Origin of the sequence: Kitasatospora sp. NBC_01539 (assembly GCF_045040525.1) — a bacterium.
GTDB lineage: Bacteria > Actinomycetota > Actinomycetes > Streptomycetales > Streptomycetaceae > Kitasatospora.
In genome coordinates this window covers 6577998-6689230 of the sequence record NZ_CP109390.1, presented here as the reverse complement: position 1 = coordinate 6689230, position 111233 = coordinate 6577998, and the positions used below count along the sequence as shown (strand labels likewise).

Below are 111233 nucleotides of genomic sequence, written 5' to 3'. Positions count from 1 at the left end.
CACTTCGCCGGGCCGCCACGGCCTCGTCAGTCGCCGTCGAGCCGGTGAAGGATCTGGGAGAACTCACCGGAGTCGAGCAGGCCGGCAATCACCTGAGTCATGCTCTCGATGCCGGGCTCCCGGACGATCAGGCCGTCCGAGCACCAGAAGTACCGGCCACCCAGGGCCTCGCCACTGCGTGTCCAGGCGTCCATCAACCGCTCGACTTCGGCAACGGTGAAGAAAGTCGCGCTCCACCGCGACCCGTCCACCAGCCGGACTACGGCATCCACATTGCACACCGCACTGTCAAGCCCCGGGTTTGGTGGAGAGTCAGTTAGCTGGTTTTCAGGGGGTGGTCTGGGGCGCGGGTGATGTGTGGAGCGCTTCGAACTCGGTGGGTGGGACGTGCCCGAGCTCGCCGTGGAGTCTGCGCTGGTTGAACCAGTCGATGTATTCGGCGACGGCGATCTCGACGTCGTTGATGCTGGTCCAGGGCCCCTTGTTGCGGATCAGCTCGGCTTTGAACAGGCTGTTGAATGCCTCGGCGAGGGCGTTGTCGTATGAATCGCCCTTGGAACCGACCGAGGCCACGGCGGCGGCCTCGTCCAGGCGCTCGGTGTAGCGGACGGCCCGGTATTGCACGCCGCGATCGGAGTGATGGACCAGTCCGGCCAGGTCGGCGCCAGTGTGGCGGCGTCTCCATATACCCATCTCCAAGGCGTCCAGGGCGAGTTCGGTGTAGAGGCTGGTGGCCACCTGCCAGCCGACGACCATGCGGGAGAAGACGTCGATGACGAACGCGGCATACACCCAGCCCGAGTGCGTCTTGATGTAGGTGATGTCGGCGACCCACAGCTGGTTGGGGGCATCCGCGGTGAACTGCCGGTTGACCAGGTCGCGGGGACGGTCGGTCTCTGGTGCGGGCCGGGTGGTGCGCGGGCTCTTATCCCTGGTCACGCCGCGCAGGCCGACCGCGCGCATGAGGCGCTCGACGGTGCATCGGGCCACCGGCCGGCCCGCGCGCCGGAGGGCCGCATGGATCTTGCGGGCACCGTAGACGCCGTAGTTGCCGGCGTGGATCACGCGGATCTCCTCGGTCAGTTCCCGGTCGCGGGTGGTGCGGGCGGACTCAGGCCGGGTGTGGGCGGCGTAGTAGGTGCTCGGCGCGATCTCGGCGTCCGTGTTCTTCAGGACGTCGCAGATCGGCTGGACGCCGAACTCCTCTTTGTGCTGGTCGATGTAGGCGACCTTCAGCGCAGTGGACGGTCCAGCTCCGCGGCGAAGAAAGCCGAGGCGGACTTCAGGATCGCGTTGGCCCGCCGCAGTTCCTTCACCTCCCGCTCCAGCTCCGCGATCCGGGCCGCGTCCTGGGAGGTGGTGCCCGCCCGGGCGCCGTCGTCGGTCTCGGCCTGCCGCACCCAGCCGCGCAGGGCCTCGGGGTGGATGTCGAGCTGGTCGGCGACGCGCCTGATCGCCCCGGCGCGGCCGGCGGGATCCTTGCGGGCCTCGACGGCGAGCCGGGTCGCCCGCTCGCGCAGTTCCTCGGGGTACTTACGGGGTGCAGCCATGCTCGGAATCCTTCCGGGTCTTCGATGTCTCCATCAAACCCAATGCCGCTTAGATAGCTGGGTTTCTGAGTTGTAAGGTGGGCGGTCCGGAGTGCCGGGTGTTGGTGTCGTCGGGGCGTTTGATGCGGTGCGGGCTGAGGCGGTGGCGTTTGACGGCGCGGGGGCAAGTACGTTGTCGCCGGGCGGGATTGGGCCGTTCGGCTATCTCGGCGAGAGCCCCGGTAAGGGCGGCGGCCAAGCCGTCAGGGGAAAACGCCGCCTGGTCGGTGACCAGGCGGCGGACGACGCGGAGACTGCGGATGAAGGACATCCGGTCCGGGTCGAGGCCGGCACCGCCCGCGGCTTGATGCATGAGGTTCCGGATCGCGTAGTGCGTGGTCAGCAGGGCCCAGATCTCCTGGCGGACCATCTCGGGCGACTTGGACCGCAGGGGGCGAGCAGGTCCGCGCTGGTACGTCTCGATCTCGGCAAGCGCGACCTCGAACTCCCACCGCTGGTGGTACGCCGCCGCCAGCTCCAGTGCGGGAGCCTCGCCGGGATCCAGGACGGTGGTGATCAGCCGGTACAGGTCCCCGTTGCCCGCACGCCCGTCCACCCGGTAATCCACAACACGAACGGCCAGTCCTTCCAGCCGCGCGTCCGCGCGTCCGGAGCGCACATGTCGTCGGTACCGCTGACGCGCGATGACGTCGGCGAGCACGGAACGGTAGGAACCGTCGGGGAACACTTCCAGCACGGGCAGATCGACGGTCTCCGACACCCTCCACAGCAGGTCAGCGCCCGTCTCGGCTGCTTTGACCCACAACGCCAGGCTGTAGAACCCGCGATCGGCCATGACCAGCATGCCCGGCTCGAACCGTTGCAGCAGCTGCTCGGTCAGCTCCCTCTCGCCCACAGCCAACGGGCCGATGCGCGCCGCGATGACCGCACGGGTCCCGCACTCCCCGAGGCCGACCACCCGGGCCTGCGGGAAGGGGCCGGGACGGTGCTCACGGTGACTGTTCTTGCCGAACGCCTCGGTGTTGCCCGGGGTGTCCGGGAGCTCGAGCTGCACCCCGTCGACCGCCATCATCCGCCATGACCGCAGCCAGGCACCTTCGGTACCGGGACCGGCCAGTGGCGCCCCGACACGCTCGAACAGCAACCGCAAAGGCTCCTCGCCCAGCCGGGCCCTGGCCTGTGTGATCGCCCCGGTGGTCGGCACCCTCCAGTTCCCGCTCCAGTCCCCGAGGAACCGCAGACCGCCCACCAGCTTGCGCATCACCTCCTCATAGCCGTCGCCGAAGAACAAGCACATGGCCAGCACGAAGTACACCACCACCCGGGCAGGCAGCAGGCGCACCCGACGCTCCCGACGCCCAGCCTGCTCAACCACATCATCGACAAGATCCTGATGCAGCAGGTCCGTCAGCACCCCGACCGCCAGACGATCCGTCAAGCGCCCATCCGCACCCCGCAACTCATCCACACAGCAAGCCTAGCGATACTGGTCCTTATCTAAGCGGCATTGCCATCAAACCCGGGGCGATTCAGGGGAGCTGACGAACACCGAGCCGGGCAAGCACCTGGCCGTGGTGTGGTCGGACACCCATGCGCTGCCCACGCCGATGTTCCCGACCTCCCACGCCGCGCTGACCTTCTACCTGGCCGGCGGTCGCGGCTTCTCCACCCACGGCTGGGACACCGACGTCGACCCCCGCGCCCTGGTCGGCGTCTGAGCATGACCGGCCGCCATCGGCGCCCGCCCGAGCAGGCTCTGCCAGCCGACGCCGATGCCCGGCTGCGGGCCATCGCGCACGGCCAACCCGTGATCGAGGAAGGCGTCGTGGCGTTCCCCGGTGCCGCGCACCCCTACCTCTACCGCACCACGTCATGTCTCCGAGCACAAAGAACGCGGCGATCCGGCCGGTCCGGTGTGCCGGAACCGGCGGCTCGCCGCTGGTGGGGATCCGGCGGTTCGCTTCGAAGCCTGGCGCGGGCGTCAGGCAAGTCCAGGGCAGTAGTGAGGGAGGAGGCTGCGGATGAGTTGTTCGCCGCGCGTGGTCAGTGCTTGGAGGTCGCCCGCGCTCATGACGGCGAAGTTGGTGCCGTAGGAGGCAACCCGCTGGCGGGGTACGAGGTCGGGGATGGGGGTGGGGAGGCGTTCGTCGCGCATGCCCAGGTAGGCCATTACGAAGCCGTCGATGCGCCCGGCGGCGGCCCACTCGTGCAGACGGGTTCGGGCGGCGTCTTGGGCTTTGCGGTGGGTGATTTCGAAGCATCGGGCCATCCGTCCAGGCCAGAAATGGGGGGTGCTGAAGCCCAGGGGTCCGCGGCCTGCGTCGCAGCTGATGATGTAGTGCAGGTCTTCGTAAGCGTGGGGGGTGAAGGCGGCGGATCTTCCTGGTTCCAGCACACTCAGGCCGAGGTTGTCGTAGACCCCACCATCGGTGAGCAGGAGCGTACGGGAGCTTTCACTGCCGCGGTGGTGGAAGGTGAAGGTGCGTTCGATCGCGGGGAGCAGGGCGGGGAAGGCTGCGGAAGCCGCGACTGCGGTGGAGACCAGCACGGGTTCTGCGATGGTTCCGAGGGGGGCGCAGCTGCTGCGGGCGCTGCCGAAGCGGACGGCGTTGCCGGTGATGAGGTCGGTTGCGGTGAGGACCGTGTCCAGGCGAGCGTGAGTGACCTGGGTCAAGTCGGTACCGCCGAAGGCTCGTTGGGTGAGTGCAGATGCGAGGGCGTCGGTGCGGTTGAAGTGCCGGGTCGCTTGAGGGCTGTCTGTAGGGCGTCGCCGTGCGAGGGCGGTGCGGGCGGCAGAGGTGAGGTTGCGGGTGACCGCGGCGGGGTTGAGTGCTCCTTTGAGAATGTCGGTGTGGAGGCCACGGCGGAGGAGGTCGACGGTTTGCGCGTCGAAGTCGTGGAAACGCTCGGGGCCGTAGGCCCAGAGTGCTGCGAGGAGGGAGCCGCCGGAGATGCCGGAGATCACCCGGACTCGCGTGAGGAGGTTGCGGTCGTGGAGTGCGCGCAGGCAGCCGAGGTGGAAGGCTGCTGCGCGAGAGCCGCCACCGGAGAGGGCAAGGCCGATATCGGGGGTCATGGCTCGATTTTCCTGAGGGGCGTGGAGGCGTAGCCTCCGGGCCACCAAGTGGTTTGGGGGGTGTGCAGATTGACGGTCCGGCGCCTTGGCTGCGGAGGCGTGGCTGCTTGACCTGGGGGGCGGGTGACGAGACGGGTGTACCAGCGGGGTTGCCCTGTGCCGCGGATCCAGTTGTCCCAGGTGTCACCGCCGGCGATGAGGATGAGCGCCCGGGGTGGGGCGTTGTCGGTGGGCAGCACGAGGTGTCTCATGCCGGCCTCGTCGGTGGGGCTGGGTTGGGCGGGGCCGTAGGGGTGGGTGTGCCACATGCCGAGGAACCGGGTGATGCCGGCGGTGGCGATGCGGCGGGCCTCCAGGTGGTGGCCGACTCCTTTGGTACCGTGCTGGAAATGGGCTTCGCTGAGCAGGGAGTCGGGTGGCGGGCCGGTTGCCTCGTCGACCCAGATGATGCGGGCGGCGTCGTCGATGGCGCCGAGGAGGGTGCCGCCGGTTTCGACGCGTGGTCCCCGTAGGCGAGCGCCGCGGCGAGCTTCGGTGTGCATCTCGGTGGTGGCGGCCGGGCTGAGGCGGACCTGGTAACCGGTGACGGAGTCGGTGAGGACCGTGTCGTCAGGCCAAGTGAACCAGCAGGTGCGTGCAGGCGGGGCTGTGGGGTCGAGGCTGGGTGTGCGGACGATGAGCGCGGTCATCATCTGCTGGTCGGCGGGGCGCTGCAGGGCCTGCAGGATGCCGGTGAATAGCTGGCCGGCAAGGGCAGCGACGTCGACGGCGGAGCCGACGAAGGTGGCGTCGGAACAACCGGGTTCGGGTTGGAAGAGGTCGGTGCGCGGGGCGGTCGGGAAGAAGTCGTCGGCGATGTCGGCGAGTTCGCCGGTGAGGTCGGCGTAGGTGGTGCGGGCCAGGCGCCGCAGGATGTCCGTGCCGCCACCGGTTGCCACAGAGGGTGAGAGTGCGGCGAGTCCGCGGGTGGCCTGGTGGCCGAGGAGCAGGGTGGCGACGGGTGGCCAGGCGCCGGGGGCGGCGGCGCGGTGCTGCTCGAGTAGGAGCCGGACGGTGCGGTCAGCCGTGGCATCCACGATCAGGTCGAAGGTCGGTACACCTGCGGAGAGGATGGAATCGGTGACATCGCCAACCACGGGTTGCACGACGGCGTCAGGTCGGACCCGGCGCAGGCGGTTGGCAAGGGTCCAGGCTTTTGATTTGCCGATGTCGGCGTCGGCGTAGGGCTGGCGGACCAGGATGCCGGGGTGGACAAGGCTCTTGTCGGCGACGGTAACGGCGGCGGCTCCCGCGCGGACGCACCACTCGGCGATCGGCGCTCCGAGGGCTCCGGCTCCCATTACTAGGATGCGACGGCCCGTCAGCCAGGATGCTGGGGTGGCGGCGTCGCGGCGCACAGTGGTCTGGGGGCGGGCTTCGTTGATGTACGCCCACTGGGTCTTCACCATGTCCAGGACTTCCTCGCCCAGGTCGGACGCCTCGCGGCCAAGCTCGGCCAGGCCCGGGTCGGTGGAGTGCTGGTTCTGGGCGAGGCGGCTGACCTTCTCGGCTAGGTCGGGGAGGGTCCAGGCGGCGAGATGGGTGATCCGGTCGGTGCTTCCTGCGATGCCTCGGGCTGGTGCGCCGAGCAGGAGGTGTAGCGGCACCTGGTACGGCTGGCCTGTGGCAGTGGGCGCCGGATGGGAGAGCAGATCGAGGTTGGCCCGTGCGACGCGGCCGAACAGCTCGATGACCGCGGCGGCCCGCATGCCTTCGTCGGCGAGGCTGGCCAGGAGCTCTTGGGCGGTGGTGGGGTATTCGAAGGCGAGCGGGCGGGCGAGGACGATCGCGGGTGCCAGGAACAGCTCGTCGTCGAAGGTGTTGGCGAGGATCCGTGCTTCGGCCTGGTCGGAGGGCCAGCGGGCGTCGGCGGCATACCAGGCGATGACGTCCGCGCGTCGGTCCCCCACTCGGCGCATGAGCGCTGCGCCCTGCCAGGGACTGGTGACCGTGGCACTGGGCGCGTCAGCGCGCACGACCAGCAGCGCGGGGTTCGCCGCTGGGTAGGCGACGGGCGGGTGGAGGGGCTCCCCCGGGGTGTCGAGCTCTCCTCTTGCCGCAGCCGTGAGCCAACTGTTGAGCCGCTCGACGAAACCGAACATGCCATCCGAGGGGGACCACTCCAGCGATGGGGAGCGGTACAGGCACAAAGTGCTCCCCCACTGGACGTGCGGGGTGCCGGCGAAGCGGGTGTGCGGCGTGACCACCGTCGGGATCGCGAATGGGAAGGCATGCGGCACCGACACCAGGACCCGCTCACGCCGACGCAGCCGTACTCCCCCGGGCCGGTGTACCGCCGCGGAGCAGTCGAGGGACAGGTCGAGGACGAGCGCACTGGTCGTGGGGCCAGGCTCGTGCACGGCCAGGATCCGCACCGCGGGGCCGACGTCGGCGATCCGCCGCGTCTGCTCCAGTGCAAGGTCCTGCCCCGGAGTCCACGCCTGGGACGGATGGGTCACTGGCGGCCGAACCCGACCGCGTCCACCGGCGCTGCTTCGTCTCCGCGGGCCTGCCGGACCGCGGCACCGACCCGGTCCGTCGTGCCCTGCTGCGGGATCTGCTGGGCGCGGCGTCGGGCAGCTGCGGCCGCCGCACCGACGGCGAACACCGTCGCGCCGAGCGCGGCCAGGGTCCGCCAGCCGCCCGACTGCCCAGCGGACTTGGTCAGCCGGGCCTCCTCGAGCTCTTCGACGTCCTGCAGAACGAGCCCCTCGCCGGGCTCCAGGGCGAACACCACCGGGTGCGGGGCCTCCTCGGTCGGGTACTCGCCGGTGCACAGGATCGGGTTCGACGTGATCTCCTCGTACGCCTCCTTCGCGAGCAGGTGCGGCGGGTTGTCCCCCGTCTTGTCCTCATCACGGAACGGGCGGGCGCTGGCCACGATGTAGGCGTCGTCGCTGGCGTGGTCGGCGAGCTGGTCGAGGATGTCCTGCTTGCGCTCCTCAGTCCCGTCCTCACCGGTGGCGTACATCACCTTCTTCGAGCAGTGGTGCGGGGAGAGCAGCACGTCCCAGGCCAGCCTGTCGGCGCGGTTGTGTCCTTCGCTGTAGTCGAAGATCTTCTTGATCGTCGGGTAGGCGAGGTCGCCCAGGAGCAACGCCCGGCCGACGGTCCCGTCCGGGTGGCGCAGCTGGATCTGCAGGGCGAGGGATGTGTCGTTTCGCTCGCCCGCGCAGTCGTCGTGGAACGGGGCGTGGACGAACGCCTCGAATCGGTCGGAGACGCTCACCCCATCGATGCTGGTGATCGTGTGGCCGGGGCCGGTGAAGTAAGCGTCGGGCAGTTCGGAGTAGGAGTGCAGTTCGCGGTCGTCGTCGTAGCCGATGATCAGGACGCGGTCCCCGCTGGCCGGCTCGTGACCCTTCTCGACCGCCGCGAGGGTGGCCTGGACACGGCGTTCGACTTCTTCCTGGAAGCGGCGCGCGTCCTCGCACATCTCCGTATCGTCGGAGAGTTCCCGCCACAGGCGGGGCGTCGCCCAGATCTCACCGATCAGGATCGAGGAGTCGAGCAGGTCGGCGAAACCGCCGCAGTGGTCCAGGTCTGCGTGGGTCAGGGCGAACAGCGCCAGGTACGGCGTCTCACCATCGGGGCGCGGCAGCGTCTCCTCCAACCGGTCGATCACCGCCGCGACCACAGCATCGTCCTCGTCCGCGGACTTCATGTCGTGGAGATCCACCTGCACGACCGTGTTCTCGTCGACCACGATCGTGGTCGAGTCCCCCGTCCCGACCGGCCAGAACACCAGCCCGCTCTCGGGCAGCTCCGTCTGCACCATGTGCACCTTCTTCACGCCAGAAGGTCTGCAGCTACCACGGTCTGGAGCCGCCTCACCTTTGTTCAGGTCTACCAGACGGCACCGACAAACCCGCCTGGTCGCCGACTCGGACTGGTCTCCTCGCCTGGCACTGCCAGGACGACCTTGCCCTGGGTGCGGATTGAGGTCCCCCTTGGCCTCAGGAGACCTTGAGGTCATACCGTCTCTCTTATGAGCATGGAGAGCACAGCCTGGATGCAGCTGCACAGCGTCATGAACGCGCAGCCGGAGCGCCGCCCCTTCGCCCGCGCGACGCTGCGGCGCATCGGCGCCTTCGCCCGACCGCACCGCCGCCGTATCTGGCAGTTCGTGGTGCTCAGCGTGGGGACCGCGCTGCTCGCCGTCGCCACGCCGGTGCTCGCGGGGCGCGTCGTCGACGCCATCGTGTCCCACGGCGACCGCAGCACCGTCGTACGCCTTGCCGTCCTCATCGCCCTCATCGCGCTCGCCGAGGCGGCGTTCGGGATCCTCGGCCGCTGGCTGTCGTCGACGCTCGGCGAAGGGCTCATCCTCGATCTGCGGACGGCTGTGTTCGATCACGTGCAGCGCATGCCGGTCGCGTTCTTCACGCGTACTCGTACGGGCGCGCTCGTGAGTCGTCTCAACAACGACGTGATCGGAGCGCAGCGCGCCTTCAGCAACACCCTCTCCGGAGTCGTCAGCAACCTGGTGACGCTGCTGCTCACCCTCGCCGTGATGCTCACCCTGTCCTGGCAGATCACGCTGCTCGCGCTGGTGCTGCTGCCGGTGTTCGTGATCCCGGCGCGGCGGATGGGCAGCCGGATGGCGAAGCTGCAGCGCGAGGCCGCCAACCTCAACGCCTCGATGGGCACCCGGATGACCGAGCGGTTCTCGGCGCCCGGCGCCACCCTGGTCAAGCTCTTCGGGCGGCCCGAGGACGAGTCCGTCGAGTTCGCGGCGCGGGCCCGGCGGGTGCGGGACATCGGGGTGCGCACGGCGATGGCGCAGTCGGCGTTTATCACCGCCCTGACGCTGGTCTCCGCCCTGGCCCTCGCGCTCGTCTACGGGCTCGGCGGCTGGTTCGCGCTGCGCGGCACTCTGCAGCCGGGCGCCGTGGTATCCCTGGCACTGCTGCTGACCCGCCTCTACGCGCCGCTCACCTCGCTCGCGGGAGCGCGCGTCGAGGTCATGAGCGCCCTCGTCAGCTTCGAGCGCGTCTTCGAGGTGCTCGACCTCAAGCCGCTGATCGAGGAGAAGCCGGACGCCCGCGCCGTGCCGGAGGGACCGGCTGCCGTGGAGTTCGACAACGTCCGCTTCGGCTACCCGTCCGCAGACAAAGTCTCCCTGGCCTCGCTGGAGGAGGTCGCCGCCCTGGACACCCGCAGTGGCGCCGAGGTCCTGCACGGCATCAGCTTCCGCGCCGAACCCGGCCAGACCGTCGCGCTGGTCGGCTCGTCCGGCGCCGGGAAGTCGACCATCGCGCAGCTGCTGCCGCGGCTGTACGACACCGACGCGGGAGTCGTCCGGATCGGCGGCGTCGACGTGCGAGACCTGAGCGCCGCGTCGATGCGGGCGACCCTCGGTATGGTCACGCAGGACGGGCACCTCTTCCACGACTCCGTACGCGAGAACCTGCTGCTCGCCCGGCCCGGGGCCACCGAGGGCGAACTGTGGGACGTGCTGCGCCGGGCCCGCCTTGAAGACCTCGTACGCTCTCTGCCCGATGGCCTCGACACCGTGGTGGGCGAGCGTGGCTACCGGCTCTCCGGCGGCGAACGCCAGCGCATGACCATCGCCCGGCTGCTGCTGGCCCGCCAGCGCGTCGTCATCCTCGACGAGGCCACGGCCCACCTGGACAACACCTCGGAAGCGGCCGTCCAGGAGGCACTCGTGGAGGCCCTGGAGGGGCGGACCGCCGTCGTCATCGCGCACCGGCTGTCGACCATCCGGGCCGCCGACGTGATTCTCGTCGTCGAAGCCGGACGGATCGTGGAGCGCGGCACACACGAGGTACTGCTCGCGGCGGACGGCCGGTACGCCGAGCTGCACCGCACGCAGTTCGAGAAGCACGCGCCCGGGACGAACGTGACAGAGAGCGTGGGCGTGGGCGTGGGCGTGGGGGTGGCGGTGGCGTAGGCGGAGGGTCGGGCGCAGCGGTCCGCCGTGCCCTCACCGTCCGCCGGCGGGCGGTGGCACCCTTCTCGTCCTCGGAATGCAGCTGTTCGACGGCTCGACTCCCCGGTTCCCGGAGGCCCATCCGCCTCAGGACTCATGCGATACCACCACTGGTGGATCTAGCTCCAGGTCGCTGACCAGCACAAACGCGCGTGGGGAAATGGTTCGTGTCCTCCCTCGGACACAGACAGGCCGAATGCGGGCCGGGAGAAATCCTGGTCCGCATTCGGCTTTTGCGTCCCGCCGGGCCAGGCGGCGGTGACGATCGACGATGGGTGATGGACCGTCAGACTCCTTGACGAGGACCCGATTGCGGTTCGAACGACAGGGTCCCGCTGTCATCGGGAACGGATACGATCTTTCCGGCATGCCAGTCGACATCGTCTGGGGGATCGATGGCAGAGCGGCAACGTCCTGGACCGGTCGAGGACCTGCTCACGGCGGTACGCGCGGAGATCACCGCCTGTCGCCGGGACGCGAGCGAGGGCTCCGAGAAGGTCGTCCTGCACGGCGGGCGCCGGGTCGCCGGCGGGGAGCGTTCGGAGTTCCTGTTCTCCTGCCGTAGTTGGCGGGACTCCTTCGACGGCAGACCGCTGGTGGTGCGCCCGGAACGGTCGCAGCAGCCGTGGGCCGCCGCCGAGGTGGCGCGGATGCCGGACGGGACGGTCCGGGTGGTGACGGCCGCCGATCTGGGTGCGCGGCCGGCGACGGTGCTGCTGCGGGAGGACGACGCCTCGACCTGGTCGGCGCTGGCCGACCGTCTGGAGGCCGCGGGTCGCGAGGACGGCCCGGTGGACCACGCGATGGCGGGACTGGTGCTGGGTCTGGGCGAGCCGGTGCTCGCGGCGGTGCCGGACCCGGCCCGCTGGGTGGCGCGGTGGAACGACCTGCCGCTCAACCCGGCGCAGCGCGCGGCGGTGGAACGGGCCCTCGGCAGCAGTGCGTTGTTCCTGTGGGGGCCGCCCGGCACGGGGAAGACCGACGTGGTCGCGCACATAGCCGAGGGGTGTTACCGCCAGGGCCTCAACCTGCTCTTCCTCGCGCCGACGAACGTCGCGGTGGACCAGGCGCTGGAGCGGATGTGTGATCTGCTGCGCGGGGAGGACGGTTTCGCCGAGGGGCTGGTCCAGCGGGCCGGTGACATCACGGTCGCGAGCCTGGAGCGGAACTACGGCGACCAGGTCGACCCGGCACGGATCGCGGGCCGGGTCGGGGCGGGCATCGACGCGGCACTCGCGGCGGCACAGGCCCGGCTGACGGCGGTCCGCGCGGATGTGCAAATCCACGACGAGGGAGCCGAGTTGGCCGCCGCGCTCGTGTCGGCGCGTGAGCGCTACGCCGCGGCCTCCGATGACCTGGACGAGGCGGTGCCGGAAGTCCTGCGGCTCGACGCCGAAGCCGCGGCCCTGCGGGTCAGGATCGCCGCGCTGGGCGTGCCCTCGGGCCTGATGGCCGGTCACAGGACGGCTCAACTGGACCAGGCTCGGCTGAGGTTGGCGGAGGTCACGCAGGCGCAGGGTGAGATCTGGCACCGGCAGAGCGGGGCGCAGCAGGAGCAGCGGACCAGTGCCGCCGCGGTCGGCGAACTGCAGGCCCGGCTCGCCGGCGTGGCGTCCCGGCTCTCCGCGCTGCCGGCCCGCGCGCGTCTCACCGAGCAGGCCGACGCCCTGCAGAAGGAGGTGAACGAGCTGGACCGCCAACGGCGCGGCCTGGAGGACGCGGTGCGGGCGCGCTGCAGGATCAAGGGCGCGACGGTCAGCAGGGCGGTCCAGTCACGGAAGCTGCTGGACCGGGTGGACGTGGTGGTCCTCGACGAGGCCGGGATGGTGGACCTCCCCTCCGCCTGGTACGTGACGGGGCTGGCCGGCAAGCGCGTGGTGCTCGCGGGCGACTTCCGCCAACTGCCCGCCATCACCAAGGGTGGTGGCGACCGCCAGGCAACCGGGTCCGAGCAGGAACACTCGCGCCGGTGGGCCGGGCGCGATGCCTTCCACGCCGCCGGCCTGGTGACCCCCGCGGGCTCCGCCCGTCTCGACGACCCCCGGCTGGTGGGGCTGGGCACGCAGTACCGGATGCACTCGGAGATCTGCGGTGTGGTCAACGCCGTCGCCTACCCGGACGCGCCGCTGCGCACCGGACGGCCCGACGGCACCCGGCTGCCCGCGTCCCCGCTGCTGGACGGCCCGCTGGTGCTGATCGACACGTCCTCGCGGCGCATCCCGGGCCGGGACCACAGGTCGAACGCCGTCCACGAGGCCGTCGTCCACCAGCTGGTCCGCGGGTTGCAGTACGACGGGGTGCTGCCGGGCCGCAACTGGACCGGCGGGGCACCGGGTGGGCGGCCGGCCGAGCGGATGGCCGTCATCTCGCCCTACAAGGACCAGGTCAGGGCGCTCAACACCAGCCTCGGGTACCGCTTCGGCGAGGAGTACGAGGGGCTGGTCGACACCGTCCACCGGTTCCAGGGCAGTCAGCGGCCGCTGGTGATCATCGACACGGTCGCCGGTGCCGGCCGCTCCCCCGGGTACTTCTACGCGGGGACGGGACTCTCCTCGAACACCTGCCGCCTGCTGAACGTCGCCCTCAGCCGCGCCCAGGACCACCTGGTCGTGGTCGCCGACGTCGAGCACCTGCGGGCGAACCTGGCCCCGCACAGCGAGGCCGTACGGATGCTGGACCACCTGGAGCGGCACGCCCGGCGCCTCTCCGTGGACCAGCTCGTTCCCTTCCGGGCCGCGGCCGAGCTGGGTGAGCTCTCCACGGAGGAGCTGTCGCGGCCGTCGTTCTTCCCCGCCGACGAGGTGCCGCGCGCGGTCGCCTGGGATCTGCGCCAGGCCGCCAAGTCGGTCGAGATCTACTGCGCGTTCCTCGACCCGGGGCCGGTGCGGTACTGGAGCGGCCCGCTGCGGGAGCTCGGCGCGCGCGGCGTCCAGGTCACGGTCTTCACCCGGGACCACTCCTCGACCCCGCACAAGGCGGCGCTGGTGAAGAACCTGCAGGCCGCCGGCTGCCGGGTCGAGCAGCGCGAGCGGATGCACGAGAAGGTCCTCATCGTCGACGAGTCCGTGCTCTGGCACGGGTCGCTGAACCTGCTGTGCAACTCCGGTCCGACCGACCTGATGATGCGCGTCACGGACCACGAGGCCTGTCGGCGCGTCCGCCGCATCATCGACCGTGCCCGCCCCGAGCGGCGCGGCCGGGACGGCGACACGAAGGACGCCGCGGGCACCGCGCCCGGTGCCGGGCACGCCGCTCCGGAGCGGCCCCTGGAAGCGGCGTCGCTGCCCGCCGCCGCCGCTGCCACCGCCCCTGGCACCGCCGTCGGCAGCTCCGCCGGGGCCGGGGCGGACCGTCCCGTACCGGGTGCCGAGGTGGGCGGGCGGCTCTACCTGAGCGTCCCCTTCGCCGAGAAGGACCAGGTCAAGCACGAGCTCGGGGCCCGTTGGGACGGGCAGCACAAACTCTGGTGGGTCGCACCGGACAAGCGCGCCGCCGCCCGGCGCTGGCTCCCGCCGGAGGCGTAGCCGCCAACCCTTCGGTCTCTCGGCCGGGACGGGCCGAACGCGCACGACCTGACGCAACGTCATCGCGCGGGCTCTGCACTCTTGCACGGCAAGACACTTGTCGTGCACGATAGCTGCCATGGGAGACACCGACACCCCCCGCACGCAGTGGCTGCGCGGCGTGCTCGACCTGTGCCTGCTGGCCGTCATCGCCGAACGGCCCACGTACGGCTACGAGATGACCGTCCGCCTGGCCGAGGCCGGCCTGGAGGTGGCGAGCGGGTCGATCTATCCGGCCCTCGGACGGCTCCGCAGCCGCGCCCTGGTCGAGGTGTTCCGGCAGCCCGGCGAGGGCGGTCCGGAACGCACGTACTACCGGCTGACCGCCGAGGGCACCGAGGTGCTGGGCACCTGGGGCCGGGAGTGGGGAGCGTTCGCGCGCGGTGTCGGCACCTTGGTGGCGGACGCGCCGTCCGCCCGGCGGAGTGGAGGAGAGCATGGCGACTGACGTCGTGGCACGGGCCCGCCGCACCTGGCGGCGGCTCGGGGTGGCACCGCCGGTGGCGGCGGAGATGGCCGAGGAGCTGACGGCCGACCTGGCCGCCGCGGCCGCCGACGGCCGGTCGGCGGCGGAGTACGTGGGCGGTGACCCCGCCGCGCTGGCGCGCACGTGGGCGGACGAGCGCGGTGTCGTCCGGGCGCGACTGCGGCTGGTGCGGGTGGGCACGGCCGCGCTGGCCGGGGCGCTGCCCGGAGGGTTCACCGGCCTGTTCTGGGTCTTCGCGCCCGGTTCGGCGCTTCCCGGGTTCGTGTCGGCCGGGGCGGCGGGCGCCGGATGGACCGGGCCGCCCACCGGGGTGCTGCTGGCGCTCTACCTGGCGGGGGCGGTGGCCGCGTACGCGGGGGCGGTGGCCGCCGTCCACGCCGTGCTGGGCCACGGTGACGACCCGGCCCGGCGTCCGACCGTGCGGGCGCTGGCGGCGCTGCTGCCCGTGGTCGGCCTGTCGGCGGCGGCGGCCGGCATCGGGCTCGCGGCCGTGCTGGACTTCCGGCACACCGCCTTCGTGCCGGTCTGCCTGGTGGTGCTGTCGGTCGTGGGCGGAGGTGCGGCGGCCGTCCGGGCCGGTGTCGTGGTCCGCGGGCGGGCCGCGGGGGCGGTACCGGCGGGCTGAGCCAGGCCGGGTTCAGCCCGTCCGGACGTCCGTGGCGTCGGCCGGGTAGGTGACGGCGAGCACGGCCATGTCGTCGTCGCGCGGTCCGCCCGTCCAGCGGGCGACGTCGGCGAAGACGGAGTCGACGACCTGCTGGGGGCCGTGCAGCGGTCCCAGGTCGGGGAGGCGCTTCGCGGGGTCGTAGAACTCGCCGCCGGCGTCGCGGGCCTCGGTGACGCCGTCGGTGATCAGCAGCAGGGTGTCCCCCGCGGTAAGCGGCCAGGTGTCGGGCTGCGGGCGGGGGCCGCCGAGGGCGCCCATGCCGAGCGGGAGGCCGGGTTCGGCGGGTGTCAGGGTCCGCACCTGGCCGCCGTTGAGGAGGTATGCGGCGGGGTGGCCGCAGTTCACCAGGCGCAGGGTGCCGCCCCCGGGGTCGAGTTCGCCGATCAGCGCGGTGATGAAGCCCTCGGCGCGCACCTCCTCGTCGGACTGGTCGCTGTCGACGACCTCCCGCATCAGGGAGCGTTCCAGCCCGTCGGCGAGCGCGGTCAGGTCCTCGGCACGCACGGCGAGTTCGCGAAACGAACCGAGCAGCACGGACACCGCCCGGACGGCCCGCAGGCCCTTGCCGCGGACGTCGGCGATCAGCACGCGCGTGCCGTACGGGGTGCGCTGGACGGCGTACGCGTCACCGCCGATCCGGGCCTCCGTACCGGCGGCCTGGTAGCCCGCGGCGACGACGAGCGGCCCGACCGCGGAGGGCGGGGGCGGCAGTACCGCGCTCTGGGCGGCCTCGGCGACCGACCTGACCGCGTCGAGGCGCCGGCCGTGGCGGGCGATCACGCGGTTGACCCAGACGCCGATGAGGGCGGCGAGCGCCGTGTTGAGGAGTTCCAGGTAGCCCGCGGTCGTCCCCCAGGATCCGTCCTGCACGGTCAGCGCCAGCACGCCGAGGACGGTCGCCACACCGAAGGCGATGGTGACCGGCAGGGAGAGGAGCGCGCCGGCCGTGACGCAGGCCGCGGCCATCAGCGGGTCGCCCCAGTAGTCGACGGTGTCCAGCTCGTTCCAGAGCATCCCGCCGACGAAGAGTGCCGCCGGTACGAACCGCAGGTATCGCGGCCCGTGGTTGGAGACGGGTGCCATCTGCCACCCCGCTTCGGCCGGACGCCGGACACCGTGATTCTATCCCGCCGGGCCCGTCCGGCCCGGCGGGAGCAGCGGTGTCAGCGGCGGGGACGGCACCGGCGGGAGCAGCGGTGTCAGCCGTGCGGCACGGGGTCGTGCCCGCCCGCCGTGCCCGGACGGCAGCGCAGCAGCCGGGCCGCGGTGAGCCGGGCCCCGCGCAGTGCGCCGTGCCGGTGCAGCGCCTGCACGGCGTACGTCGAGCAGGACGGCGTGTACGGGCAGCAGGCCCGGCGGCGCGGGCTGATCTCCGTGCGGTAGTGGTGCACCGCGCCGTACAGCCCCGCGGCGAGCGGGCCGCGCGGCACGGGTGCGGCGGGATCGGCCGGGCCGCGCGCCCGGCGTCCGCCGAGGGAGCCGACGGCGGCACGGAGGGCGGAGACCGCCGTCAGCGGGATCAGCACGACGAGGCAGGGGTCGGCGAGCTCGCCGAGGCAGTCGCAGCCGTCGCAGCAGTCGTTGTCGCGCTTGGGCCTGCGCCGGCGGGCCTCCTCCCAGGCGCGCCGCTGCGCCTGGCGCCGGCGGCGCTCCGACGCGGGCAGCCACCACCAGGCCCGCGGCGGCCGCCCGGTCGGCACCGCCTGCGCCGCGGCCTGCCGTGGTCTCCCGTACGGGTCGTACTGCGCCATCGACGGCCCCCTCCGCTCGTACCGTGCCGTTCCCCGGCCGGCACCCCCAATGTAGGCCACCCGACGGACGTCACCCGGGCGAGGCCGCGGAGGGCGGCCGGTCCGGGTGGCGGCGGCACCCGGCTGCGGCGCCCGACGCCCGACGGGCTACGGGCGGCGGCAGCGCGGACGGGGTACGGGCGGCGGCAGCGCGGACGGGGTACGGGCGGGGTACGGGCGGCGGTGCCGGCGGGCGCGCGGGGTCCGGGTGGCAGCGCCGGTGGGGCCGGTGCCGCGGGCGGGGCTGCGGCGGCGTACGGGGGCGGGTGGTGACGGGGCCGCGCCAGGCGTTCAGCCGGTCCACATCTGCGCTCCGTCGCGCCGCAACCTCGATGCCGACCGGCCACGGGAGACATACGGGTGACCCGCCCGTCAGGTGTCCGACGGGGTCCGGGCCAGTCCGGAGAGCCGTGCGTCCCGCCCCGTCCACGACCATGGAGAGCCCGCCATGACCACCGCCCCCGCCCTCTCACCGTCCGTGCCCGCGCAGGTGTCCGCGCCCGTGGCGCAGCCGCCGCTCCGCCCCCGCCCGCCCGCGAGCACACCCGCACCCGCGCCCGCGCCCGTCGAGGGGTACTCGATCGCCCTCGCGCAGGACGAGGGCGACGTCCGTGCCGCGCAGCGGCTGCGCCACCTCGTGTTCGGCGAGGAGATGGGCGCGGCGCTGGCAAGTCCGGTGCCGGGCCTGGACGTCGACCCGTTCGACGACTTCTGCGACCACCTGCTGGTGCGGGAGAACACGACCGGCACCGTCGTCGGCACCTACCGGCTGCTCCGCCCGCAGGCAGCCCGGCGCGCCGGACGGCTGTACTCGGACACCGAGTTCGACCTGTCCCGGCTGGCCGGGCTGCGCAGCGGCGTCGTCGAGGTCGGCCGGTCCTGCATCCACCCGGACCACCGCGGCAGCGGCGCGGTCATCAACCTGATGTGGGGCGGCATCGCCCGCTACCTGTCGTCCACCGGCAACACCTGGGTGGCGGGCTGCTGCTCGGTGCCGCTGGACGACGGCGGCGTGCAGGCGGCGGGTGTCCGCGACACGGTCCTCGCCAAGCACCTGGCGCCGGAGGAGTACCGGGTGGCGCCGCTGCGGCCGTGGCGGCACGCGGGTGTCGGGCGTCCGGCCCGCGCCGCCGTGCCGCCGCTGCTCCGCGGCTACCTGCGGCTGGGCGCGTGGGTGTGCGGCGAGCCCGCGTACGACCCGGCGTTCGAGGTCGCCGACCTGTTCGTCCTGCTGTCGCTGGAGCGCACCGACCCGCGCTACCTGCGGCACTTCCTCTCCACCGGCTCCGCCTTGTGAGCGCCTGGCTGCCCACGGCGCCGTGCACGCCGGAGGACTGCGTCGCCGACCCGTCGCCGGTGGTCGGCGGCGCCCGGCAGGTGCTCCGCGCGGTCGGCGGCGCGACGGTGCTGTTCACGGGCGTCGCCCTGGTGCCCGCCGTACAGGCCTGCTGCGGGCCGGCGCTGCGGCAGCGGCTGGTACGGCGCTGGGCGCTGCTGCTTCTCGCCTCCCTGGGCGTGCGGGTGCGGGTGGGGCAGGTCCCGGCGGCGGAGGGCGGTGTGCTGGTGGTGTCCAACCACGTGTCGTGGTTGGACATCCCGCTGATCGCGGCCGTCGGACCGGGCCGGATGCTCGCCAAGTCGGAGGTGCGGGGCTGGCCGGTGCTCGGCCCGCTGACCGTGCGGCTGGGCACGCTCTTCATCGACCGCGAGCGGCTGCGCACCCTGCCGGGCACGGTCGGGGAGATCGCGGCGGCACTGGGCCGCGGCGAGCGCGTGGTGGTGTTCCCCGAGGGCAGCACCTGGTGCGGGCGGCGCGGCGGCCGGTTCCGGCCCGCGCCGTTCGAGGCCGCGGTGCGCGCGGGCGCCGCCGTGCAGCCGGTACGGATCGGCTACCGGCTGCCGGACGGCGGCACGGCGACGCTCGCGGCGTTCGTCGGGGACGACGGCCTGCCCGCCTCGCTGCGCCGGGTGGTCGCCGCCCGTGGGCTGGTGGCGGAGGTGGCGTTCCTGCCGCCGCTCCCCGCGGCCGCGTACGACGGCCGGCGGGCGCTGGCCCGCGCGGCGCAGGCCGCCGTGCTGGGCGGGCCTGCGGCGCCGGCGGTGGAGGAGTCCGCCGGGCACCGCGGTCTGCGGGCCGCCTGACGCCGCATCGATCCCGCCCCGGCCGGGGGAACGTCAGATCAGGCCGTGCTCGGCCACCCCGGCCGCCAGGGTGGCGGCCGCGAGCAGCAGGAAGCCGAGCGCGAGCCCGAACGAGCGGTCGCCGGACCGGAGATGGACGGCGATCGCGCCGACGAAGAACAGCACGAGACCGATGGCGGCGGCGGTGCCCGGCAACGGCACGGCGAAGCCGGCGAGCAGGCCCGCCGCGGCGGCCGTCTTCAGCACGCCGAGCGGGGCCAGCCAGGAGGCGGGGACACCGGCCGCGGCCATGCTGACGGTGATCCGTTCGTAGCGGGCGAGGTCGAGCACGCCCGACATGGCGGTGGCGGCGACGCACAGGAGCGTCACGGCGACGTACAGGACGAACACGGGGTTCCCCTTGAGAATATGACTGGACGTCAGGTAGCGATGGAGACGATCTTCCGGACGCTCCGGGGCTGTTCGGGCAGGTGCAGCATGAGGTGGGCGACGTCGGCCCGCGGGACCGTCCGGCCGCCGCGGATGTTGCGGCCCTCGGCGGTGCGGTAACGACCGGTCAGGGGAAGGTCGGTGAGCCGCGGCGGGCGGACGACCGTCCAGTCGAGGGCGCTGCCGAGCACCTCCTCCTCCATCAGCGCGAGGTCGGCGTAGTGCGCCCGTAGGGCGGTCTTGACGAGCGGGTTGAGCACGTGGCGCATGACGAAGCCGTCGCCCGGGTCGTGCCGGGGCGGTACCGGGCGGGCGGGGGTGGGCACGGTGCCGATCGGCGCGGCGCTGACCACGACGAGCCGGCGGGCACCGGTGGCCTGCATCGCGCGGATCACGGCGTCGGTGCCGCGCCGGGCGACGCCGTGGTCGGCGGCGGTGCGGGCGCCGAGGCCGGAGAGCACGGCGTCGGCGCCGTCGACGGCGGCTTCGAGCCGGGCGGGGTCGGCGGCCGCCAGGTCGGTCGTGACGACGCGGACGCCGTCGAGCGGCCGGCCGTCGACGGTGAGCCGGGCGGGGTTGCGGACGACGGCGGTGGTCTCGTGGCCGGCGGCGAGCGCCTGGTCGAGGAGCAGGCGGCCGATGCCGCCGGTCGCGGCGATGACGGTGATCTTCACGGTGTCCTCCTGAGGGGACGCCCAGGTCGGGCGGGACGGAAACGGACAGGCGGGGACGGGTCGTACGGGTCGGGGCAGGCGGGTCGGGGCAGGCCGTGCGGGGAAGGCGGGTCGGGGAAGGCGGTGCGGTGAAGGCTGTCCGGGAGAGCGGTGCGGGCCGTCAGGCGCGGAAGTCGTCCGCGTGGTCGGCGACCCAGTCGCCGTAGCCGCGCGCGGGCCGGCCGAGCACCTCGTCGACGGTGTCGGTGACGGTCGCGGGCCGGTCGAGTTCGCGCCGGTAGCGGGCCATCAGGGCGGTGACGAAGGGCTCGGCGACGCCTTGGCGGACCATGGCCAGGGCAGCCGCGTCGGCGGGTACCGCCTGGTGGCGCAGCGGTCGGCCGAGCACGCGGCCGATCTCGGTGACCATCGCGGCGTGGGTGAGGGCGCGGGGGCCGGTGAGTTCGAGGCGGCGGCCGTGGAGTCCGTCGGTGGTGAGGGCGGCGGCGGCGACCTCGGCGAGGTCGCGCTCGTGGACGGGGGCTTCGGCGAAGTCCGGGTAGGGGCCGCGGACGGTGTCGCCGGCCCGGATCTGCGCGCCCCAGGCGTGCAGGCTGCTGGCGGCGAAGGTGCCGGACCGCAGGCTGGTCCAGGCGAGGCCGCTGTCGGCGGCGGCGTCCTCGGCCTCCTTGTTGCGGTCGCCGCGGTGGCGGGAGGGCTGGTCGTCCGGGTCGTCGTCGATGTTGAGGGCGGCGAGGGCGACGACGCGGCGGACCCCGTGGTCGCGGGCGAGGGCGACGAGTGCGGCGGCGGACTCGCCGGCCGCGCGGGGGTGCAGGAAGAGCGCGGTGACGCCGTCGAAGGCCGCGGCGGCGAGGCCGGACGGGCGGGACGGGTCGCCGGTGACGGTCTCCACGCCCGCGGGCGGCGGCGGTGCCGCCGCGGGGTCGCGGCTGACGGCGCGGACGGCGTGGCCGGCTGCGGCGAGGGTTTCGACGAGGGGGCGTCCGACGAGGCCGGTGGCTCCGGTGACGAGGATCATGGCGGTCTCTTCCGTTCGGGTCCGGGTGCGGGTCCGGGTGCGGGTGAAGGCGCGGGTGAAGGCGCGGGTCCAGGTGCGGGTCCGGGTGCGGGTGAAGGCGCGGGTGAAGGCGCGGGTCCAGGTGCGGGTCCGGGTGCGGGTGAAGGCGCGGGTGGAGGCGCGGGTACGGCTGGGGGCGTGCCGGGGCGCGGCGCAGCAGCGGGGGCGGGGCTGCGCCGGGTGGGGTCGGCCGGGGTCAGTGGACGTGCGTGAGCTTGTCCGGGTTGGTGAGGAAGTAGACCCCGGCGACCTGCTCGCCGTCCGGGGTGAGGTCGAGGACGAGCACGCCGAACGGGGTGTCGCCGCGGAACAGCAGGGCGGACGGGTCGCCGTTGGCGCGTGCCCAGCGGACCTCCAGGCCGGTGCCGGTGCGGCCCGCGCCCTGGACGAGCACCCGGGCGACCCGGTCGCGGCCGTGCACGGGGCGCAGGCCCGCGGCGACGGCCTTGCCCCCGCCGTCGGCCCAGAGCGTCACCTCGGGCGCGAGCAGTTCCAGCAGGGCGTGGAGGTCGCCGCCGCCGACGGCGGCCGCGAAGCGTTCGGTGACCTGGCGGCGCACCCGTGGTTCGGGGCGGTAGCGGGGCCGCCGGGCCTGGACGTGCGCGCGGGCCCGGTGGGCGACCTGGCGGACGGCCGCCGGGGTGCGGCCGAGGGTGTCGGCGATCTCGGGGTGGCTGTACCCGAAGACCTCGTGCAGCACGAACACCGCCCGCTCCAGCGGGGTGAGGGTCTCCAGGACGACCATGAGGGCCACCGAGACGGATTCGGCGCGTTCGACGGTGTCGGCGGTGTCCGCGGTGTCGGCGGTGCCCGCCTGGGGCCCGGCGGGGTCGAGGCGGCTGATGAGGGGTTCGGGCAGCCAGGGGCCGACGTAGCTCTCGCGGCGGCGGCTGACGGCGGCACGGCGGGCGATCGCCTTGTTGACCGCGATGCGCACGAGGTAGGCGCGGGGGCTCTCGACCGGGGCGGCGGCGGTGTCGGTGTCGCGGGCGGTCCAGGCGAGCCAGGTGTCCTGCAGCACGTCCTCGGTGTCGGCGACGCTGCCGAGCATGCTGTAGACGACGCCGAACAGCAGCTCGCGGTGGTCGGTGTAGACGCGGGTCGCCGCGTCCCGGGCGGTGTCGCCCCCGGGGGGCGGCACGGCGTCCTCCACGGGCCTGCCGACCGGCTCGCCGGCGGTCTTCCCGGTGGCGTCGCCGGCGGGTGCGGTCCCCTGGGTGTCGGACATCGTGGTGCCTCCTGTCGCGGTTGCCCTCCGAGAGCACCACGGGGTGCCCGGGTGTGACATCGACCGTTCCGATGGTGACGCACCTCACACGCGCGGCCCGGCCCGCCGCGCCCGCACGACGGCGCGGGGACGGCCGCCGCCCGCCGGACGATACTGGCGGGTGTGGACGGGACGAGCGTCGTCGACGAGAGCGCCAGGGTCCGCCCGGCCGGGCCGATGGCCGGGTACGCGGCCTGGTACACCGGCTACCGGCAGGCCGGGCTGGCGCCGGGGCGGCACCGGGGGCTGCCGTCGCCGTTCCTCACGCTGATCTTCACGCTGGACGATCCGCTGACGGTGTCCGTGCATCCGGAGCCCGGGCGGGGCCCGGCGCAGTACGACGCCCTGGTGGGCGGGCTGCACACGGCGCCCGCGGTGATCACGCATCCGGGCCGGCAGTCGGGCGTGCAGGTGGGGCTGGACCCGCTCGCGGCGCGGGCCCTGCTGGGTGTCCCGGCGGGCGAACTCGCGGGCCTGGACCTGCCCGCGGAGGCGCTGCTCGGCCCGGTGGCGGCGGAGGTGCGGGAGCGGATGCTGGCCGCCGCCGACTGGCCCGGGCGCTTCGCGGTGCTGGACGACGTGCTGCCGCGCGCGGCCGGGCCCCGCGGGGCGCCGCCGCCCGAGGTGCGGGAGACGTGGCGGCTGCTGCGGGCCTCCCGCGGCCGGGTGCCGGTGTCCGCGCTGGCGGCGGAGGTCGGCTGGAGCGAGCGGCACCTCGCGGCGCGGTTCCGCACGGAGACGGGCCTGTCGCCGAAGGCGGCGGCGCGGGTGGTGCGGTTCGACCGGGCGCGGCGGCTGGCGGCGGCCGGAGGGGGCCGGCTGGCCGACCTGGCGGCCGCGTGCGGGTACTTCGACCAGGCGCATCTGGCGCGCGAGTTCCGGGCGCTGGCCGGGGTCGCGCCGAGCGTGTGGCGGGCGGAGGAGTTCCGAAACGTCCAAGCCGCGCCGGTGCCGGTGGGCGCAGTCTGACCGTGACGGTGTCCCGGTCGGGGCCGCCGCGACCTCTCGGAGGTGGACAGGGATGAGCGGGACACAGGACTCGGCGCCGCGGCCGCAGGTGTGGCCGACGCTGCGGGCGCACGACGCGCGCGGGCTGATCGCGTTCCTGGTGGAGGCGTTCGGCTTCGAGGAGACCGTGGTGTACGGCGAGGGCGAACGGGTCGACCACGCGCAGCTGAGCTGGCCCGAGGGCGGCGGGGTGATGCTGGGATCGGTCCGCGAGGACGCCGGCGCGGGCACCGGGCCGACCCTGCCGGGCGCGTTCGGCGCGTACGTGGTCACCGCGGACCCGGACGCCGTGCACGACCGCGCGGTGGCGGCCGGGGCGAAGATCACCGATCCGCTGCACGGGACGGACTACGGCTCGCGGGACTTCGCGGCGCTCGACCCGGAGGGCAACCGCTGGTACTTCGGCACGTACCGCGGTGAGCCGCGGCACGGCTGACCCGGCTTCCCGGGCGCCGGGCCGCCCCCCGCACGGCCCAGCCGCCCGTCCGTCGGCACGTCCCACCCGTTCGGCCCACTCCGGACGCGGCACCGGCCCGTGCGGGCCGGGCGGGTGGGACGAGCGGGTGGCGTCACCGCAGACGGGGAGGCGTTCCTGACGCCGGGAAGGGTGCGGTCCGCGGGCGTACGATGGTGCGGAGTACGAACCTTCGCGGCCCCCGTGGCGGCCCCACGGCCTCCGGGCGGACAGCCTCGCAGCCTCCGGGCAGAAGAGCCTCCGGGCAGAAGAGAGGGGGTGGTCCAGGTGTCGGTGCCTCCGGGCGGTCCGGCCCCCTCCACCGAACCTCGGACGACCGGCTCGGGAGCCGGCGAGAAGGGGCTCAAGACCGGCGCGCTCGGCCTGGTGTCGTCCGTGGCCATCGGCCTCGCGTCGACGGCGCCCGCGTACAGCCTCGCGGCGACGCTGGGCATCATCGTGGCCGGGGTGGGGCTGCAGGCCCCGATCGTCACCATCCTGGCGTTCGTCCCGATGCTGCTGATCGCCTACGCCTACAAGGAGTTGAACGCCTCCGACCCGGACTGCGGGACGACGTTCACCTGGGCGGCGCGGGCGTTCGGGCCGCGCACGGGCTGGATGGGCGGCTGGGGCATCGTGGTCGCCGACATCATCGTGATGGCCAACCTCGCCCAGATCGCCGGCGTGTACGGCTTCCGCCTGTTCGGCCTCGACTCGCTGGCGGACTCCACCACGTGGACGACCGTGGCGGGCGTGGTGTGGATCGCCGTGATGACGCTGATCTGCTACATCGGCATCGAGCTGTCGGCGGCGCTGCAACGGTGGCTGCTGTGCATCGAGGTCGTGATGCTCGTGCTGCTGGCGGTCACCGCGCTGGTGAAGGTCTACGGGTCGAACCCGCCGCCGACGGCGGTCAAGGTCAGCGGTTCGTGGTTCAACCCGTTCGAGGTGGCGTCGACGACCGCGTTCACGGCCGGCATCCTCGCCGCGGTGTTCATCTACTGGGGCTGGGACACGGCCGTCTCCGTCAACGAGGAGACCGCCGACGCCGCGCGCACGCCGGGCCGGGCGGCGGTCATCTCGACCGTCCTGCTGCTGCTGATCTACGCACTCGTGTCGGTCGCGGCTCAGGCGTTCGCGGGCATCGGCACGAAGGGCGTCGGGCTGGGCAACGAGGACAACGCGGACGACGTGCTGTCCTCGCTCGGCGACGCGATCTTCGGCACGACCGGGTTCGGCGGGTTCCTCACCAAGCTGCTGATCTTCATGGTGCTCACCTCGTCCGCCGCGTCGACGCAGACCACGATCCTGCCGACCGCCCGGACGACCTTCTCGATGGCGGCGCACAAGGCGATCCCCGCGCAGTTCGCCCGGGTGCACCCGCGGCACCTCACGCCGACCTGGTCGACGATCGGCATGGGCATCGCCTCGATCGCCTTCTACGTGCTGCTCACGGCGATCAGCGGCAACGTCCTGGAGGACTCGATCGCCTCCGTCGGCCTCGGCATCGCCTTCTACTACGGCCTGACGGGCTTCGCCTGTGTCTGGTACTACCGGCGGGTGCTGACCCGCAGTGTGCGCGACTTCGTGTTCAAGGGCCTGGGCCCGCTGCTGGGCGGCGTGATGCTGCTGTACTTCTTCTGCTACGGCGCGTTCGACGTGTACGCCGACCCGGACTACGGTGCGACCTCGATCGACCTGCCGGTCTTCGGCGAGACGGGCGGCGTGACCGTCATCGGCATCGGCGCGCTGCTGCTCGGGTTCGTGCTGATGCTCGTGCAGTGGGCCGTGCAGGGCACGTGGTTCCGGCACCCGGACGTGCCGGTGAGCGCCGCGGACCCCGCCGACGCCCCCCGCTGACACGTCCTAGTCCTCCGGGCCCCCGCGCGGGAAGCGCCAGCGGGTCGGCGAGCCGCGGAAGTCGGTGTGCAGCAGGCCGATCGCCTGCACCGGGCCGACCCGCACCGTGGCGTTGACCGCCGGGTCGAGGAAGCCGACGCCGTACGCCACCGCGTACTTGGTGTTGAGCACGGCGAGGAAGGCGGCGATCTCCGCCGGGTCGGAGGTGACCTCGGCGCGGCCTTCCAGCACCACCGGGTCGCGCGGGTCCTCGGTGGTGACCACGCAGTCGGGCCGCTCGGCGAGGTTGCGCATCTTGCGGGAGCCGACGCTGCTGGAGAACCAGAAGGCGTCGTCCGCCCAGACGCCCCACACCGGCATGACGTGCGGGCGGCCGTCGGGCCGCACCGAGGCCACCCAGTAGTCGTGGGAGCCGGTCAGCCGGTCGAGCGCCCATGCCCAGCTGAGGAGGCCGGAGCCCTCGCCCTCGGGCCGGATGCCGTAACCGGGCATGTACGGGCGCCCGGCGGTCGGGTCGGTCATGGCGCCGTCTCCCTCCGGGGGTGGCCGGTCGCTCCCAGCCTACGGCCGCGGTGGTGTCGGCGGCAGGTGACAGGCTGCCGCCATGACGATCGAGGAGTTGACGCTCGGGCGGTGGCGGGCCGCCACGCCGGGGCAGCGGCGTTCACTGGCCGCCGGGGCGGCGGAGCGCGTGGGGGCGCAGGAGTGGGATCTCGCGCCGGACGGCGCGACGGCGCGCCTGGTGCTGCACGGGCGGCCGTTCGCCCTGGTGCCCGGGGGCGAGGCCCGGCTGGGCGTGGACGCGGCGTCGTTCGCCCCCACCCCCGAGCAGGCGGCCTCGTACGCGGAGAGCCGGGAGGACTTCGGCTTCCCCGCGGAGATGGCGGAGTACCTGGCGGAGGTGCTGAGCCCGCCGCGGACGGTGCGGCTGCCGCCGCTGCTCGTGGCCGTCGAGCCGTGGGCGTTCGAGGAGGAGCCCGAGGAGATCGCCGGACTGCTCGCCGCGCAGGGGCTGCGGACGGCGACGCCGGACGAGTGGGAGTGGGCGTGCGGGGCCGGTGCGCGGACGCTCTTCCGCTGGGGTGCCGACCACCCGGGGACGGGCTCGCCGCACGGCTCCCCGGACGGCCCCCAGCACGCGCCGAACGCGTTCGGCCTGCTGATCGGCCGCGACCCGTACGACCCCGAGCTGACCGCCGAGCCGGGCGTGTTCCGCGGCGGGGACGGCGGTGCGGCGACCTGCGGCGGGTACGGCTCGTTCCTCGCCTGGCTGCCGCTGGCCACCGCCTACCGGGATCCGGGCCTCGGCGAACTGCTCGCCGACGGCTGGCCGGACGACCTGCTCGTCCGCCCGGTCGCGGAGCTCTGAGCCACCCCGCGGCCGGACGGACGGGCCGCCGTCACCAGCGGTCGTGGACCTGCGGGCGGATGCGGCGGTCGTAGAGCTCCCGGACGGCGTCCAGGGTGGTGTCCGGCAGCGGCGGCAGGGCGGCGGCGGCCGCGTTGGCCCGGGCCTGCCCGGTGTTGCGGGCGCCGGGGATGACCGTGGTGACCCCGGGCTGCTGGACGATCCAGCGCAGCGCCGTCTGCGCCGGGGTGGCGCCCTGCGGTGCGAGCGCCGAGAACTCCACGGCGGCCTCGACCCCGGTCGCGAAGTCGACGCCGGAGAAGGTCTCGCCCTGGTCGAAGGCCTCGCCGTGCCGGTTGTAGGTGCGGTGGTCGTCGGCGGAGAAGACGGTGTCCGCGGTGTAGCGGCCGGAGAGCAGCCCGGACGCGAGCGGCACGCGCGCGAGGATGCCCACCCCGGCGGCCGCCGCGGCCGGCAGCACCTGCTCCAGCGGCTTGAGGCGGAACGCGTTCAGGATGATCTGCACGCTCGCCACGCCGGGCCGGGCGATGGCGGTGAGCGCCTCCGCGCAGGTCTCGACGCTGACGCCGTACGCGGCGATCCGCTCCTCGGCGACCAGGGTGTCGAGGGCGTCGAACACCTCGTCGGAGGAGTACACCGGGGTCGGCGGGCAGTGCAGCTGCACCAGATCGAGCCGGTCGGTGCCCAGATTGCTGCGCGAACGGTCCGACCAGGCACGGAAGTTGGCGAGGTTGTAGTGCTCCGGGCGCTGCTCGGCGCGACGGCCGAACTTCGTCGCGGTGAAGACGCCCGCGTCCGGACGCTCCTTCAGGTACCGGCCGATCAGCTGCTCGCTGCGGCCGTCGCCGTAGACGTCGGCCGTGTCGAAGAGGGTGACGCCGGCCTCGACGGAGGCGTCCAGGACGTCCAGGGCGTCCTGCTCGCGGACGTCGCCCCAGTCCGCTCCCAGCTGCCAGGTGCCGAGTCCGACGACGGATACCGGTCGGCCGGTGCGGCCGAGTACACGCTGTTCCATACCGTGAGCCTCTCATCCCCGCGGGCGGGGACGCGCGCAGGGGCCCGGCGCGTGTCCGCGCGGCTGCCGGTCCGTCAGGCCGCCCGGCCGGTGCCGCGGCCCAGCAGCAGCGCCACGTCGAGGCCGGCCAGCGCCAGCGCCCCGAGGAACGGCCACCGGCCGGGCGCGGCGGGTGCGAGCACGGCCGCCGCGGAGGCCACCGCCAGGGCGGTCGCACCGACCGCCCCCACCGGCCCGCCCGGTCCGAGGACGAGCACCGCCGTCGCTCCCGCCAGGCAGCCCGACGCCAGGACCGCCGACCGGCGCCGCCCGAGCCGCTGCGGCAGGCCCAGCACGCCCGCGGCGCGGTCCGCCGCGATGTCCGGCAGCACGTTGGCGGCGTGCGCGCCGCAGCCCAGCAGCGCCGCGGCCGCCGTCACCCACCAGGCCGGCCACGGCCGGCCCGGGCCCGCCGTCACGAACACCGGCAGCAGCCCGAACGCCACCGCGTACGGCAGCCACGACAGCACCGTGCCCTTGAGCCGCAGGTTGTACGCCCACCCCGCCGCCACCCCGGCGAGGTGCGCGCCGCCCGCGACCGGGCCCGCCGCCGCGAGCGAGAGCGGCACCGCCAGCACGAGTGCGGCACCCGCGGCGGCGCCGACCGCGGGCGCGGACACGGCCCCGCGGGCGAGCGGCTTGTCCGCGCGCCCGGCGGCGGCGTCCCGGGCGAGGTCGACCCGGTCGTTGCACCAGCCGATCGAGAGCTGACCGGCCGCCACGGCGGCGCCGGTCAGCGCGACGGCACCGGCGGGGCGGCCCGAGCCGACGGCCAGCAGCACGGCGAAGGCCGTGACCGCGGCGGCGGGCGCCGGATGGCAGGCGGCGAGCAGGAGTCCCGGACGCCACCGCGGACGTGCCGCCGGGCGTCCTGCCGGGCTGACCGCTTCGTCGGACATCCCGTCAGGCTAGGGCGCGTCCGGCCATGCGCGGCGGATCGGCGCGCGGCGTCGTGCGCCCGTCGGGAATCGTCAGACACGCCCTACGGGCCGCGCCGGGATGGCGCGCGGGCCACGCCCGTTCGTCCCTCTTTCGCCGTATCGGCACGGTTCGTCCCTATCCTGTGGCCATGAGCCGAATCGTGGCGGTGAGCGGGGTGCTGCCGCCCCACCGGTACCCGCAGCACGAGATCACCGAGGCACTCGCCGGACTGTGCCTCCCACCCGGTGCCGACCGCGCACTGCTCGACCGGCTGCACTCCGGCGCCGGGGTGACGCACCGCCACCTGGCCCTCCCGCTGGAGCAGTACGCGCGGATCGACGGCTTCGGCCGGGCCAACGACGCCTTCCTGACCGCCGCCCTCGACCTCGGCGAGCAGGCCGCCCGCGCCGCGCTCGCCGGGGCCGGGCTCGGCGGCGAGGACCTCGACCTCGTGGTGTCGACCTCCGTCACGGGGATCGCCGCGCCGTCGGTGGAGGCCCGGCTCGCGGGGCCGCTCGGCCTGCGCCCGGACGTCCGCCGGCTGCCCGTCTTCGGGCTGGGCTGCGCGGCTGGCGCCGCGGGCGTCGCCCGGCTCGCCGACCACCTCGCCGGCCGGCCGGCGCACGCCGCGCTGCTGCTCTCCACGGAGCTGTGCTCGCTCACCCTGCAGCGCGCGGGCTCCTCCCGCGCCGACCTGGTGGCGTCCGCGCTGTTCGGCGACGGCGCGGGCGCACTGGTGGCGGTCGGCGCCGACCACCCGCTGTACGGCAGCTCCCGCGGGCCGCTGGTGGTGGCGGCCCGCAGCAGGCTCTACCCCGGCACCGCGCACCTGCTCGGCTGGGACATCGGCGACCACGGCTTCCGGATCGTGCTCGGCAGCGAACTCCCCGAGCTGACACGGCTGCACGTGGCCGAGGAGGTCGAGTCGTTCCTCGCCGCGCACGACCTGAAGCCGGCCGACGTCTCCGCCTGGATCTGCCACCCGGGCGGGCCGCGGGTGCTCGACGCGCTCGCGGAGGGGCTCGGCCTGCCCGGCGGCGCGCTCGCGGCCAGCCGCCGCTCCCTCGCCCGGGTCGGCAACCTGTCGTCCGCCTCCGTGCTGCACATCCTGCGGGACGTCCAGGCCGAAGGCCCCCCGCCGCCCGGGTCGACCGGGCTGATGCTGGCGCTCGGCCCGGGCTTCAGCTCCGAACTCGTCCTGCTGAGATGGTGACGCGCCCATGACCTGGTACACCCTGCTCGTCCTGCTGGTCGGCGCCGAGCGGATCGCCGAGCTCGTCGTCGCGCGCCGGAACACCGCCTGGTGCCTGGCCCTCGGCGGCACCGAGCACGGCCGCGGCCACCACCCGCCGATGGTGCTGCTGCACACGGCGCTGCTGCTCGGCTGCCTGCTCGAACCCGCCGTCGCGGACCGGCCGTTCGTGCCGGCCCTGGGCTGGCCGATGCTCGCGCTCGCGCTGGGTGCGCAGGCCGTGCGGTGGTGGTGCATCGCCACGCTGGGGCCGCGCTGGAACACCCGGGTGATCGTGCTGCCCGGGGCGCCGCTCGTCGCGCGCGGGCCCTACCGGTGGCTGCGGCACCCCAACTACGTGGCGGTCGTGGTGGAGGGCGTGGCGCTGCCGCTGGTGCACTCGGCGTGGGCGACGGCACTCGGCTTCACCCTGCTCAACGCGTTCCTGCTCGGCGTGCGCATCCGCTGCGAGGAGAGCGCGCTCGCCGGGGCCGCCCCGGTGGCGGCCCGGTGATCGACCTGCTGGTGGCCGGCGGCGGCCCGGCCGGCCTGGCGACGGCGGTGCACGCCGCGCTCGCCGGGATGGAGGTGGTGGTGGCCGAACCGCGCCCCGGGCCGGTCGACAAGGCGTGCGGGGAGGGCCTGATGCCGTCCGCCGTACGGCACCTGGCGGCGCTCGGGGTGGTGCCGCCCGGGCAGCCGCTGCACGGCATCCGCTACCTGGACGCCGCCGGGGGCGCGAGCGCCGAGGCGGCCTTCCGGCACGGCCACGGCCTGGGGGTGCGGCGCACCGCGCTGCACGCCGCACTGGCCGCCCGCGCCGCCGAACTCGGCGTCACCGTACTGCCGTTGCGCGTCGACGGGGTCGAGCACGGCCCGCGCTCCGTCACGGCGGCCGGGGTGACGGCCCGCCACCTGGCCGTCGCGGACGGCCTGCACTCCCCCACCCGCCGCGCGCTCGGCCTGCACCGGCCCGACCGTCCGGGCCGCCCCGCCCGCTACGGGCTGCGCCGCCACTACCCGGTCGCGCCGTGGAGCAGGTCGGTCGAGGTGCACTGGTCGGCGCGGGCCGAGGCGTACGTCACACCGGTCGGCCCGGACCTGGTCGGCGTGGCGCTGCTCACCGCGGACCGCGCGCCGTTCGACGAACAGCTCGCCCGGTTCCCGCTGCTGGCCGCCCGGCTGCCGACGGGTGCGGGTACGGCGGTGCGCGGTGCCGGTCCGCTGCGCCAGGGCGTGCGGGCCCGGGTGGCGGGCCGCGCCCTGCTGGTCGGCGACGCGGCCGGATACCTGGACGCGCTGACGGGCGAGGGCCTCGCGGTGGCCCTGGCCTGTGCGGACGAGCTGGTGCGCTGCCTGCGCAGCGGCCGCCCGGAGGCGTACGAGCGGGCGTGGCGGCGGGCCTCGCGACGGTACCGGCTGCTCACGGGCTCGCTGCTGTGGGCCCGCGGGCAGCCGCTGCTCGCGTCCCGGATCGTGCCGGCGGCCGCGCGGCTCCCGCTGCTGTTCCGTGCCGGGGTCAACCTGCTGGCGTGACCGGGCGGTCTGGTCGCCCGGAAGGCGGGTGGTCCGCACCGCCCCCGGGCGCGACTCCAGGGGACGACGCCGCACGGTTCCCGGACCAGGCGCAGGCCCGGGGGCACGGAAGCGCACCGGCGGCACAGGGGGCGCGGGAGGGCTCGGCGACGGTCGGAAATCCGGGCGAATCGGAACTCCATACCGCCCAATGACCCACCAAGCACTCTCATTTCGGACATAACGCCCTTGTGCGGGACGTCACACCGCCACCGCCGGGGCGCCGCACCACGCCGCCCCACCAGGGGTTTCGAGCGTGTACACGCAATCCGGACGGTGACCGGGCCCTGGACCGGGCTTGCGCCGCGGCCGGGGCGTCCCGCAGGCTCTGGCGCTGTGCGGTCCACCCGTTCCGGTTCCGGAGGGTGGGCCCTGTCCGTCAGGGGGGCAGGAAAGGTTCATCCACCGCATGCCCAGAAACTCGAAGCACCGCCGTACCAGGCGACTCACCGGACACCGCGTCACCGCCGTGGCGATCGCCACCGTCGTCGTCGGCACCGGCGCAGCGGCGTGGGCCGCACCGTCCCAGCCGGCCGAGCGTGTCGTCGTCGACGCGCTGACCCTCAGCCCCGCCTCTCCGACCGCCGGCACCTCGGTGACGGCCACCGCCAAGGTCCACGCGACCTCCCGCACCTCCGTCCAGGCGCTGACCGTCGCGGTGCGCTCCGCGAGCGGCGGCAACTTCGACTTCGCCGGCGCCGTCCCCGCCACGCTGGGCTCCGCGCAGCAGACCTTCACGCCGCAGGCCCGGACGTTCCCGGCCGGCAGCTACACCGCGTTCGTCGCCTACAAGGCGAACAACGTGTGGCACAACCTCGCCCCGGTGAAGGCGTTCACGTCGAACGGCACCACGGTGACGCCGAGCCCCACGCCGTCCGCCCCGGCGACCTCCGCGTCGCCGACGCCGACCGCGACCCCGAAGCCCACCGCGACGGCCACCCCGAGCCCGACCGCGACGGCCACGCCGAAGCCCACGGCCACGGCCACGGCCACGCCGACCGCCACCGCCTCGGCGACCGCGAGCGCGACCCCGAAGCCCACCGCCACCCCGACCGCGACGCCGACCGCGACCGCCGCGCCGACCACCGCCGCGCCGGGCACCGGTGCCCCGCTCGGCATCTCGGGCAGCTGGCGCCAGGTCTTCGCCGACGACTTCAACGGCTCGTCGGTGGACTCCGGCAAGTGGACGTCCAACTGGCTGGGCTGCGCGACCTGCACCACCCCGCCGGTGAACACCTCCGAGCTGGCCGCGTACGCGCCCTCGCAGGCCACCGTCGGCGGCGGCAGCCTGCACCTGGTCGCCTCCCAGCAGGCGACCACCGTGAACGGCAAGACCTACCCGTACCGCTCCGGCATGGTGCAGAGCAACGGCAAGGCGGAGTTCACGTACGGCGCCTACGAGGCCCGGATCTACCTGCCGGCCGCCGGCACCAAGATCGCCAACTGGCCGGCGTTCTGGACGGACGGCCAGAGCTGGCCCGCCGACGGTGAGAACGACATCATGGAGGGCCTCGGCGGCCAGGCCTGCTACCACTACCACTCGCCCTCCGGCGGCCCCGGCTCGTGCGCGGCCGGCGACTACACCGGCTGGCACACCTACGGCGCGGAGTGGGCGCCGGGCTCGGTGACCTACTACTACGACGGCAAGAAGGTGGGCCAGATCACCACCGGCATCACCTCCTCGCCGCACTACCTGATCCTCAACAACGCCGTCGACGGCGGCGACCGCGAGGTCGCGGGCGCCGACATGCAGGTCGACTACGTGAAGGTCTGGCAGCACTGAGCCACCCGGCCCGACCCGCAGGGCCCGCACCGGCGCCCGGCCCCGCCCACCGGCGGGGCCGGGCGCCCGGCGTTCGGGCCCTGCGGCGCGCCCGGCGGGGAGCGAGAATGCCGGGTGGAGACGCACCGCACCAGGAGGACGCCATGGCCCGCCCCGAACCGCGCTGCCCGCACTGCGGCCGGCCGGCGCGCCGGCGCTCCACCGACTGGCGCGCCCTCCTCGACGAGGGGTCGCTGCGGACCCTCGACCGCCGCCGCCGGCGCGGCCTCGGCGTGCTGGTGGTCTGCTGCCTCGCCCTGCTCCCGTGGATCGGCTACCTCGCGGCGACCCTGCCGGTGCACTACGAGTCGGAGCAGTGGCGGCTGGCCTGGGTGGGGTTCGACCTGGGCCTGCTGACCGCACTCGCGGCGACCGCCTGGTACGGCCTGCGGCGGCGCCGGCTCCTGGTGCCGTGGGCCCTGGTCGCGGCCGTCCTGCTGGTCTGCGACGCGTGGTTCGACGTGATGCTGTCCTGGGGCACCGACGACGTGTGGTGGAGCATCGCGGCCGCGCTGCTGATCGAGCTGCCGCTCGCCGCGGCGCTGCTCGTCCGGGTGCGGCGGATCCTGCAGCTCATGGTGCGCTACCAGTGGCGTCTCACCGACCTGCCCGGCGAGCCGCCGCCGCTCGGCCGGGCGCCGCTCTTCCCGCCGCCGGGCGCGGACCAGGACCGCCCGGACTGACCGGCCCCGGGTGACGGCCCCACCGCCCGGGTGGCGGGAAAGGTGGGAACGGCGTCGTTGCCGCCGTCCGAGGGCCGCTGCGAGGCTGGCGGCATGACCGCTCGCCGGGTGCTGATCGCCCTGTTCGACGGGGTGCAGAGCCTCGACGTCACCGGACCGCTCGAAGTGTTCGCCGGGGCCGGGGCCGCCGCCGGCCGCCCCGGCGCGTACGAGGTGCGCACGGCGTCGCCGGGCGGGGCGCCCGTGCGGTGCTCCGCCGGCCTCGTGCTGCTGCCCGACGGCGACCTCGGCACGGCCCACGCCCCGCACACCCTGGTCGTGCCCGGCGGCGACGGCACCCGCAGCCCCGACCCCGCGCTGGTGCGGCGGATCGCCGACCTCGCGGCCGGAGCGGAGCGGGTGGTCTCGGTCTGCACCGGCGCGTTCGTGCTGGCCGAGGCCGGTCTGCTGGCGGGGCGGCGCGCCACGACGCACTGGGCGTACTGCGACACGCTGGCCCGCCGGTACCCGGGCGTCGAGGTCGACCCGGAGCCGGTCTTCGTCCGCGACGGCCGGGTGGCCACCTCGGCCGGGGTGACGGCGGGCATCGACCTCGCGCTCGCCCTGGTCGAGGAGGACCTCGGCCGGGCGGCAGCCCTCACCGTCGCCCGCCACCTCGTGGTCTTCCTGCGGCGCCCGGGCGGGCAGCCGCAGGTCAGCGTTCCGATGGCCGCGCAGCTGGCCGTCCGGGACGGTCTGCGGGAGCTCCAGCGCTGGATCGCCGAGCATCCGGCGGCCGACCTGTCCGTGCCCGCGCTGGCCGCCCGCGCCGTCCTCTCGCCGCGCCAGTTCGGCCGCGCGTTCGCCGCCGAGACGGGGGTCACCCCCGGCCGGTACGTCGACCGCATCCGGCTGGAGACAGCGCGCCGGCTGCTGGAGGAGACGGCGGACGGCATCGAACAGATCGCCCGGGCCGCCGGGTACGGCACGCCGGAGCCGATGCGCCGCGCGTTCCTGCGGGACGTCGGTGTCCCGCCGACCGAGTACCGCCGCCGCCTGCGGCCCGCCACCGTGCCCGTACCCGTACCCGGCACTGTGCCCGTACCCGTCCCCGGCACCGCGCCGGGGACCGACTGAGAGGGGTTCCGCATGCGGATCGCGGTCCTGCTGTACGACCGGTTCACCGCGCTCGACGCCGTCGGCCCGTACGAGGTGCTGTCCCGGCTGCCCGGGGCGGACGTGGTCTTCACGGCCGCCCGGCGCGGCCCGGTGCGCACGGAGACGGGCTTCCTCTCCCTGGTCGCGGACGCCGCGCTGGACGAGGTGACCGCGCCGGACGTGCTGGTCGTGCCGGGCGGGCCCGGCCAGCCGGCGCTGATGGCCGACGAGGAGCTGCTGGCCTGGCTGCGCGCCGTCGACGCCGGCACCACCTGGACGGCCTCGGTGTGCACCGGCTCCCTGCTGCTGGCGGCCGCCGGCCTCCTCGCCGGGCGCCGGGCGACCTCGCACTGGCTGGCGGTCGACGCCCTCGCGGCCCTGGGTGCCGTGCCGGTCACCGAACGGGTGGTGGTCGACGGCCGCTACGCCACGGCCGCCGGGGTCTCCGCCGGCATCGACCTCGGCCTCCGGCTGGCCGCCCGGATCGCGGGCGAGCAGGTGGCGCAGGCCGTCCAGCTCGGCCTGGAGTACGACCCGCAGCCGCCGTTCGACGCGGGGTCGCCGCGGACCGCGCCGCCCGCGGTGGTCGCCGCGCTCCGGGCCGGCCGGGCGGGCATCCTGGGCACCTGACGGCGCCGTGCGCCCGCCGCCCGGGCCGCCCTCCGCGCCGCCCGGCGGCCCGCGGGGCGACACTGGGGGTATGGCAGCATCTGCGGAGCACGACGGCGGGGACATCTTCCACCCGCCCGTCGTGGTGCGGCCGCCCACCCGTGGCGCGCACCCGTACCGGCGGGTGGAGATCTACGGCCGTCCCGTCGGCCGCGCGTACGGCGTGGAGGACGTGGCGGAGTTCCTGCGGCGGGCCGGCGTGGTGGAGCCCGACCTCGACGACCCCGACCTCGTCGGCTGGCGGGGCGGCGACCGCACGGTGTGGTCCACGGGCTGACCCGCCCACCCGGCGCAGCGGCGATCCCTGGCACAGCGGCCCCCGGCGCGGAGGTCCCGGCACGGCGACGGACAGGATGGCGGCGTGCGGCCGGGCCGGTGGCGCCATCCAGGGCAATCGCGCCACCCCATCTGCGGACGGGCGGGCCCCTGGGGTGGCCGGGCGGGCGGCGGCGGGCGGTAGTGGAGGGGACCGTACCCGCCCGGTGAAGGAGTCCCGATGCCCAAGGTCCGCGCGGCCGCCGCTCTCGCCGCCCTCCTGCTCGCCGCCGTGTGCGCCGCGTGCGCGCCCGGCGACCCGCGGATCTCGCCGCTGCCCGGCCGGCCGGCCCAGCAGGAGTCCGGCACGGCGAGCCCGGACGCCGAGGCCGAGGCCGGGTCGAAGGCGTCGGAGCCGGCGCCGGAGGTGCCGGGCGTCCAGGTCGCGCTCGCGGAGGGCGCGGGGTTCGGTCCGATCCTGGTGGACGCGCAGGGCCGCACGCTGTACCTCTTCGAGGGCGACACCTCGACCCGGTCGACCTGCTACGAGGACTGCGCGACGATGTGGCCGCCGCTGACCACGCCGGGCTTCCCGACGGCCGGCGCCGGGGTCGACGAGGGCCTGCTGGGCGTGGGGCAGCGGACGGACGGCACCTCGCAGGTGCTCTACAAGGGCCACCCGCTGTACTACTTCGCCGAGGACGCGGCGCCGGGCGAGGCGGGCGGGCTGGCGCTCGCGCAGTGGTTCCCGGTGGACGCCGTGGGCGACCGGGTGACCGGCGGCTGAGGACAGCGGGGGTGCGGATCGGTGGCACCCGAACCCCACTGAATGCCGGCCTGCACGGATTCCGGCTCGTGAAAGCATCCGAACAGTTCCGCCCGGACATCTCCGGCGGCCCGCTCGTCGTCATGCGCCGGAGCGAATGTCGATACACGGCCGGGAAGGCCCGACGGACGTCGAGGACGTGGAGGCGGCCGGGCTCCTCCGGTTGTGGGCCGCCCGGGGCGGTGGTCGACTCGACGACGGTGGCAGTGCGGCCGGCCGACGGTGCCGCGCCGCCGCCACCGGCAGGCCGCACCCCGAGGAGGCCCACCCCCCATGTCCGAAGCCCGTGTCCCCGCCACCACCAACAACGCCGGCGTCCCGGTCGAGAGCGACTCGGACTCCCTGACCGCCGGCGCGCTCGGCCCGATCCTGCTGCACGACCACTACCTGATCGAGAAGATGGCCCAGTTCAACCGGGAACGCGTCCCCGAGCGGGTGGTGCACGCGAAGGGCGGCGGAGCGTACGGCGTCCTCCGGGTGACGCAGGACGTCAGCCGTTACACGAGGGCCGACCTCTTCCAGCCCGGGAAGACGACGGAGATGCTGGCCCGCTTCTCCACCGTCGCCGGCGAGCTCGGCTCCCCCGACACCTGGCGAGACCCGCGCGGGTTCGCGCTGAAGTTCTACACCGAGCAGGGCAACTACGACCTGGTCGGCAACAACACGCCGGTCTTCTTCGTCCGTGACCCGATCAAGTTCCAGGACTTCATCCGCTCGCAGAAGCGGCGCCCCGACTCCCACGTGCGCGACCACGACATGCAGTGGGACTTCTGGACGCTCTCCCCGGAATCCGCCCACATGGTGACCTGGCTGATGGGCGACCGCGGGATCCCGAAGTCCTGGCGCCACATGAACGGCTACGGCTCGCACACGTACAGCTGGGTCAACGCGGACGGCGAGCGGTTCTGGGTGAAGTACCACTTCAAGACCGACCAGGGCATCGAGTTCCTCACCCAGGAGGACGCCGACCGGACGGCCGGCGAGGACGGCGACGCGCACCTGCGCGACCTGTACGAGTCGATCGAGCGCGGCGAGCACCCCTCGTGGACGCTGTACGTGCAGGTCATGCCGTTCGACGACGCGTGGGGCTACCGGTTCAACCCGTTCGACCTGACCAAGGTGTGGCCGCACGGCGACTACCCGTTGATCGAGGTCGGCCGGATGACGCTCAACCGCAACCCCGACGACTACCACGTGCACATCGAGCAGGCGGCGTTCGAGCCGTCCAACCTGGTGCCCGGCATCGGCGTCTCGCCGGACAAGATGCTGCTCGGCCGGATCTTCTCCTACCCGGACACCCACCGGTACCGGATCGGCCCCAACTACGCGCAGCTGCCGCCCAACCGGGCGCACGTGCCGGTGCACTCCTACGCCAAGGACGGGCCGATGCGCTTCGACGCCGCCCGCACCGGGGCGCCGTACGCACCCAACTCCTACGGCGGGCCCGCCGCCCGCCCGGAGCTCTGGGGCGAGCCGCTCGGCTGGGACGTCGCCGGGCGGATGGTCCGCGAGGCGTACCCGCCGCACCGCGAGGACGACGACTGGGGGCAGGCGGGCACGATGGTGCGCCACGTGCTGGACGACGCCGCGCGCGAGCGGCTCGTCGGCAACGCCGCCGGGCACCTGGGCAAGGGCGTGTCGGCCCCGGTGCTGGCGCGGGCGCTGGAGTACTGGCGCAGGATCGACAAGGACCTCGGCGACCGGATCGCCGCCGCCGTCGGGAGCGGCTGACACCCGCTCCGCGCGTGCCCGTCCGGTGCGGCGGCCGTTGACAACGGGGACACCGCGCAGCGAAGCTAAGCAAGCGCTTAGTCAGCCGTGCGCGACACCCAGGACACGAACCCCACCCGAGGCGAGGCCCATGAGCGACACCCCCGACACCCCACCCGGTCTCGACCTCGTACGGCTGCGCGAACGGCTCGACGCCGACCTGCCCGGCCTCGTCACCGGCCCGCTCCGCGCCCGGCTCTTCGAAGGCGGCAGGTCCAACCTGACGTACCTCCTGGAGGACGGCACCGGCCGGTGGGTGCTGCGGCGGCCGCCGCTCGGCCACGTCCTCGCCACCGCCCACGACATGACCCGCGAGCACACCGTGCTCGCCGCCCTCCACCCCACCCGGGTGCCCGTGCCCCGGCCGCTGCTCCTCGTCGCCGACGACACCGTCGTCGGCGCGCCCTTCTACCTCATGGAGTACGTCGCCGGCACCCCGCACCGGGACGCCGCCGCCCTCGCCGCCCTCGGCACCGACCGGGTGCGCGCCCTCGGGCTCCGGCTCGTCGACACCCTCGTCGACCTGCACGCCGTCGACCCCGACGCCGTCGGCCTCGGCGCCTTCGGCCGCCCCGAGGGCTTCCTGGAGCGCCAGTTGCGCCGCTGGGGCAAGCAGCTCGACGCCTCCCGCAGCCGCGACGTCGCCGGCGTCGACGACCTCCACGCCGAACTCGCCCGCACCCTGCCGGAATCACCCGCACCCGCGATCGTGCACGGCGACTACCGGCTCGACAACGTGCTCGTCGGCGCCGACGACCGGATCACCGCCGTCCTCGACTGGGAGATGTCCACCCTCGGCGACCCGATCACCGACCTCGGCCTGCTCGTGATGTACACCGGGCTCGCCCGCCGCTTCGACGGCGCCCTGCCCGGCGCCGCCCTCGCCGAGGGCTTCCCCACGACCGCGGAACTCGTCGCACGCTACGCCGACGGCTCCGGCCGGGACGTCTCCGCGCTCGGCTGGTACGTCGGCTTCGCCTCCTTCAAGCTCGCCGTCGTGCTGGAGGGCATCCACTACCGCTGGAACCAGGGCGGCACCGTCGGCGCCGGCTTCGACCGGGTCGGCGAACTCGTCCCGCTCTTCGTACAGTTCGGCCTCGACGCCCTCAAGGAGCGCTGACCCGTGGACTTCGCCTTCGACACCCGCACCGAGGAACTCCGCTCCCGACTCCTCGACTTCATGGACGAGCACGTGTACCCGGCCGAGGCGGTGCTCGCCGCCCAGCTCGCCGACCCCGACCGCACCCCCTGGACCGTGCCCCCGGTCATCGCCGAACTCCAGGCCGCCGCCAGGGAACGCGGACTCTGGAACCTCTTCCTGCCCGGCGAGGCGGGCGCAGGCCTCACCAACCTCCAGTACGCGCCGCTCGCCGAGATCACCGGCCGCTCCTCGCTGCTCGCCCCGGCCGCGCTCAACTGCGCCGCCCCGGACACCGGCAACATGGAGGTGCTCGAGCAGTTCGGCGACGAGGCGCAGCGCAAGCAGTGGCTGGAGCCGCTGCTCACCGGCGAGATCCGCTCCGCGTTCGCCATGACCGAGCCGGACGTCGCCTCCTCCGACGCGTCCAACATCACCACCCGCATCGTCCGCGACGGCGACGAGTACGTCGTCAACGGCCGCAAGTGGTACATCACCGGCGCGATGAACCCGAACTGCCGGATCTTCATCGTCATGGGCAAGAGCGACCCGGAGGCGCCCAAGCACCGGCAGCAGTCGATGATCCTGGTGCCGCGCGACACCCCGGGCGTCACCGTGCAGCGCGGCATGAAGGTCTTCGGCTTCGACGACCAGGACCACGGCGGCCACGCCGAGGTGGTGTTCGAGAACGTCCGGGTGCCCGCCACGAACCTCGTCGGCGAGGAGGGGTCCGGCTTCGCGATCGCCCAGGCCCGGCTCGGCCCCGGCCGCATCCACCACTGCATGCGGGCGATCGGCATCGCCGAGCGGGCGCTGGAGCTGATGTGCCGCCGCGTCACCGACCGGGTCGCGTTCGGCCGGCCGCTCTCCGAGCAGGGCGTCGTGCAGGACTGGATCGCCGAGTCCAGGGTGCGGATCGAGCAGGCCCGCCTGCTCGTCCTCAAGACCGCCTGGCTGATGGACACCGTCGGCAACCGCGGCGCCCACACCGAGATCCAGGCCATCAAGATCGTGGTGCCGCAGACCGTCGAGTGGATCCTCGACAAGGCCGTGCAGGCGCACGGCGCCGCCGGTGTCAGCCAGGACACCCCGCTCGCCCACGCGTGGGCCGGCAACCGCACGCTGCGCCTCGCCGACGGGCCGGACGAGGTGCACCGCCGGTCCCTCGCCCACCGCGAACTCAAGCGCTACCAGCCGAAGGGCGACTGACATGGAGACCGACCTGCCGGCCCGGGTCGCGGCCCTGCTCGCCGCCCACGACCCCGCCACCACCGACCGCACCGACTTCCTGCGGGCCCGCTTCGACGCCGGCCTCGCCTGGGTGCACTTCCCCGAGGGCCTCGGCGGCCTCGGCCTCCCGCGCGCCCTCCAGGCCGGCGTCGACGCCGCACTCGCCGCCGCCGGCGCACCCGACAACGAGCCCCGCCGCATCGGCATCGGCCTCGGCATGGCCGCGCCGACCGTCCTCGCGTACGGCACCGACGAGCAGAAGCGGCGCTTCCTGCGGCCGCTGTGGACCGGCGAGGAGGTGTGGTGCCAGCTCTTCTCCGAGCCCGGCGCCGGCTCCGACCTCGCCGCGCTCGGCACCCGCGCCGTCCTCGACGGCGACACCTGGACGGTCGACGGCCAGAAGGTGTGGACCTCCAGCGCGCACACCGCCCGCTGGGCGATCCTCATCGCCCGCACCGACCCCGACGTGCCCAAGCACCGCGGCATCACGTACTTCGTCTGCGACATGACCGACCCCGGTGTCGACGTCCGCCCGCTGCGACAGATCACCGGCGAGGCCGAGTTCAACGAGGTCTTCCTGACCGGTGTGCGGATCCCCGACGCGCACCGCCTCGGTGCCGTCGGCGAGGGCTGGCAGGTCGCCCAGACCACCCTCAACAACGAGCGCGTCGCCATCGGCGGCCAGGCCGCGCCACGCGAGGCCGGCATGATCGGCGTCGTCGCCGACACCTGGCGCGACCGCCCCGAACGGCGCACCGCCGACCTCCACCAGCGCCTCCTCAAGGGCTGGGTCGACAGCGAGGTCGCCCGGCTGACCGGCGAACGCCTGCGCCAGCAGCTCACCTCGGGCCAGCCCGGCCCGGAGGGCGCCGCGATGAAACTCGCGTTCGCCCGCCTCGCTCAGGAGTTGAGCGGCCTGGAGGTCGAACTCCTCGGCGAGGACGGCCTCGCGTACGACGACTGGACGATGGTGCGGCCCGACCACGTCGACTTCACCGGCCGCGACGCCGGGTACCGCTACCTGCGGGCCAAGGGCAACTCCATCGAGGGCGGCACCTCGGAGATCCTGCGGAACATCATCGCCGAGCGCGTGCTCGGCCTGCCCGGCGAGCCGCGCACCGACAAGAACGTGCCCTGGAAGGAGCTGCCGCGATGACCGCAACGGACCTGCTGTACTCCGAGGTCGAGGACGAACTCCGGGCCAGCGTGAGGGCGCTGCTCGCCGACCACTGCCCGCCCGACGCGATCCTCGGCCGCTGCGAGGGCCCGGCGCCCTACGACCCGGCGCTGTGGCGCAAGCTCGCCGCCGACCTCGGCGCGGCCGGCCTCCAGGTGCCCGAGGCGCAGGGCGGCGCCGGCGCCTCGCTCCGCGAGACCGCCGTGGTGCTGGAGGAGCTCGGCCGCAGTGCCGCCCCGGTGCCCTTCCTCGGCAGCGCGGTGCTCGCCACCACCGCCCTGCTGACCTGCGGTGCCGACGAGTTGACGGCGGCGCTGGCCGACGGCGGCCGGACGGCCACCCTCGCGGTTCCGCTGTCGGCCGCACCCGGCGACCCGTTCCCGGCGACCGTCCGCGTCGACGGCGCGGGCACGCTCGGCGGCCGGATCACCTCGGTCGCCGACGCACTCACCGCCGACGTGCTGCTGGTGCCCGCGACCGGCCCGGACGGCGCCGCGCTGTACGCGGTGGAGGCGGCCGCGGCCGGGCTCTCCGTCGCCCGGCGGACCTCGCTGGACCTCACCCGGCCGCTCGCCGACGTGACGCTGACCGGGGTGCCCGGGCGGCGGCTCACCACCGGTCCGGCCGCCGAGGAGGCCGTCCGGCAGGCCCTGCTGACCGGGGCCGGCCTGCTCGCCTCGGAGCAGCTCGGCATCGCCGAGTGGTGCCTGGCGACGACCGTGGCGTACCTCGGGGACCGGACGCAGTTCGCCCGGCCGCTGGGGTCCTTCCAGGCGCTCAAGCACCGGCTGGCCGACCTGTGGCTGGACACCGTCGGTGCCCGCGCGGCCGCCCGGTACGCGGCCGACACGCTGGCCCGCGGCGACGCGGACGCGGCCGTCGCCGTGGCCGTCGCGCAGGCGCACTGCGGGGCGCTGGCCGTCCGCGCCGCCGAGGAGTGCGTGCAGCTGCACGGCGGCATCGGCATGACGTGGGAGCACCCGGCGCACCTCTACCTGAAGCGCGCCAAGGCCGACCAGATCGCCCTGGGCACCCCGGGCCGGCACCGCGCGGCGCTGGCCGCGCTGGTGGACCTCCCGGCGCCCGCGGCGGGCTGAGAGCGGCCGCACGCCGTGCCGCGCCACCGACCCGGTGGCGCGGCACGGCGCCGTCGCCCCGGGGTGCCGTCACCGGCGGCGGGGCGCGGCCCGCCGGCTGCGACGCGGGCGGCCCCCGACCGGGCGGCAGGACGAACGCGCCCCGCGCGGACTCCTCGTTGTCGTGGTCGTGTCGATCGGCGAGAATCCGCCGCATGACCTCCGTGATCCGCCATGTGACGATCGACTGCGCCGACCCCTACGAACTCGGCCGCTTCTGGTCGCAGGTGCTGGACCGTCCGCTGGACGACGACGACAGGCCCGGTGACCCCATGGCGCTGATCGCCACAGGGGTCTCCGGGCTGCTGTTCGTCGCGGTGCCGGACGCGAAGACCGTCAAGAACCGTGTGCACCTGGACGTCCAGCCGCAGGACCGGACCCGCGACGAGGAGGTGGAGCGCCTGCTCGGCCTGGGCGCCGTGCTGGTCGACGACCGGCGCAACCCGGACGGCACGGGCTGGGCCGTCCTCGCCGACCCGGAGGGCAACGAGTTCTGCGTGGAGCGCAGTGCGGCGGAGCGCGCGGGCTGAGCCCGCCGGACCGGACGTGCCGGAGCCCCCGCCCGTCGGCGGGCGGGGGCTCCGGCGGTCCGTCAGGGGTGCACGGTGAGGCGGCCGATCGAGGTGCCGTCGGCGACGCGCTGGACGCCCTCCGCGGCCCGGTCGAACGGCAGCCGCTCGCCGATCAGCGGCCTGACGACGCCCTTCGCGGCGAGCGCGGTCAGCTCGGTGTGGCAGTCGCGGACGGCCTGCGGGTCCTGCGTGTTGTACAGGCCCCAGTGCAGGCCGAGGATCGCGTAGTTCTTCACCAGGGCGTGGTTGAGCGCGGGCGCCGGGATGGTGCCGCCGGCGAAGCCGACGACGAGGATGCGGCCCTCGAAGGCGACGCACTTGGCGGAGCCGGTGTAGGCGTCGCCGCCGACCGGGTCGAAGACCACGTCGGCGCCGCGGCCGCCGGTGGCCTGCTTGACCGCGGCGACGAAGTCCTCGGTGCGCCGGTCGACGACCAGGTCGGCGCCGAGCGCGGCGGCGGCCGCGGCCTTCTCCGGGCCGCCGACCACGGCGATCACGGTGGCGCCGGCCGCCTTGCCGAGCTGCACGGTGGCGCTGCCGACCCCGCCGGCCGCGGCGTGCACGAGGAGGGTCTCGCCGGCCTGCAGCCGGGCGCGGCGGTGCAGGCCGAACCACGCGGTCTGGTAGCCGATGTGCAGGGCGGCGGCCTCGGCGTCGTCCAGGGCGGGCGGGGCGGCGAAGGCGGCGGCCGCGTCCATCAGCGCGTACTCGGCGAAGGCGCCGGAGGGCAGCACGGCCGTGCCGACGACGCGTTCGCCGGCCCGGTCGCCGCCGACGACCTCGCCGCACAGCTCGACGCCCGGGGTGAAGGGCAGTGGCGGGCGCACCTGGTAGTGGCCGCGGCACATCAGCGCGTCGGGGAAGTTGACGTTCGCGGCCCGTACGCGGACGAGCAGCTGACCGGCGGCCGGCTCGGGCCGCGCGGTCTCGGTCCGCACCATCACGGCGGTGGGCTCGCCGAGTCCGGCGACCTGCCAGGCCTTCATGCGGGGGCTCCTTCGCTGCGTTCGATGGCCTGCTGGAGGTGGTTCATGCCCTTGATCCAGCGGTCCGGGGTGGTGGCGCGGGCCGCGTAGTAGTCGGCGACCTGCGGGTGCGGGAGGATCAGGAACCGTTCCTCCGCGATGGCCCGGACGACGGCCGCCGCGACGTCCTCGGGTTCGATGGCGTCGGGGCGCAGCAGGACGTCGCCGGCCGCGCCGGTGTGCCGCAGCATGGCGGTGTTGACGCCCTGCGGGCAGAGCGCGTGCACCCGGATCCCGCGGTGCCGGTAGGTGGCGGAGAGCCACTCGGCGAAGGCCACCGCGCCGTGCTTGGTGACGGCGTACGGGGCGGAGCCGAGCATGGTGAGCAGGCCGGCGGCGGAGGCGGTGGCCACGAAGCGGCCCTCGCCGCGTTCCAGCCAGTCGGGCAGGAGGAGTTCGGCGGCGCGGACGTGCGACATGACGTTGACGTCCCAGGCCCGGGACCAGGCCTCGGGCCCGGCGTCGGCGCCGCCGCTGGTGGCGATGCCGGCGTTGGCGCAGTAGACGTCGACGGCGCCGAGGGCGGCCCGGGCGGTGTCGACGAGCGCGGCGACGCCTTCGGCGGAGGCGGCGTCGCCGGGGGCGGCGATGCCGCCGATCCGGGCGGCCGTCCGCCGGGCGGCGTCGGCGTCGAGGTCGTTGACGACGACCCGGGCGCCCTCGGCGGCGAAGGCGGTGGCGAGGGCCGCGCCGATGCCCTGCCCGGCGCCGGTGACGACGACGCCGCGGTCGGCGAGGGCCGTCACAGTCCGCCGCCGAGGGTGACGCCGCCGTCGATGACGAGGGTCTGGCCGGTGATCCAGGCGGCGTCCGGGGAGAGGAGGAAGGCGACGGCGCCCGCGACGTCCTCGGGCAGGCCGAGCCGGGCGAGCGGGTAGGCGCGGACGACCTCCTCCTCGCGGCCCTCGAAGAGCGCCTCGGCGAACTTCGTCTTGACGACGGCCGGGGCGACCGCGTTGACCCGGATGCCGGGGCCGAGTTCGGCGGCGAGCTCCATGGTCAGGCGGATGATCGCGGCCTTGCTGACGCCGTACATGCCGATGCCGGCGGAGGTGCGGATGCCGGCGATGGAGGCGACGTTGACGACCGCGCCGCCGTGCTCGCCCATCCACGCGGCGTGGGCGCGGCGGGTCCAGGCGAGCGGCGCGAGCACGTTGACGGCGAGGATCTTGGCGGCCAGCCCGGGGTCGGTGTCGAGCACCGGGCCGTAGGCGGGGTTGATGCCGGTGTTGTTGACCAGCAGGTCGAGCCGGCCGAACGCCTCGACGGTGCGGTCGACGGCGTCCTGCTGGTGCGCCGGGTCGTCCGCCTTGCCGGCGACGGCTATCGCGTGGTCGGGGCCGCCGAGGTCGCGTACGGCGTCGGCCAGCGGCTCGGGGTTGCGGGCGGTGATGCAGACCTTCGCGCCGCGCTGGACGAGCTCGCGGGCGATGCCGAGGCCGATGCCCCGGCTGGCTCCGGTGACCAGGGCCACCTGGCCCTTGAACGAGGGTGTCATCGACTGAACCTTTCGCCGCACGTGATTCGACAGGGTGGTGACTAAGCGCTTGCTTAGCATGGTGACGGCGGGCCACACTGTCAACAGCCGGGCAGCCGCCGGCCTTGATCCATCTGCGAGGATTGACGCCATGACCGATCAGGCAACCGCCGGCTTGTGGCCCGGGGACCGCACCGAGGCCCCCCGGCGGCTGCTGCTCGCCGCCGTGGAGTCCTTCGCCCGCCGGGGATACCACGCCACCACCACCCGTGACATCGCCACCGCCGCCGGCATGAGCCCCGCGGCGCTCTACATCCACTATCCGTCGAAGGCCGCGCTGCTCTCCGAGATCAGCCGCACCGGGCACCGGTCCACCCTCGACCTGGTCGAGAAGGCCGAGGCGAGCAGCGCCGACCCGGTCGCCCAGATGCGGCGCCTCGCGGAGGACTTCACCGTCTGGCACGCCCGCGGCCACACGGTCGGCAGGATCGTCAACAACGAGCTGCACGCGCTGCCCGAGGACGCCTTCGCCGAGGTCGCCGCGCTGCGCATCCGCATCGAGGACACCGTGCGCCGGATCATCGAGCAGGGCGTCGCCGCCGGTGTCTTCGAGGTGCCCGACGCCCGCACCGCGGCCCGCGCCGTGACCTCGCTCGGCATCGACGTCGCCCGCTGGTACACCGACCGCTCCACCGAGTCGCCGGAGGAGCTGGGGCGCCGCTACGGCGTGCTGGTGCTGCGCATGCTGGGCGCCCCGGCCCAGGCGGCCTGACGGGGCGCGCGGGGAGGCGCCGGGGTTCCCGCTCACCACTCATTAGGTTAGGCTCACCTAACCAAATGAGGGAGGATGCATGTCCGACACCGGCAACCGGCCTGCCCGCACCACCGGGCTCAGCACCGCACGGACCACCGACGGCACGCCCACCGCCGCCGAACGGCTGCGCACGCTGGTGGAGTTCGCCTCCTCCGTGGTCCTGGACGTGCCCGGGATCGACCTCGCGGACCGGCCCGGCCTGCCACCCCTGGTCGACTGTGCCGTGCTGCCCGACGGCGCCGTCGCCGTGCTGGTGGAGGAGACCTCCCCGCTGCACCGCATCGCCGTCCTCTCCCGCGGCGACCGCCTCACCGGCGAGCTCGACGCGGTGGACGTCGCCCCGGTCGCGATGCCGCACCGCATCCGCGGCCGCGCCTCCGTGCAGGGCCCGCTCACCGTGCTCGGCCAGGCCACCGCGGACCGGATCGCGGCGCTCTTCCCGCACCGCGCCGCCGCCGGGCGCGTGCTGCTCCGCCTGCAGCCCGAGCACCTGGCCGTCGAGGACCTGTGGGGCTCCGTGTGCTGCGTCGAGCCGGCCGCCTTCGCGGCGGCCGCACCGGACCCGGTCGTCCGCGAGGAGGCCGGCCTGCTGCAGCACCTCGACACCGCCCACGCCGACCAGGTGCGGCAGCTCGCCCGGGGCGCCGCCGCGGGCCGCGGCCTGCCGGCTCCGCACACGGTGCGGCCGGTGGCCCTGGACAGGTTCGGCCTGCGGGTGCGGCTGATCGCCCCGACCGGGCAGGTCGTCGACGCCCGCTTCGACTTCCGCCGGCCGCTGCGCTCCCCCGAGGAGCTGCCGGACGCCATGCACCGGCTGTTCGCCCACGTCCACACCGGCTGACGCCCGGAGGACGCGGAGGGCCCGTCGGCACACGGCCCGGCCGAAAGCCGGGTCAGGAGACGGGTCAGGAGCCGGTCAGGAGCCGGTCGCCGGGCCGATCACCGAGAAGTGGCCGCCCTCGGCGTCCCGCAGGCGGGCCGTGCGCCCGTACGGGGTGTCGCCGGCCGGCTCCGCGACGCTGCCGCCGAGCTCGACGGCCCGCCGCACGGCACCGTCCGTGTCGGCGACGGAGAAGAACACCTCCCAGTGCGGCCCGGTGCCCAGGGCGGCCCGCAGCGCGGCCACGCTCCGGCCCTCGGAGCGCAGCACCACGCGCTCGTGCTCGTAGCGCACCTCGAAGTGGTCGATGTCGCGGTCGTCCCAGCGGAACACCTCGCCGTAGAACAGCGCGGCCGCGAACGGGTCCGGGGTGCGCAGCTCGATCCAGACGGGCGCGCCCGGCGCCTTCATCCAGGTCTCGACGCCCGGTTCGCCCTCCCACATCCCGAAGGACGCGCCCTGCGGGTCGGCGGCGAGGGCCACCCGGCCGGCGTCGAACGCGATCGGGCCGACACCGAGCGTGCCGCCGCGCTCGCGGACGCTCTCGGTGGCCCGGTCGGCGCTCTCGGTGCCGAAGTACGTCGTCCAGGCGACGGGCGGCTGCCAGTCGCCCGCCATCACGCCGAGCCCGGCCACCTCGACGCCGTCGACGACCGCCCACACGTAGGGGCCCCAGCGGTCCGGCCCGGGCTGGAAGGTCCATCCGAGGAGCGGGCCGTAGAAGGACTGCGCGGCTTCGAGGTCGTGGGCCATCAGGCTCACCCAGCACGGCACCGCGGGCACGCACCGCACCCTGACCCTCTGCTCACCCATGCGGGCGTCTCCTTCCGGTTCGTGGCCCTGCCCAGCCTAGGGGCCCGGGGTGTCGGCACCGCGGTCCGGCTCGCGGGCGGCATGCTCCGGTGTGGCAGGCCCGGCGCGGGCCGTGCGGGCGAACGAGGGGCAGGACGATGGAACAGCCGCAGGTGATCGTCGGGGCGAGTCTGGCGGGTGCGAAGGCCGCCGCGGCGCTGCGTGCCGAAGGCTACGAGGGACCGCTGGAGCTCATCGGCGCGGAGACGGAACTGCCGTACGAGCGGCCGCCGCTGTCGAAGGGCTTCCTGCAGGGGAAGACACCGCGCGGGGAGTTCGACGTGTATCCGGCCGAGTGGTACGCCGAGCACGGGGTGACGCTGCGGCTCGGTGCCGCCGTCACCGCGATCGACCCGGACGCGCACACGGTGACGCTCGACGACGGCAGCCGACGGGGCTTCGCGAAGCTGCTGCTGGCCACCGGCGCCTCGCCGCGCCCGCTGCCGGTGCCGGGCGGCGACCGGCCGGACGTGCTGACGCTGCGCGGCGTCGGCGACAGCACCCGGCTGCGGGAGCGGCTGACGCCCGGCGCGCGGATCGTCGTCGTGGGTGCGGGCTGGATCGGCCTGGAGGTGGCCGCGGCGGCCCGCGCGGCGGAGGCGGAGGTCACCGTGCTGGAAGCGGCCGAGCTGCCGCTGCTGCGGGTGCTGGGCCGGGAGGTCGCGCGGGTCTTCGCCGACCTGCACCGGGCGCACGGTGTCGACCTGCGGTTCGGGGTGAAGGTGGCGGCGGTGGAGGACGGCGGGGTGCGGCTCGGCGACGGCACGCTGGTGCCCGCCGACACGGTGGTCGTGGGCGTGGGCATCGCGCCGAACACCGGCCTCGCGGAGGCGGCCGGGCTGGTCGTGGACAACGGCGTGCGCACCGACGAGCACCTGCGCACCTCGCACCCGGACGTGTTCGCCGCGGGCGACGTCGCCAACGCCTTCCACCCGTTCTACGGCAGGCCGATCCGGGTCGAGCACTGGGCGAACGCGCTCAACCAGCCCGCGACGGCGGCGAGGTCGATGCTCGGGCAGGACGCGGTGTACGACCGGGTGCCGTACTTCTTCACCGACCAGTACGACCTCGGCATGGAGTACACGGGCTACGCGGAGCCCGGCGGCTACGACCGGGTCGTCTTCCGCGGTGACGTCGCGGCACGGGAGTTCGTGGCGTTCTGGCTCGCGGAGGGGCGGGTGCTCGCCGGCATGAACGTGAACGTGTGGGACGTCGTCGACCCGATCCGCGCGCTGATCCTCGGCGGACGGCCGGTGGACGAGGCCCGGCTGACCGACCCGGACGTGCCGCTGGAGGACCTGACCGGCTGAACCCGGCCCCGACCGGAGGGATGTGACGGTCGGCTCGCCCGGGACGGCCGTCGGTGCGGTGCCCTAGGGTGCGGGGTCCGACCGCACCGAGGAGGGACCCGCCGATGCCGACCGGCCGACTGCTGCCGCCCGCGGGCCCCGCCCGGTCGCTCGCCGCCGCCCACCTCGCCAACGCGCTGGGGGACGGCGCCTACTACGTCTGCTCGGCGCTGTACTTCACCCGGGTGGTGGGCCTGTCGGCGGGGCAGATCGGCCTCGGTCTGACGCTCGGCTGGGCGGCCGGGGCGGTCGCGGGCGTGCCGCTGGGCCACCTCGCCGACCGGCGCGGGCCGCGCGGGGTGGCGGCGCTGCTGGCGGTGGCCACCTCGGCGGCGGTGGGGGCGTTCCTGCTCGCGGGGTCGTTCGCGGCGTTCGTCGCGGCGGCGCTGCTGTACGGCGCCGCGCAGAGCGGCCTGGGCGCGGCCCGGCAGGCGCTGCTGGCGGGGCTGGTGGAGCCCGCCCGGCGTACCGGGGTGCGCGCCCACCTGCAGTCGACGGTCAACGCGGGCCTGGCGGTCGGCGCGGCGTTCGGCGGCGCGGCCCTGCAGCTGGACGGTCCGGCGGCGTACCGCGCGGTGCTGGCGCTGGACGCGCTGAGCTTCCTCGTCGCGGCGGCCGTGCTGGCCCGGCTGCCCGCCGTCGCAGCGGTGCCCGCGGCGCCGGACGGGCCGCGGCTTGCGGTGCTGCGCGACCGCCCGTACGCGGTGGTGGCGCTGCTCAACGCGGTGATGCTGCTCTACATGCCGCTGCTGTCGCTGGTCGTGCCGCTGTGGATCGTCGGGCGGACGGCGGCACCCGGCTGGACGGCCGCCGCCCTGCTGATGCTGAACACCCTGACGGTGGTGGTCTGCCAGGTGCGGGTGGCCCGCCGGGTCGACGGGCTCGGCACGGCCGCACGGTACGTGCGGTGGGCGGGCGCGCTGCTGCTGGCCTGCTGCGCGGCGTTCGCCGCGTCCGCGGGCGGCGGTTCGGCGTGGGTGGCGGTGGCGGTGCTGCTGGCGGCGGCGGGGCTGCAGGTCGCGGGCGAGATGATGCTGGCGGCCGGCTCCTGGGAGATCGGCTTCGGGCTGGCCCCGGCCGACCGGCAGGGGCAGTACCAGGGGTTCTTCGGCTCGGGCGTGGCGGTGGCGCGCATGGTGGGCCCGCTGCTGCTGACCTCGCTCGTGCTGGGCGGCGGCGCGACGGGCTGGCTGGTGCTGGGCGGGCTCTTCGCGCTGGCGGGCACGGCGACGGGCCCGGCGGTCCGGTGGGCCGCGCGCACCCGGCCCGCCGCGCCGCGGGCGGCCGGGAACGGTGCGGCCGGGGCCGGGGCCGGTGGGAACGGGGCGCGCAGCGTGAGCGACGCCGCGGCCGGGACGTCCGGGTAGTCCCCGCACGCCGGACGGCCGCCGCGCGGGCGGCCGCACGGGCGGTCGCACGGGCGGTCGGCGGCTACATGAGCGGCCCGGGGGACGGCCGGCCGGCCTTGAGTTCGCCGTGGGCCTTGGTGAGCAGTTGCATGGCGAGGTCGTTGAGGGCGCGGGCGCCCGCGACCTCCTCGCCGACCCGGGGCTGGGGGCTGTCGTTGTGGTGCCTGGTGCTGTAGCCGTGCGAGCGGACCTCGCTCCCGTCGGAGAGCCGGACGAGCGCGACGGCCTTGGTGCGGTCGCCCTCCTCCTGGAACTCCAACTCGATGTGCCATCCGACGAGTGTGTGCATGGACGCCACCTCCTGGCTCTCCCCTCCAGCGTGCGCCGCGGGCGTGGGGCCCGCCAACGCGGTCGGGGCGGCGCGGGCCCGGTCCGGGCGGCCCGCGACGGCCGGTACGGGTGCGGCGCGGCCTCCTCCCTCCCCCCGTGCGCGCCGCCCGGGTGTTGAACGTGTTCAGTTCTGCCCGTAGAGTGCGGTCCGTCAGAGTTTTTGAACGCGTTCAACAGAATCTCGGGGGTGCCGCCATGACCGTCCTGGTCCACGTGATCGTGGTGCTCGGCATGGTCGCCGTCCTACCGCTCGGCCTGGCCCTGCTCGACGGACCGGGCAGCCGGGCCGCCCGGTGGTGGCCACTCGCGGCCGTGCCCGGCGCCGTCTCGCTCTTCCTCCCCCGGGGCACGGCCGCCACCGCCCTCGCCGTGCTCTACGCGCTGGCCGCCGCCGCCCTCGCCGCCCGTGCCCCGCTCAGACTCGCCCGCACCCGCTCGCTCGCCCCCGCCGAGGCCGCCGCCCTCACGGCCCTCGTCACCCCGCTCGTCGCCGCGGTCGCTCTGGTCGCCGAACGCTCCGGCCACCGCCTCCTCGGCTTCGGCCTCGGCATCCTGGCGCTCACCGTGCCGCACTTCCACTTCGCCGGGTTCGCCGCCGCCCTCGTCGCCGGACTCGTCTGCCGCGCCGCACCCCACCGGCGCGCCGCCCGCGCGGCCGCCCTGAGCGTGCCCGCCGGCACCCTGCTCGTCCTGGCCGGGTACTTCGTCGACGACTGGGCCGAACTCGCGGGCGCCGTCGTCCTGACCACCGGCATGTGGCTCACCGGCCTGGTCGTCTGGCAGGACCTGCGCGGCCGGGGCCGCGACACGCTCACCCGCACGCTGCTCGGCACCGGCGCGGCCGTCCTCGCGGCGACCATGCTGCTCGCCCTCTGGTGGGCGCTCGGCGAGGCGACCGGGCTCCGCCACCCCACCCTGGCCTGGATGGCCGCCACCCACGGCCTCGGCAACGCCCTCGGCTTCGCCCTCTGCACCCTGCTCGCCCTCCACCGACTCCGGGAGACCCGATGACCCTCAACTACCGCGAGGTCCACGCCACCACCCGTCCCGGGCCGCTCCCCGCCGGCTACCACCACCTGCACCACCGGGCCGTGGTCGGACACGGCCCGGCGGCCCTCGCCGCCGCCGGCCTGGCCGTCACCACCTGGCGGATGCACCGCGGGACGGGCGCGCACGTCACCGCGGACACCGACCGGGCCGTCGTCGGCACCCGCGTCACCGTCGCGCTCGGCCTCGGCCCGGCCCGCCTCACCGCCCCCTGCGAGGTCGTCTGGGCGGTCGACGAGCCGCACCGCATCGGCTTCGCGTACGGCACGCTCGACGGCCACCCCGAGTGCGGGGAGGAGGCGTTCGTGGTCGAGCTCGGCGAGGACGGCGCCGTGCGGTTCACCGTCACCGCGTTCAGCCGCCCCGGCCGCTGGTACACCCGGCTCGCCGGGCCGCTCGTGCCCGTCCTCCAGCGGCTCTACGCCCGCAACTGCGCGCGCGTCCTGCGCCGCATCACCGCCCTGGAGGCCGCCGGGTGACCCCGCGCCGCCCGGCCGGACGAGTGGCGGCGCCGCCCCGGCCGCGCGCAGGCTGGAGGGACGGACACCCCCAGCCCCGGGAGACGACATGGCCGACACGGACGTCCTGGTGGTCGGCGCGGGCCCGGTCGGCCTCACCGCCGCGGCCGAACTGCGGCGGCACGGCACCGACTGCCGGATCGTCGACCGGCTGGCCGCACCGCACCACCACGCCAAGGCGGTGGGGATCCAGCCCCGCACCCTGGAGGTCTGGGACCGCATGGGCCTCGTCCGCGAGGTGCTCGCCGCCGCCGCGCCGATGCGCGGCCAGCTGATGTGGGTCGACGGCCGGGAGGGCCCCCGGATCGAGCTCGCCCTCCCGCCCGAGGTGCCGTACGGCTTCGCCTCGCTGCCGCAGTACGCGACCGAGCAGCTCCTCGCGGACCACCTCGCCACCCACGGCACCCTCGTCGAACGGGCCACCGAACTGGTGTCGTTCGCCCAGGACCCCGACGGCGTCGACGCGGAGCTGCGCGGGCCGGACGGCGACGAGCACGTCCGCTGCCGCTACCTGGTCGGGTGCGACGGCGCACACAGCCGGGTGCGACGCGGCCTCGGACTCGACTTCGGCGGCGGCGCGTTCGCCGAGACGTACATGCTCGGCGACGTCGAGGTCGACTGGGACCTGCCCGCCGGGTACGGCGTACGGATCGTGCGCCACGACCCCGGAGGCGGCCCCGACGACGTGCTCGTCGGCATCCCGCTGCCCGGACACGGCCGCTACCGGCTCTCCATGGTCGCCGCCCCCGACCTCGTCACCCCGCCCGGGGCGGCCGCCGGCCGGAGCTCCGCCGACGGGGTCGCCCACGGCCTGGAGTCGGGCCGCGCACCCGGTCTCGACCACATCCAGGCCGTCCTCGACCGGCTCGCACCGCAGCCCACCACCGCCTCCGCGCTCCGCTGGTCGTCGGTCTTCCGGATCAGCCACCGCATCGTCGACCGGTACGGCCGCGGCCGCGCCTTCGTCGCCGGCGACGCCGCCCACATCCACCCGCCGACCGGCGCCCAGGGCATGAACACCGGCATCCAGGACGCCTTCAACCTCGCCTGGAAACTCGCCCTCGCCGTCCGCGGCACCGCCGCACCCGCGCTGCTCGACAGCTACGACGCCGAACGCCGGCCCGTCGGCGAGGAGGTCGTCGGCCGCACCGTCCGGCACGCCCGGACCGGCATCGGGGCCGAGGGCGGCACCCTGGAGTCCATCCTCATGCGCGAGGCCCAACTGCTCGTCGACTACCGCGACAGCCCCCTGCTGACCTCCGCCGACGGCGACGCCGCCCCGCCCGCCCCCGGCGACCGCGCCCCGGACTGCACCGGGCTTCGCCACCCCCTCGCCGCCCGGCCGCTACGCCTCTTCGACCTGCTCCGCGGCCCCCGCCACACCCTGCTGCTCCACCTCGGGCCCGGCACGGAACCCCACCGGGCCGACGCGTGCGCCGACGCCGCCCGCCACGCCGCCCACGGCGAACTCGACGTCTGGGCCGTCCTCGCCCCGGGCACCTCCGCGGACGAACTGCTCCTGCCCCACGTGGTCGACGAGGAGGACGCCTTCCGCCGCGCGTACGGCATCCGCGACGGCGAGGCGGTCCTCGTCCGGCCCGACGGCCACCTCGGCGGGCGGCTGCACCCGGCCGTACCGGACGGCGTCGCCGCCCTCCTGCACCCGGTGTTCGCGCCGAACGACACCCCGCGGGACGGCACGCCCGGGGCAGCACCGCCCGGCAGCCGGAGCGGATCGGCCCGGCCGCAGACCAGGCAGACCAGGCAGACCAGGCAGTAGAGCGGTCGGTGGGCGCGGGCCCCCCGACGCCCCGGCCGTCAGGCGCGGGCCTGTACGGAGACCAGCACCTGCCCGTCGTCGACCGCGCGCACCTCGAAGTGGTCGATGTCGGCGGGGCCGAACGCGGCGCCTCCCGTGGTGCGCAGCGCCTCGGTGCCGTACCCGGTCGGCGGGACGGCCCAGGTCGTGACGGTCTGCCGTTCGCCGCCCCGGGAGACCGCGACGAGATCGCAGGTCCGCGGGCCCGTGACGTGCGACAGGGCGAGCGTGATGTGGCTGCCCCAGGTGCGGGACTCGACGCCGACCTGCGCCAGCACCCCGGTCGCCGGGTCGGTGGCGCTGAACTGCGTGACCGCCACGGCGGCGGGCGGCCGGTCCTCGCCGCCCGTGGCGCCCAGGGTGACGAGCGGGCCGCCCACGACCAGCACCGCCGCCGCGGCCACCAGCGCGAGCCGGCGCACCCGGCTCCGCCTGCGGGCGGACGCGACCTCACCCACCAGCCGGTCCAGCAGCTGCGGCGACGGCTGCACGTCGACCGGCCCGGCGGCGGCGAGCTCGGCGAGCAGCGGCGCCATGCCGGAGAGCTCCTCGACCTCGGCGGCGCAGGTCGCGCAGCCCGCGAGGTGCCGCTCGAACCGCTCGCTGTCCTCCGGGTCGAGCACACCGAGGACGTACGCACCGACGTCGACGTGCTGCTCGTGGTGCGGCGTCACGATGTCACTCCTCGCTCCTCGAGTGCGATCTTCAGGGCGCGCAGGCCGTAGAAGATCCGCGACCTGACCGTCCCCGCGGGGATGCCGAGCGTCTCGGCGGCCTCGTTGACGGTACGCCCTTTGAGATAGGTCTCGACGATGACCTCGCGATGGGCGTCGGTCAGGTCGTCGAGCGCGTCGGAGATGGTCATCAACCGCAGCGCCCTCTCCAGTTCGTCCTCGGCGGGCATCAGTTCCAGGGGGGCGGGGTCGACCTCGCGCGGGCGGGCCATGCTGCTGCGGTGGCCGTCGATCACGATCCGCCGGGCGACGGTGACCAGCCACGGCCGCAGCGACCCGGCGGTGTCGGGGTCGAGCCGGTGGATGTTGCGCCACGCGCGTACGAGCGTCTCCTGCACCACGTCCTCCGCGCGCTGGCGGTCGCCGGCGACCAGGCGCAGCACGAAACCCAGGAGCGGGCCCGCGTGGTCCCGGTAGAGGGCGCGCATCAGCTCCTCGTCGGGCGCGCCCGACGCCCCCGGCGGGAACGGATGCTCGGTCACGGCGCCATCCTTGCGCACGCGCACCTCCTGGTCGAGACGGGTCGGGCTGGTCGGGACGGGTCGGGTCGAGACGGGGCGGGGCGGGGCCCTCAAGTCGGGGGCCGTTCCTGTCGATACGGTGAGGGGGTGCGGCGCGGGCGCCCGCGCCGCACCCGTCCACCGGCCGTGTCAGTAGCCGTAGCCGCCGGTGGCAGGGGTGCCGGAGGCCGCGACGGCCTTGGCCCCGGACGGGGTGACGGCCCACCAGGTGCCCTTGACGCCCTGGCCCTTGGTGTCGCCGGGCCTGGTGTCCGGCGCGTAGCGGTAGAGCGGCCAGCCCTTGAGGGTGAGCTGCCGGGTGCCGTCGGCGCGGGTCACGGAGGAGACGAGCGCGGCGTCGACGCCGTCGACCTTCGGGTGGTCGCCGGCGGCGGGCACGGGCGGCCACAGGGTGGCGCAGGCGCCGTCGCAGTGCGAGGCCGACGGTGCGGCGGTGTCCAGGTCGAAGCGGTAGAGGGTGTATCCGGCGCCGTCGGTGACGACGGTGCCGAGGCCGGCGGTCGCGGTGGTGCGCAGCGCGACGGCGGCGGCGGACGACCCCCCGGTGGACGACCCCGCGGCGGGCGCGGAGGCCGCGGGCGGGGTGGTGGCGGGCGCGGCGCCGGGCGTGGTGCCGCCGGAGTCACAGGCGGTCACCAGGGTGAGCGCGGCGACGGCGGAGGCGGTGAGCAGGGCGGTACGGCGTCGGACGGACATGGCGGTTCCCCCACGTGCGGTGTCGGTTCTGCGGCCGCGTTCGGTGCGCCCGCACCCAGGGGTACGTACGCGGGGCGCGATCCACTCAGCGCCACCGGGAATCTCCTCCGGAATACCCCGGGGACCCTCCCCGTTGACGCGATCGGACCAACTCCCCGAAGGGTAGGTAGGACACCATGAGCACGGTCGAGCTGACCACGGACAACTTCGACGAGATCGTCCCCGGGCCGGAGGGCAAGGACTTCGTCCTGATCGACTTCTGGGCGGCCTGGTGCGGGCCGTGCCGCATGTTCGGGCCGATCTTCGAGAAGGCGTCCGAGCGCCACGAGGACATCGTGTTCGCGAAGGTGGACACCGAGGCCCAGCAGGAGCTGGCCGCGGCGTTCGACATCTCGTCGATCCCGACCCTGGCGATCATCCGCGAGGGCGTGCTGGTCTTCGCCCAGCCGGGTGCGCTGCCCGAGCCGTCCCTGGAGAACCTGATCGCCCAGGCCCGCAAGCTCGACATGGCCGAGGTGCACGCGGGCGTCGCCAAGGCCCGCGCCGAGGCCGAGGCCGGGTCCCAGGCCTGACGGACACCGCAGCGGACCCGGGCCCGACGGACGCCGCCTCGCCCCGCTCCCCCGCCCGGGGGTGCGGGGCGAGGCCGTTCCCGCCCGCGGCCGACCGACCGCCCGACCGACACGCCGCCGCGCCCCGGCCGGGCGGTGGGACGCCGCAGGGCGGGCAGGATGGCCGTGCCGGTGGAGTCGGACAGGGATCGGGGAGACGGACGTGGGCGAGGCGGAGCAGTACGACGTGGTCGTGGTCGGCGGCGGACCGACCGGCGAGAACGTGGCCGACCGGACGGCCGCGGCGGGCCTGCGGACCGCCCTGGTGGAGCACCAGCTCGTCGGCGGCGAGTGCTCGTACTGGGCGTGCATGCCGAGCAAGGCGCTGCTGCGCCCGCACGCCGCCGCGGCGCACGGGCGGGCGGTGGCGGGGGTGACCGTCGGCGGCACCCTCGACCCGGCCGCGGTGCTGGCCCGCCGGGACGCGTTCGCGGACCACTGGAAGGACGACGACCAGGTCGCCTGGCTCGACGGCGCGGGCATCGACCTCGTACGCGGCCACGGCCGGCTGACCGGTGAGCGGACCGTCACGGTCGACGGCGGCCGCACGCTGACGGCCCGTCACGCCGTGGTGCTGTGCACCGGCAGCGTGCCCGTGCTGCCCGACGTGCCCGGGCTGGCCGAGGCGCGGCCGTGGACCAACCGGCAGGCCACCGGCGCCCGGCAGGTGCCCGGCCGGCTCGCCGTGGTCGGTGGCGGGGTGGTGGCCGCCGAGATGGCCACGGCCTGGCGGTCGCTGGGCAGCGAGGTGACGCTGCTGGTCCGCGGCGGCGGCCTGCTCGGGCGGATGGAGCCGTTCGCCGGGGAGATGGTGGCCGACGGGCTCGCCGCGGCGGGCGTCGACGTGCGCCGGCACACCGCGGTCACCGCGGTCCGCCGCGACGCGGACGGTGTCCGGCTGACGCTCGGCGACGGCTCGACCGTCGAGGCCGACGAGGTGCTGTACGCGACCGGGCGGCGGCCGGCCACCGGCGACCTCGGCCTGGAGAGCGTCGGCCTGGAGCCCGGGTCGTGGCCGGAGGTCGACGACGGCTGCACCGTGACCGGGGTGCCGGGCGGCTGGCTGTACGCCGCGGGCGACCTCAACCACCGGGCGCTGCTCACGCACCAGGGGAAGTACCAGGCGCGGATCGCCGGGGCGGTGATCGCCGCCCGGGCCCGCGGCGAGCGGCCGGGGGCGGACCGCTGGAGCGCGTACGCGGCCACCGCCGACACGGTGGGCCCTCCGCAGGTGGTCTTCACCGAGCCGGAGGCCGCCTCCGTCGGCCTGACGCTCGCCGCCGCCGGGGAGGCCGGGCTGCGGGTGCGGGCGGTCGACCACGACCTCGGCGCGGTCTCCGGCGCCAAGCTGTACGCCGACGGCTACACCGGCCGGGCCCGGATGGTGGTCGACCTGGAGCGGGAGGTGGTGGTCGGGGCGACCTTCGTCGGCCCGGGTGTCGCCGAGCTCCTGCACGCCGCCACGGTGGCCGTGGTCGGTGAGGTGCCGCTCACCCGGCTCTGGCACGCGGTGCCCGCGTTCCCGACCGTCAGCGAGGTGTGGTTGCGGCTGCTGGAGACGTACCGCGACGGCGGCTGAGCGGGCGGGGGCGCGGGCGGGGGCGCGGGGGCGCGGCCGGGTGGGCGGGCGCCGGTGGGCGGCGCGGTGGCGTGCACGGCGCCCGGCCCGGGAGGAGACTGGCGCGGGAGCCTCCGAACACTCACGGGTGGAGCGTATGACTGAGGTGCTGCTTGCCGTCGGGACGCAGAAGGGCCTGTTCCTGGGCCGGAGTTCCGACCGCGCGGGCTGGAAGTTCACCGGCCCGCACTTCGCGATGAACGCCGTGTACTCGGTGGCGGTCGACCGCCGCGGTGGCCGGGTGCGACTGCTGGTCGGCGCGGACAGCAGCCACTGGGGGCCGTCGGTCTGGTGGTCGGACGACCTCGGCGGGAACTGGCAGGAGCCGGCCCGGCCCGCGGTGCGGTTCCCCGAGCGGACCGGCGCCTCGCTGGAGCGGGTCTGGCAGCTCCGGCCCGCCGGGGAGGAGTCGCCCGGGGTGGTCTACGCGGGCACGCAGCCCGCCGCGCTGTTCCGCTCGGACGACCGCGGCGAGAGCTTCTCGCTCGTCGAGTCGCTCTGGGACCACCCGCAGCGCTCCGAGTGGAACGCCGGCTTCGGCGGCCAGGGCCTGCACACCGTGCTGACCGACCCGCGCGACGCGCAGGCGCTGACGGTGGCGGTCTCCACCGGCGGCGTCTACCGCACCAAGGACGGCGGCGCGACGTGGACGCCGTCCAACAGCGGCATCCGCGCGGAGTTCCTGCCCGACCACTACCCGGAGTTCGGGCAGTGCGTGCACAAGGTCGCCCGGGACGCGGCCGACCCGGACCGCCTCTACCTGCAGAACCACGGCGGCGTCTACCGCAGCGACGACGACGGCCTCAGCTGGACGGACGTCGGCGCCGGCCTGCCGGCGGTCTTCGGCTTCGGCCTGGCCACGCACCCGCGGGACGGCGGCACCGCCTACCTCTTCCCGTTGGACGCGGACTACGCCCGGCTGCCGGTCGACAACCGCTGCCGGATCTTCCGCACCCGCGACGCGGGCACCAGCTGGCAGCCGCTGTCCGCCGGGCTCCCCGAGGAGCCGCACTACGGCGTGGTGCTGCGCGACGCCCTGTGCACCGACGACGCCGACCCGGCGGGCGTCTACTTCGGCAACCGCAACGGCGAGGTGTACGGCAGCGCCGACGAGGGCGACACCTGGACGCAGATCGCCTCGCACCTGCCGGACGTGCTCTGCGTGCGGGCCGCCGCCCTCGTCTGACCTCGCCCGGCCGGGGGGCGGGGCCGGTCGGGCGTCCCGGTCAGGCGTCCCGGTCGCGCAGGCGGCGGCTGACCGTGCCGAGGCTGTCGGCGAGGGCGAGCAGCTGCTCGGGGGTGAGCGGGTCGATCAGGGCCTCGCGGACGGCGGCGACGTGGCCGGGGGCCGCGGCGCGCAGCGCCGCCCAGCCCTGGTCGGTGATCTCGGCGAAGACGCCGCGCACGTCGCTCGGACAGGACCGGCGGGTGACCAGCCCGGCGCGCTCCAGCTGGCCGACCTGGTAGGTCAGGCCGCTCTTGGACGTGAGCAGCCGGTCGGCCAGCTCGGTCATGCGCAGCGAGCCGTCGGGGGCGGCGGAGAGCTGGACGAGGATCTCGTACTGGGTGTGCGAGAGGCCGGCGTCCTCCTTGAGCTGGCGCTCCAGGTGCCGGGCCACCAGGTTGCTGGCGGCGACGAAGCCGCGCCAGGCGGCCATCTCGTTCTCGTTCAGCCAGCGGGGTTCGTCCATGGGGCGATCCTACCTCTGTTGTTCAAATTTGAATGAGGGTGTACCGTCGACACCAGTTGGTTAAAATTTGAACCAACGCCAGCCGGAACCACGGACCCGCACGGAGGATGACCCCCATGAGCACCGCCGCCCCCGAGCGCATGCCGGCCCTCTACCTCTCGCACGGCGCCCCGCCGCTGGCCGACGACCCCGTCTGGCCGGGCCAGCTCGCCGCGTGGTCGGCCGACCTGCCGCGCCCCACCGCGATCCTCATGGTGTCCGCCCACTGGGAGGAGGCACCCCTCGCCCTCGGCGCCACCACCGCCGTGCCGCTCGTCTACGACTTCTGGGGCTTCCCCGAGCACTACTACCAGGTGCAGTACGCCGCGCCGGGCGCCCCGCGGCTCGCCGAGAGCGTCCGCAAGCTGCTGCGCACCGCGGGCACGCCCGTCCAGGACATCCCCGACCGCGGGCTCGACCACGGCGCGTACGTGCCGCTGGTCGAGATGTTCCCCGAGGCCGACGTCCCGGTGCTGCAGATCTCGCTGCCCACCCTCGACCCGCAGGAACTCATGGAGATCGGGCGCAAGCTGGCCCCGCTCCGCGACGAGGGCGTGCTGATCGTCGGCAGCGGCTTCTTCACCCACAACCTGCGCGCCCTCAGCACCGACGGCCGGGTGAGCTCCGTGATGGCCGAGTTCGACGACTGGGGCCGCCGGGCCCTCGACGCCCGCGACATCGACGCCCTGCTCGACTTCGAGCGCAAGGCGCCCGCCGGACGCCTCGCCCACCCGCGGACCGAGCACTTCGCCCCGCTGTTCGTCACCCTCGGCGCCGGCGAGGCCGACCTCGGCAGTCAGCGGACCGTCATCGACGGCTTCTGGATGGGCCTGGCCAAGCGCTCCGTGCAGCTCGGCTGACCGGGCCGCCCGCCCTCCCGTCCGGCAGACTGGGACGCGCCCCGAGGACGGGCCGGACACGACCGCGGCAGGACGGCGGGAGGAGCGGTGCAGGGCCGGCCGCAGGGACCGGGGGGCGCGAGGGGGACACGCACCCCGACACGTGGAGGCACCGCAGATGAGCAGCAAGCCCTCCGACCGCCGTTCCCGGATGTCCGCGGAGCGCGCCGCCGACGCCCGCCGGGACCGGCGCCGCCGCCTGCTCGTCCGCGGCGGGGCCGTGGTCGCCGCCCTGGCCCTGGTCGGCGGAGTGGTCGCGATCGTCGCCACCCGGGACGACTCCGGCGGTTCCGGTACGGGCTCCGCCGCCTCGACGGCCTCGGCTGCCGTCACCGCGATACCCGCCACACCCCGGACGACCGCCGAGGGCCGCACCACCCCGCCCCCGTGGGACGCCCCGGCGGACGCCGCCGCGGCCGCCGCGGTCCGGGCCGCCGGGCTGCCGATGCTCAGTGCCGAGGGCAGCGCCCTGCACATCCACGCCCACCTCGACGTCTTCGTCGACGGCGAGGCCGTCACCGTGCCGCCGCTGATCGGCATCGACGAGCAGGCCCGGCAGATCAGCCCCCTGCACACCCACGACACCACCGGCGTGGTGCACATCGAGTCGCCCGTCCAGGCCGACTTCAGCCTCGGGCAGTTCATGACGCAGTGGCAGGTCTCCCTCGCGGCCGACCACATCGGCGGCCTGCGCACCGACGCCGACCACACCCTCACCGCGTACGTCGACGGGAGGGCCGTCGGCGGCGACCCGGCCGCCGTCCTCTTCGGCGCCCACCAGGAGGTCGCCCTGGTCTACGGCACGGCGGCCGAGAACGCCCGGGTCACCGTGCCCGGCTCGTACACCTTCGAAGACGGCCTGTGAGCGGCCGGAAGGCCGCGCCGCGCGACCTCAGCGGGCGCAGGTGAACCGCTCCCCCAGGTGCCGCGGCTGCTCGATCTCGTCCACCACGGCCACCGCGAAGTCCGGGACGGTGATGAAGCTGCGGCCCTCGGCGTCGACGACCAGCCGGTCCGCGTCGGTCCGGTAGGTGCCGGTGCGCCCGCCGGGCGCGATGGTCGCGGCCGGGCTGAGCACCGTCCACCGCACGTCGGGCACGGCCCGGTAGTACGCGAGGGCGTCGCCGTGCGCGTGCATGATCTGCAGGACGGGCTCCGCCAGCCCCGGGGTGTCCCAGACCCGCACGCCGGGCGCGGTCTCCAGGCTCCCGGCGCCGCCCACGGCGATGAGCCGCGGGGCCGCCCCGCCGAGCGCCCGCAGCCCCTCGACCAGGCTGCGCGCCGCGGGCGCGATCAGCCGCACGTGCCCGGGTCCGTCCCCGCCGCCGACCGCGCTGACCAGCACGTCCTGCCCGGCCGCGACCCGGGTGACGTCCTCCGTGCGCAGCACGTCGCCCCGGACCACCGCCGGGGAGAGCCCCTGGTAGCGGTCGGGGTCGCGTACCGCCGCCGTGACCGTGTGGCCCCGGGCGAGGGCCTCGGTGACGATGCACCGGCCGATCGCGCCGTTGGCCCCGAAGACCGCGATCCCCGCCATGCCGGCCCGCCTCTCCCGCAGCGCCGCCGCGTGTCCCGACCAGCATCGGGCCGTGCGCGGCGGCGGCCGCGCACCGACGCGCGGGCCGCGGCCGGCAAGCCGTACTCCGTCCGGGTAACACCCCCGATCGGGGGTGTCCGGCGGGGCGGTGCCCGGGCACAGTGGCGGCATGGAGACTCCCCTCACCGTCATGGACTTCCTCGACCGGGCCGAGCTCGTCTACGGCGACCGGGTCGGCATCGTCGACGAGCCCGTACAGCCCGCCGGGTCGTGGGGCGAGGTCGGCTACCGCCGGATGGCGGAGCTGGCCCGCGCGCAGGCCGCCGGGCTCGACCGGCTGGGCGTCGGGCCGGGCGAACGGGTGGCCGTCGTCTCGCACAACTCGGCGCGGCTGATGACCTCGTTCTACGGGGTGAGCGGCTTCGGCCGGGTGCTGGTGCCGGTCAACTTCCGGCTGCGGGCCGAGGAGGTCGCGTACATCGTCGAGCAGAGCGGCGCCTCGGTGCTGCTGCTCGACCCGGAGGTGGCGGACGCGCTGGCCGGGGTGCCGGCCCGGCACCGGTTCGTGCTGGGGGCGGAGAGCGACGCGGCGCTGTACGACTTCGACCGGGAGCCCGTCCGGCACGCGGTCGCGGAGTCGGACACCGCCACGGTCAACTACACGAGCGGCACGACGGCCCGGCCCAAGGGCGTCCGGCTCACCCACCGCAACCTCTGGCTCAACGCCACCCTGATGGGCCTGCACTTCGGGGCGAACGACCGGGACGTCTACCTGCACACCCTGCCGATGTTCCACGCCAACGGCTGGGGCCTGCCGTACGTGATCACCGGCCTGGGCGGCCGGCACGTCGTGCTGCGCAAGGTCGACGGCGCCGAGATCCTGCGCCGGGTCGAGCAGCACGGGGTGACGTTCCTGTGCGGCGCCCCCGCGGTGGTCGCCATGGTGCTGGCCGCCGCCGAGACCTGGGAGGGGCCCGTACCCGGCCGCGACCGGGTGCGCATCGTGGTGGCCGGCGCCCCGCCGCCCACCTCCGTGATCGAACGCGTCGAGCGCGAACTCGGCTGGGAGTTCCTGCAGATCTACGGCCTGACCGAGACCTCCCCGGTGGTCACCGTCAACCGCACCCGCGCCGAGTGGGACGACCTGCCCCCCACCGAGCGCGCCGAACGCCTCGTACGGGCGGGCGCGCCCTCGCTCGGCACCACGATCCGGGTGGACGCGCAGGGCGAGGTGCTGGTGCGCTCCAACACCGTGCTCGACGGCTACTGGGAGCGGCCCGACGAGACCGGCGCCGCCCTGCGCGACGGCTGGTTCCACACCGGCGACGGCGGCACCCTCACCGACGGGTACCTCACCATCTCCGACCGCAAGAAGGACGTCATCATCACCGGCGGCGAGAACGTCTCCTCGATCGAGGTCGAGGACTGCCTGTACGGGCACCCGGCGGTCGCCGAGGTCGCGGTGATCGGCGTGCCCGACGAGAGGTGGGGCGAGACGGTCAAGGCCCTGGTGGTGCTCAAGTCCGGCCGGGAGGCCGACGAGGCCGGGCTCATCGCCCACTGCAAGGAGCACCTGGCCGGCTACAAGGCGCCGACCTCGGTGGAGTTCCCCGCGGACCTGCCGCGCACCGCCACCGGCAAGCTGCAGAAGTTCCGGCTGCGCGGGCCGTACTGGGCCGAACACGACCGGAAGGTCAACTGATCAGGCCGAACTCCCGCGCGGCAATCGCGAGTTCGACCCGGTTGCGGGCGCCGAGCTTGTGCATGGCGCTCTTCAGGTAGCCGGTCACGGTGTTGCAGGTGAGCCCGAGCCGGGCGGCGATCTCCGGATTGGTCCGGCCGGTCGCCGCCCAGCGCAGCACCTCGTGCTCGCGCGGCGTCAGCCGCGCCTCCCCCGCCGGGGAGGCCGGCCGGCCCGTCCAGGCGGCGGCACCGGCCAGCGCCCGGGTGGCCGTCCGGGCCAGGTCGGCCACCGCACCGATCCGGACGTCACCGAAGGGCACCACCGAGCGCAGCGAGGCGTACACCACGCCGTGCACGCAGCCGGCGTGCACCAGCGGCACGGTGAGCATCGCGTACAGGTCGTCGGCGCCGACCGCGGCGTCGTACTGGTGCGAGATGGTCGTCGCCGCCCGGTAGTCCGGCACCCAGGTCGGGGACCGCTCCGCCAGCGCCCGGCCGCCCAGGCCCGCACCCGCCGGCACCCGGAGGTTGTGCAGGAGGTCCGCGCGGGTACCGGCCCAGTGCCGCAGCACCATGGCGTCCGGACTGTCGGGCACCCCGACCAGGCCGACGTCGGCACCGCAGTCGGCCACCACCCGGCGGGCCAGGTCGGCCAGCACCGCGGCCCTGACCAGCTCGGCGGCGTGCGCGTCCGGGGGCTCGGGGGCAGCGCTCGTCACCGGGCGATTCTCACACGGGGCCCCGCACTTGGGGAGACATGCGACACGAGAGGACGAACCCTTGACCGACATCACCGCCCTGCTGGACGACCTGCGGGCCGAGAGCGCCGACCTGGACACCCTGGTGGCCGGGCTCGACGCGGCCGGCCTGGCCACCCCCACCCCCGCCGAGGGCTGGACGATCGCCCACCAGCTCTCCCACCTCGCCTGGACGGACCGGTGGTCGCTGCTGGCCGCCCGCGACGCCGAGGGCTTCCAGGCCGCCCTGCGAAGGGAGTTCGCCCACGACCTGGGCGCCCTGGAACGCGGCGCCACCGAGGGCGCCGACGAGCACCCGGCCACCCTGCTCACCCGCTGGCGGGCCGGCCGCGACGAGCTCGCGGACGCGCTCGCCGCCGTGCCCGACGGCACCCGACTGCCGTGGTTCGGACCGCCGATGAAGCCCGCCTCCATGGCCACCGCCCGCCTCATGGAGACCTGGGCGCACGGCCAGGACGTCGCCGACGCCCTCGGCGCCGCCCGCACCCCCACCGCCCGGCTGCGGCACATCGCCCACCTCGGCGTACGGACCATGGGCTTCGCCTTCCTCACGAACGGCCTGCCCGCCCCCGCCGACCCGGTGCGGGTCGAACTCGCCGGACCGGCAGGCGAGTCGTGGACCTGGGGACCGGAGGACGCCGCCGACCGGATCACCGGCCCCGCCCTGGACTTCTGCCTCCTCGCCACCCGGCGCCGGCACCCCGACGACCTCGCCCTCACCGCCACCGGCAGCACCGCCCGCGCCTGGCTGCCGATCGCCCAGGCCTTCGCCGGACCTCCCGGCAAGGGCCGAACGGCGACCGGGTGAACGCCGCCTGACGAGCGGTTACCGCCCGGAAACGCCGCGGGCACGCCCGGCTTCACATCGGTTGCCTACCGTCACCGCTCACAACGGCCCCGACCGCCAGGAGTGGTGAAGTGACCGAGACCACCAGCGCGCCCGCCTCCGCCCCACCCGCCGCGGGCACCGGACCGCGGCGCTCGTACGCGAAGTCCGCCGCCGACGAGAGCCTGGAGGACTACTCGCTCCGCTACGCCCCGCACTCCTTCCGCCGCTGGTCGCCGCTGTCGGTGGCGTCCACGGCGCTGGGCGGCATCGCCTACCTCGCGGACTACGCGATCGGCGCGGGCATCGTCATGTCGTACGGCTTCACCAACGCGCTCGCGGCGATCCTCGCGGCGGCCGTGGTGATCTTCCTGACCGGCATCCCGATCGCCCGCGCCTGCGCGGCCAACGGCGTCGACATGGACCTGCTGACCCGCGGCTCCGGCTTCGGGTACTTCGGGTCGACGCTGACCTCGCTGGTGTACGCGAGCTTCACCTTCATCTTCTTCGCCCTCGAAGGCTCGATCATGGCGCAGGCCTTCCACGAGGTCCTGCACATCCCGCTACCGGTCGGCTACCTGCTGACCACGCTGATCGTCATCCCGATCGTCTTCAAGGGCATGAGCTGGATCGCCAAGGTGCAGGCGTGGACCCAGCCGGTGTGGCTCCTCGGCCTGGTCGCGCCGTTCGTCGTCCTGGCGTTCCACTCCCCCGAGGTCTTCGGCGCCTTCACGCACTTCGGCGGCACCGGCGGGGTCGGGTCCGGTTTCACCCTGCTCGGCTTCGGGCTCGGCACCGGCGTGGCGCTCTCCCTCATCGCGCAGATCGGCGAACAGGCCGACTACCTGCGGTTCATGCCGCAGCGCACACCGGAGAACAGGCGGCGCTGGGACCTCGCGGTGCTCGCCGCCGGCCCCGGCTGGGTCGTGATCGGCGCGGTGAAGCAACTCGGCGGCGCGCTGCTGGCGTTCGCCGCGCTCGGCGCGGTCGGCGAGACCAGGGCGCTGGAGCCGATCGCCCCGTACGTCGAGTCGCTCCGGCCGTGGCTCGGGGCCGCGGCGCTGCCGGTGGCGGGCCTGTTCGTGATCGTCTCCCAGGTCAAGATCAACTCGACCAACGCGTACTCCGGCTCGCTCTCCTGGTCGAACTTCTTCTCCCGCCTGACGCACCGCCACCCCGGACGGGTCTGGTACATCTTCCTCAACTGCGGCATCGCGCTGCTGCTGATGGAGATGAACATGTTCAGCGCGCTGGGCAGCCTGCTCGGCTTCTACTCCAACGTCGCCATCGCCTGGATCGGCGCCGTCACCGCCGACCTCGTCATCAACAAGCCGCTCGGCCTGAGCCCGAAGTACATCGAGTTCAAGCGGGCCCACCTGCACGCCGTCAACCCGGCCGGGTTCGGCGCGATGTGCGTCGCCGCCGCGGTGTCGATCGCGGCCTTCTTCGGCTGGTTCGGCGTGTACGCGGAGGCGTTCAGCCCGTTCATCGCCCTGGCGCTCGCGATGGCCCTCAGCCCGCTCATCGCCTGGGCCACCAAGGGCCGCTACTACCTCGCCCGCCCCAACCCGGAGGCCGGCGCGACCGACACCACCGACACCCGGGCCTGCACGATCTGCGAGGGCTCCTACGAGGTGCCCGACACCGCGCACTGCCCGTACCACGAGGGCACCATCTGCTCGCTCTGCTGCAGCCTCGACGCCGACTGCCACGACGTCTGCACCAAGGGCGCGAAGGGCACGGCGGGGCCCGTGCAGCTCGGCATGCCGACCGTCGGCGGCTGACGGCCGGACGGACCCGGGGCCCGACAAGCCGCCGGCGGGGCGCGCGGCCCCGTCAGCGGGCGGGCCCGCCCGGAAGGACGGGCAGGACGGGCTCCGGGTCGCCGGCCAGGCGGGCGTGCAGGTGCTCGTCGTGGTGCACCCCGTCGCCGTAGCGGTACGACGCCCGCATCGTGCCCTCCAACAGGAAGCCGCAGCGTTCGGCGACCCGGCAGGAGGCCGGGTTGGCCACCGCGTGGATCACCTCGATCCGGCGCGCCCCGGCCCCGGCGAACGCCCAGGCGGCGAGCGCCGCGGTCGCCCGGGTCGCCGCCCCGCGGCCGCGGGCCTCCGGGAGCAGGCGGTAGCCGAGCTCGGCCTGCCCGTCGTCGCGGGTGCTCCAGTGCATCCCGGCGGTCCCCAGCAGGGCTCCCCCGGCGTCGAGGACGGCGAACGCGGCCTGGTCGCCGTCCTGCCAGCCTGCGGCCCGGGCGTCCAGCCACTCGGCGAACGAGGCGAGCTTCACCGGGTTCCACCGCGCCGTCTCCGGGTCGGCCGCGAGACGCTCCACCGCGGCGGCGTGGACCTCCAGCGAGAGGTCCACGCCCCACGGGGCGAGCCGCAGGCCGTCGAGGTCCAGCGCGGTGGCGGTGAAACCGGGCCCGGGCCCGGGCGGGGCGTCGGACAGGGCAGCGGCGGACAGGGCAGCGGCGGGCAGGGCAGCGGCGGGCAGGGCAGCGGCGGCGGCAGGCGTCATGGACCACAGTCCTACCCCCCGGCGGGCGGCCCGGGCCAGCGGTTTTGTGCCGGTCCGCCCACCGGGCGCCGGGCCCGGCACCCCGTGTGCGAGAGTGGCGCGATGAGGACGATCGGGCTGATCGGCGGCATGAGCTGGGAGTCGACCGCCGCCTACTACCGGCTGCTGAACGAACTGACGCGGGAGCGGCTGGGCGGGCTGCACTCGGCACGGTGCGTGCTGTACTCGGTGGACTTCGCGGAGATCGAGCGGCTGCAGACGGCCGGCCGCTGGGAGGAGGCGGGCGAGGTGCTCGCCGGTGCGGCACGGGCCCTGGAGGCCGCCGGCGCCGACCTGCTGCTGATCTGCACCAACACCATGCACAAGGTGGCCGGGCAGGTGGCCGCCGCGGTCGACGTGCCGCTGCTGCACCTGGCCGACACGACGGCCGCCGCCGTCCGCGCCGCGGGGGTCCGCCGGGTCGGGCTGCTCGGCACGGCGTTCACCATGGAGCAGGACTTCTACCGGGGCCGGCTGGCCGGCCACGGGCTGGACGTGCTGGTGCCGGACGCCCCCGAACGGGCCGAGGTGCACCGGGTGATCTACGAGGAGCTGTGCCTGGGCGTGGTGCGCGAGGGGTCGCGGGCCGCGTACCGGGAGGTGATCGCGGCGCTCGTCGCGCGCGGCGCCGAGGGCGTGGTGCTGGGCTGCACGGAGATCGAGCTGCTGATCGGCGCGGAGGACAGCCCGGTGCCGGTGTTCCCCACGACGCGGCTGCACGCCGAGGCCGCGGTGGCGGCCGCACTGGACGGCTGACCGCACGCCAGAGGCCGATCCGGAGCGGGTCGAGGCGGGTGGCGACGAGGTTGGCGGCACCGTGGTGGCGCTCGACGTGGCCGCGGATCGGCAGGCCGGCCCGGTCGGGGGCGACCCGGCGGCGACCCGCCCGCCACCGACCGTGCGAACACGTTTTCGAAAAGGGGCACGCCCCCGGGCCTGGACATCCGTTCGCCGTTCTTCACGTCCGAACCACCTGACTGAGCTGCAGAAACACGCGTACGGGCACCCTGCGTGTCGGTCGGGGCGCGGCGTGCACCATCGAGCACAGTGGGTCGGAGGGCAGCAGGGCCGGACGAGCAGGAGGCGCGGAGCCGTGGACTGGAGACTCGAAGTGGTGGTGGTGCCCGTGGCCGACGTGGACCGCGCCAAGCACTTCTACGCCGAGCAGGTCGGCTTCGCCGTCGACACCGACACCCGCATCGGCGAGCAGGCCCGCGTCGTGCAGCTGACCCCGCCCGGCTCGGCCTGCTCGATCATCATCGGCACCGGGATGAGCGAGTCGCAGCCCGGCTCGATGCAGGGCCTGCAGCTCGTGGTCGACGACATCGACGCCGCCCGCGCCGCGCTCGTCGCCGGAGGCGTGGAGGTCGGCCCGGTGCAGCACTTCGACGACGGCGTCCGCGCCGAGGGCAAGGGCGGCGACTGGAACTCCTTCGTGTTCTTCAGCGACCCGGACGGCAACGGCTGGGCCGTCCAGGAGCGCCCCGCCGCCGGCTGACCACCGAAAACCGGTGCCGCCGGCCCCGGGGCCCGTGAACAGCGGCCCCCGAACAGCGGCCCTCGAACAGCTGCCCGTGAACAGCAGCCCCCGGACGGCGCCCGGACCGGCGTTCAGGCGCGCTTCACCGCGACGGCCGCGGCGTCGTCCTTCAGCCGCCCGCCGACGTACGCCAGCAGGTCGCGGCGGAGGTGGTCCAGCAGGTCCGCCGGGGCGGCCCCGGCCCACTCGGCGGCCCGCTCGGCGAGCGGGTAGAACGACCGCCGGCCGTCCCGGGCCTCGGTGACCCCGTCGGTGTGGAGCAGCAGGGTCTCGCCGGGGCCGACGGTGAAGGCGTCCTGCCGGTAGCGGACGCCGGGGAGCGCGCCGAGCCCGATCGGCGGCGCCTCGGCGCCGGGGTCGAGCTCGCGCACGGGGCGTCCCGGGGCGAGGAGCAGGGGCGGCGGGTGGCCGCAGTTGGCGATCAGGACGGGCTGCCCGGGGTCGTCGGGCAGGTCGGCGAGGATCACGGTGACGAAGCGCTCCGCGATGTCGTCCCCGGCCTCCGGCCGGGTGCCGCTGTCACAGGCCGTCTCCTCCGCGAGATGGCGGCGGAAGGCCGCGTCGAGGGCGGTCGCGAGCTCGGGCAGGCCGTCGTGGTGGTGGGCGAGCACCCGGAACGCGCCGAGCACCTGCCCGGTGTCCTCGACGGCGGGCAGGCCCTTGCCGCGGACGTCGCCGATGAGCACCCGGGTGGCACCGGGCACCCGGGTGGCGGCGTACAGGTCGCCGCCGAGCAGGGCCTCGTCCTCGGCGGCGAGGTAGAGGGCGGCGAGCCGCAGCGGTCCGAGCCGTTCGGGCAGGGGGCGCAGCAGCACCCGCTGGACGGTCTCCGACACCGACCGCACCCGGGTCAGCTCTCGGCCGCGGTGCTCCCGCACCCGGCAGTAGAGGACGATCAGGGTGGAGACCAGCACCAGCGCGATGATCTGCGTCTCGTGGTTGGTGGTGAAGAGCCCGCCGTGGAAGATCCCGATGAACACCTGGGCGGCCACCGCGAGGGCGCCGATCAGGCAGGTCAGCCGGGGTCCGGCGAAGGAGGCGGTGATGGCCGGGGCCACCACCAGCAGCGGGCCGAGGTGGATGGTGTCCGGTGAGGCGATGTCGATCACCGAGATCAGCACGATGAGGCCGAGCGGGATCACCACGAGCGCGTGGGCGCGCTGCCAGTCACCGCTCAGGGCCCCGGGGCGCCGCCGTCCGTGCACCGTCATCCCTCCACCCTGCACCCGGGCGGCCCCGGCGACATCCCGTGACACGGCGGCACCCCGGCGGGCGGCCCTCCGGCCGCACCGGCCGTGATCCCGGACCGCCTGCCGCAGACCGGCACGCACGCGCACCTGCGGCCGGGAGTCCCTGACGAGGCGTCACCACGGACCGGGGCGGAGCCGGCGGCTCGACCCGGACCGGGTACACGGCCGCGGGCACGGCGGGCACGGCCGCGGAGCGAGGCGAGGCGGGGCGCAGCGGCTGTCCTTCCCGCACGGCGGGGCGTCCTGGCCGCCGGTGTCGGCAGGGCGTGCGAGGCTGCCGGGATGACCGACCACCCGACACCCGAGATCCCCCCGCAGAACTACGCCCAGGCCTGGGCCGACGGGGGCGCGCGGCCGCCGCTGCCCCTGGTCGGCGACGAGCGCGAGATCCTCACCGCCTACCTGGACCACCACCGCGAGACGCTCGCGCTGAAGTGCGCCGGGCTCACGGCCGCGCAGCTGTCGGAGCACGCCGTGCCGCCGTCCGCGCTGACCCTGCACGGCCTGGTGCGGCACCTCGCCGGGGTGGAGCAGTGGTGGCTGCACCTGCAGTTCGCCGGGGCCGACGAGCCGATGATCTACTACTCCGACGAGGATCCCGACCAGGACTTCGAGCACCTCGACGGCGACCCGGCCGAGGCGCTGGCCGTCTGGCGGGCCCGGTGCGAGCGCTCCCGGGAGATCGTCGCCGCCGCGCCCTCGCTGGACGCCACCGGTGTGCACCGGGCCACCGGGCAGCCCGTCGCCCTGCGCCGCATCCTGGTGCACCTGATCGCCGAGTACGCCCGCCACGACGGCCACGCCGACCTGCTGCGCGAGCGACTGGACGGCGCGACGGGCTTCTGACCCCCGTCCCGTTCCCGCACCGCCGGGCCGCGGCGGGCACCCTTGACGGAGGGCCGCCCGCTGACGAGCCTTGGTCCCGGCAGCACAACCCCCCGGCCAGGAGGTCGACGGTGACCGAGCAGGCGTCCCACGCGCGCGGACGGACGGACGTCCCGCTGCTGGACGAGACGATCGGCCGGTGCCTGGCCCGCACCGCCGCCGCGTTCCCCGGCCGCGAGGCGCTGGTCGACGTGCCGAGCGGACGCCGCTGGACGTACGCCGAACTCGCCCACGACGTCGACCGGGTGGCCCGCGGCCTGCAGGCGCGCGGTGTCGGCCGGGGCGACCGGGTCGGCATCTGGGCGCTCAACTGCCCCGAATGGGTGCTCGTGCAGTACGCCACCGCCCGGCTCGGCGCGATCCTCGTCACGATCAACCCCGCCTACCGGACGCACGAGCTGGCGTACGCGCTCGACCGGTCCGGGGTGAGCCTGCTCGTCGCGCAGCCCGCCTACCGCACCAGCGACTACCGGGCCATGGTGGCCGAGGTCCGCGGGCAGTGCCCCGGCCTCCGCGAGACGCTCTGGATCGGCGACCCGGCGTGGCAGGAACTCGACGGCGACGGCACCCTGCCCGACGACCTCTCCCCCGACGACCCGATCAACATCCAGTACACCTCCGGCACCACCGGCTTCCCCAAGGGCGCCACCCTCTCGCACCGCAACATCCTCAACAACGGCCACTGGGTGGGCGAACTCGTCGGCTACACCGAGCACGACCGGATCTGCCTGCCCGTGCCGCTCTACCACTGCTTCGGCATGGTCATGGGCAACCTCGCGGCCCTCACCCACGGCGCCTGCGTCGTCCTGCCGGGCCAGGGCTTCGACCCGGCCGCCGCCCTGCACGCGGTCGCCGCCGAACGCGCCACCTCGCTCTACGGCGTGCCGACGATGTTCATCGCCGAGCTCGGCCTCCCGGACTTCGCCGGGTACGACCTCACCTCGCTGCGCACCGGCATCATGGCCGGTTCGCCGTGCCCGGTCGAGGTGATGAAGCGGGTGCAGACCGAGATGCACATGGCCGAGGTCGCCATCGCGTACGGCATGACCGAGACCTCGCCCGTCTCCACGCAGACCCGGCGCGACGACGACCTCGACCACCGCACCGGCACGGTCGGACGCGTGCTGCCGCACCTGGAGGTCAAGGTCGTCCACCCGGACACCGGCGGCACCGTCGCCCGCGGCGAGACCGGCGAGCTCTGCACCCGCGGCTACTCCGTCATGCTCGGCTACTGGGACGACCCCGTCCGCACCGCCGAGGTGGTCGACCCCGGGGGCTGGATGCACACCGGCGACCTCGCCGTCATGCGGCCGGACGGCTACCTGGCCGTCGTCGGCCGGATCAAGGACATGATCATCCGCGGCGGCGAGAACGTCTACCCGCGCGAGATCGAGGAGTTCCTGCACACCCACCCCGCGATCGCCGACGTCCAGGTGGTCGGCGTGCCCGACCCGCGGTACGGCGAGGAGGTCTGCGCCTTCGTGGTGCTCCGCGACCCGGCCGCCGGCCTCACCGCCGACGAGGTCGCCGCGTACTGCCACGGACGGCTCGCCCACTACAAGACCCCCCGCCACGTGCACGTGGTCGACGCCTTCCCCATGACGGTCAGCGGCAAGGTCAGAAAGAACGAGCTCCGCGAACGGGCGGCCCGCGCGCTCACCGCGTGAGCCCCCGGCCCCGACGGGCCCGGCCACCGCCGGTCGCGGTCCGTTACGCTGGTTGACGTGCTCCTTCTCGTTCGCCGTCGCCACGTGGACCTGCTCCGCGTCACGAGCGCGTCCTGTCGACGCTCCGGCTGACCCCGCTCGCCCTCCGCCCTGTACGGGGCAGATCCCCGGCCCAGGGCACACAGACTCCCCCGGCACCGCTGCACCGGCCGCACCCCGGCCCGGCAGCGGCAGCACCCCCGGTGACCACCGGGCCCGTCCGGGGCACCGACACCCCAGGGATGTCACCCATGACCCAGCAGTCCCCCAGCACCGGCCTCCCCGTGATCGACCTGTCCCTCGCGGACGGCGGCCCCGAGGAGCGCGCCCGGCTCCACGCCGGACTCCGGGCCGCCGCCACCGAGGTCGGCTTCTTCCAGCTCGTCGGGCACGGCGTCACCCCGGCCGAGACCGGCGCCCTCACCGCGGCGATGCACGCCTTCTTCGCCCTCCCGGAGGCCGACCGGCTCGCCGTCAGCAACCTCAACTCGCCGCACTTCCGCGGCTACACCCGCACCGGCGACGAACGCACCGGCGGCAGCCGCGACTGGCGCGACCAGCTCGACATCGGCGCGGAGCTGCCCCCGCACGTGCCCCACCGCGGCGAACCGCCGTACTGGTGGCTGGAGGGCCCCAACCAGTGGCCGGCCGCGCTGCCCGAACTGCGCGAGGCCGCCCTGCACTGGATCGACCGCCTCGGCGGCGTCGGACGGCGCCTCCTGCACGAGCTGCTCACCGCCATCGGCGCCCGCGCCGACTTCTACGACGACGCCTTCGACGGCCACCCGCACCTGCGCCTCAAGCTCGTCCGCTACCCCGGCACCGCCCCGGACGGCACCGCGCAGGGCGTCGGCTCGCACAAGGACTACGGCTTCATCACCCTGCTCCTCCAGGACACCGTCGGCGGCCTCCAGGTGGAGCGCGCGGACGGCTCGTACCTCGAAGTGCCCCCGATGGAGGGCGCCTTCGTCGTCAACCTGGGCGAACTGCTGGAGGTCGCCACCGACGGCTACCTCAAGGCCACCAGCCACCGCGTGGTCAGCCCGCCCGGCGCCCGGGAGCGGTTCTCCGTGCCGTTCTTCTACAACCCGCGCCTGGACGCCCACGTCGAACCGCTCGACTTCCCGCAGGCCCACCACGCGCCCGGCGCGACCGAGGACCCGGCGAACCCGCTCTACGCCGAGTTCGGACGCAACGAGCTCAAGGGCTACCTGCGGGCCCACCCCGAGGTGACCCGCCGCCACCACGCCGACCTGCTGCCGCTCACGGCGGCCTGACCACCCCCGCCCGGCCCCCGGCCCGGCCCCCGGCCCGGCCCCCGGCTCGGCCCGTGAGCGTGTGCGGACGCCCCCGGCGGTCGGGCCGGGGGCGTCCGTGCGCGGCGTGCGCCTACTGCGCGTCCGGCACCAGCCGGGCCGGGAAGCCGCCCGTCGCGACCGGGCCCCAGCGGCGCGGGGTGACGCGGATCAGCGACTTGCCCTGCCGCACCATCGCCGCGCGGTACTCGTCCCAGTCCGGGTGCTCGCCCGCGATGGTGCGGAAGTACTCGACCAGCGGCTCGACCGACTCGGGCACGTCGATCACCTCGGCCTCGCCGTCGATCTGCACCCACGGGCCGTCCCACTCGTCGGAGAGCACCACCACGCTGACCGCGGCGTCCCGCCGGGCGTTGCGGGTCTTCGCCCGCTCAGGGTAGGTCGAGACGACGATGCGTCCCTCCGCGTCGACCCCGCAGGTCAGCGGCGACGCCTGCGGGCTGCCGTCGGCCCGGCGGGTCAGGAGGAGGGCACGGTGCCGGGGGCGGACGAACTCCAGCAGTTCGTCCAGCCCCACCCGGGTGCTGGTGGCGATCGAAGGGCTCATGGCGATCAGCGTAGAGCGCTTTCCCGCACGCGGGAGAGCCGGACGGGCACGACCCGCCGACGCCGCGGACGGGAGCCGGGCGGCCGCCGCGGGGCACTGTCCCACTGCTACTGTCCCAGCAGGACTGCTGCACCGGGCGGGACCGGCACCGGGAGCAGCACCGGCCGCCCCGCGCGGGACGGCCGGCCAGGGCGGAAGAGGGCAGAGGATGACCACGGACGTGCCGCGGCTGACCGTCGACGAGCTGGCCGCGCGCGCCGGGGTGACCGTCCGGACCCTCCGCTTCTACGCCGCCAAGGGGCTCCTGCCGCCGCCCGAGCTCGGCCCCCGCCGGGTCGGCCTCTACGGCCCGGAACACCTCGGCCGGCTCGAACTCATCGAGGAACTCCAGCGGCAGGGCCTCACGTTGGCCGCCATCGAACGCTACCTCGCCCAACTCCCCGAGGACATCGGCTCGCTGGACCTCGCCATCCACCGCGCCCTGGTCGCCTCCTGGACACCCGAGGCGGCCGAGGAGGCCGGGCGCGCCCAACTCGCCCGCCGGGTCGGCCGCGAGCTCTCCGACGCGGACGTCGACCGGCTCGTGGCCATGGGCGCCCTCCACCGCACCGACGACCCCGACGTCTTCAAGACCGACCCGGGACTGCTGCCGCTCGGCGTCCGCATCCTCGACGTGCCCATCCCGCTGGAGACCCTGCTGGCCGCCCGCGCCGTCGTCCGCCTGCACAGCCGGGCCACCGCCCACGACCTGCACCGCCTCTTCCGCGACACCGTGTGGAAGCCCTACCGCGAGAGCGGCCCCGACCCCGACGCCCTCGCGCACATGAAGAGCCTCGCCGACCGCATCCAGCCCATGGTCGTGCAGGCCATCGTCACCGCCTTCCAGCGCTCCCTCGCCGACGAGCTCGCCGGCGGCACCGACTGACCTGCGGCGAAAACGGCTGGACCGCGGCCCCGCCCGGCGCTTGGGTGGCCGCATGACCGTACTCCGCACCGCCCGCCTCACCCTCCGGCCGTGGCAGGACTCCGACCTCGCCCCCTGGGCCGCCATGAACGCCGACCCCGAGGTGCGCCGGCACCTCGGCCCCGTCCTGTCCCGCGCGCAGGCCGACGCCTCCGTGGCCGCCTTCCGCGCGGAGTTCGCGGCCCGCGGCTACGGCTGGTGGGCCGTCGAGACCACCGCCACCGGCACCTTCATCGGCTTCGCCGGCCTCGACGACGTCGACCCCGGTCTCCCCTTCACCGGGGTCGAGATCGGCTGGCGCCTCGCCCGGGAGGCCTGGGGCCACGGCTACGCCACCGAAGCCGCCCGCGCCTGCCTCGCCCTCGGCTTCGACACGCTCGGGCTCCCCGAGATCCTCGCCGTCACCACCGCCGCCAACCACCGCTCGCAGGCCGTCATGCGGCGCCTCGGGATGACCCGCGACCCGGCGGACGACTTCGACGACCCGGACGCCCCCGAGGGACCGCTCCGCCCGAACGTGCTCCACCGGATCGGCCGTCACGGCTGACGGCCGTGCGCCCTGCCCCGGCGGGCGCGCGGCCGTCAGCCGTTCGGCCGTCAGTCGTCAGCCGTCAGTCGCGGAACGTGCGGTCGTCGGCGGCCATCGCCTCCAGCAGCGGCGGCGGGAGGAAGCGGTCGCCGTAGGCGGCGGCCAACTCCCTTGCACGGGCGACGAATCCGGGAAGGCCGCCGTCGTAGCCGTTGATGTACTGCAGCACGCCACCCGTCCACGCGGGGAAGCCGATGCCGAGGATGGAGCCCACGTTGGCGTCGGCGACGGAGGTGAGGACGTTCTCCTCCAGGCAGCGGACGGAGTCCAGGGCCTCGGCGAAGAGCATCCGCTCCTTCATGTCCTCGAACGGGATCTCCGTGCCGGGCCGGGTGAAGTGCTCGCGCAGGCCGGGCCAGAGGCGGGTGCGGCGGCCGTCCGCGTACTCGTAGAAGCCGGCGCCGCCGCTGCGGCCGGTGCGGTCGAACTCGTCGACCATCCGGTCGATCACGGTGTCGGCCGGGTGGGCCGTCCAGCTGCCGCCGGCGTCCTCGACGGCCCGCCGCGACTCGTTGCGGATCTTGCGCGGCAGGGTGAGGGTGAGCTCGTCCATCAGCGAGAGCACCTTCGCCGGGTAGCCGGCCTGCGCGGCGGCCTGCTCGACGGAGACCGGGTCGAGGCCCTCGCCGACCATGGCGACGCCCTCGTTGATGAACTGGCCGATGACGCGCGAGGTGAAGAAGCCGCGGGAGTCGTTGACGACGATCGGCGTCTTCCGGATCTGCCGCACGAGGTCGAAGGCCCGCGCGAGCGCCTCGTCGCCGGTGCGGGCGCCCTTGATGATCTCGACGAGCGGCATCTTGTCGACCGGCGAGAAGAAGTGCAGGCCGATGAAGTCGGCGGGCCGCGAGACGCCTTCGGCGAGCAGGCCGATCGGGAGGGTGGAGGTGTTCGAGCAGAGCAGGGCGTCCGGGGCGACGACGTCCTGCACCTCCTGGAAGACCTTGTGCTTGAGCTCCGGGTTCTCGAAGACCGCCTCGACGACGGCGTCGCAGCCCGCGAGGTCGGCCGCGTCGGCGGTCGGGGTGATCCGGGCGAGCAGCGCCTCGCGCTCCTCCGGGGTGGTGCGGCCGCGCGCCACGGCCTTGTCCAGCAGGCTTGCGGAGTAGGCCTTCCCGCGTTCCGCCGCCTCCGGGGTGACGTCCTTGAGCAGCACCTGGAGACCGGCCCTGGCGCAGGAGTACGCGATGCCCGCGCCCATCATCCCGGCACCGAGCACCGCGACCTTCGTGACCGGCCGGGCGGGGACGTCCTTCGGGCGTCCGGCACCGGAGTTGACGGCCTGCATGTCGAAGAAGAACGCCTGGATCATGTTCTTCGCGGTCTGCCCGGTGACGAGCTCCGTGAAGTAGCGGGCCTCGATCGCCATCGCCGTGTCGACGTCCACCTGGGCACCCTCGACCGCTGCCGCGAGGATGTTGCGCGGCGCCGGGTAGGGCGCTCCGGCGAGCTGCTTGCGCAGACTCGCCGGGAAGGCGGGCAGGCTGGCGGCGAGCGCCGGGGTGGCCGGGGTGCCGCCGGGGATGCGGTATCCCTTGGCGTCCCAGCGCTGCACGGACTCCGGGTTCGCCTCGATGAAGGCACGTGCTTTGGCGAGCATCTCCTCCGGGGTGGAGGCGAGTTCGTCGACCAGGCCGTGCTGCAGGGCCTGCGCCGGACGGTACTGCTGCCCCTGCAGCAACACCTTGAGCAGGGCGTCGGCGATGCCGAGCAGCCGGACGGTGCGGACGACGCCGCCGCCGCCGGGCAGCAGGCCGAGGGTCACCTCCGGCAGGCCGATCTTCGCGCCGGGGGCGTCCAGGGCCACCCGGTGGTGGCAGGCGAGCGCGATCTCCAGGCCGCCGCCGAGCGCGGCGCCGTTGACGGCGGCGACGACGGGCCGACCGAGCGTCTCCAGGACGCGCAGGGCGCGCTTGATGCGCATGCCGTGCTCGAACGTCGCGGCGGCGTCGTCGGGCCCGACGGACGACAGCAGGTGCAGGTCGCCGCCGGCGAAGAACGTCTTCTTGGCGGAGGTCACGATCACCCCGCGCAGGCCCTCGGTGGCCCGCAGCCGCTCCACCACGGCGTCGAACGCCTCGGTGAAGGCCGCGTTCATGGTGTTGACGGACTGCGCCGGGTCGTCGAGGACGAGGGTGACCACACCGTCCCGGTCCTGCTCCCAGCGGATGGCGGTTGCTTCGGTCATGGGGATTTCTCTCCAGGGAGTGGGGGTGGTCAGATGCGCTCGACGACGGTGGCGACGCCCATGCCGCCGCCCACGCAGAGCGTGGCCAGGCCGTAGCGCAGGTCGCGGCGCTCCAGCTCGTCGACGAGCGTGCCGAGGATCATCGCGCCGGTGGCACCGAGCGGGTGGCCGAGCGCGATCGCCCCGCCGTTGACGTTCACCTGCTCGTGGGAGAAGCCGAGTTCGCCCATGAAGCGCAGGGCGACGGCGGCGAAGGCCTCGTTGATCTCGACGAGGTCGATGTCGCCGGGGGTGAGTCCGGCCTTCGCGAGGGCCTTGCGGGTGGCCGGCGCCGGACCGGTGAGCATGATGGTGGGCTCGGAGCCGGAGACCGCGGCGGAGACGATGCGGGCGCGCGGCGTCAGCCCGTACCGCTCGCCGATCTCGCGGGAGCCGATGGCGACGAGCGCGGCGCCGTCGACGATGCCGGAGGAGTTGCCGGCGTGGTGCACGTGGTCGATCGACTCCACCCAGTGGTACTTCTGCAGCGCGACGGCGTCGAAGCCGCCCATCTCGCCGATCGCCGCGAACGACGGCTTGAGGCCCGCCAGGGTCTCCACGGTGGTGCCCGGGCGGACGAACTCGTCACGGTCGAGGACGACCAGGCCGTTGCGGTCGCGGACGGGCACCACCGAGCGGTCGAACAGCCCGTCGGCCTGCGCCTTCGCGGCCCGCGCCTGCGACTCGGCGGCGAAGGCGTCGACGTCGGTGCGGCTGAAGCCGCCGATGGTGGCGATCAGGTCGGCGCCGATGCCCTGCGGCACGAAGCCCGTCTCGTACGAGGTCATCGGGTCCATCGCCCAGGCGCCGCCGTCGGAGCCCATCTTCACCCGCGACATCGACTCGACACCGCCGGCGAGGATCAGGTCCTCCCAGCCCGAACGGACCTTCGCCGCCGCCAGGTTGACGGCTTCCAGGCCGGAGGCGCAGAAGCGGTTCTCCTGCACGCCCGCGACGGTGTCCGGCAGGCCGGCGGCGATGGCGGCGATCCGGGCGATGTCGGAGCCCTGGTCGCCGACCGGGCTGACGACGCCGAGCACGATGTCGTCGATCGCGGCCGGGTCGAGCGAGGGGAACCTGGCCCGGATCTCGTGGATCAGGCCGACGACGAGGTCGATCGGCTTGGTGCCGTGCAGCGAGCCGTTCGCCTTGCCCCGGCCTCGCGGGGTTCGGACGGCGTCGTAGACGTACGCTTCGGTGGTCACGGTGGGGAGCCTTTCGCTGGTCGTCAGCTGAGCAGGGAGCGGCCGATGATCTCTTTCATGATCTCGGTGGTGCCGCCGTAGATGGTCTGGATGCGCCCGTCGGTGAACGCCTTCGCCACCGGGTACTCCGACATGTAGCCGTATCCGCCGTGCAGTTGGAGGCAGCGGTCGGCGGTGCGCTTCTGCAGCTCGGTGGCCCACCACTTGGCCATCGACGCGTCGACGGGCGTCAGCGCGTACCGGTTGTGCTCGGTGATGCACCGGTCGACGAACGTGCGGGTCACCGCGCACTCGGTGGCCAGTTCGGCGATCTCGAAGCGTACGTGCTGGAGCCTGGCCAGCGGCCGCCCGAACGCGGTGCGCTGCTTGACGTACGCGGTGGTGAGCTCCAGCAGGTGCTCGGCGCCCGCGACGGCGGAGACCGCGATGGCGAGCCGCTCCTGCGCGAGGTTGGCCATCAGGTGGACGAAGCCCTGGTTCTCCGTGCCGAGGAGGTTCTCCTTCGGCACCCGGACGTCCTCGAAGAACAGCTCCGCGGTGTCCTGCGCCTTCTGGCCGATCTTGTCGAGGTTGCGGCCCCGCCCGAAGCCCGCCGTCCCGCGTTCCACGACCAGCAGGCTCAGCCCGTGCGCCCCGCCCTCCGGGGTGGTCCGCGCCACGACGACCACCAGGTCGGAGATGATGCCGTTGGAGATGAACGTCTTGCTGCCGTTGAGCAGGTAGTGGTCGCCCTCGTCGACCGCGGTGGTGCGGATGCCCTGCAGGTCGGACCCGGCGCCGGGCTCCGTCATGGCGATCGCCGTGACGGTCCCGCCGCTGCAGAATCCGGGCAGCCAGCGGCGCTTCTGCTCCTCGGTGCCGAGCGAGGTCAGGTACGGGCCGACGATGTCGTTGTGCAGCCCGATCGCCAGCCCGCTCACACCGGCCCGGGTGAACTCCTCGGCGAGCACGGCCGGGAACCGGAAGTCCGGCGTGCCGCCCCCGCCGTACTCCTCCGGCACGGCCAGGCCGAGCAGCCCGTGGCGGCCGGCGGCGAGCCAGGCCTCCCGGTCGACGATGCCCGCCTGCTCCCAGCGCTCGTGGTGCGGGAGCACCTCCTTGGCGAGGAACGCCCGGACGGTCTCCCGGAAGGCCTCGTGCTCGTCGGTGTAGATCTCGCGCTGCACCTGCTGCTCCTCTGCGGTGTCGGCGGTGCGTGGGTGGGGTGCGTGGCGGGGGTGGGGTGCGTGGTCTCCGGTCAGCCGTCCCGCGGTGCGGGGCCGGCGGCGAGCGCGGGGACGTCCCAGTCGCGGGCCACCTCCGCCGTGTCCGCGCCGGGCAGGGCCGGCGGGCGGCGCAGCGCGGCGGGGGTGGCGGAGAAGCGGGGGGCGGGGGCCGGCTGCGGGACGCCGTGGTGGCGGACGTACGTGCCGCGGGCGGCGAGGTGCGGGTGGTCGGCGGCCTCGCCGGCGGTGAGCACGGGGGCGGTGCAGGCGTCGGTGCCCTCGAAGAGGGCCGTCCACGCGGCCCGGGTGCGGGTGGCGAAGCGGTCGGCGATGCGGGTGCGCAGTTCGGTGTGGCGGGGGACGTCCCAGGGGTCGGGGGCGTCGTCGCCGAGGCCGAGGATCTCCGCGAACCGGGCGTAGAACTGCGGTTCCAGCGCGCCGACGGCCATGTACCCGCCGTCGGCGGTGCGGTACACGCCGTACTGGGGGGCGCCGCCGTCGAGGAGGTTGGTGCCGCGGGCGTCCTGCCAGTGCCCGGCGGCGCGCAGGCCCCACAGCATGGTGGTGAGGTGGGCGGCGCCGTCGACGATCGCGGCGTCGACCACCTGGCCCGTGCCGGTGGCGCGGGCGTGGTGGAGGGCCGCGAGCAGGCCGACGGCGAGGTAGAGGGAGCCGCCGGCGTAGTCGCCGAGCAGGTTGGCGGGGATGCCGGGCGGCCCGCCGGGTGCGCCGCCGACCGCGTCGAGGACGCCGGCCGTGGCGATGTAGCCGATGTCGTGGCCCGCGCGGTCGGCGAGGGGGCCGTCCTGGCCCCAGCCGGTCATCCGGCCGTAGACGAGGGCGGGGTTGCGGGCCAGGCAGGCGTCGGGGCCGACGCCGAGCCGTTCGGCGACGCCGGGGCGGTAGCCCTCGACGAGCAGGTCGGCCCGTTCGACGAGGTCGAGCACGGTGCCGGCGCCGCCGGGGGCCTTGAGGTCGACGAGGACGGACCGCTTGTTGCGGTTGGTGAGGTCGAGTGCGGGTGCGGGGCCGAGCGGCGGAGGGCCGGGGCGGTCGACCCGGACGACGTCGGCGCCGAGGTCGGCGAGGAGCATGGCGGCGAACGGGCCGGGGCCGATCCCGGCGAGTTCGACCACGCGCACGCCGGCCAGCGGGCCCTGGGCGGTCTGCTCCGTCACTGCCGTCCTCCGTTGTTTGACAGTGAAGCTGTCACAGTGGCGATGATAAGCAGGTGACCGGCCGGTAACAAGGCCCCGGCGCGCGCCCCGCCGCAGCGCCCCGCGTTGCCGAGCGCGCGCCGCGGGCGGATTCTGGGGCTGACGACCGCCGCCAGAGAAGGTGATCCGCATGCACAACCACTGGATCGTCGACCTGAACTTCGAGGAGGACGAGAGCCGCACCAGTTGCACGGCCTCCCTCAGCGGCTTCAGCGCCCCCGGCGTCCGCGGCATCGGCATCGCCCGCCGCAACCCCGACGACTCCCCCGACTCCACCATCGGCGAGGAACTCGCCGCCGCCCGCGCCTGCTCCAACCTCGCGCACCAGCTGATCGACAAGGCCGCCACCGGCATCGAGACCCGCACCCACGAGACCGCCCGAATCGACTTCTGAACCCCCGTCACATCCGGCCCGGGTCCGGCCGTTCCCCGCCGGACCCATTGACGGGCCCGCGTCCCGCCCGTAGCGTCTGCACCACCCCCTCGGAGTAATCCACACCACCCGTATGCTCCGGGGGCTTCTGCGCGTCGCAGTACCCCCCCGGTACAGACCCGCAGAAGGGACGCCCCCGTGGCCCCCACCACGCGCCGCAGTCTGGTCGCGATCCTCGCCACCGCGCTCGCCGCCGTCGCCATCCCGCTGTCCGCACTCTCCGCGCACGGCGCCGACACACCGCTGCGCACCCTGGCCACCAACGACGGCCGCCAGATCGGCGTCGCGGTGTCCGACGGCAAGCTCACCGGCTCCACCGCCTACGCCTCGCTCCTGAAGAGCCAGTTCAACTCGGTCACCGCCGAGAACGCGATGAAGTGGGACGCCGTCGAGCCCAGTCAGGGCAACTTCAACTGGGCCGCCGCCGACCGGCTCGTCGCCGCCGCCCAGGCCAACGGCCAGGTCGTCCGCGGCCACACCCTCGCCTGGCACAGCCAGGTGCCGAGCTGGATCACCAACGGCGGTTTCAGCGCAGCCCAGTTGAAGACCATGCTGTCGCAGCACATCGCCACCGAGGCCGGACGCTACGCCGGCAAGGTCTACGCCTGGGACGTCGTCAACGAGGCCTTCAACGACGACGGCACCCGCCGTACCAGCCTCTGGCAGACCAACCTCGGCGACAGCTGGATCGCGGACTCCTTCACCGCGGCCCGCGCGGCCGACCCGACGGCGAAGCTCTACATCAACGACTACAACACCGACGGCATCAACGCGAAGAGCACCGCGCTCTACAACCTCGTCAAGTCGCTGAAGCAGCAGGGCGTCCCGATCGACGGCGTCGGCTTCCAGGCCCACCTGATCCTCGGCCAGGTGCCCTCCGACCTCAAGGCCAACCTGCAGCGCTTCGCCGACCTCGGCGTCGACGTCGCCATCACCGAGCTCGACATCCGCATGCAGACGCCGTCCAACGCCACCACCCTCGCCGCCCAGGCCTCCGACTACGGCAAGGTCATCACCGCCTGCCGCGGCGTCACCCGCTGCGTCGGCGTGACCGTCTGGGGCCTCGACGACGCCGACTCCTGGGTGCCGGGCGTCTTCTCCGGCTACGGCGCGGCCACCCTGTACGACGAGAACCTGCAGGCGAAGCCCGCCTACGCGGCGGTCGCGACGGCGTTCGGCGGCTCGACCTCCAGCCCGAGCCCGAGCCCCTCCTCGTCGGCGTCGCCCAGCCCGTCGCCGTCCGCGTCTCCCAGCTCCTCCCCGAGCTCGTCCCCCAACCCCACGGGCGGCTGCACGGCCTCGTACAAGATCGCCAACCAGTGGGCGGGCGGCTTCACCGCCAACCTCACCGTGACCAACCGCGGCACCTCGGCGGTCAGCCCCTGGCAGGTCGGCTGGCAGTTCCCGGCCGCCGGTCAGCAGGTCACCCAGGGCTGGAGCGCGGTGTTCACGCAGTCCGGCAGCACCGTGACGGCCGCGAACCCGGGCTGGGCCACCAGCATCGCCCCCGGCGCCTCGTACAGCTTCGGCTTCAACGGCAGCTGGACCGGCAGCAACCCGGTGCCCGCCTCGCTGAGCCTCAACGGCACCGTCTGCACCACCGTCTGACAGCGGCACCCCGCCGCGGCGGGGTCGCGGGCCACCCGGCCCGCGGCCCCGCCCGCGGGACCGCCCGGGCCCGTCCGACCGCGGGTTCCCCGGCCGCGTACCGGCGGGTAGAGTGCGGCGACCGGCCCGTCCCTCCACCCTGCCGCCCCACGGCGGGCCGCGCCCCCGCGGGCACCGGGGCGGGAACGGGGAACAGCGCACATGACGGTGTGGACCAGGCCGGCCCTCTGGTGGCGGGCGGCGATCGCGCTCTCGGCCTTCCTGGGGATCCTCCTCAGCAACAGCTCGCTGGTGTACTTCACCATCGAGAGCAACGTCATCGTGCTCGGCTACTTCCTCGGTGCCGCGTACTGGATGGTGAAGCGCGGCACCGTGGACGCGCCCGCCCCGCGGCTGCGCGGCGCGGTGACGCTGTACATCACGATCACCGGCCTGGTCGCGCACATCCTGCTCAACCACGGGGAGAACCCGCTGCCCGGGCTGCTCGACGGCCCCGACCGGCTGCAGAACTGGTCGAGCTTCTTCCTCCACTACACGACGCCGCTGATGGTGCTCGCCGACTGGCTGTGCCTGAAGCCGCGCAACGCCTCGCGGTGGAAGGACGTCCCGCTCTGGCTGGCGTTCCCCCTCGGGTACGCCGCCCTGACCGAGCTGCGGGCGGCGCTCCTCCCGTCCTTCCCTCTGCGGTACCCGTACTTCTTCCTCGACCCGACCACCGACGGCTACGGCTGGGTGCTGGGGCAGATGGGCCTGCTCACCGTCGAGTTCGTGGTGCTGGGCGTCGCCGTGGTCGGCCTCGACCGGCTCGGCACCCGGCTCGCCGGACGACGGCCCGCCCGGCCGCAGGAACAGGCGCAGGAACAGGCGCGCGAGCAGTCGAACGAGCAGTCGCAGGAGCCCGCCGAGGCGTAGCCCGGGAGGCGCTCCGCACCCGGGCGGCAGGTGCGGAGCGCCCCCGGACCGCCCGTCACAGCGGGTCGACCCTGCGCAGCTCGCCGTCCAGCTCCAGCCAGCGGGTGATGCCGAGGGCGCGCAGGAAGGGCACGTCGTGGCTGGCCACGATCAGCGCGCCCTGGTAGCCGGCCAGGGCCTGGGTGAGCTGGCGGACGCTCGCCAGGTCCAGGTTGTTGGTCGGTTCGTCGAGCAGCAGCAGCTGCGGCGGCGGTTCGGCCAGGAGCAGCGCGGCGAGGGTCGCCCGGAACCGTTCGCCGCCGGAGAGGGTGGCGGCGGGCCGGTCGGCCCGGTCGCCGCGGAAGAGGAAGCGGGCCAGTCTGGCCCGGATCGCGTTCTCCCCGGCGGTGGGGGCGAACTCCCGGACGTTGCCGACGACGCTGAGCGTGTCGTCGAGCAGGTCGAGCCGCTGCGGCAGGTGCCGGGTCGGTACGGGTGTGCCCACCTCTCCTTCCTCCGGCGCGAGTTCGCCGGCGATGGTGCGCAGCAGGGTGGACTTGCCGGCGCCGTTGCGTCCGACCAGGGCGATGCGTTCGGGCCCGCGGAGGTCGAGGTCGATGCGGGTGCCGTCGGCGACCCGGTGGGCGAGCCGGACGCGGTCGAGCGTGAGCACGGTGCGTCCGGCCGGGACGGCGGTGCGCGGCAGGTCGACCCGGATCTCCGCGTCGTCGCGGACGGCCTCCTCGGCTGCCGTGAGCCGTTCCCTGGCGTCGGCGAGCCGTTCGGCGTGCATGCCCTTCAGTCGGCCCGCGGTCTCCTCGGCCCTGCGCTTGAACGCACCGGCGAGGATCTTCGGGTCGTTGCGGCTGGCGGACTTCTTCTTCCCGTACGCGGCGCTGCGTTCCAGACGCGTACGGGCGTCGACGAGGTCGCGCTTCTGGCGCTGGACGTCGGCGGCGGCGTTGCGTACCAGGCGTTCGGCGGTCTCCTGTTCGGCGGCGAGGGCGTTCTCGTAGTCCTCGAAGTTGCCGCCGTACCAGGTGACGGAGCCGTCCCGGAGGTCGGCGATCTGGTCGACGTGGGCGAGGAGTTCGCGGTCGTGGCTGACGACGACCATGACGCCTCGCCAGGTGGCCACCGCCTCGTACAGGCGGGCGCGGGCCGACCGGTCGAGGTTGTTGGTGGGCTCGTCGAGGAGCAGGACGTCGGGGCGGCGCACCAGCAGCCCGGCGAGGTTGAGCAGCACGGTCTCGCCGCCGGAGAGTTCGCCGGTGGTGCGGTCGAGGCCGAGGTGTCCGAGGCCGAGCCGGTCGAGGGTGGCGCGGGCGCGTTCCTCGACGTCCCAGTCGTCGCCGACTGCGGTGAAGTGCCGTTCGTCGGTGTCGCCGGACTCGATGGCGTGCAGGGCCTCGCGGGCGGCCCGGATGCCGAGCGCCTCGTCGACCCGCGCGTCCTGGGCGAGGGTGAGGCCCTGCGGCAGGTAGCCGATCTCGCCGCCGACCCGGACGGTACCGGAGGTGGGGGTGAGGTCGCCGGCGACGAGCCGCAGGAGGGTCGACTTGCCGGCCCCGTTGAGGCCGATGAGCCCGGTGCGGCCGGGGCCGACGGCGAGGTGGAAGTTCTGCAGGACGGGAGCGCCGTCGGGCCACTCGAAGGACAGGTCGGTGCAGAGGACGGACGTGGTGGGTTGAGCCATGGATGGCCTCCTGCGGTTGCTTCGGAACGGTGAGTGAGCAACACGGGAGACACCGGGAGCGGCGGGGTGAACGGGGACGGCACGGCGCACCGTGGGTGGGCCGGCTCATGTCCGAGGTCGCACGCTCACACGCACTCGACCGCCGGTGAACGGCGGGAGCGGGGGCGGTGTCTCATGACCTCAGACGAGCAACGGCCTTCTCCAGACGGGAGGGAACGGACGAACGTGCGTGTCCCAGGGTAGGCAGGCCGCCGCGCGGTCGCAAAGGGATTTCCGGGGCCGTTGCCGCCGGCGGACCTCGGCACTCTGTCAAAGGCGTCACCGAACGGTTGGCACGGTGATCGATTGTGACGGCGGCCCGCAGGGCCGAGACTCCCAGGGACGCCGTCGGGCACCGGGCGGCGGGCACCGTCCCGGGCCCGGACCCGCCCACCGAGCCGCCCGGCCGCCCGGCCGCCCGACACCCCGCACCGCACCGCACCGCACCGCACCGCCCGCGGGCCCGATCACTCAGAGGTGACCATGACCACCGTGCCGGTGGACCGCGCCGCACCCCGTCGTCCCGCGCCGAAGCGGGTGCGGATGATGCCGCTGGTGGCGCTGATCTTCTTCAGCGTCTCGGGCGGCGCGTACGGCATCGAGGAGCTGTTCTCGACGTCCGGTCCGGGGATGGCGATCCTGCTGATCGTGGTCACCCCGCTGATCTACAGCGTGCCGCACGCGCTGGTGGTGGCGGAGCTCGGCACGGCGATCCCGGAGGAGGGCGGCTACTACCACTGGGTCAAGCGCGGGCTGGGGCGGTTCTGGGGCTTCCAGCAGGGCGTGCTGCAGTGGATCTGCAGCTTTGTCGACATGGCGGTCTACCCGGTGCTGTTCACCAGCTACCTGCAGAGCCTGGTCGGCGCGGTCGCCCCTGGCGAGCACGTGCTGTTCCGGGTGGGTCACCTGCAGTTCGACCTGAACTGGTTCATCTGCCTCGCGGTGATCGTGGTGTTCACCCTGCTCAACCTGTTGGGCGCGGGCTGGGTCGGCGAGTCCTCGGTGGTCTTCGCGGTGGTCTGCCTGCTGCCGATGCTGATCCTCTCCGGCATCGGCATCGCGCACCTGGTCGGCGACGGCGTCGATCCGGTCGGGACGATGACCGCGACGGCCGGGCAGTCCACGTGGAACGCCTTCGGCGCCGGCCTATTCATCGTGATGTGGAACTACTGCGGCTGGGACAGCGTGTCGAACGTCGCCGGCGAGATGGAGAACCCCCGCCGGCACCTGCCCCGCGCGCTGGCCGTCTCGGTCGTCCTGATCATGGTCGGCTACCTGCTGCCCACCGTCGCCTCGCTCGCCACCGGGCCCGACGGCGACGCCGGCTGGCGCAGCTGGGAGGCCGGGTCGTTCTCCGCCGTGGCCGAGCAGCTGGCCGGCCCCTGGCTGCAGTGGACGGTCACCCTGGGCGGCATGTTCGCGGCCGTCGCGATGTTCTCGGCGCTCCTCGCCTCGAACTCGCGGCTGCCGCTGGTGCTGGCACGGGACGGCTACTTCCCGGCCTGGCTGGCGAAGGAGAGCCCCCGCTACCGCGTGCCGGTCGCGTCGGTGGTCGGCTCCTCGGCGATCTACGCGGTGTTCTGCCTGAGCAGCTTCACCAACCTGGTGATCTTCGACGTCTTCCTCACCAACATCGGCATCCTGCTGGAGGTCGCGGCGCTGATCGCCCTGCGGATCAGGGAGCCGGAGCTGGAGCGGCCGTACCGCGTCCCCGGCGGCTGGTGGAGCATCGGCGGCATCGTGGTCAGCCTGCTCGCCGTCTGCGCCTGGGCCGCCTGGCAGCAGTACGTCGAGAGCGGCACCCAGGCGGTGACGTACGGGCTCGCGGTGATCGCCGGGTCGGTCCTGCTGTACCCGCTCCTGGCCCGCCGCGCGCGCCGGACGCGGCGGACGCGGCGGGTGCCGGTGCCCGCGCAGGCCGGGGCGGAGCCGGCCGGGGTGTCCGGCACGTCCGTGTAGCACGGGCGGGGCCGCGGGCCCGGACCGGCGCACCCGCGGCCCCGCCTAGAATCGACGCATCATGAGCGCCACTCTCGTAGTCAAGGACCTCGCCGCCGGCCACGGCGAGCGCACCCTCTTCGCCGGCCTGGACCTCGTCGTCGCACCGGGCGACGTGATCGGCCTGGTCGGGGTGAACGGCGCCGGCAAGTCGACGCTGCTGCGCCTCCTCGCCGGCCTGGACACGCCCGAGGGCGGCTCGCTGAGGCTCAGCCCGCCGACCGCGAACGTCGGCCACCTGCCGCAGGAGCCGGAGCGCCGCCCCGGCGAGTCCGTCCGCGACTTCCTGGCCCGCCGCACCGGCGTGGCGGAGGCGCAGGCCGCACTGGACGAGGCCACCGAGGGCCTGGTCGAGGGCCGTCCCGGCGCCGACGACGCCTACGCGGCGGGCCTGGACCGCTGGCTCGACCTCGGCGGCGCCGACCTGGAGGAGCGCGCCGAGGAGGTCGCCGACTCGCTGGGCCTCAAGGTCTCGCTGGACCTCCCGATGACGGCGCTCTCGGGCGGCCAGGCGGCCCGCGCGGGCCTCGCCTCGCTGCTGCTGTCGCGCTACGACGTGTTCCTGCTGGACGAGCCGACCAACGACCTCGACCTCGACGGTCTGGAGCGGCTGGAGTCCTTCGTCAAGGGCCTGCGCGCGGGCACCGTGCTGATCAGCCACGACCGCGAGTTCCTCGCCCGCACGGTGACCCGGGTGCTGGAGCTCGACCTCCACCAGCAGCAGGTCAACGTCTACGGCGGCGGCTACGAGGCGTACCTGGAGGAGCGCGCGGTGGCCCGCCGGCACGCGCGCGAGCAGTACGACGACTTCGCGGACACCAAGGCCTCGCTGGAGGCCCGCGCGCAGATGCAGCGCAACTGGATGGAGCACGGCGTCCGCAACGCCCGCCGCAAGGGCAGCGACAACGACAAGAAGGCCCGCTCGACGCGCGCCGAGTCGACCGAGAAGCAGGCCTCCAAGGCACGCCAGACGCAGCGGATGATCGAGCGCCTCGACGTGGTCGAGGAGCCCCGCAAGGAGTGGGAGCTGCGGATGGAGATCGCCGCCGCGCCGCGCTCCGGTGCGGTGGTGGCGACGCTGCGCGGCGCGTCCGTACGGCGCGGGGACTTCGCGTTCGGGCCGGTCGACCTGCAGATCGACTGGGCCGACCGGGTGGCGATCACCGGGGCCAACGGCGCGGGCAAGTCGACCCTGCTGGCCGCGCTGCTCGGCCGCCTCGAACTCGACGGCGGCAACGCCGTGCTGGGCTCGGGCGTGGTCGTCGGCGAGGTCGACCAGGCCCGCGGCCTCTTCCTCGGCGGCGAGCCCCTGTCGGACGCCTTCGCGGCGGCCGTACCGGAGTTGACGCCGGAGGAGGTGCGGACGCTGCTGGCGAAGTTCGGCCTCAAGGCCGTGCACGTGGGACGGCCCGCGGCGACGCTCTCCCCCGGCGAGCGGACCCGGGCGGCGCTCGCCCTGCTGCAGGCCCGCGGCGTCAACCTGCTGGTGCTGGACGAGCCGACCAACCACCTCGACCTGCCCGCCATCGAGCAGTTGGAGGCCGCGCTGGCCTCGTACACCGGCACCCTGCTGCTGGTGACGCACGACCGGCGCATGCTGGAGGCCGTGACGGTGAACCGCCGGGTGGTCGTCGAGGACGGCGGCGTCCGCGAGCTCTGAGCGTCGGAGGTCCGGCCCCCTCCGCCGCCTGTGGTGCCACGGCCGCCGCCGACATGCCGACGCGGCTCCGGCCGGAGGGGCGCGGGTGGCGGGCGCACGGCCCCCGCCACGTGCCCGAATTCGTTGGCGGGGGCGCTGGCCTGCGGGGATAATCCGTTGTCATGAACCACACTGCCGACGTCCCCGGCACCACGCCGCATCCGGTGTCCCCCGCCCGGCCGCCCGAGCTGCTGGCCCTGCCCGGCGGGGCCGCGCTGCGCCGCCGCCGGGTGGCGGACGCCGCCGCGGTGAACGCCGCCGTGCACGCCAACCTGGAGCACCTGCGCCCGTGGATGCCCTGGGCGAAGGCCGCGCCGACCATGGACCAGACCGTGGAGATGTCCCGGGCGGGCGAGGAAGTCTGGGACACCGGAACGGACTTCATGTACGTGCTCGGCACGGACGCCGAACCCGACGGCGTCCTCGGCGCGTTCGGCCTGCACGGACGCATCGGGCCCGGCGCGCTGGAGGTGGGCTACTGGATCGCCGACACCCACACCGGCCGCGGCCTCGCCACCGCCGGTGCCCGGGCCCTGACGGCGGCCGCACTCGCCCTGCCCGGCATCAGCCGTGTCGAGATCCACTGCGACGAGGCCAACCTGGCGAGCGCGGCCGTGCCCCGCAAGCTCGGCTTCCGGCTCGACCGGGTGGAGGACGCACTGGTCACCGCCCCCTCCGAGACCGGCCGCAAACTGATCTGGGTCACCACCGGCTGACGCCCCCCCGGGGCCGCACCGGCGGCGCCACGGGCCGGTCCCGCCGGTCCCGCCGGTCGCGCCGGTCGGCGACACCCGGGGAGCCCCGGGCCGCCGCCGACCGTCCGTACCGCGCCGACCGTCAGTAGCGCGCGCCGACCGGCGCCGGGAGGGCGTCCAGCTCGGCGAGGTCCACCGCGGACAGTCGCACGTCGGCCGAGGCCGCGTTGTCCGCCAGGTACTTCGGCGTCTTGGTGCCGGGGATGGGAACGACCAGCCGGCCCTGCGCGACCACCCAGGCCAGCGCCACCTGTGCCGGGGTGGCCCCGATCCGCTCGCCGATCTCACGGGTCTTGGCGACCAGCGCGAGGTTGGCCTCCAGCGCGTCCGCCTGGAACCGCGGCAGGGTGGCCCGCCAGTCGTCCGCCGGCAGGTCGGCGACCGAGGCGAACCGGCCCGCCAGGAAACCCCGGCCGAGCGGCGAGAACGGCAGGAACGCGATGCCGTTCGCCTCCGTGTACGGCAGCACCTCGGCGAGCGCATCCCGCGTCCACAGGGAGAGTTCGGACTGCACCGACGCCACCGGGTGCACCGCCTGGGCCCGCCGGATCTCCTCCACCGACACCTCGGAGAGGCCGATCCGCCGCGCCTTGCCCGCCGTCACGGCCGCCGCGAGCGCGCCCCAGGTCTCCTCGATCGGCACCGCCGGGTCGACCCGGTGCAGCTGGTAGAGGTCGACGTGGTCGGTGCCGAGCCGGCGCAGGCTGTCGTCGATCGCCTGCCGGACGTGCTCCGGCCGCCCGTCGTTGCCGACCCGGGCCCCGTCCGTGCCCGGCACCAGGCCGACCTTGGTCGCCAGCACCGCCCGGTCCCGGTACGGGCCGGCCAGCGCCTTGCCGACCAGTTCCTCGTTGTCGTACGGCCCGTAGACGTCGGCGGTGTCGATCAGGGTGACGCCGAGGTCGAGCGCCGCACGCACCACGTCCACCGAGGTGGTGTCGTCGCGGCCGTTCGGGTCGTACGCCCAGGTCATTCCCATGCAGCCGAGGCCGATCACTCCGACCTGGGGGCCGCCGGTGCCGAGCGTGGTGGTACGCATGCGTGGAACTCCTTCGGATCACGTGGTGCCGTCGTCCACCCACCCTGCCGGTTGGAGTGCGCTCGAAGTCAAGGCGCGGGCAGCGGGCCGCCCTTCGGTGTCCGGTAGTAGCCGATCTTCGCCCGGATCCGGCCCTGCTGCTCCCGCAGACCCGCGATCTGCCGTCCCACCCGGGCGTCGTGGGCCTCCAGGAGCTCCACCCGCTCGGCGAGAGTGGACTCCCCGGCCCGGACGAGCCCGGCGTAGCGCAGCATCTCGGCGATCGGCATGCCGGTGTCGCGCAGGCAGCGCAGGACGCCGAGCCACTCCAGGTCGTCGGGGGTGAACCGGCGCCGGCCGCCGGGCGAGCGCTCCAGCGTGCCGAGCAGGCCGATCCGCTCGTAGTAGCGCAGGGTGTCGAGACTGAAGCCGGACTGCCGGACGGCCTCCGCCGGCGTCAGGCGGTCGGTGGTGGTCATGACGCCGATCATGCCACCGCCCCGGCCCGCCCTTCCGGGGCAGCGGGCACGCCCCGGCAAGGCCCGGCACGGCCCGAGCCGGGAGCGCGGATCCGGCACGGAGCCGACGCCGTGTCGGCACACTGGTCCGACGGCGCTTCCGGTACTAGCCTCTGGCCCAGCCGAGTTACGGGAGTGGCCGCCGATGACGACCGAACGGGCGCTGCCGCGCCGCGCCTGGCACCACCTCGAACCACTGCACGCCGTCCTCTACTACGCCCCGGAGATGTACGCCGAGGCCGCGGCGCTCGGCTTCGCCACCGACACCCGCTGGCCGTCGTACTTCGCCTGGCGCACCGCTCCGCTGGGGGCGGCGAGTGCCGCACTGACCACCGCGGTCTGCTACGGCTTCAGCCCAGCGACGGTGTCCCGGCACGTCCCGGCGGCCTGGTCGACGGCCACCCCGGAAGCCGTCCTCGCAGCCCGGCTGCGGGCCGTGGACGCCTTCTACCGCAACCTGCCGGGCGATGTCACCGACAGCCCCGGCCTGGCGGAGGCGGCCGTCCTCGCGCGCGCCGCCGCCGAGACCGCGCAGTGCGCCGGACGCCCCCTGGCGGCCGCCAACGCCGCGCTGCCCTGGCCCGACGAACCCCATCTGGTGCTCTGGCAGGCCGCCACGGTGCTGCGCGAGCACCGCGGCGACGGGCACCTGACGGCCCTGCTCGCGGCCGGGCTCGACCCGTGCGAGTCGCTGGTCTCGCTCGCGGCGACCGGCGCGGTCGCGGTCGCCGACTTCGCCGGCCGCGGCTGGACGGACGAGGAGTGGGCCGCCGCCACCGAACGGCTCGCGGCACGCGGCTGGGTCGACGCCGAGGGCCGCGCCACCGAGCGGGGCCGGGCCGGACGCAACGACGTCGAGTTCCTCACCGACCGGCTCGCCTCCGGCCCGTGGGACGCCCTCGGCGCCGAGCGCACCGGCCGGCTGCTCGACCTGATCGGGCCGCTCTTCCTGACCGTGGTCCGGGCGGGCCTGTTCCCGCCGGGCGGCACCCTCGGCATCATGACCGTCCCGGCACCGTCCGTGCCGGTCGCGGCGGTCGCGGCGGTCGGCGGAGCGCCGGTCGGGTAGCCGCGCCGGGCCAAAATCGATTCCGGCCGGGTCCGCGCGGTCGCTAGGCTCCGGGACACCGCCCGGGCGGCCGGGTTCCCACGCGGTCGTCCCGGGTGTGTCCAGCGCCCCGCGCCACCGGCCGGGGCCGCCGCCGACGCCGGGAACGGAGGGCCAGTGTCGCCGCAGAACACCTTGTCCGAGGACGACCTGGCCGGATTCGAGAGCCTGGTGGCCCGTCTCCGCCTGCTGTCCGCCGACGACCCGGCGCGGGTCCGCGCGGAGAAGCTCGCGGACGTCTTCCTGCGCGAGGGCCGGCGCCGCCGGCGCCAGACCGCGCACGACCGGGCCCGGGTGTCCGACGCCGCGGTCATCGCCAGGACCGCCACCGGCGCCGCCGACCGGCGCGAGGACGCGCCCCTCCCCGGGAGCGCCGGCCCCGGCCCGGCCGGCACGCTGATACGGGCCCACCACTGCTATGTCTGCAAGTCGACATACCGCCAGGTCGATGCCTTCTACCACCGGCTCTGCCCGTCCTGCGCGGCCGAGAACACCGCACGCCGCACCCTCGGCACGGACCTGCGCGGCCGCCGCGCGCTGCTCACCGGCGGCCGGATCAAGATCGGCTTCCAGCTGGCGCTGATGATGCTCCGGGACGGCGCCGACCTCACCGTCACCAGCCGCTTCCCCGCCGACACCCTGCGCCGCTTCCGCGCCGCCCCCGGCAGCGACGCCTGGTGGGACCGGCTACGCGTGGTCGGCATCGACCTCCGCGACCCGCGCCAGGTGCTCGGGCTCTGCGAGCAGCTCCACGCGGAGGGACAGCCGTTCGACATCCTGGTCAACAACGCCGCGCAGACCGTCCGCCGGCTGCCGGAGGCGTACGCCCTGCTCGCCGCGGGCGAGGAGGGCGGCCTCCCGGAGGGGGCGCGGGTGCTGCACGCCCCGGGGTTCCGTCCGATGCCGGCGCTCGCCCCGGCCTGGCCGACCGCCGGGCTGGAGACCGCCCCCCGGCTCCCCGGATCCCCCCGGACGGCTCCGCCCGGGGCCGAACTGCCGCGGGCCGCACCGCCGTCCGCCGCCCTCCCCCGGCAGGTGCTCCCGGCGGCCGCCGACGAGGCCGGACTGCTGCCCGACACCGCACCCGACAACTCGTGGTCCGCGCAGCTCGGTTCGCTCGACCCGGCAGAGCTGCTGGAGGTGCAGTTGGTCAACGCGCTGGCGCCGGCGCTGCTCTGCGACCGGCTGCTGCCCCTGCTGCTGGCCTCCCCGCACCCCCGCCGGTACATCGTCAACGTCACGGCCGTGGAGGGCCGCTTCGCCGTCCGCAACAAGACGCAGGACCACCCGCACACCAACATGGCGAAGGCCGCCCTCAACATGCTCACCCGCACCAGCGCCGTCGGCCTCGCCCGGCAGGGGGTCCACATGTGCGCGGTCGACACCGGGTGGATCACCGACGAGAGCCCGGCACCGGTGAAGGCCCGCAAGGCCGCCGCCGGATTCCGGACGCCGCTCGACATCGTCGACGGCGCCGCACGGATCTACGACCCGATCGTCCGCGGCGAGGCCGGCGCACCGGTCTCCGGCGTCTTCCTCAAGGACTACCGCGAAGCCGCCTGGTGACACCGGCGGCGCCGGCCGCCGGGGAAACCCGCCGGTCGGCGCCGGAGACCGGGGACCGGCTGCGGGAGGACCGGCCCCGGTGAGGTGTCAGCCGCGCCCGAAGCGCTTGCGGTAGTCGGTCGGGCTGAGTCCGGTCTCGCGGCGCAGCCGGGCCCGCAGGTTGGCGGCGGTGCCGAGGCCGCTGCTGCGGGCGACGACGTCGAGGCGGTCCTCACCGCGTTCGATGAGCCGGCGGGCGAGGGTGATGCGTTCGCCGGTGAGCCAGGCGAGCGGGGTGGTGCCGAGTTCGGCGCGGAAGCGGCGGTGCAGGGTGGCGGGGCTCACGGCGGCCCGGGCGGCGAGGTCGGCGACGGTGAGGGGTGCGTCGAGGCGCGCCTGGGCCCAGGCGAGGACGGGGGCGAGCGAGTCGTCGGGGATGCGGGGCACCGGGCGTTCGACGAACTGCCGTTGCCCACCGTCGCGGTGGGCGGCGAAGACCAGGCGGCGGCTCACCGCGTTGGCGGTTTCGGCGCCGTGGTCGCGGCGCACGATGTGCAGGCCGAGGTCGAGGGCGGCGGCGCTGCCGGCGGCGGTGAGGATGTCGCCGTCGTCGACGAAGAGCACGTCCGGTTCGAGGCGGACGGCGGGGAACCGCTCGCGGAAGGAGTCGGCCCACTGCCAGTGGGCGGTGGCGCGGCGTCCGTCGAGCACGCCGGCCTCGGCGAGGGTGAACGCGCCGCTGCAGAAACCGACCAGCCGCGCCCCGCGGGCGTGGGCCCGGCGGACGGCGTCCAGCACGGCCGGGCGGCGCGGCACGTCGGTGTCGGGGCGGTTCGGCACGATCAGGGTGTCGGCGGTGTCGGCGGCGTCGAGTCCGGCCACCCCGGTGAGCGTGAAGAAGCCGTCCCGCATGGCCGTGCGGGGGTGGGCGGAGCAGAGGGTGAAGTCGTAGAGGTCGCGGCCGAGCTCGGGCCGGTGCAGGCCGAAGACCTCGGTCGCGCAGCCGAGTTCGAAGGGGTTGGAGTTCTCGTCGACGAGGACGACGACCCGGTGCGGGCCCGTCCGGGCCGGCGGGTGGTGGCGGGGTTGCGAGGATTCTTGCGCCATGTGCGATGTCTAGCACTCACCCGGCCGGGCGCACACGGCCAGGATGGGGGGATGAGCAGCGAACCGATCGCCCTGTCCGAGGCCCTGGCCACCTTCGACGCCCGGTGGAGCCCGCGCGTCGTCACCCGCGTCAACGACTACGAGGCGCGCATCGCCAAGGTCGAGGGCGAACACGTCTGGCACGTCCACGAGTCCACCGACGAGTTCTTCCTCGTCCTCGACGGCGAGCTCCGCATCGGGCTGCGCGAGCCGGAGGGAGAGCGCACGGTGACCCTGCCCGCGGGCTCGGTGTTCACCGTGCCGCGCGGCGTCGAGCACCGGCCGTCCGCGCCGCGCCCCACGGCCATTCTGATGTTCGAGCCCTCGGGCACACTGTCGGTCGGCGACCGGCACGAGGACGTCCCCGGGCACGTGGATGCCACGACCGGGCACGAACTGGCCCTCCCCGGGCCCGACGCGTGACGTGAACACACGCCGGTCGGGGTGCCGGACGACTAGGATCGATCAATGACGGACACCACGGACAGAGCAGGGGAACTCGCGGCCCTGGCGGCCCGGTTCCCGCACCTGCACGCCCCGCAGCGCTGGGCGTGGGGCGGCATCGACGCACAGTTCTCGACCGAGCTTCCGCCGGACGGGCTGATCACCAACATCCACGTGGTGGGTTTCACCGACGGCGGGGTCGTCCTCTGCCGCGACACCCGCGGGCACTGGTTCCTCCCGGGTGGCACCCGCGAGGCGTCGGAGTCCGTGGAGTCGTGTCTGGCCAGGGAGTTGCGCGAGGAGGCCGGGGCCCGACTGACCGGGCCGCCGGTCTGGATCGGCGCCCACCGGGCGGTCACCGACCACCCGGAGCCGTACCGTCCGTGGCAGCCCCATCCGGAGAAGGCGTGGCTGTGGGGCTGGGCCGATGTGGTGGTGGACTCCGCGCCGACCAACCCCGACGACGGCGAACAGGTCGTCGAGGTGCGGGCCATGGCCCCGGCGGAGGCGCAGCACCTGCTCGTGCGCGGCCGCGAGCCGTGGTGGGGCGAGCTGGTGGCGCTGGCCGTGGAGTCCCGCGCGCTCGGGGCCTGAACGCCCCCGGACGCCCCCGGACGCCCCCGGACGCCCCCGGGGGGTGACCGGGCACGGGGTGACCGCGGACCGCGCGACGGCCTGCCGTGGCCCGACGGGGAGGGCGGCAGGCGCCCCTTCCCCCGCCGGGCCGTCCGGCCGGACGACGCCTAGCGGGTCAGGCCGGCGCGGCGGAGGGCGTCCGCCATCGCCGAGTTGGCGGCCGGCTGGGCCGCGGCGCGGTCGGTGCCGCCGCGGCGGTCCTGCCGCGGCGGGCGGGAGCCGCGGTCCCTGCGGTCGCCGCCGCGCTCGCCCCGGTCCGTCCGCTCGCCTCCGCCGCGGGGCGTGGTGTCGTCGTCCAGGCGGAGCGTCAGGCCGATGCGCTTGCGGGGGACGTCGACGGTGGTGACCTTGACCCGCACGATGTCGCCGGGCTTGACGACGTCGCGGGGGTCCTTGACGAACGTCTTCGACAGGGCGGAGACGTGCACCAGGCCGTCCTGGTGGACGCCGACGTCGACGAAGGCGCCGAACGCGGCCACGTTGGTGACGACGCCCTCCAGCACCATGCCGACCTCCAGGTCGCCGATCTTGTCGACGCCCTCCTTGAAGGTGGCGGTCTTGAAGGCCGGGCGCGGGTCTCGGCCGGGCTTGTCGAGCTCGCCGAGGATGTCGGTGACGGTCGGCACGCCGAAGGTGTCGTCGGCGAAGTCGGCCGGGCGCAGTGCGCGCAGCGCGGCGCCGTTGCCGATCAGCGCCGGGAGGTCGCCGCCGGTGGCGGTGAGGATGCGCCGCACGACCGGGTACGCCTCGGGGTGCACGGCGGAGGCGTCGAGCGGGTCGTCGCCGCCGGGGATGCGGAGGAAGCCGGCGCACTGTTCGAACGCCTTGGGGCCGAGCCGGGCGACGTCCTTGAGCGCCTTGCGGGTGCGGAAGGGGCCGTTGGCGTCGCGGTGGGCGACGATGTTGTCGGCGAGGGTGCCGGTGACACCGGAGACGCGGGTGAGCAGCGGCGCGGACGCGGTGTTGACGTCGACGCCGACGGCGTTGACGCAGTCCTCGACGACGGCGTCGAGCGAGCGGGAGAGCTTCAGCTCGCTGAGGTCGTGCTGGTACTGGCCGACGCCGATCGACTTGGGGTCGATCTTGACGAGTTCGGCGAGCGGGTCCTGGAGCCGGCGGGCGATGGAGACCGCGCCGCGGATGGAGACGTCCAGGCCGGGCAGTTCCTGCGAGGCGAACGCGGAGGCCGAGTACACGGACGCGCCGGCCTCGGAGACCATCACCTTGGTGAGCGAGAGCTCCGGGTGGTGCTTGATCAGGTCCTCGGCGAGCTTGTCGGTCTCGCGGGAGGCCGTGCCGTTGCCGATTGCGACGAGGTCGACGGCGTGCTTCTTCGCCAGGGCGGCGAGGCTCGCGACGGCCGCGTCCCACTTGTTGGCGGGCTGGTGCGGGTAGATCGTCTCGTGCGCGACGACCTTGCCGGTGGCGTCGACGACCGCGACCTTCACGCCGGTGCGGAAGCCCGGGTCGAGGCCCATGGTGGCGCGGGAGCCGGCGGGGGCCGCCAGCAGGAGGTCGCGGAGGTTCGCGGCGAAGACGCGCACGGCCTCGTCCTCGGCCTCCTGCCGCAGCCGGGTGCGCAGGTCGATGCCGAGGCGGACGAGGATGCGGGTGCGCCAGGCCCAGCGGACGGTGTCGGTGAGCCACCGGTCGCCGGGGCGGCCGCGGTCGGCGACGGCGAAGCGGGCGGCGATCCGCTGCTCGTAGTCGTTCGCGCCGGGCAGGTCGCCGTCCTCGCCGTCGTACGGGGAGAGGTCGAGGCTCAGCACCTCCTCCTTCTCGCCGCGCAGCAGGGCGAGGATGCGGTGCGAGGGGAGCTTGGTGAAGGGCTCGGCGAAGGCGAAGTAGTCGGCGAACTTCGCGCCGTCCTGCTCCTTGCCGTCGCGGACGGTGGCGACGATGCGGCCGCGGGTCCACATCCGCTCGCGGAGCGAGCCGACGAGGTCGGCGTCCTCGCCGAAGCGCTCGACGAGGATGGCGCGGGCGCCCTCCAGGGCGGCGGCGGTGTCGGCGACGGCCTCGTTCAGGTAGCCGCCGGCGAGCGTCGCCGGGTCGTGCGAGGGGTCGGCGAGCAGGGTGTCGGCGAGCGGCTCCAGGCCGTTCTCGCGGGCGATCTGCGCCTTGGTGCGCCGCTTGGGCTTGTACGGGAGGTAGATGTCCTCCAGCCGGGCCTTGGAGTCGGCGGCGAGGATCTGTGCGCGCAGCGTGTCGTCCAGCTTGCCCTGCGCCTCGACGGACTCCAGGACGGCGGCGCGGCGCTCCTCCAGCTCGCGGAGGTAGCGCAGCCGCTCCTCCAGGGTGCGCAGCTGGGCGTCGTCGAGCGCGCCGGTGGCCTCCTTGCGGTAGCGGGCGATGAAGGGCACGGTCGAGCCGCCGTCGAGCAGGTCGACGGCCGCCTTCACCTGCCCCTCGCGGACGCCCAGCTCTTCGGCGATTGTGCGTTCGACCGGCATGGTCACGGAGCCTGCCACCTTCTCCCGGGGTTCCTCCTGGTACGCCCTGCATTCTGGCAGGTGCGACGGACGGAACGGGCCCGGCCGTGTCCCGCGGGCGTGGTGGCGCGTTGTGCTGACGGCCGGTGACACACGGTTGCACCGTGATCACGAGGCCGGATTTGTCTGATATGAGATAGATCCCAGCACGCGCACGTTTCTCGTGGAGGCGATGGTGGCTCAGGCCCCGACACCGGTCACCCAGTGGGGCGTCCCCCTGGCCGGACCGTTCCGCTGGACGCGGCCCGCCACCTGGCCGAGGGAGGCGCTCGCGCTCGCCGGCTACTGGGCGGCCTCCCGACTGGTCATGATCGGCATGCTCCGCTCCGGCAAGGCCGAGCAGGCCATCGAGGTGCACCGCACCTACTTCGCCTGGTACGAGATGCTGCGCGAGGGCCACTTCCCGGTGGACGACGTGACCTGGCAGTACCCGCCGGGCGCGGCGCTGGCCATGCTCGGCCCGGACCTGCTGCCGTTCCTGACCTACCTGCAGGCGTTCGTGGTGCTGATGCTCGTCACCGACGCCGTCACCCAGGCGGCCCTGGTGAGGGTCTCGCTGCGGCGCAGCGGCGGCGTGCACCGGGGGCGTTCCACCGCGGGCGCGTGGATGTGGGCGCTCTCGCTGCCCCTCATGCTCGGCCTGCCGTACGGCCGGTACGACCTGCCGGTGACGGCGCTCGCGATGGCGGCCCTGCTGCTCATGCCGAGCCGGCCGCGGGCGGGCGGGGCGCTCGCCGGGATCGGCGCGATGGTGAAGGTGTGGCCCGCGCTGGTCGTCCTGGGTGCGCCGCGCGGGCGTGGCACCCGGCAGGCGTGGGTGGCGATGTGCGCCTCCGCGCTGGCCCTGCTGCTCGTGCTGGCCACGATGTTCGACGGTGCGTTCGACTTCCTCACGGCCCAGCGCGGCCGCGGCGTGGAGATCGAGTCGCTGGGCGGCAGCGCGCTGCAGGTCGCCCGCGAGCTGGGCTGGCCGGGCGAGGTCGAGATGCACTACGGCTCGCTGGAGTTCCTGGGGCCGCACGTCGACCTCATCGCCCGGGTCTCCCTGGTGCTGACCGCGCTGGCGTTCGGCTGGCTGCTGCTGTGGCGCTTCCGGGCCCGGCGCTGGAGCGCGGCGCTGCCGTACGACGCGGCGCTGACGGCGGTGCTGCTGTTCACCGTGACGAGCCGGGTGATCAGTCCGCAGTACCTCATCTGGCTGATCGGCCTGGCCTCGGTCTGCCTGACCGTGCGCGGCTCCTCGCAGCGGCCGGTGGCCGTGCTGATCCTGCTGACGGTCGGCGTCACCACCATCGACTACCCGCTCTTCTTCGACGCGATGATCAAGGGCGGCTGGCAGCCGGCGCTGGTGATCGTCGCGCGCAACGGGCTGCTGCTGAGCGCCTCCCTCTGGTCCGCCGCGCGGCTGTGGCGGGCCTCGGTCTCGCCGGTGCCGGCGATCCAGGAGGCACCGGCCACCCGGCGGGGGCCGATCCGGGTCGCCTGAGGTCGCCCCCGGCCGGCCGGGGCGCGGGTCGGGCGCCACCTGCGGGGAGTAGACGGGCCGTCACCAGGCGGGCCGCAGCCGCCCGCCCGGGGCGAGGTCGGCGAGGTCGGCGGCGAGCCGGCGGAGTCGCTGCCCGCCGAGCACGTCCTCCCACGCCCCCACCGCGTCGGCGGCGGCGGCGTCGGCCGCGCGGGTGCAGGACCAGCCGCGCTCGGTGAGGAGGACCAGCCGGGCCCGCGCGTCCGCCGGGTGCGGCCTGCGCTCCACGTAGCCCTTGCGGACGAGTTCCTCCACCATCTGGCTGGCGGCCTGCTTGGTCACGCCGAGGTGGTCGGCGAGTTCGCCGACGGTCGCCCCGTCGGGGGCCAGGCGGACGAAGGCGTAGCCGTGCGCGGGCCTGATGTCGTCGAAGCCGCGGGCCCGCACCCCCCGGTCGATCGCACCGACCAGGTCGGCGGCCAGGCCCAGGATCAGCGGCGGAAGGGTGCGGGCGGCGGTCGGATCCATGCCGGGAAGTCTAGCCACGCGCCCTTCTCCCGGGTCCGGCACCGAGCAGATCGTCAATCTACTTGACCATATCGTCAAGAAGGTTGACCATATACGGGAGCCCACCGACCACCACTCCGCACGGAACCGAGGCCGCCATGCCCGTCGTCACCACCGACCGCGCCACCGTCCACACCCTGCACGGGGCCCGCTTCGTCTCGTACGCCTCCGCCGGCACCGGCGCCGACCGCCTGCGGTGCTGGCGGGTCGAGATCCCGGCCGGCGTCACCGGTGTCGAGCACACCATCGACCGGGAGGAGGTCCTGCACGTCCTGACCGGCGCCCCCGTCGTCACGCTGGACGGCGACACCACGGCCCTGCAGGCGGGCGACACCGTGGTCGCCCCGGCCGGGACCGCCCTGAGGATCGACAACCCCGGGCCGGACGCCGCCGCCGCCTGGGCGACCACCGTCGCGGGGCTGCGCGCCACCCTCCCCGACGGCACGGTCGTCGGGCCGCCCTGGGCGCAGTGACCCCACCGGGCCCGGGCCGTGTACCAGGACGTCAACAGAGGGGGATGCACGTGGAGTTCGGGGGGAGAATGGGCCCGGGCCGGATCACCGTGCTCACCACGACGTCAGGAAGGTCCCGCGATGGCCCGCCCGTCCGCACACGACCACAGGTCCGACTCCCACGACGACCCCGACGTGTCGGCCGACAGGTCGGGGTCGGACGGTCCCGGCGACCGCCGCCCCGCCGGGCGGGACCGCTCCCCCGGCCGCCGGCTCCCCTGGTACTTCGGCCTGCCCATCGCCCTCGCCGCCGTCCTGGCGGTGCTGTTCGCGGCGGCCAGACTCGACCTGATACCCGGCCTGCCCGACCCCTTCGCCCGGCAGGAGATCGACCGCAGCCAGCCCGCACTCCTCAAGTCCATCCAGAACATGAGCCGCTACACCGCGGCCACCGGCAACTTCCAGGTCATCGTCGACCTCGACCAGGACGCGAAGTTCCTGCCGTCCCAGGTGCTCGGCAAGCGCACGCTCTACGTCGCCGCCGGCACCGTCGGCGCGTACGTCGACCTGGGGGCGCTCCAGCAGGGCGCCGTGACCGTCTCCGAGGACCGCCGCACCGCGAGCATCGTGCTGCCGCACGCCCAGCTCGCCGACACCGCGCTCGACGTCCGCAAGTCGTACGTCTTCTCGCAGCAGCGCGGCTTCTTCGACCGGATCGGCGACTTCTTCTCCGGCAACCCCGGCGACCAGCAGAAGCTGGAGATCCTCGCCACCGAGAAGATCCAGGCCGCCGCGAAGGACACCGCCCTGACGACCACCGCCGAGACCAACACCACGGCGATGCTGCAGGGGCTGCTGCGCTCCCTCGGCTTCACCACCGTCACGGTCACCACGGCCGCCTGAGACCCGCCCCCGCCGCGGACGTCCGGCCGGCCCGTCACCACGGACGGGCCGGCCGGACCCGCGGTGGGGCGGGCCGGTGCGCGGACGGTCAGCTCCTCGTGCGCTGCGTCCACATCGGGGCGGCGACCGCGACCAGGGCGACCGCGAAGCCGATCTGCAACAGATGGCGGGTCCAGTCCACGCCGCCGGTGTGGGCGACGCCGAGCCACCCGGCGACGAGGTTCCCCAGCAGGGCGCCCAGGGCGCCCAGCAGCATCGTCAGCCACCAGGGGATGGACTGCGGCCCGCGCAGGATGAGTTTGGCGATCACGCCGAGCACGAAACCGATCAACAGGATCCACAGCAGCTGGAACACGCTTCCTCCGCTCTGCGCTGCCCACCCTCCGAAACCGGATGAGGCCGGACGCCGCCGCCCGACGGGGTGATCACCAGCTTGCGTCCTGAGCGGCGTTTCGGCACGCCGGGGCGGCCGTGCACCCGGTCGTGCACCGCTTGCACGGACCCGTCGCCGCGGTCCCGCCGCGGCCCCGCGCGGCCACGGACGACTCCCCCGGGCCCTACTCGGGGTCGAGGGCCTGCTCGGTCCAGATCGTCTTGCCGGACTCGCCGTACCGGCTGCCCCACCGGCTGGTGACCTGGGCGACGAGGAACAGCCCGCGGCCGCCCTCGTCCGTGGTCCGCGCGTGCCGGAGCCGGGGCTGGCTGTTGCTGGAGTCGGTCACCTCGCAGACCAGGACGCGGTCACGGACCAGCCGCAGGCCGACCGGCCCGTCGGCGTACCGGATCGCGTTGGTGACCAGCTCGCTGACCACCAGCTCGGTGCTGAACGCCTGGAACTCCAGCCCCCACGCCTCCAGCTGGGCGCGGACGGCCTCGCGGGCACCCGCGACGGCCGCAGGGTTCGGCGGGAACTCCCAGGTCGCGATGGACTCGGCCGGCACGGCACGGGTCCGGGCGAGCAGGAGGGTGATGTCGTCGTCGACGCGGTGACGGGCCGACCGGACGGCCTCGATGACGTCACGGCCGGCCTCCTCCAGCGGCCGGCCCGGCAGGCAGGCCGCCCCGAGTCGCGCGGCGAGCGCGTACTCGGCCGCCTCGTCGCCGTGGCCCGGTGCCTCCGCCGGCGACGCACCGGAACCGCCGGCGGCACCGGCGGCACCGGCGGCGCCGCGGGCCAGCTCGACGAGGCTGTCGCTGTGCAGGGCCAGCACGCTGCCGGGCCGCAGCTCGATCTCCGTCACCTCGAACGGCATGCCGCCGACCCCGAGGGTCGGGCCCGGCACGAGCTGGACGAGCGTGGTGGTGCCGTCCGGACCGACGACGACCGGCGCGGGATGGCCCGCGCTCGCGACCAGGCAGCGGCGGCTCACCGGGTCGTAGACCGCGTACAGGCAGGACGCGCCCACGGTGTCCGGGTGCTCGGCCTCCCCGGCCATCCGCTGGACGAGGTCGTCGAGGCGGGCCAGCACCTCGTCGGGGCCCAGGTCGAGGTCGGCGAGGGTCTGCACGGCGGTGCGCAGCCGGGCCATGGTGGCGCTGGCCCGGAGGCCGTGCCCGATGACGTCGCCCACCACGAGCGCGGTGCGCAGCGAGGACAGCGGGATCACGTCGAACCAGTCGCCGCCGACGCTCGCGTCGCCCTGGGCCGGCAGGTAGACCCCCGCCGTCTCGGTGGCGGCGGTGCTGGCGGAGGCCGGCGGCAGCAGGCTGTTCTGCAGCATGACGGCGGTGCGGTGCTCGCGCGTGTAGCGGCGGGCGTTGTCGATGCCGAGCGCCGCACGGGCGGCGATCTCCTTGAGGAGCTTGGCGTCCTGGCCGTCGAAGGAGTGCTGCCGCCGGGTGCGGTAGACCTGCACGTACCCCAGCACCAGGCCGCGGGCGACGAGGGCGGCGCCGATGGAGGCGTGCAGGTCGTCGGGCACCATGCGGCCGGCCTCGGGGGCGTCCCCGAGGAAGGCCATGTACTGGCGGCGGTCGTTGGAGATCAGCACCTCGCCGCGTTCGAGGTGCCGGAAGCCGGGCTGGTCGGGGATGGGCGGCAGCAGTTCGCCCGCCCGGATCTGGCCGGCGGGCCAGGGGCCGTACTCGTGCTTCGTGGCGATCCGGCGGAAGTCGCCCTGGAGGCCTTCGACCCGGTGTGACGGCTCGCCGCCGTGCAGGGCGGACTCGGCGATCTCGACCGCCGCGAGGTCGCCGAGCGCGGGGACGAGGATGTCCACCAGGTGCTGCGCGGTGCGGCGGACGTCCAGGCTGTCGTTGATGCCGCCGGACGCGCGGTAGAGCAGGTCGAGCCGGCGGATCGACTGGTAGCGGTCGGTGACGTCGACCAGCGACGACAGCACGCCGTCGATGCGCCCGGCCAGGTCGTGCACGGGCAGGGCCGTCATCGAGAAGACCTGGTCGGGGTTCCCGGGGCGGCGGTTGTGGAGCACCCCGGACGCGCCGACCACCACCCGGCCGGTCTCGACGACCTCGCGGAGCAGGTCGGCCGCGGTGCCGTCGCCCTCGGGCCAGGTCATGGCGCGCATCGGGTCGGCGCCGGCGCCCGGCTGCGGGTCGGTCCACGTCAGGGCGGGGCTGGCGCGCCGCACCCGCAGGTCCGGGTCGTGCACGGCGACCTGCCAGGCGTCCTGGGCGAAGAGGGTGCGGGCCGGGGCGACGGCGTCGCGCCACTCCTCCAGGGTGTCCATCCCCAGGCCGAGGGCGAGCACGCCGCCGGAGCCGCTGAGCGGGAGCAGCCGCACCCAGACGTCGACGTCGTGGCCGTCGTGGTGGCGGAGCGCGAGGACCCGGCCACCCGCGGCGCCGCCGAGCGGTTCGCCCGTGGGCGGGTGGCGGCGGCGGCCGAGCAGGGCGCGGGCGGGCCGGCCGGTCACCTCGGACGCCGGGCGGCCCAGCAGGGCGGCCGCGCCCTCCGTCCACACGACGACGTCGCCGCTCGCGTCGATCACGGCTGCGAGGGCGCCGTTCAGCGGAGCCGGACAGGGCTCCGGAATCGTGCGAGGTCGGGACATGGGATCGCTCCGGACTCCGTCGGGCTTGCTGAGTCCATTCTGCCCCTCCTTCCGCAGGCCCAACGCCGGACGCACGCCGAACGCACGCCGGACCCGCGCCGCGGAGCCGTCGGGCGCCGGGCCGGACGGCCGCCCGGGGAAGCGGCCCGGTGCGGCGGGACGGCGGGGGAAGGCTGACGGCCCTTCGGCGTGGCGCGGCCCGTGCGGGTACGACGGGCCGTCACCGCGCGGCGCCGGGCGGTGGAGGACCGGTGTCGGCGGGGCGTCAGCCCCCGGCGCAGATCCGGCCGGTGCCCGGCAGGTCGTCCGTCCAGGGGCGCTCGCCCGCCGACGGCAGGCCCAGCCAGGTGATCACCGTCGGGACGGCGGCGTCGCGCGCGGCGTCGAAGTGGGCCCCGGTCATGCCGTCGCCGGACGACCGGCCCCTGAGGCGGCGCCCGATCCACGGACCGACGTGGCCGCCGAACCAGCGGAGGTCGGCGCGGATCCGGGCCGGGCGGCCGGGAGGGGCGGCGGGCGGCAGCGGCACCCGCCAGTCCTCCGCGGCGGGCCAGCCCAGGGCCTCCAGCACGGCGACGGCGACCCGCCGGTGCCCCTCGGGCGAGAGGTGCAGGCGGTCGTCGGCCCAGAGCCGGGGGTCGTCGAAGCAGGGCGCGCTGAAGAGGTCGACGACGACCGCGCGGCCGCCCGAGTCACGGGCGAGGTCCTGCACGAAGGCCTTGAGGTCGAGGATCGCGGGCAGCAGCCGGGCGCTGCCGGGCATCCGGCGGCTGGGGTCGGTGCTGGTGAACAGCACCACGGTCGCGCCGCCGTCGAGCAGGGCGGTGGCGGCGGCCCCGAGGCGCTCCCGCACGTGGGCGATGTCGCAGCCGGGGCGCAGCGCGTCGTTCAGACCGCCGGCGAGGGTGACCAGGTCGGCGCCGACGGCCGCGGCCGGGCCGACCTGCTCGTCGCAGATCTGGCCGATCAGCTTGCCGCGGACGGCGAGGTTGGCGTACCGCAGGCCCTCGCCCGCGCGCTCGGCGGCCAGGGCGGCGGCGACGCGGTCGGCCCAGCCGCGGTAGCGGCCGCCGGGGAGCAGGTCGTCGCACATGCCCTCGGTGAAGGAGTCCCCGACGGCGACGTAGCTGGTGATGGTGGTGGCTGTGTTCTCCATGGCCCGACGATCGTACGCGGACCGGCTACCGGCCGGTACGCGGGGCTCGGCCGCCGCCCCGGGCCGGACCGGCGGTCCGGGGCGGCGGCCGGGAGTCAGTGCGAGGCGGGGTGGGAGGACGGGCGGCGGCCGCGCAGGTGGCGCTCGACGTCCTCGGGGCCGGGCGCGTGCCGGGTGAAGACGTCCTGGCCGACGACCGTCGACTCCCAGACGTCGTCGGCGGCGGCCGACCGGGTGAGCAGCCAGGTCGCGAGGATCGTGCCGTCCTCCTCCAGGTGCTGGCCGCTCCAGCTGGTGACCGACCCGGCGTCGCCCCCGTGGTTGCGCCAGGCGACCGTCCAGCCGACCGCCGCGCCCCTGCCCGGCGCGACCGGACCGTCGTGGCGCCCGGTGAGCTCGTACGGGCCGGCCACGTGGCCGGCGCCCGACTCGTACGTGCCGGTGAGGGCGCCGGACGGGTCAGCGGTGAGGTGCATGTGCGAGCCGAACTCGTTGTACCAGTCTCCGGCGATGGTCATCGATGGTCTCCCTGGGCGGACCCGTTCCGGCGGCCGCGCCCGGTGGGCGGCCGCATGCGTGTGCTCCCAGGATCGGGCGCCGGGCCGGGCCGCGCGACCGTGACGGGGCGGCCCGCCGGGGCCCGGGCCCCGCACCGCGGCCGGTGGCGGCGGCCCGGTTCGGAGCCCGCCCGCACGGGGTCCGCACGGGGTGCGCGGGGCGGCTGCG

The 111233-nt window shown here is 74.8% G+C and carries 104 protein-coding genes and 1 pseudogene; 62 read left to right on the top strand and 43 right to left on the bottom strand.

All coding sequences use genetic code 11. From position 1 onward, the window contains the following. Positions 1–26 precede the first annotated feature (26 nt). The 3 genes and pseudogenes from OG335_RS29040 to OG335_RS29030 all read right to left on the bottom strand — a co-directional run. Positions 27–272: a hypothetical protein gene (locus tag OG335_RS29040; RefSeq protein WP_405014094.1), complete on the bottom strand. Its 246-nt coding sequence runs from the start codon at positions 270–272 to the stop codon at positions 27–29. Between the two features lie 55 nt (positions 273–327). Further along, a protein-coding gene (locus tag OG335_RS29035) for an IS3 family transposase (protein WP_405014093.1) occupies positions 328–1550 on the bottom strand; the annotation gives its coding sequence in 2 pieces (ribosomal slippage) (positions 328–1271 and positions 1271–1550; 1224 coding nt in all). Between the two features lie 244 nt (positions 1551–1794). Further along, a pseudogene (locus OG335_RS29030) lies at positions 1795–3018 on the bottom strand (IS4 family transposase); the annotation flags it as partial. A gap of 103 nt (positions 3019–3121) precedes the next feature. Between OG335_RS29030 and OG335_RS29025 the strand changes: the two are divergent. Then, on the top strand, positions 3122–3268 hold the full coding sequence (locus OG335_RS29025) for a hypothetical protein (RefSeq protein ID WP_405014092.1): 147 nt from the start codon (positions 3122–3124) through the stop codon (positions 3266–3268). 263 nt (positions 3269–3531) lie between these two features. Here the strand turns inward: OG335_RS29025 and OG335_RS29020 are convergent, their stop codons facing one another. Genes OG335_RS29020 through OG335_RS29010 form a run of 3 tightly spaced genes read right to left on the bottom strand, consistent with a single transcriptional unit; the run spans position 3532 to position 8443 of the window. Further along, a complete protein-coding gene (locus OG335_RS29020; RefSeq protein ID WP_405014091.1) occupies positions 3532–4626 on the bottom strand; it encodes a patatin-like phospholipase family protein in 1095 nt (364 codons plus the stop codon). Then, complete coding sequence (locus OG335_RS29015) at positions 4623–7124, bottom strand: ThiF family adenylyltransferase (RefSeq protein WP_405014090.1); 2502 nt, start codon at positions 7122–7124, stop codon at positions 4623–4625. The genes OG335_RS29020 and OG335_RS29015 overlap by 4 nt, the downstream gene beginning before the upstream one ends. Beyond that, entirely contained in the window at positions 7121–8443 is a 1323-nt protein-coding gene (locus OG335_RS29010; RefSeq protein ID WP_405014089.1) for a hypothetical protein, read from the bottom strand. The genes OG335_RS29015 and OG335_RS29010 overlap by 4 nt, the downstream gene beginning before the upstream one ends. Before the next feature lie 216 nt (positions 8444–8659). On the opposite strand from OG335_RS29010, the gene OG335_RS29005 reads away from it, so the two are divergent. The 4 genes from OG335_RS29005 to OG335_RS28990 all read left to right on the top strand — a co-directional run bounded on the left by OG335_RS29005 (position 8660) and on the right by OG335_RS28990 (position 15293). Beyond that, positions 8660–10579 carry an ABC transporter ATP-binding protein gene (locus OG335_RS29005; protein WP_405014088.1) on the top strand — a complete coding sequence of 640 codons (1920 nt, stop codon included), beginning with the start codon at positions 8660–8662 and terminating at the stop codon, positions 10577–10579. Positions 10580–11013: 434 nt separating this feature from the next. Further along, the gene (locus tag OG335_RS29000; protein ID WP_405014087.1) at positions 11014–14142 is read left to right on the top strand and encodes an AAA domain-containing protein; all 3129 of its coding nucleotides are present in this window, start codon (positions 11014–11016) and stop codon (positions 14140–14142) included. Between the two features lie 118 nt (positions 14143–14260). Next, the gene (locus OG335_RS28995) at positions 14261–14629 is read left to right on the top strand and encodes a PadR family transcriptional regulator (RefSeq protein ID WP_405014086.1); all 369 of its coding nucleotides are present in this window, start codon (positions 14261–14263) and stop codon (positions 14627–14629) included. Next, complete coding sequence (locus OG335_RS28990) at positions 14619–15293, top strand: hypothetical protein (RefSeq protein WP_405014085.1); 675 nt, start codon at positions 14619–14621, stop codon at positions 15291–15293. Before OG335_RS28995 ends, OG335_RS28990 begins: the two co-directional genes overlap by 11 nt. Positions 15294–15305: 12 nt before the next feature. On the opposite strand, the gene OG335_RS28985 is transcribed toward OG335_RS28990, so the two are convergent. After that, the gene (locus OG335_RS28985; RefSeq protein WP_405014084.1) at positions 15306–16418 is read right to left on the bottom strand and encodes a PP2C family protein-serine/threonine phosphatase; all 1113 of its coding nucleotides are present in this window, start codon (positions 16416–16418) and stop codon (positions 15306–15308) included. 116 nt (positions 16419–16534) lie between these two features. Further along, positions 16535–17086, bottom strand: a complete 552-nt coding sequence (gene yidD, locus OG335_RS28980; RefSeq protein ID WP_405014083.1) for a membrane protein insertion efficiency factor YidD — start codon at positions 17084–17086, stop codon at positions 16535–16537. 487 nt (positions 17087–17573) lie between these two features. Between yidD and OG335_RS28975 the strand changes: the two genes are divergently transcribed. After that, positions 17574–18422, top strand: a complete 849-nt coding sequence (locus OG335_RS28975; protein WP_405014082.1) for a GNAT family N-acetyltransferase — start codon at positions 17574–17576, stop codon at positions 18420–18422. Then, positions 18419–19267, top strand: coding sequence for a lysophospholipid acyltransferase family protein (locus OG335_RS28970; RefSeq protein ID WP_405014081.1), 849 nt, complete (start codon positions 18419–18421; stop codon positions 19265–19267). The genes OG335_RS28975 and OG335_RS28970 overlap by 4 nt, the downstream gene beginning before the upstream one ends. 33 nt (positions 19268–19300) lie before the next feature. Here OG335_RS28970 and OG335_RS28965 read toward each other — a convergent pair whose 3' ends face one another. The 4 genes from OG335_RS28965 to sigJ all read right to left on the bottom strand — a co-directional run bounded on the left by OG335_RS28965 (position 19301) and on the right by sigJ (position 22658). After that, entirely contained in the window at positions 19301–19657 is a 357-nt protein-coding gene (locus OG335_RS28965) for a DoxX family protein (RefSeq protein WP_405014080.1), read from the bottom strand. 29 nt (positions 19658–19686) lie between these two features. Then, positions 19687–20370 (bottom strand): NAD(P)-dependent oxidoreductase, encoded by a 684-nt coding sequence (locus OG335_RS28960; protein WP_405014079.1) that lies wholly within the window; start codon positions 20368–20370, stop codon positions 19687–19689. Positions 20371–20530: 160 nt separating this feature from the next. Continuing rightward, the gene (locus tag OG335_RS28955) at positions 20531–21391 is read right to left on the bottom strand and encodes an NAD(P)H-binding protein (RefSeq protein ID WP_405014078.1); all 861 of its coding nucleotides are present in this window, start codon (positions 21389–21391) and stop codon (positions 20531–20533) included. Positions 21392–21626: 235 nt separating this feature from the next. Next, entirely contained in the window at positions 21627–22658 is a 1032-nt protein-coding gene (gene sigJ, locus OG335_RS28950; protein WP_405014077.1) for an RNA polymerase sigma factor SigJ, read from the bottom strand. A 162-nt stretch (positions 22659–22820) separates the two neighbouring features. Between sigJ and OG335_RS28945 the strand changes: the two genes are divergently transcribed. The 3 genes from OG335_RS28945 (at position 22821) to OG335_RS28935 (ending at position 26019) form a co-directional block, all read left to right on the top strand. Then, positions 22821–23666, top strand: a complete 846-nt coding sequence (locus OG335_RS28945) for a helix-turn-helix transcriptional regulator (RefSeq protein WP_405014076.1) — start codon at positions 22821–22823, stop codon at positions 23664–23666. A gap of 52 nt (positions 23667–23718) precedes the next feature. Continuing rightward, complete coding sequence (locus OG335_RS28940) at positions 23719–24141, top strand: VOC family protein (RefSeq protein ID WP_405014075.1); 423 nt, start codon at positions 23719–23721, stop codon at positions 24139–24141. Positions 24142–24447: 306 nt separating this feature from the next. After that, on the top strand, positions 24448–26019 hold the full coding sequence (locus OG335_RS28935) for an APC family permease (protein WP_405014074.1): 1572 nt from the start codon (positions 24448–24450) through the stop codon (positions 26017–26019). A gap of 6 nt (positions 26020–26025) precedes the next feature. Here the strand turns inward: OG335_RS28935 and OG335_RS28930 are convergent, their stop codons facing one another. Next, a complete protein-coding gene (locus tag OG335_RS28930) occupies positions 26026–26541 on the bottom strand; it encodes a pyridoxamine 5'-phosphate oxidase family protein (RefSeq protein ID WP_405014073.1) in 516 nt (171 codons plus the stop codon). Between the two features lie 82 nt (positions 26542–26623). Between OG335_RS28930 and OG335_RS28925 the strand changes: the two genes are divergently transcribed. Next, complete coding sequence (locus OG335_RS28925) at positions 26624–27388, top strand: hypothetical protein (protein WP_405014072.1); 765 nt, start codon at positions 26624–26626, stop codon at positions 27386–27388. Positions 27389–27419: 31 nt separating this feature from the next. Here the strand turns inward: OG335_RS28925 and OG335_RS28920 are convergent, their stop codons facing one another. Together OG335_RS28920 and OG335_RS28915 are read right to left on the bottom strand one after the other, a co-directional pair. Beyond that, positions 27420–28403, bottom strand: a complete 984-nt coding sequence (locus OG335_RS28920) for an aldo/keto reductase (protein ID WP_405014071.1) — start codon at positions 28401–28403, stop codon at positions 27420–27422. A 74-nt stretch (positions 28404–28477) separates the two neighbouring features. Then, positions 28478–29341: a UbiA family prenyltransferase gene (locus OG335_RS28915; protein ID WP_405014070.1), complete on the bottom strand. Its 864-nt coding sequence runs from the start codon at positions 29339–29341 to the stop codon at positions 28478–28480. Between the two features lie 170 nt (positions 29342–29511). On the opposite strand from OG335_RS28915, the gene OG335_RS28910 reads away from it, so the two are divergent. From OG335_RS28910 to OG335_RS28840, 15 genes are all read left to right on the top strand, one after another. Continuing rightward, a complete protein-coding gene (locus OG335_RS28910; RefSeq protein WP_405014069.1) occupies positions 29512–30576 on the top strand; it encodes a type III polyketide synthase in 1065 nt (354 codons plus the stop codon). Positions 30577–30583: 7 nt separating this feature from the next. Beyond that, positions 30584–31108, top strand: coding sequence for an isoprenylcysteine carboxyl methyltransferase family protein (locus OG335_RS28905; protein WP_405014068.1), 525 nt, complete (start codon positions 30584–30586; stop codon positions 31106–31108). Then, positions 31105–32130, top strand: a complete 1026-nt coding sequence (locus tag OG335_RS28900; RefSeq protein WP_405014067.1) for an NAD(P)/FAD-dependent oxidoreductase — start codon at positions 31105–31107, stop codon at positions 32128–32130. The genes OG335_RS28905 and OG335_RS28900 overlap by 4 nt, the downstream gene beginning before the upstream one ends. A 448-nt stretch (positions 32131–32578) precedes the next feature. Further along, entirely contained in the window at positions 32579–33952 is a 1374-nt protein-coding gene (locus OG335_RS28895) for a family 16 glycosylhydrolase (protein WP_405014066.1), read from the top strand. A 143-nt stretch (positions 33953–34095) separates the two neighbouring features. Then, on the top strand, positions 34096–34674 hold the full coding sequence (locus OG335_RS28890; RefSeq protein WP_405014065.1) for a hypothetical protein: 579 nt from the start codon (positions 34096–34098) through the stop codon (positions 34672–34674). A gap of 93 nt (positions 34675–34767) precedes the next feature. Next, positions 34768–35790, top strand: a complete 1023-nt coding sequence (locus OG335_RS28885) for a GlxA family transcriptional regulator (protein WP_405014064.1) — start codon at positions 34768–34770, stop codon at positions 35788–35790. Positions 35791–35802: 12 nt separating this feature from the next. Next, positions 35803–36441, top strand: a complete 639-nt coding sequence (locus tag OG335_RS28880) for a DJ-1/PfpI family protein (protein ID WP_405014063.1) — start codon at positions 35803–35805, stop codon at positions 36439–36441. 70 nt (positions 36442–36511) lie between these two features. Further along, positions 36512–36757 carry a hypothetical protein gene (locus tag OG335_RS28875; RefSeq protein WP_405014062.1) on the top strand — a complete coding sequence of 82 codons (246 nt, stop codon included), beginning with the start codon at positions 36512–36514 and terminating at the stop codon, positions 36755–36757. 219 nt (positions 36758–36976) lie between these two features. Further along, complete coding sequence (locus OG335_RS28870) at positions 36977–37522, top strand: hypothetical protein (protein WP_405014061.1); 546 nt, start codon at positions 36977–36979, stop codon at positions 37520–37522. Between the two features lie 312 nt (positions 37523–37834). Continuing rightward, entirely contained in the window at positions 37835–39292 is a 1458-nt protein-coding gene (locus tag OG335_RS28865; protein WP_405014060.1) for a catalase, read from the top strand. Positions 39293–39422: 130 nt separating this feature from the next. Continuing rightward, a complete protein-coding gene (locus OG335_RS28860) occupies positions 39423–40451 on the top strand; it encodes a phosphotransferase family protein (RefSeq protein ID WP_405014059.1) in 1029 nt (342 codons plus the stop codon). Between the two features lie 3 nt (positions 40452–40454). Beyond that, positions 40455–41678: an acyl-CoA dehydrogenase family protein gene (locus OG335_RS28855; protein ID WP_405014058.1), complete on the top strand. Its 1224-nt coding sequence runs from the start codon at positions 40455–40457 to the stop codon at positions 41676–41678. Between the two features lies 1 nt (position 41679). Continuing rightward, positions 41680–42855 carry an acyl-CoA dehydrogenase family protein gene (locus OG335_RS28850; RefSeq protein ID WP_405014057.1) on the top strand — a complete coding sequence of 392 codons (1176 nt, stop codon included), beginning with the start codon at positions 41680–41682 and terminating at the stop codon, positions 42853–42855. Next, entirely contained in the window at positions 42852–43973 is a 1122-nt protein-coding gene (locus OG335_RS28845) for an acyl-CoA dehydrogenase family protein (protein ID WP_405014056.1), read from the top strand. Before OG335_RS28850 ends, OG335_RS28845 begins: the two co-directional genes overlap by 4 nt. A 194-nt stretch (positions 43974–44167) precedes the next feature. Next, positions 44168–44542 carry a VOC family protein gene (locus tag OG335_RS28840; protein ID WP_405014055.1) on the top strand — a complete coding sequence of 125 codons (375 nt, stop codon included), beginning with the start codon at positions 44168–44170 and terminating at the stop codon, positions 44540–44542. A gap of 62 nt (positions 44543–44604) precedes the next feature. On the opposite strand, the gene OG335_RS28835 is transcribed toward OG335_RS28840, so the two are convergent. From OG335_RS28835 to OG335_RS28825, 3 genes are read right to left on the bottom strand one after another with little or no spacing between them, the layout of a single operon-like run. Next, entirely contained in the window at positions 44605–45570 is a 966-nt protein-coding gene (locus OG335_RS28835) for an NADPH:quinone oxidoreductase family protein (protein ID WP_405014054.1), read from the bottom strand. Continuing rightward, positions 45567–46355, bottom strand: a complete 789-nt coding sequence (locus OG335_RS28830; protein WP_405014053.1) for an SDR family oxidoreductase — start codon at positions 46353–46355, stop codon at positions 45567–45569. The genes OG335_RS28835 and OG335_RS28830 overlap by 4 nt, the downstream gene beginning before the upstream one ends. After that, positions 46352–47107, bottom strand: a complete 756-nt coding sequence (locus OG335_RS28825) for an SDR family oxidoreductase (RefSeq protein ID WP_405014052.1) — start codon at positions 47105–47107, stop codon at positions 46352–46354. Before OG335_RS28825 ends, OG335_RS28830 begins: the two co-directional genes overlap by 4 nt. A 130-nt stretch (positions 47108–47237) precedes the next feature. Between OG335_RS28825 and OG335_RS28820 the strand changes: the two genes are divergently transcribed. Further along, positions 47238–47858, top strand: coding sequence for a TetR/AcrR family transcriptional regulator (locus OG335_RS28820; protein WP_405014051.1), 621 nt, complete (start codon positions 47238–47240; stop codon positions 47856–47858). A 79-nt stretch (positions 47859–47937) separates the two neighbouring features. After that, entirely contained in the window at positions 47938–48741 is an 804-nt protein-coding gene (locus tag OG335_RS28815) for a DUF2470 domain-containing protein (RefSeq protein ID WP_405014050.1), read from the top strand. 75 nt (positions 48742–48816) lie between these two features. Here OG335_RS28815 and OG335_RS28810 read toward each other — a convergent pair whose 3' ends face one another. Next, positions 48817–49593, bottom strand: coding sequence for a VOC family protein (locus tag OG335_RS28810; RefSeq protein WP_405014049.1), 777 nt, complete (start codon positions 49591–49593; stop codon positions 48817–48819). Between the two features lie 137 nt (positions 49594–49730). On the opposite strand from OG335_RS28810, the gene OG335_RS28805 reads away from it, so the two are divergent. Then, complete coding sequence (locus OG335_RS28805) at positions 49731–50942, top strand: NAD(P)/FAD-dependent oxidoreductase (RefSeq protein WP_405014048.1); 1212 nt, start codon at positions 49731–49733, stop codon at positions 50940–50942. Between the two features lie 104 nt (positions 50943–51046). Then, complete coding sequence (locus OG335_RS28800) at positions 51047–52348, top strand: MFS transporter (RefSeq protein ID WP_405014047.1); 1302 nt, start codon at positions 51047–51049, stop codon at positions 52346–52348. Positions 52349–52412: 64 nt separating this feature from the next. On the opposite strand, the gene OG335_RS28795 is transcribed toward OG335_RS28800, so the two are convergent. Further along, complete coding sequence (locus OG335_RS28795) at positions 52413–52679, bottom strand: DUF1876 domain-containing protein (RefSeq protein ID WP_405014046.1); 267 nt, start codon at positions 52677–52679, stop codon at positions 52413–52415. A gap of 236 nt (positions 52680–52915) precedes the next feature. On the opposite strand from OG335_RS28795, the gene OG335_RS28790 reads away from it, so the two are divergent. From OG335_RS28790 to OG335_RS28780, 3 genes are all read left to right on the top strand, one after another. Then, positions 52916–53731, top strand: coding sequence for a YndJ family protein (locus OG335_RS28790; RefSeq protein WP_405014045.1), 816 nt, complete (start codon positions 52916–52918; stop codon positions 53729–53731). Further along, positions 53728–54246: a DUF1990 family protein gene (locus OG335_RS28785; protein ID WP_405014044.1), complete on the top strand. Its 519-nt coding sequence runs from the start codon at positions 53728–53730 to the stop codon at positions 54244–54246. The genes OG335_RS28790 and OG335_RS28785 overlap by 4 nt, the downstream gene beginning before the upstream one ends. Positions 54247–54334: 88 nt before the next feature. Then, positions 54335–56065: an FAD-dependent monooxygenase gene (locus OG335_RS28780; RefSeq protein WP_405014043.1), complete on the top strand. Its 1731-nt coding sequence runs from the start codon at positions 54335–54337 to the stop codon at positions 56063–56065. 38 nt (positions 56066–56103) lie between these two features. Here OG335_RS28780 and OG335_RS28775 read toward each other — a convergent pair whose 3' ends face one another. The 3 genes from OG335_RS28775 to OG335_RS28765 all read right to left on the bottom strand — a co-directional run bounded on the left by OG335_RS28775 (position 56104) and on the right by OG335_RS28765 (position 58055). Next, positions 56104–56778: a zf-HC2 domain-containing protein gene (locus OG335_RS28775; protein WP_405014042.1), complete on the bottom strand. Its 675-nt coding sequence runs from the start codon at positions 56776–56778 to the stop codon at positions 56104–56106. After that, the gene (locus OG335_RS28770; protein ID WP_405015560.1) at positions 56775–57344 is read right to left on the bottom strand and encodes a sigma-70 family RNA polymerase sigma factor; all 570 of its coding nucleotides are present in this window, start codon (positions 57342–57344) and stop codon (positions 56775–56777) included. Before OG335_RS28770 ends, OG335_RS28775 begins: the two co-directional genes overlap by 4 nt. 144 nt (positions 57345–57488) lie before the next feature. Further along, complete coding sequence (locus OG335_RS28765) at positions 57489–58055, bottom strand: hypothetical protein (RefSeq protein WP_405014041.1); 567 nt, start codon at positions 58053–58055, stop codon at positions 57489–57491. A 176-nt stretch (positions 58056–58231) separates the two neighbouring features. On the opposite strand from OG335_RS28765, the gene trxA reads away from it, so the two are divergent. The 3 genes from trxA to OG335_RS28750 all read left to right on the top strand — a co-directional run bounded on the left by trxA (position 58232) and on the right by OG335_RS28750 (position 61470). Next, positions 58232–58627: a thioredoxin gene (gene trxA / locus OG335_RS28760; RefSeq protein WP_405014040.1), complete on the top strand. Its 396-nt coding sequence runs from the start codon at positions 58232–58234 to the stop codon at positions 58625–58627. Positions 58628–58814: 187 nt separating this feature from the next. Next, complete coding sequence (locus tag OG335_RS28755; protein WP_405015559.1) at positions 58815–60245, top strand: dihydrolipoyl dehydrogenase family protein; 1431 nt, start codon at positions 58815–58817, stop codon at positions 60243–60245. Between the two features lie 136 nt (positions 60246–60381). Beyond that, positions 60382–61470, top strand: coding sequence for a WD40/YVTN/BNR-like repeat-containing protein (locus OG335_RS28750; RefSeq protein ID WP_405014039.1), 1089 nt, complete (start codon positions 60382–60384; stop codon positions 61468–61470). Between the two features lie 40 nt (positions 61471–61510). On the opposite strand, the gene OG335_RS28745 is transcribed toward OG335_RS28750, so the two are convergent. Beyond that, positions 61511–61975, bottom strand: coding sequence for a MarR family winged helix-turn-helix transcriptional regulator (locus OG335_RS28745; RefSeq protein ID WP_405014038.1), 465 nt, complete (start codon positions 61973–61975; stop codon positions 61511–61513). Between the two features lie 116 nt (positions 61976–62091). On the opposite strand from OG335_RS28745, the gene OG335_RS28740 reads away from it, so the two are divergent. Together OG335_RS28740 and OG335_RS28735 are read left to right on the top strand one after the other, a co-directional pair. Beyond that, on the top strand, positions 62092–62874 hold the full coding sequence (locus OG335_RS28740; RefSeq protein WP_405014037.1) for a dioxygenase: 783 nt from the start codon (positions 62092–62094) through the stop codon (positions 62872–62874). Between the two features lie 157 nt (positions 62875–63031). After that, positions 63032–63778, top strand: coding sequence for a hypothetical protein (locus OG335_RS28735; RefSeq protein ID WP_405014036.1), 747 nt, complete (start codon positions 63032–63034; stop codon positions 63776–63778). 27 nt (positions 63779–63805) lie between these two features. Here OG335_RS28735 and OG335_RS28730 read toward each other — a convergent pair whose 3' ends face one another. Continuing rightward, a complete protein-coding gene (locus tag OG335_RS28730; RefSeq protein ID WP_405014035.1) occupies positions 63806–64450 on the bottom strand; it encodes an NAD(P)-dependent oxidoreductase in 645 nt (214 codons plus the stop codon). Positions 64451–64619: 169 nt separating this feature from the next. On the opposite strand from OG335_RS28730, the gene OG335_RS28725 reads away from it, so the two are divergent. Continuing rightward, a complete protein-coding gene (locus OG335_RS28725) occupies positions 64620–66152 on the top strand; it encodes an AMP-binding protein (RefSeq protein ID WP_405014034.1) in 1533 nt (510 codons plus the stop codon). Here OG335_RS28725 and OG335_RS28720 read toward each other — a convergent pair. After that, on the bottom strand, positions 66145–66852 hold the full coding sequence (locus OG335_RS28720; RefSeq protein ID WP_405014033.1) for a LuxR C-terminal-related transcriptional regulator: 708 nt from the start codon (positions 66850–66852) through the stop codon (positions 66145–66147). The two genes, OG335_RS28725 and OG335_RS28720, sit on opposite strands and share 8 nt — an antisense overlap. 61 nt (positions 66853–66913) lie before the next feature. Here OG335_RS28720 and OG335_RS28715 point away from each other — a divergent pair, with 61 nt between their 5' ends. Then, on the top strand, positions 66914–67699 hold the full coding sequence (locus OG335_RS28715; RefSeq protein WP_405014032.1) for a TIGR03084 family metal-binding protein: 786 nt from the start codon (positions 66914–66916) through the stop codon (positions 67697–67699). A gap of 110 nt (positions 67700–67809) precedes the next feature. After that, on the top strand, positions 67810–69501 hold the full coding sequence (locus tag OG335_RS28710) for a purine-cytosine permease family protein (RefSeq protein WP_405014031.1): 1692 nt from the start codon (positions 67810–67812) through the stop codon (positions 69499–69501). A gap of 52 nt (positions 69502–69553) precedes the next feature. On the opposite strand, the gene OG335_RS28705 is transcribed toward OG335_RS28710, so the two are convergent. Beyond that, on the bottom strand, positions 69554–70234 hold the full coding sequence (locus OG335_RS28705) for a GNAT family N-acetyltransferase (RefSeq protein WP_405014030.1): 681 nt from the start codon (positions 70232–70234) through the stop codon (positions 69554–69556). Between the two features lie 102 nt (positions 70235–70336). Between OG335_RS28705 and OG335_RS28700 the strand changes: the two genes are divergently transcribed. Together OG335_RS28700 and OG335_RS28695 are read left to right on the top strand one after the other, a co-directional pair. Further along, positions 70337–71029, top strand: a complete 693-nt coding sequence (locus OG335_RS28700) for an aspartate/glutamate racemase family protein (RefSeq protein ID WP_405014029.1) — start codon at positions 70337–70339, stop codon at positions 71027–71029. Between the two features lie 337 nt (positions 71030–71366). Then, positions 71367–71771 carry a VOC family protein gene (locus OG335_RS28695; protein WP_405014028.1) on the top strand — a complete coding sequence of 135 codons (405 nt, stop codon included), beginning with the start codon at positions 71367–71369 and terminating at the stop codon, positions 71769–71771. Between the two features lie 113 nt (positions 71772–71884). Here the strand turns inward: OG335_RS28695 and OG335_RS28690 are convergent, their stop codons facing one another. Next, positions 71885–73024 (bottom strand): PP2C family protein-serine/threonine phosphatase, encoded by a 1140-nt coding sequence (locus OG335_RS28690; protein WP_405014027.1) that lies wholly within the window; start codon positions 73022–73024, stop codon positions 71885–71887. A 321-nt stretch (positions 73025–73345) separates the two neighbouring features. Here OG335_RS28690 and OG335_RS28685 point away from each other — a divergent pair, with 321 nt between their 5' ends. From OG335_RS28685 to OG335_RS28670, 4 genes are all read left to right on the top strand, one after another. Further along, a complete protein-coding gene (locus OG335_RS28685; RefSeq protein ID WP_405014026.1) occupies positions 73346–73909 on the top strand; it encodes a DinB family protein in 564 nt (187 codons plus the stop codon). Between the two features lie 110 nt (positions 73910–74019). Next, a complete protein-coding gene (locus OG335_RS28680; RefSeq protein ID WP_405014025.1) occupies positions 74020–75615 on the top strand; it encodes an AMP-binding protein in 1596 nt (531 codons plus the stop codon). A gap of 57 nt (positions 75616–75672) precedes the next feature. After that, positions 75673–75747 (top strand): putative leader peptide, encoded by a 75-nt coding sequence (locus tag OG335_RS28675; protein ID WP_405015558.1) that lies wholly within the window; start codon positions 75673–75675, stop codon positions 75745–75747. Between the two features lie 158 nt (positions 75748–75905). Further along, positions 75906–76931, top strand: coding sequence for an isopenicillin N synthase family dioxygenase (locus tag OG335_RS28670; RefSeq protein ID WP_405014024.1), 1026 nt, complete (start codon positions 75906–75908; stop codon positions 76929–76931). Between the two features lie 112 nt (positions 76932–77043). On the opposite strand, the gene OG335_RS28665 is transcribed toward OG335_RS28670, so the two are convergent. Further along, entirely contained in the window at positions 77044–77517 is a 474-nt protein-coding gene (locus OG335_RS28665) for a PPOX class F420-dependent oxidoreductase (RefSeq protein ID WP_405014023.1), read from the bottom strand. Between the two features lie 208 nt (positions 77518–77725). On the opposite strand from OG335_RS28665, the gene OG335_RS28660 reads away from it, so the two are divergent. Both OG335_RS28660 and OG335_RS28655 read left to right on the top strand, forming a co-directional pair. Further along, entirely contained in the window at positions 77726–78442 is a 717-nt protein-coding gene (locus OG335_RS28660; protein WP_405014022.1) for a MerR family transcriptional regulator, read from the top strand. Positions 78443–78494: 52 nt separating this feature from the next. Next, a complete protein-coding gene (locus tag OG335_RS28655; RefSeq protein ID WP_405014021.1) occupies positions 78495–79028 on the top strand; it encodes a GNAT family N-acetyltransferase in 534 nt (177 codons plus the stop codon). Positions 79029–79092: 64 nt separating this feature from the next. On the opposite strand, the gene OG335_RS28650 is transcribed toward OG335_RS28655, so the two are convergent. From OG335_RS28650 to OG335_RS28635, 4 genes are all read right to left on the bottom strand, one after another. After that, complete coding sequence (locus OG335_RS28650; RefSeq protein WP_405014020.1) at positions 79093–81258, bottom strand: 3-hydroxyacyl-CoA dehydrogenase NAD-binding domain-containing protein; 2166 nt, start codon at positions 81256–81258, stop codon at positions 79093–79095. A gap of 29 nt (positions 81259–81287) precedes the next feature. After that, on the bottom strand, positions 81288–82502 hold the full coding sequence (locus tag OG335_RS28645; RefSeq protein ID WP_405014019.1) for an acetyl-CoA C-acetyltransferase: 1215 nt from the start codon (positions 82500–82502) through the stop codon (positions 81288–81290). A gap of 23 nt (positions 82503–82525) precedes the next feature. Further along, entirely contained in the window at positions 82526–83668 is a 1143-nt protein-coding gene (locus tag OG335_RS28640) for an acyl-CoA dehydrogenase family protein (RefSeq protein WP_405014018.1), read from the bottom strand. Positions 83669–83739: 71 nt separating this feature from the next. Then, complete coding sequence (locus OG335_RS28635) at positions 83740–84885, bottom strand: CaiB/BaiF CoA transferase family protein (RefSeq protein WP_405014017.1); 1146 nt, start codon at positions 84883–84885, stop codon at positions 83740–83742. 169 nt (positions 84886–85054) lie between these two features. Here OG335_RS28635 and OG335_RS28630 point away from each other — a divergent pair, with 169 nt between their 5' ends. The 3 genes from OG335_RS28630 (at position 85055) to OG335_RS28620 (ending at position 87877) form a co-directional block, all read left to right on the top strand. After that, the gene (locus tag OG335_RS28630; RefSeq protein WP_405014016.1) at positions 85055–85318 is read left to right on the top strand and encodes a DUF1876 domain-containing protein; all 264 of its coding nucleotides are present in this window, start codon (positions 85055–85057) and stop codon (positions 85316–85318) included. A 177-nt stretch (positions 85319–85495) separates the two neighbouring features. After that, positions 85496–86965, top strand: coding sequence for an endo-1,4-beta-xylanase (locus tag OG335_RS28625; RefSeq protein WP_405014015.1), 1470 nt, complete (start codon positions 85496–85498; stop codon positions 86963–86965). 201 nt (positions 86966–87166) lie between these two features. Further along, positions 87167–87877 carry a Pr6Pr family membrane protein gene (locus OG335_RS28620; RefSeq protein WP_405014014.1) on the top strand — a complete coding sequence of 237 codons (711 nt, stop codon included), beginning with the start codon at positions 87167–87169 and terminating at the stop codon, positions 87875–87877. 55 nt (positions 87878–87932) lie between these two features. Here the strand turns inward: OG335_RS28620 and OG335_RS28615 are convergent, their stop codons facing one another. Further along, complete coding sequence (locus tag OG335_RS28615; RefSeq protein WP_405014013.1) at positions 87933–89552, bottom strand: ABC-F family ATP-binding cassette domain-containing protein; 1620 nt, start codon at positions 89550–89552, stop codon at positions 87933–87935. A 522-nt stretch (positions 89553–90074) separates the two neighbouring features. Here OG335_RS28615 and OG335_RS28610 point away from each other — a divergent pair. The 3 genes from OG335_RS28610 (at position 90075) to OG335_RS28600 (ending at position 94004) form a co-directional block, all read left to right on the top strand. Beyond that, entirely contained in the window at positions 90075–91550 is a 1476-nt protein-coding gene (locus OG335_RS28610; protein WP_405014012.1) for an APC family permease, read from the top strand. 61 nt (positions 91551–91611) lie between these two features. Further along, positions 91612–93249 carry an ABC-F family ATP-binding cassette domain-containing protein gene (locus OG335_RS28605; RefSeq protein ID WP_405014011.1) on the top strand — a complete coding sequence of 546 codons (1638 nt, stop codon included), beginning with the start codon at positions 91612–91614 and terminating at the stop codon, positions 93247–93249. Between the two features lie 161 nt (positions 93250–93410). Further along, positions 93411–94004, top strand: coding sequence for a GNAT family N-acetyltransferase; N-acetyltransferase (locus OG335_RS28600; protein WP_405014010.1), 594 nt, complete (start codon positions 93411–93413; stop codon positions 94002–94004). Positions 94005–94125: 121 nt separating this feature from the next. Here OG335_RS28600 and OG335_RS28595 read toward each other — a convergent pair whose 3' ends face one another. Together OG335_RS28595 and OG335_RS28590 are read right to left on the bottom strand one after the other, a co-directional pair. Further along, entirely contained in the window at positions 94126–95082 is a 957-nt protein-coding gene (locus OG335_RS28595; RefSeq protein ID WP_405014009.1) for an aldo/keto reductase, read from the bottom strand. 68 nt (positions 95083–95150) lie between these two features. Further along, positions 95151–95540, bottom strand: a complete 390-nt coding sequence (locus OG335_RS28590; protein WP_405014008.1) for a MerR family transcriptional regulator — start codon at positions 95538–95540, stop codon at positions 95151–95153. 184 nt (positions 95541–95724) lie between these two features. On the opposite strand from OG335_RS28590, the gene OG335_RS28585 reads away from it, so the two are divergent. Beyond that, complete coding sequence (locus tag OG335_RS28585; protein WP_405014007.1) at positions 95725–96648, top strand: SCO6745 family protein; 924 nt, start codon at positions 95725–95727, stop codon at positions 96646–96648. Positions 96649–96804: 156 nt separating this feature from the next. Beyond that, positions 96805–98253: an SDR family oxidoreductase gene (locus tag OG335_RS28580; protein ID WP_405014006.1), complete on the top strand. Its 1449-nt coding sequence runs from the start codon at positions 96805–96807 to the stop codon at positions 98251–98253. Between the two features lie 87 nt (positions 98254–98340). Here the strand turns inward: OG335_RS28580 and OG335_RS28575 are convergent, their stop codons facing one another. Beyond that, positions 98341–99339 (bottom strand): helix-turn-helix domain-containing protein, encoded by a 999-nt coding sequence (locus tag OG335_RS28575; RefSeq protein ID WP_405014005.1) that lies wholly within the window; start codon positions 99337–99339, stop codon positions 98341–98343. Between the two features lie 51 nt (positions 99340–99390). Between OG335_RS28575 and OG335_RS28570 the strand changes: the two genes are divergently transcribed. After that, a complete protein-coding gene (locus tag OG335_RS28570) occupies positions 99391–99801 on the top strand; it encodes a cupin domain-containing protein (RefSeq protein ID WP_405014004.1) in 411 nt (136 codons plus the stop codon). A gap of 45 nt (positions 99802–99846) precedes the next feature. Beyond that, positions 99847–100416: an NUDIX domain-containing protein gene (locus OG335_RS28565; RefSeq protein ID WP_405014003.1), complete on the top strand. Its 570-nt coding sequence runs from the start codon at positions 99847–99849 to the stop codon at positions 100414–100416. A 149-nt stretch (positions 100417–100565) separates the two neighbouring features. Here the strand turns inward: OG335_RS28565 and OG335_RS28560 are convergent, their stop codons facing one another. Next, a complete protein-coding gene (locus tag OG335_RS28560) occupies positions 100566–102911 on the bottom strand; it encodes a Tex family protein (protein ID WP_405015557.1) in 2346 nt (781 codons plus the stop codon). Between the two features lie 211 nt (positions 102912–103122). Between OG335_RS28560 and OG335_RS28555 the strand changes: the two genes are divergently transcribed. Beyond that, positions 103123–104436 (top strand): glycosyltransferase 87 family protein, encoded by a 1314-nt coding sequence (locus OG335_RS28555; protein ID WP_405014002.1) that lies wholly within the window; start codon positions 103123–103125, stop codon positions 104434–104436. A 60-nt stretch (positions 104437–104496) separates the two neighbouring features. Here the strand turns inward: OG335_RS28555 and OG335_RS28550 are convergent, their stop codons facing one another. Next, positions 104497–104943 (bottom strand): MarR family winged helix-turn-helix transcriptional regulator, encoded by a 447-nt coding sequence (locus tag OG335_RS28550; RefSeq protein ID WP_405014001.1) that lies wholly within the window; start codon positions 104941–104943, stop codon positions 104497–104499. A 137-nt stretch (positions 104944–105080) separates the two neighbouring features. Here OG335_RS28550 and OG335_RS28545 point away from each other — a divergent pair, with 137 nt between their 5' ends. Continuing rightward, the gene (locus OG335_RS28545; RefSeq protein ID WP_405014000.1) at positions 105081–105455 is read left to right on the top strand and encodes a cupin domain-containing protein; all 375 of its coding nucleotides are present in this window, start codon (positions 105081–105083) and stop codon (positions 105453–105455) included. Between the two features lie 120 nt (positions 105456–105575). After that, positions 105576–106337, top strand: coding sequence for a DUF4230 domain-containing protein (locus OG335_RS28540; RefSeq protein WP_405013999.1), 762 nt, complete (start codon positions 105576–105578; stop codon positions 106335–106337). Positions 106338–106425: 88 nt separating this feature from the next. On the opposite strand, the gene OG335_RS28535 is transcribed toward OG335_RS28540, so the two are convergent. The 4 genes from OG335_RS28535 to OG335_RS28520 all read right to left on the bottom strand — a co-directional run bounded on the left by OG335_RS28535 (position 106426) and on the right by OG335_RS28520 (position 111025). After that, positions 106426–106692 carry a GlsB/YeaQ/YmgE family stress response membrane protein gene (locus OG335_RS28535; RefSeq protein ID WP_405013998.1) on the bottom strand — a complete coding sequence of 89 codons (267 nt, stop codon included), beginning with the start codon at positions 106690–106692 and terminating at the stop codon, positions 106426–106428. Between the two features lie 202 nt (positions 106693–106894). Beyond that, a complete protein-coding gene (locus OG335_RS28530; RefSeq protein WP_405013997.1) occupies positions 106895–109351 on the bottom strand; it encodes a SpoIIE family protein phosphatase in 2457 nt (818 codons plus the stop codon). Between the two features lie 265 nt (positions 109352–109616). Beyond that, a complete protein-coding gene (locus OG335_RS28525) occupies positions 109617–110507 on the bottom strand; it encodes an SGNH/GDSL hydrolase family protein (protein ID WP_405013996.1) in 891 nt (296 codons plus the stop codon). A gap of 95 nt (positions 110508–110602) precedes the next feature. Then, positions 110603–111025, bottom strand: coding sequence for an avidin/streptavidin family protein (locus OG335_RS28520; RefSeq protein WP_405013995.1), 423 nt, complete (start codon positions 111023–111025; stop codon positions 110603–110605). Between the last annotated feature and the right edge of the window lie 208 nt (positions 111026–111233).

What these genes read in the sequence shown, in the direction of transcription:
- OG335_RS29020 (WP_405014091.1), bottom strand. Translation starts at nt 4,626, where the DNA reads ATGACCCCCGATATCGGCCTTGCCCTCTCCGGTGGCGGCTCTCGCGCA.
- OG335_RS29010 (WP_405014089.1), bottom strand. Translation starts at nt 8,443, where the DNA reads ATGGTGCAGACGGAGCTGCCCGAGAGCGGGCTGGTGTTCTGGCCGGTC.
- OG335_RS29005 (WP_405014088.1), top strand. Translation starts at nt 8,660, where the DNA reads ATGGAGAGCACAGCCTGGATGCAGCTGCACAGCGTCATGAACGCGCAG.
- OG335_RS29000 (WP_405014087.1), top strand. Translation starts at nt 11,014, where the DNA reads ATGGCAGAGCGGCAACGTCCTGGACCGGTCGAGGACCTGCTCACGGCG.
- OG335_RS28995 (WP_405014086.1), top strand. Translation starts at nt 14,261, where the DNA reads ATGGGAGACACCGACACCCCCCGCACGCAGTGGCTGCGCGGCGTGCTC.
- OG335_RS28990 (WP_405014085.1), top strand. Translation starts at nt 14,619, where the DNA reads ATGGCGACTGACGTCGTGGCACGGGCCCGCCGCACCTGGCGGCGGCTC.
- OG335_RS28985 (WP_405014084.1), bottom strand. Translation starts at nt 16,418, where the DNA reads ATGGCACCCGTCTCCAACCACGGGCCGCGATACCTGCGGTTCGTACCG.
- yidD (WP_405014083.1), bottom strand. Translation starts at nt 17,086, where the DNA reads ATGGCGCAGTACGACCCGTACGGGAGACCACGGCAGGCCGCGGCGCAG.
- OG335_RS28975 (WP_405014082.1), top strand. Translation starts at nt 17,574, where the DNA reads ATGACCACCGCCCCCGCCCTCTCACCGTCCGTGCCCGCGCAGGTGTCC.
- OG335_RS28955 (WP_405014078.1), bottom strand. Translation starts at nt 21,391, where the DNA reads ATGATCCTCGTCACCGGAGCCACCGGCCTCGTCGGACGCCCCCTCGTC.
- sigJ (WP_405014077.1), bottom strand. Translation starts at nt 22,658, where the DNA reads ATGTCCGACACCCAGGGGACCGCACCCGCCGGCGACGCCACCGGGAAG.
- OG335_RS28940 (WP_405014075.1), top strand. Translation starts at nt 23,719, where the DNA reads ATGAGCGGGACACAGGACTCGGCGCCGCGGCCGCAGGTGTGGCCGACG.
- OG335_RS28930 (WP_405014073.1), bottom strand. Translation starts at nt 26,541, where the DNA reads ATGACCGACCCGACCGCCGGGCGCCCGTACATGCCCGGTTACGGCATC.
- OG335_RS28925 (WP_405014072.1), top strand. Translation starts at nt 26,624, where the DNA reads ATGACGATCGAGGAGTTGACGCTCGGGCGGTGGCGGGCCGCCACGCCG.
- OG335_RS28920 (WP_405014071.1), bottom strand. Translation starts at nt 28,403, where the DNA reads ATGGAACAGCGTGTACTCGGCCGCACCGGCCGACCGGTATCCGTCGTC.
- OG335_RS28915 (WP_405014070.1), bottom strand. Translation starts at nt 29,341, where the DNA reads ATGTCCGACGAAGCGGTCAGCCCGGCAGGACGCCCGGCGGCACGTCCG.
- OG335_RS28910 (WP_405014069.1), top strand. Translation starts at nt 29,512, where the DNA reads ATGAGCCGAATCGTGGCGGTGAGCGGGGTGCTGCCGCCCCACCGGTAC.
- OG335_RS28905 (WP_405014068.1), top strand. Translation starts at nt 30,584, where the DNA reads ATGACCTGGTACACCCTGCTCGTCCTGCTGGTCGGCGCCGAGCGGATC.
- OG335_RS28895 (WP_405014066.1), top strand. Translation starts at nt 32,579, where the DNA reads ATGCCCAGAAACTCGAAGCACCGCCGTACCAGGCGACTCACCGGACAC.
- OG335_RS28890 (WP_405014065.1), top strand. Translation starts at nt 34,096, where the DNA reads ATGGCCCGCCCCGAACCGCGCTGCCCGCACTGCGGCCGGCCGGCGCGC.
- OG335_RS28885 (WP_405014064.1), top strand. Translation starts at nt 34,768, where the DNA reads ATGACCGCTCGCCGGGTGCTGATCGCCCTGTTCGACGGGGTGCAGAGC.
- OG335_RS28880 (WP_405014063.1), top strand. Translation starts at nt 35,803, where the DNA reads ATGCGGATCGCGGTCCTGCTGTACGACCGGTTCACCGCGCTCGACGCC.
- OG335_RS28875 (WP_405014062.1), top strand. Translation starts at nt 36,512, where the DNA reads ATGGCAGCATCTGCGGAGCACGACGGCGGGGACATCTTCCACCCGCCC.
- OG335_RS28870 (WP_405014061.1), top strand. Translation starts at nt 36,977, where the DNA reads ATGCCCAAGGTCCGCGCGGCCGCCGCTCTCGCCGCCCTCCTGCTCGCC.
- OG335_RS28865 (WP_405014060.1), top strand. Translation starts at nt 37,835, where the DNA reads ATGTCCGAAGCCCGTGTCCCCGCCACCACCAACAACGCCGGCGTCCCG.
- OG335_RS28860 (WP_405014059.1), top strand. Translation starts at nt 39,423, where the DNA reads ATGAGCGACACCCCCGACACCCCACCCGGTCTCGACCTCGTACGGCTG.
- OG335_RS28850 (WP_405014057.1), top strand. Translation starts at nt 41,680, where the DNA reads ATGGAGACCGACCTGCCGGCCCGGGTCGCGGCCCTGCTCGCCGCCCAC.
- OG335_RS28845 (WP_405014056.1), top strand. Translation starts at nt 42,852, where the DNA reads ATGACCGCAACGGACCTGCTGTACTCCGAGGTCGAGGACGAACTCCGG.
- OG335_RS28840 (WP_405014055.1), top strand. Translation starts at nt 44,168, where the DNA reads ATGACCTCCGTGATCCGCCATGTGACGATCGACTGCGCCGACCCCTAC.
- OG335_RS28835 (WP_405014054.1), bottom strand. Translation starts at nt 45,570, where the DNA reads ATGAAGGCCTGGCAGGTCGCCGGACTCGGCGAGCCCACCGCCGTGATG.
- OG335_RS28825 (WP_405014052.1), bottom strand. Translation starts at nt 47,107, where the DNA reads ATGACACCCTCGTTCAAGGGCCAGGTGGCCCTGGTCACCGGAGCCAGC.
- OG335_RS28820 (WP_405014051.1), top strand. Translation starts at nt 47,238, where the DNA reads ATGACCGATCAGGCAACCGCCGGCTTGTGGCCCGGGGACCGCACCGAG.
- OG335_RS28815 (WP_405014050.1), top strand. Translation starts at nt 47,938, where the DNA reads ATGTCCGACACCGGCAACCGGCCTGCCCGCACCACCGGGCTCAGCACC.
- OG335_RS28810 (WP_405014049.1), bottom strand. Translation starts at nt 49,593, where the DNA reads ATGGGTGAGCAGAGGGTCAGGGTGCGGTGCGTGCCCGCGGTGCCGTGC.
- OG335_RS28805 (WP_405014048.1), top strand. Translation starts at nt 49,731, where the DNA reads ATGGAACAGCCGCAGGTGATCGTCGGGGCGAGTCTGGCGGGTGCGAAG.
- OG335_RS28800 (WP_405014047.1), top strand. Translation starts at nt 51,047, where the DNA reads ATGCCGACCGGCCGACTGCTGCCGCCCGCGGGCCCCGCCCGGTCGCTC.
- OG335_RS28795 (WP_405014046.1), bottom strand. Translation starts at nt 52,679, where the DNA reads ATGCACACACTCGTCGGATGGCACATCGAGTTGGAGTTCCAGGAGGAG.
- OG335_RS28790 (WP_405014045.1), top strand. Translation starts at nt 52,916, where the DNA reads ATGACCGTCCTGGTCCACGTGATCGTGGTGCTCGGCATGGTCGCCGTC.
- OG335_RS28785 (WP_405014044.1), top strand. Translation starts at nt 53,728, where the DNA reads ATGACCCTCAACTACCGCGAGGTCCACGCCACCACCCGTCCCGGGCCG.
- OG335_RS28780 (WP_405014043.1), top strand. Translation starts at nt 54,335, where the DNA reads ATGGCCGACACGGACGTCCTGGTGGTCGGCGCGGGCCCGGTCGGCCTC.
- OG335_RS28765 (WP_405014041.1), bottom strand. Translation starts at nt 58,055, where the DNA reads ATGTCCGTCCGACGCCGTACCGCCCTGCTCACCGCCTCCGCCGTCGCC.
- trxA (WP_405014040.1), top strand. Translation starts at nt 58,232, where the DNA reads ATGAGCACGGTCGAGCTGACCACGGACAACTTCGACGAGATCGTCCCC.
- OG335_RS28750 (WP_405014039.1), top strand. Translation starts at nt 60,382, where the DNA reads ATGACTGAGGTGCTGCTTGCCGTCGGGACGCAGAAGGGCCTGTTCCTG.
- OG335_RS28745 (WP_405014038.1), bottom strand. Translation starts at nt 61,975, where the DNA reads ATGGACGAACCCCGCTGGCTGAACGAGAACGAGATGGCCGCCTGGCGC.
- OG335_RS28740 (WP_405014037.1), top strand. Translation starts at nt 62,092, where the DNA reads ATGAGCACCGCCGCCCCCGAGCGCATGCCGGCCCTCTACCTCTCGCAC.
- OG335_RS28735 (WP_405014036.1), top strand. Translation starts at nt 63,032, where the DNA reads ATGAGCAGCAAGCCCTCCGACCGCCGTTCCCGGATGTCCGCGGAGCGC.
- OG335_RS28730 (WP_405014035.1), bottom strand. Translation starts at nt 64,450, where the DNA reads ATGGCGGGGATCGCGGTCTTCGGGGCCAACGGCGCGATCGGCCGGTGC.
- OG335_RS28725 (WP_405014034.1), top strand. Translation starts at nt 64,620, where the DNA reads ATGGAGACTCCCCTCACCGTCATGGACTTCCTCGACCGGGCCGAGCTC.
- OG335_RS28705 (WP_405014030.1), bottom strand. Translation starts at nt 70,234, where the DNA reads ATGACGCCTGCCGCCGCCGCTGCCCTGCCCGCCGCTGCCCTGCCCGCC.
- OG335_RS28700 (WP_405014029.1), top strand. Translation starts at nt 70,337, where the DNA reads ATGAGGACGATCGGGCTGATCGGCGGCATGAGCTGGGAGTCGACCGCC.
- OG335_RS28690 (WP_405014027.1), bottom strand. Translation starts at nt 73,024, where the DNA reads ATGACGGTGCACGGACGGCGGCGCCCCGGGGCCCTGAGCGGTGACTGG.
- OG335_RS28685 (WP_405014026.1), top strand. Translation starts at nt 73,346, where the DNA reads ATGACCGACCACCCGACACCCGAGATCCCCCCGCAGAACTACGCCCAG.
- OG335_RS28670 (WP_405014024.1), top strand. Translation starts at nt 75,906, where the DNA reads ATGACCCAGCAGTCCCCCAGCACCGGCCTCCCCGTGATCGACCTGTCC.
- OG335_RS28665 (WP_405014023.1), bottom strand. Translation starts at nt 77,517, where the DNA reads ATGAGCCCTTCGATCGCCACCAGCACCCGGGTGGGGCTGGACGAACTG.
- OG335_RS28660 (WP_405014022.1), top strand. Translation starts at nt 77,726, where the DNA reads ATGACCACGGACGTGCCGCGGCTGACCGTCGACGAGCTGGCCGCGCGC.
- OG335_RS28655 (WP_405014021.1), top strand. Translation starts at nt 78,495, where the DNA reads ATGACCGTACTCCGCACCGCCCGCCTCACCCTCCGGCCGTGGCAGGAC.
- OG335_RS28650 (WP_405014020.1), bottom strand. Translation starts at nt 81,258, where the DNA reads ATGACCGAAGCAACCGCCATCCGCTGGGAGCAGGACCGGGACGGTGTG.
- OG335_RS28630 (WP_405014016.1), top strand. Translation starts at nt 85,055, where the DNA reads ATGCACAACCACTGGATCGTCGACCTGAACTTCGAGGAGGACGAGAGC.
- OG335_RS28620 (WP_405014014.1), top strand. Translation starts at nt 87,167, where the DNA reads ATGACGGTGTGGACCAGGCCGGCCCTCTGGTGGCGGGCGGCGATCGCG.
- OG335_RS28615 (WP_405014013.1), bottom strand. Translation starts at nt 89,552, where the DNA reads ATGGCTCAACCCACCACGTCCGTCCTCTGCACCGACCTGTCCTTCGAG.
- OG335_RS28610 (WP_405014012.1), top strand. Translation starts at nt 90,075, where the DNA reads ATGACCACCGTGCCGGTGGACCGCGCCGCACCCCGTCGTCCCGCGCCG.
- OG335_RS28605 (WP_405014011.1), top strand. Translation starts at nt 91,612, where the DNA reads ATGAGCGCCACTCTCGTAGTCAAGGACCTCGCCGCCGGCCACGGCGAG.
- OG335_RS28600 (WP_405014010.1), top strand. Translation starts at nt 93,411, where the DNA reads ATGAACCACACTGCCGACGTCCCCGGCACCACGCCGCATCCGGTGTCC.
- OG335_RS28595 (WP_405014009.1), bottom strand. Translation starts at nt 95,082, where the DNA reads ATGCGTACCACCACGCTCGGCACCGGCGGCCCCCAGGTCGGAGTGATC.
- OG335_RS28590 (WP_405014008.1), bottom strand. Translation starts at nt 95,540, where the DNA reads ATGACCACCACCGACCGCCTGACGCCGGCGGAGGCCGTCCGGCAGTCC.
- OG335_RS28585 (WP_405014007.1), top strand. Translation starts at nt 95,725, where the DNA reads ATGACGACCGAACGGGCGCTGCCGCGCCGCGCCTGGCACCACCTCGAA.
- OG335_RS28575 (WP_405014005.1), bottom strand. Translation starts at nt 99,339, where the DNA reads ATGGCGCAAGAATCCTCGCAACCCCGCCACCACCCGCCGGCCCGGACG.
- OG335_RS28570 (WP_405014004.1), top strand. Translation starts at nt 99,391, where the DNA reads ATGAGCAGCGAACCGATCGCCCTGTCCGAGGCCCTGGCCACCTTCGAC.
- OG335_RS28565 (WP_405014003.1), top strand. Translation starts at nt 99,847, where the DNA reads ATGACGGACACCACGGACAGAGCAGGGGAACTCGCGGCCCTGGCGGCC.
- OG335_RS28560 (WP_405015557.1), bottom strand. Translation starts at nt 102,911, where the DNA reads ATGCCGGTCGAACGCACAATCGCCGAAGAGCTGGGCGTCCGCGAGGGG.
- OG335_RS28555 (WP_405014002.1), top strand. Translation starts at nt 103,123, where the DNA reads ATGGTGGCTCAGGCCCCGACACCGGTCACCCAGTGGGGCGTCCCCCTG.
- OG335_RS28550 (WP_405014001.1), bottom strand. Translation starts at nt 104,943, where the DNA reads ATGGATCCGACCGCCGCCCGCACCCTTCCGCCGCTGATCCTGGGCCTG.
- OG335_RS28545 (WP_405014000.1), top strand. Translation starts at nt 105,081, where the DNA reads ATGCCCGTCGTCACCACCGACCGCGCCACCGTCCACACCCTGCACGGG.
- OG335_RS28540 (WP_405013999.1), top strand. Translation starts at nt 105,576, where the DNA reads ATGGCCCGCCCGTCCGCACACGACCACAGGTCCGACTCCCACGACGAC.
- OG335_RS28530 (WP_405013997.1), bottom strand. Translation starts at nt 109,351, where the DNA reads ATGTCCCGACCTCGCACGATTCCGGAGCCCTGTCCGGCTCCGCTGAAC.
- OG335_RS28525 (WP_405013996.1), bottom strand. Translation starts at nt 110,507, where the DNA reads ATGGAGAACACAGCCACCACCATCACCAGCTACGTCGCCGTCGGGGAC.
- OG335_RS28520 (WP_405013995.1), bottom strand. Translation starts at nt 111,025, where the DNA reads ATGACCATCGCCGGAGACTGGTACAACGAGTTCGGCTCGCACATGCAC.